Annotated in this window: 105 protein-coding genes (2 of these 105 running past the window's edge); 70 read left to right on the top strand and 35 right to left on the bottom strand. The window is 72.0% G+C overall.

The annotated features are described in order from the left end of the window. Positions 1 to 2223 carry the 5' portion of an ATP-dependent helicase gene (locus tag IE290_RS22130; RefSeq protein WP_191246590.1) on the bottom strand. It extends 2397 nt beyond the left edge of the window, so only the first 2223 of its 4620 coding nucleotides appear in the window; its start codon is at positions 2221 to 2223; its stop codon lies beyond the left edge, outside the window. Positions 2224 to 2335: 112 nt separating this feature from the next. Between IE290_RS22130 and IE290_RS22125 the strand changes: the two genes are divergently transcribed. Then, the gene (locus IE290_RS22125) at positions 2336 to 4183 is read left to right on the top strand and encodes an Hsp70 family protein (RefSeq protein WP_191246589.1); all 1848 of its coding nucleotides are present in this window, start codon (positions 2336 to 2338) and stop codon (positions 4181 to 4183) included. On the opposite strand, the gene IE290_RS38300 is transcribed toward IE290_RS22125, so the two are convergent. Continuing rightward, the gene (locus IE290_RS38300) at positions 4184 to 4309 is read right to left on the bottom strand and encodes a hypothetical protein (protein WP_268246386.1); all 126 of its coding nucleotides are present in this window, start codon (positions 4307 to 4309) and stop codon (positions 4184 to 4186) included. It abuts the gene before it with no gap. Positions 4310 to 4351: 42 nt separating this feature from the next. Between IE290_RS38300 and IE290_RS22120 the strand changes: the two genes are divergently transcribed. The 3 genes from IE290_RS22120 (at position 4352) to IE290_RS22110 (ending at position 6332) form a co-directional block, all read left to right on the top strand. Beyond that, positions 4352 to 4546 carry a DUF3046 domain-containing protein gene (locus IE290_RS22120; protein WP_017983957.1) on the top strand — a complete coding sequence of 65 codons (195 nt, stop codon included), beginning with the start codon at positions 4352 to 4354 and terminating at the stop codon, positions 4544 to 4546. Positions 4547 to 4751: 205 nt separating this feature from the next. After that, positions 4752 to 5792, top strand: a complete 1041-nt coding sequence (recA, locus tag IE290_RS22115) for a recombinase RecA (RefSeq protein WP_017983956.1) — start codon at positions 4752 to 4754, stop codon at positions 5790 to 5792. A 3-nt stretch (positions 5793 to 5795) separates the two neighbouring features. Beyond that, the gene (locus IE290_RS22110; RefSeq protein WP_191246588.1) at positions 5796 to 6332 is read left to right on the top strand and encodes a regulatory protein RecX; all 537 of its coding nucleotides are present in this window, start codon (positions 5796 to 5798) and stop codon (positions 6330 to 6332) included. 243 nt (positions 6333 to 6575) lie between these two features. Here IE290_RS22110 and IE290_RS22105 read toward each other — a convergent pair whose 3' ends face one another. After that, positions 6576 to 7565: an ArsR/SmtB family transcription factor gene (locus IE290_RS22105; RefSeq protein WP_191246587.1), complete on the bottom strand. Its 990-nt coding sequence runs from the start codon at positions 7563 to 7565 to the stop codon at positions 6576 to 6578. A gap of 65 nt (positions 7566 to 7630) precedes the next feature. On the opposite strand from IE290_RS22105, the gene IE290_RS22100 reads away from it, so the two are divergent. Continuing rightward, positions 7631 to 8761 carry an MFS transporter gene (locus tag IE290_RS22100; protein ID WP_191246586.1) on the top strand — a complete coding sequence of 377 codons (1131 nt, stop codon included), beginning with the start codon at positions 7631 to 7633 and terminating at the stop codon, positions 8759 to 8761. Here IE290_RS22100 and IE290_RS22095 read toward each other — a convergent pair. The 5 genes from IE290_RS22095 to edd all read right to left on the bottom strand — a co-directional run bounded on the left by IE290_RS22095 (position 8750) and on the right by edd (position 15631). Beyond that, entirely contained in the window at positions 8750 to 9823 is a 1074-nt protein-coding gene (locus IE290_RS22095; RefSeq protein WP_229874649.1) for a pyridoxal phosphate-dependent aminotransferase, read from the bottom strand. The genes IE290_RS22100 and IE290_RS22095 overlap by 12 nt on opposite strands. Next, on the bottom strand, positions 9741 to 11258 hold the full coding sequence (locus IE290_RS22090; RefSeq protein ID WP_191246585.1) for an aminotransferase-like domain-containing protein: 1518 nt from the start codon (positions 11256 to 11258) through the stop codon (positions 9741 to 9743). Before IE290_RS22090 ends, IE290_RS22095 begins: the two co-directional genes overlap by 83 nt. A gap of 10 nt (positions 11259 to 11268) precedes the next feature. Then, positions 11269 to 12705, bottom strand: coding sequence for a lipase maturation factor family protein (locus IE290_RS22085; RefSeq protein WP_191246584.1), 1437 nt, complete (start codon positions 12703 to 12705; stop codon positions 11269 to 11271). 425 nt (positions 12706 to 13130) lie between these two features. Next, positions 13131 to 13754: a bifunctional 4-hydroxy-2-oxoglutarate aldolase/2-dehydro-3-deoxy-phosphogluconate aldolase gene (gene eda, locus IE290_RS22080; protein WP_191246583.1), complete on the bottom strand. Its 624-nt coding sequence runs from the start codon at positions 13752 to 13754 to the stop codon at positions 13131 to 13133. An 8-nt stretch (positions 13755 to 13762) separates the two neighbouring features. Continuing rightward, positions 13763 to 15631 (bottom strand): phosphogluconate dehydratase, encoded by a 1869-nt coding sequence (edd, locus tag IE290_RS22075; protein ID WP_191246582.1) that lies wholly within the window; start codon positions 15629 to 15631, stop codon positions 13763 to 13765. A gap of 236 nt (positions 15632 to 15867) precedes the next feature. On the opposite strand from edd, the gene IE290_RS22070 reads away from it, so the two are divergent. From IE290_RS22070 to IE290_RS22055, 4 genes are read left to right on the top strand one after another with little or no spacing between them, the layout of a single operon-like run. Further along, positions 15868 to 16158, top strand: coding sequence for an Rv0250c family protein (locus IE290_RS22070; protein WP_191246581.1), 291 nt, complete (start codon positions 15868 to 15870; stop codon positions 16156 to 16158). After that, positions 16155 to 16961 carry a succinate dehydrogenase subunit SdhC gene (gene sdhC, locus IE290_RS22065; protein ID WP_191246580.1) on the top strand — a complete coding sequence of 269 codons (807 nt, stop codon included), beginning with the start codon at positions 16155 to 16157 and terminating at the stop codon, positions 16959 to 16961. The genes IE290_RS22070 and sdhC overlap by 4 nt, the downstream gene beginning before the upstream one ends. A 30-nt stretch (positions 16962 to 16991) precedes the next feature. Further along, a complete protein-coding gene (locus tag IE290_RS22060; protein ID WP_191246579.1) occupies positions 16992 to 18905 on the top strand; it encodes a fumarate reductase/succinate dehydrogenase flavoprotein subunit in 1914 nt (637 codons plus the stop codon). Then, a complete protein-coding gene (locus IE290_RS22055) occupies positions 18902 to 19657 on the top strand; it encodes a succinate dehydrogenase/fumarate reductase iron-sulfur subunit (RefSeq protein ID WP_191246578.1) in 756 nt (251 codons plus the stop codon). The genes IE290_RS22060 and IE290_RS22055 overlap by 4 nt, the downstream gene beginning before the upstream one ends. Before the next feature lie 34 nt (positions 19658 to 19691). Here IE290_RS22055 and IE290_RS22050 read toward each other — a convergent pair whose 3' ends face one another. Beyond that, on the bottom strand, positions 19692 to 20864 hold the full coding sequence (locus IE290_RS22050; RefSeq protein WP_191246577.1) for an ROK family transcriptional regulator: 1173 nt from the start codon (positions 20862 to 20864) through the stop codon (positions 19692 to 19694). Between the two features lie 77 nt (positions 20865 to 20941). Between IE290_RS22050 and IE290_RS22045 the strand changes: the two genes are divergently transcribed. From IE290_RS22045 to ggh, 5 genes are read left to right on the top strand one after another with little or no spacing between them, the layout of a single operon-like run. Next, positions 20942 to 22261: an ABC transporter substrate-binding protein gene (locus tag IE290_RS22045; protein ID WP_191246576.1), complete on the top strand. Its 1320-nt coding sequence runs from the start codon at positions 20942 to 20944 to the stop codon at positions 22259 to 22261. After that, positions 22261 to 23136: a carbohydrate ABC transporter permease gene (locus tag IE290_RS22040; protein ID WP_191246575.1), complete on the top strand. Its 876-nt coding sequence runs from the start codon at positions 22261 to 22263 to the stop codon at positions 23134 to 23136. Before IE290_RS22045 ends, IE290_RS22040 begins: the two co-directional genes overlap by 1 nt. Further along, on the top strand, positions 23133 to 23996 hold the full coding sequence (locus IE290_RS22035; RefSeq protein ID WP_191246574.1) for a carbohydrate ABC transporter permease: 864 nt from the start codon (positions 23133 to 23135) through the stop codon (positions 23994 to 23996). Before IE290_RS22040 ends, IE290_RS22035 begins: the two co-directional genes overlap by 4 nt. 9 nt (positions 23997 to 24005) lie before the next feature. Beyond that, complete coding sequence (locus IE290_RS22030; RefSeq protein ID WP_191246573.1) at positions 24006 to 25082, top strand: ABC transporter ATP-binding protein; 1077 nt, start codon at positions 24006 to 24008, stop codon at positions 25080 to 25082. After that, entirely contained in the window at positions 25083 to 26474 is a 1392-nt protein-coding gene (ggh, locus tag IE290_RS22025) for a glucosylglycerate hydrolase (protein WP_191246572.1), read from the top strand. A gap of 5 nt (positions 26475 to 26479) precedes the next feature. Here the strand turns inward: ggh and IE290_RS22020 are convergent, their stop codons facing one another. The 5 genes from IE290_RS22020 to IE290_RS22000 form a co-directional block, all read right to left on the bottom strand. Further along, positions 26480 to 27889 (bottom strand): hypothetical protein, encoded by a 1410-nt coding sequence (locus tag IE290_RS22020; RefSeq protein WP_191246571.1) that lies wholly within the window; start codon positions 27887 to 27889, stop codon positions 26480 to 26482. A 123-nt stretch (positions 27890 to 28012) separates the two neighbouring features. Further along, positions 28013 to 28873: an amino acid ABC transporter permease gene (locus IE290_RS22015; protein ID WP_191246570.1), complete on the bottom strand. Its 861-nt coding sequence runs from the start codon at positions 28871 to 28873 to the stop codon at positions 28013 to 28015. Next, on the bottom strand, positions 28870 to 29517 hold the full coding sequence (locus IE290_RS22010; RefSeq protein ID WP_191246569.1) for an amino acid ABC transporter permease: 648 nt from the start codon (positions 29515 to 29517) through the stop codon (positions 28870 to 28872). Before IE290_RS22010 ends, IE290_RS22015 begins: the two co-directional genes overlap by 4 nt. A gap of 87 nt (positions 29518 to 29604) precedes the next feature. Next, positions 29605 to 30516, bottom strand: coding sequence for a glutamate ABC transporter substrate-binding protein (locus tag IE290_RS22005; RefSeq protein WP_191246568.1), 912 nt, complete (start codon positions 30514 to 30516; stop codon positions 29605 to 29607). A 57-nt stretch (positions 30517 to 30573) separates the two neighbouring features. Continuing rightward, positions 30574 to 31302, bottom strand: a complete 729-nt coding sequence (locus tag IE290_RS22000) for an amino acid ABC transporter ATP-binding protein (protein ID WP_191246567.1) — start codon at positions 31300 to 31302, stop codon at positions 30574 to 30576. Between the two features lie 258 nt (positions 31303 to 31560). On the opposite strand from IE290_RS22000, the gene IE290_RS21995 reads away from it, so the two are divergent. The 3 genes from IE290_RS21995 (at position 31561) to IE290_RS21985 (ending at position 33818) form a co-directional block, all read left to right on the top strand. Beyond that, a complete protein-coding gene (locus IE290_RS21995) occupies positions 31561 to 31797 on the top strand; it encodes a hypothetical protein (RefSeq protein ID WP_191246566.1) in 237 nt (78 codons plus the stop codon). A 78-nt stretch (positions 31798 to 31875) separates the two neighbouring features. Beyond that, on the top strand, positions 31876 to 33360 hold the full coding sequence (gene miaB / locus IE290_RS21990) for a tRNA (N6-isopentenyl adenosine(37)-C2)-methylthiotransferase MiaB (RefSeq protein ID WP_191246565.1): 1485 nt from the start codon (positions 31876 to 31878) through the stop codon (positions 33358 to 33360). After that, a complete protein-coding gene (locus tag IE290_RS21985) occupies positions 33357 to 33818 on the top strand; it encodes an Rv2732c family membrane protein (RefSeq protein ID WP_191246564.1) in 462 nt (153 codons plus the stop codon). The genes miaB and IE290_RS21985 overlap by 4 nt, the downstream gene beginning before the upstream one ends. Here IE290_RS21985 and IE290_RS21980 read toward each other — a convergent pair. Continuing rightward, complete coding sequence (locus IE290_RS21980) at positions 33705 to 34700, bottom strand: LysR family transcriptional regulator (RefSeq protein WP_191246563.1); 996 nt, start codon at positions 34698 to 34700, stop codon at positions 33705 to 33707. The genes IE290_RS21985 and IE290_RS21980 overlap by 114 nt on opposite strands. A gap of 464 nt (positions 34701 to 35164) precedes the next feature. Here IE290_RS21980 and IE290_RS21975 point away from each other — a divergent pair, with 464 nt between their 5' ends. Together IE290_RS21975 and IE290_RS21970 are read left to right on the top strand one after the other, a co-directional pair. Continuing rightward, positions 35165 to 36349 (top strand): MFS transporter, encoded by a 1185-nt coding sequence (locus IE290_RS21975; RefSeq protein WP_229874648.1) that lies wholly within the window; start codon positions 35165 to 35167, stop codon positions 36347 to 36349. A 4-nt stretch (positions 36350 to 36353) separates the two neighbouring features. Beyond that, positions 36354 to 37076, top strand: coding sequence for a DinB family protein (locus IE290_RS21970; RefSeq protein ID WP_191246562.1), 723 nt, complete (start codon positions 36354 to 36356; stop codon positions 37074 to 37076). Positions 37077 to 37144: 68 nt separating this feature from the next. Here IE290_RS21970 and IE290_RS21965 read toward each other — a convergent pair whose 3' ends face one another. Then, positions 37145 to 38455 (bottom strand): DUF349 domain-containing protein, encoded by a 1311-nt coding sequence (locus IE290_RS21965; protein WP_191246561.1) that lies wholly within the window; start codon positions 38453 to 38455, stop codon positions 37145 to 37147. 247 nt (positions 38456 to 38702) lie between these two features. On the opposite strand from IE290_RS21965, the gene IE290_RS21960 reads away from it, so the two are divergent. Genes IE290_RS21960 through dapF form a run of 3 tightly spaced genes read left to right on the top strand, consistent with a single transcriptional unit; the run spans position 38703 to position 41125 of the window. Beyond that, complete coding sequence (locus IE290_RS21960) at positions 38703 to 39386, top strand: class III extradiol dioxygenase subunit B-like domain-containing protein (RefSeq protein ID WP_191246560.1); 684 nt, start codon at positions 38703 to 38705, stop codon at positions 39384 to 39386. Then, the gene (miaA, locus tag IE290_RS21955; protein WP_191246559.1) at positions 39383 to 40282 is read left to right on the top strand and encodes a tRNA (adenosine(37)-N6)-dimethylallyltransferase MiaA; all 900 of its coding nucleotides are present in this window, start codon (positions 39383 to 39385) and stop codon (positions 40280 to 40282) included. The genes IE290_RS21960 and miaA overlap by 4 nt, the downstream gene beginning before the upstream one ends. 9 nt (positions 40283 to 40291) lie before the next feature. Then, the gene (gene dapF / locus IE290_RS21950) at positions 40292 to 41125 is read left to right on the top strand and encodes a diaminopimelate epimerase (RefSeq protein ID WP_191246558.1); all 834 of its coding nucleotides are present in this window, start codon (positions 40292 to 40294) and stop codon (positions 41123 to 41125) included. Here the strand turns inward: dapF and IE290_RS21945 are convergent. Further along, entirely contained in the window at positions 41031 to 42350 is a 1320-nt protein-coding gene (locus IE290_RS21945) for an MFS transporter (protein WP_191246557.1), read from the bottom strand. The genes dapF and IE290_RS21945 overlap by 95 nt on opposite strands. Before the next feature lie 101 nt (positions 42351 to 42451). Here IE290_RS21945 and IE290_RS21940 point away from each other — a divergent pair, with 101 nt between their 5' ends. The 3 genes from IE290_RS21940 to IE290_RS21930 are packed head-to-tail and all read left to right on the top strand — an operon-like array spanning position 42452 to position 45429. Further along, positions 42452 to 42907, top strand: coding sequence for an ArsR/SmtB family transcription factor (locus tag IE290_RS21940; protein WP_229874666.1), 456 nt, complete (start codon positions 42452 to 42454; stop codon positions 42905 to 42907). Between the two features lie 43 nt (positions 42908 to 42950). Beyond that, on the top strand, positions 42951 to 44381 hold the full coding sequence (gene hflX, locus IE290_RS21935; protein ID WP_191246555.1) for a GTPase HflX: 1431 nt from the start codon (positions 42951 to 42953) through the stop codon (positions 44379 to 44381). A 19-nt stretch (positions 44382 to 44400) separates the two neighbouring features. After that, on the top strand, positions 44401 to 45429 hold the full coding sequence (locus tag IE290_RS21930; RefSeq protein WP_229874647.1) for an SdiA-regulated/phytase-like domain-containing protein: 1029 nt from the start codon (positions 44401 to 44403) through the stop codon (positions 45427 to 45429). Positions 45430 to 45453: 24 nt separating this feature from the next. Here the strand turns inward: IE290_RS21930 and lexA are convergent, their stop codons facing one another. Beyond that, entirely contained in the window at positions 45454 to 46155 is a 702-nt protein-coding gene (gene lexA, locus IE290_RS21925) for a transcriptional repressor LexA (RefSeq protein ID WP_116111394.1), read from the bottom strand. A 246-nt stretch (positions 46156 to 46401) separates the two neighbouring features. Here lexA and IE290_RS21920 point away from each other — a divergent pair, with 246 nt between their 5' ends. The 3 genes from IE290_RS21920 to IE290_RS21910 all read left to right on the top strand — a co-directional run bounded on the left by IE290_RS21920 (position 46402) and on the right by IE290_RS21910 (position 50461). Next, positions 46402 to 46866, top strand: a complete 465-nt coding sequence (locus IE290_RS21920; RefSeq protein ID WP_191246554.1) for a LysM peptidoglycan-binding domain-containing protein — start codon at positions 46402 to 46404, stop codon at positions 46864 to 46866. Between the two features lie 260 nt (positions 46867 to 47126). After that, on the top strand, positions 47127 to 47609 hold the full coding sequence (gene nrdR, locus IE290_RS21915) for a transcriptional regulator NrdR (protein WP_027936105.1): 483 nt from the start codon (positions 47127 to 47129) through the stop codon (positions 47607 to 47609). Positions 47610 to 47638: 29 nt separating this feature from the next. Further along, entirely contained in the window at positions 47639 to 50461 is a 2823-nt protein-coding gene (locus tag IE290_RS21910; RefSeq protein WP_191246553.1) for a vitamin B12-dependent ribonucleotide reductase, read from the top strand. Between the two features lie 60 nt (positions 50462 to 50521). Here the strand turns inward: IE290_RS21910 and IE290_RS21905 are convergent, their stop codons facing one another. Then, a complete protein-coding gene (locus IE290_RS21905) occupies positions 50522 to 50893 on the bottom strand; it encodes a phosphoribosyltransferase (protein WP_191246552.1) in 372 nt (123 codons plus the stop codon). Positions 50894 to 51175: 282 nt separating this feature from the next. Here IE290_RS21905 and IE290_RS21900 point away from each other — a divergent pair, with 282 nt between their 5' ends. After that, complete coding sequence (locus IE290_RS21900) at positions 51176 to 51940, top strand: SDR family oxidoreductase (protein WP_191246551.1); 765 nt, start codon at positions 51176 to 51178, stop codon at positions 51938 to 51940. Here IE290_RS21900 and IE290_RS21895 read toward each other — a convergent pair. Then, positions 51922 to 52749 carry a LysR family transcriptional regulator gene (locus tag IE290_RS21895; protein ID WP_191246550.1) on the bottom strand — a complete coding sequence of 276 codons (828 nt, stop codon included), beginning with the start codon at positions 52747 to 52749 and terminating at the stop codon, positions 51922 to 51924. The genes IE290_RS21900 and IE290_RS21895 overlap by 19 nt on opposite strands. Before the next feature lie 288 nt (positions 52750 to 53037). Here IE290_RS21895 and IE290_RS21890 point away from each other — a divergent pair, with 288 nt between their 5' ends. Then, a complete protein-coding gene (locus IE290_RS21890) occupies positions 53038 to 54345 on the top strand; it encodes an MFS transporter (RefSeq protein WP_191246549.1) in 1308 nt (435 codons plus the stop codon). Here IE290_RS21890 and IE290_RS21885 read toward each other — a convergent pair. Together IE290_RS21885 and IE290_RS21880 are read right to left on the bottom strand one after the other, a co-directional pair. Then, positions 54294 to 56303 carry a prolyl oligopeptidase family serine peptidase gene (locus IE290_RS21885; RefSeq protein ID WP_191246548.1) on the bottom strand — a complete coding sequence of 670 codons (2010 nt, stop codon included), beginning with the start codon at positions 56301 to 56303 and terminating at the stop codon, positions 54294 to 54296. The two genes, IE290_RS21890 and IE290_RS21885, sit on opposite strands and share 52 nt — an antisense overlap. A 29-nt stretch (positions 56304 to 56332) precedes the next feature. Beyond that, entirely contained in the window at positions 56333 to 56893 is a 561-nt protein-coding gene (locus IE290_RS21880; RefSeq protein ID WP_191246547.1) for a TIGR03086 family metal-binding protein, read from the bottom strand. 80 nt (positions 56894 to 56973) lie between these two features. Here IE290_RS21880 and pdxR point away from each other — a divergent pair, with 80 nt between their 5' ends. Together pdxR and IE290_RS21870 are read left to right on the top strand one after the other, a co-directional pair. Further along, a complete protein-coding gene (gene pdxR / locus IE290_RS21875; RefSeq protein ID WP_191246546.1) occupies positions 56974 to 58398 on the top strand; it encodes a MocR-like pyridoxine biosynthesis transcription factor PdxR in 1425 nt (474 codons plus the stop codon). 35 nt (positions 58399 to 58433) lie between these two features. Next, complete coding sequence (locus tag IE290_RS21870; protein WP_191246545.1) at positions 58434 to 58862, top strand: CBS domain-containing protein; 429 nt, start codon at positions 58434 to 58436, stop codon at positions 58860 to 58862. A 621-nt stretch (positions 58863 to 59483) separates the two neighbouring features. On the opposite strand, the gene IE290_RS21865 is transcribed toward IE290_RS21870, so the two are convergent. Further along, positions 59484 to 60533 carry a DUF2293 domain-containing protein gene (locus IE290_RS21865; protein ID WP_191246544.1) on the bottom strand — a complete coding sequence of 350 codons (1050 nt, stop codon included), beginning with the start codon at positions 60531 to 60533 and terminating at the stop codon, positions 59484 to 59486. A gap of 38 nt (positions 60534 to 60571) precedes the next feature. Continuing rightward, on the bottom strand, positions 60572 to 61495 hold the full coding sequence (locus IE290_RS21860; RefSeq protein WP_229874646.1) for a serine hydrolase: 924 nt from the start codon (positions 61493 to 61495) through the stop codon (positions 60572 to 60574). Between the two features lie 260 nt (positions 61496 to 61755). Between IE290_RS21860 and IE290_RS21855 the strand changes: the two genes are divergently transcribed. Beyond that, complete coding sequence (locus IE290_RS21855; RefSeq protein WP_191246542.1) at positions 61756 to 63267, top strand: DUF4192 domain-containing protein; 1512 nt, start codon at positions 61756 to 61758, stop codon at positions 63265 to 63267. 718 nt (positions 63268 to 63985) lie between these two features. On the opposite strand, the gene galE is transcribed toward IE290_RS21855, so the two are convergent. The 3 genes from galE to IE290_RS21840 form a co-directional block, all read right to left on the bottom strand. Beyond that, positions 63986 to 64975, bottom strand: coding sequence for a UDP-glucose 4-epimerase GalE (gene galE / locus IE290_RS21850; protein ID WP_191246541.1), 990 nt, complete (start codon positions 64973 to 64975; stop codon positions 63986 to 63988). An 86-nt stretch (positions 64976 to 65061) separates the two neighbouring features. Further along, the gene (gene galK / locus IE290_RS21845) at positions 65062 to 66234 is read right to left on the bottom strand and encodes a galactokinase (protein WP_191246540.1); all 1173 of its coding nucleotides are present in this window, start codon (positions 66232 to 66234) and stop codon (positions 65062 to 65064) included. After that, the gene (locus IE290_RS21840; protein WP_020421072.1) at positions 66231 to 66926 is read right to left on the bottom strand and encodes an iron-dependent transcriptional repressor DtxR; all 696 of its coding nucleotides are present in this window, start codon (positions 66924 to 66926) and stop codon (positions 66231 to 66233) included. The genes galK and IE290_RS21840 overlap by 4 nt, the downstream gene beginning before the upstream one ends. A gap of 104 nt (positions 66927 to 67030) precedes the next feature. Between IE290_RS21840 and IE290_RS21835 the strand changes: the two genes are divergently transcribed. Continuing rightward, the gene (locus IE290_RS21835) at positions 67031 to 68200 is read left to right on the top strand and encodes an acetoin utilization protein AcuC (RefSeq protein WP_191246539.1); all 1170 of its coding nucleotides are present in this window, start codon (positions 67031 to 67033) and stop codon (positions 68198 to 68200) included. Between the two features lie 682 nt (positions 68201 to 68882). Further along, positions 68883 to 71510, top strand: a complete 2628-nt coding sequence (locus IE290_RS21830) for a bifunctional acetate--CoA ligase family protein/GNAT family N-acetyltransferase (RefSeq protein ID WP_191246906.1) — start codon at positions 68883 to 68885, stop codon at positions 71508 to 71510. A 506-nt stretch (positions 71511 to 72016) separates the two neighbouring features. On the opposite strand, the gene IE290_RS21825 is transcribed toward IE290_RS21830, so the two are convergent. The 4 genes from IE290_RS21825 to IE290_RS21810 are packed head-to-tail and all read right to left on the bottom strand — an operon-like array spanning position 72017 to position 76121. Continuing rightward, a complete protein-coding gene (locus tag IE290_RS21825) occupies positions 72017 to 72346 on the bottom strand; it encodes a DUF1330 domain-containing protein (RefSeq protein WP_191246538.1) in 330 nt (109 codons plus the stop codon). A 10-nt stretch (positions 72347 to 72356) separates the two neighbouring features. Beyond that, the gene (locus IE290_RS21820) at positions 72357 to 73886 is read right to left on the bottom strand and encodes a long-chain-fatty-acid--CoA ligase (protein ID WP_191246537.1); all 1530 of its coding nucleotides are present in this window, start codon (positions 73884 to 73886) and stop codon (positions 72357 to 72359) included. After that, complete coding sequence (locus IE290_RS21815; protein WP_191246536.1) at positions 73883 to 74929, bottom strand: acyl-CoA dehydrogenase family protein; 1047 nt, start codon at positions 74927 to 74929, stop codon at positions 73883 to 73885. The genes IE290_RS21820 and IE290_RS21815 overlap by 4 nt, the downstream gene beginning before the upstream one ends. Before the next feature lie 10 nt (positions 74930 to 74939). Next, positions 74940 to 76121: an acyl-CoA dehydrogenase family protein gene (locus IE290_RS21810; protein ID WP_191246535.1), complete on the bottom strand. Its 1182-nt coding sequence runs from the start codon at positions 76119 to 76121 to the stop codon at positions 74940 to 74942. A 105-nt stretch (positions 76122 to 76226) separates the two neighbouring features. Between IE290_RS21810 and IE290_RS21805 the strand changes: the two genes are divergently transcribed. From IE290_RS21805 to IE290_RS21740, 14 genes are all read left to right on the top strand, one after another. Beyond that, complete coding sequence (locus tag IE290_RS21805; protein WP_191246534.1) at positions 76227 to 76418, top strand: ferredoxin; 192 nt, start codon at positions 76227 to 76229, stop codon at positions 76416 to 76418. 53 nt (positions 76419 to 76471) lie between these two features. Continuing rightward, entirely contained in the window at positions 76472 to 77362 is an 891-nt protein-coding gene (locus IE290_RS21800) for a 3-oxoacyl-ACP reductase (protein ID WP_191246533.1), read from the top strand. Beyond that, positions 77359 to 78873, top strand: coding sequence for an aldehyde dehydrogenase family protein (locus tag IE290_RS21795; protein ID WP_191246532.1), 1515 nt, complete (start codon positions 77359 to 77361; stop codon positions 78871 to 78873). Before IE290_RS21800 ends, IE290_RS21795 begins: the two co-directional genes overlap by 4 nt. After that, complete coding sequence (locus IE290_RS21790) at positions 78873 to 79628, top strand: glucose 1-dehydrogenase (RefSeq protein ID WP_191246531.1); 756 nt, start codon at positions 78873 to 78875, stop codon at positions 79626 to 79628. The genes IE290_RS21795 and IE290_RS21790 overlap by 1 nt, the downstream gene beginning before the upstream one ends. 105 nt (positions 79629 to 79733) lie before the next feature. Continuing rightward, a complete protein-coding gene (locus IE290_RS21785) occupies positions 79734 to 80528 on the top strand; it encodes an MlaE family ABC transporter permease (protein WP_094007530.1) in 795 nt (264 codons plus the stop codon). Beyond that, the gene (locus IE290_RS21780; protein WP_191246530.1) at positions 80528 to 81391 is read left to right on the top strand and encodes an MlaE family ABC transporter permease; all 864 of its coding nucleotides are present in this window, start codon (positions 80528 to 80530) and stop codon (positions 81389 to 81391) included. The genes IE290_RS21785 and IE290_RS21780 overlap by 1 nt, the downstream gene beginning before the upstream one ends. Continuing rightward, positions 81388 to 82710, top strand: a complete 1323-nt coding sequence (locus IE290_RS21775) for an MCE family protein (RefSeq protein WP_191246529.1) — start codon at positions 81388 to 81390, stop codon at positions 82708 to 82710. The genes IE290_RS21780 and IE290_RS21775 overlap by 4 nt, the downstream gene beginning before the upstream one ends. Then, on the top strand, positions 82707 to 83750 hold the full coding sequence (locus IE290_RS21770; RefSeq protein ID WP_191246528.1) for an MCE family protein: 1044 nt from the start codon (positions 82707 to 82709) through the stop codon (positions 83748 to 83750). The genes IE290_RS21775 and IE290_RS21770 overlap by 4 nt, the downstream gene beginning before the upstream one ends. Further along, on the top strand, positions 83747 to 84778 hold the full coding sequence (locus tag IE290_RS21765) for an MCE family protein (RefSeq protein ID WP_191246527.1): 1032 nt from the start codon (positions 83747 to 83749) through the stop codon (positions 84776 to 84778). Before IE290_RS21770 ends, IE290_RS21765 begins: the two co-directional genes overlap by 4 nt. After that, a complete protein-coding gene (locus tag IE290_RS21760) occupies positions 84775 to 85962 on the top strand; it encodes an MCE family protein (RefSeq protein ID WP_191246526.1) in 1188 nt (395 codons plus the stop codon). Before IE290_RS21765 ends, IE290_RS21760 begins: the two co-directional genes overlap by 4 nt. Then, positions 85959 to 87140, top strand: a complete 1182-nt coding sequence (locus tag IE290_RS21755) for an MCE family protein (RefSeq protein ID WP_191246525.1) — start codon at positions 85959 to 85961, stop codon at positions 87138 to 87140. Before IE290_RS21760 ends, IE290_RS21755 begins: the two co-directional genes overlap by 4 nt. Then, positions 87137 to 88375 (top strand): MCE family protein, encoded by a 1239-nt coding sequence (locus IE290_RS21750; protein ID WP_191246524.1) that lies wholly within the window; start codon positions 87137 to 87139, stop codon positions 88373 to 88375. Before IE290_RS21755 ends, IE290_RS21750 begins: the two co-directional genes overlap by 4 nt. Continuing rightward, the gene (locus IE290_RS21745; RefSeq protein ID WP_191246523.1) at positions 88372 to 88848 is read left to right on the top strand and encodes a nuclear transport factor 2 family protein; all 477 of its coding nucleotides are present in this window, start codon (positions 88372 to 88374) and stop codon (positions 88846 to 88848) included. Before IE290_RS21750 ends, IE290_RS21745 begins: the two co-directional genes overlap by 4 nt. Then, positions 88845 to 89345: a nuclear transport factor 2 family protein gene (locus IE290_RS21740; RefSeq protein WP_191246522.1), complete on the top strand. Its 501-nt coding sequence runs from the start codon at positions 88845 to 88847 to the stop codon at positions 89343 to 89345. Before IE290_RS21745 ends, IE290_RS21740 begins: the two co-directional genes overlap by 4 nt. Before the next feature lie 14 nt (positions 89346 to 89359). Here the strand turns inward: IE290_RS21740 and IE290_RS21735 are convergent, their stop codons facing one another. Genes IE290_RS21735 through IE290_RS21725 form a run of 3 tightly spaced genes read right to left on the bottom strand, consistent with a single transcriptional unit; the run spans position 89360 to position 92856 of the window. Next, positions 89360 to 90265: an anti-sigma factor RsbA family regulatory protein gene (locus IE290_RS21735; protein WP_191246521.1), complete on the bottom strand. Its 906-nt coding sequence runs from the start codon at positions 90263 to 90265 to the stop codon at positions 89360 to 89362. Beyond that, entirely contained in the window at positions 90262 to 91038 is a 777-nt protein-coding gene (locus tag IE290_RS21730) for an MEDS and STAS domain-containing protein (protein WP_229874645.1), read from the bottom strand. Before IE290_RS21730 ends, IE290_RS21735 begins: the two co-directional genes overlap by 4 nt. 21 nt (positions 91039 to 91059) lie before the next feature. Beyond that, complete coding sequence (locus tag IE290_RS21725) at positions 91060 to 92856, bottom strand: AMP-dependent synthetase/ligase (RefSeq protein ID WP_191246519.1); 1797 nt, start codon at positions 92854 to 92856, stop codon at positions 91060 to 91062. A 113-nt stretch (positions 92857 to 92969) separates the two neighbouring features. On the opposite strand from IE290_RS21725, the gene IE290_RS21720 reads away from it, so the two are divergent. The 9 genes from IE290_RS21720 (at position 92970) to IE290_RS21680 (ending at position 99122) form a co-directional block, all read left to right on the top strand. Further along, positions 92970 to 93371 (top strand): polyketide cyclase / dehydrase and lipid transport, encoded by a 402-nt coding sequence (locus tag IE290_RS21720; RefSeq protein ID WP_191246518.1) that lies wholly within the window; start codon positions 92970 to 92972, stop codon positions 93369 to 93371. 20 nt (positions 93372 to 93391) lie between these two features. Next, a complete protein-coding gene (locus IE290_RS21715; protein ID WP_191246517.1) occupies positions 93392 to 94183 on the top strand; it encodes a metallophosphoesterase family protein in 792 nt (263 codons plus the stop codon). 27 nt (positions 94184 to 94210) lie between these two features. Further along, positions 94211 to 94654 carry an SRPBCC family protein gene (locus IE290_RS21710; RefSeq protein ID WP_191246516.1) on the top strand — a complete coding sequence of 148 codons (444 nt, stop codon included), beginning with the start codon at positions 94211 to 94213 and terminating at the stop codon, positions 94652 to 94654. Positions 94655 to 94667: 13 nt separating this feature from the next. After that, the gene (locus IE290_RS21705) at positions 94668 to 95810 is read left to right on the top strand and encodes an ArsA family ATPase (protein ID WP_191246515.1); all 1143 of its coding nucleotides are present in this window, start codon (positions 94668 to 94670) and stop codon (positions 95808 to 95810) included. Positions 95811 to 95869: 59 nt separating this feature from the next. Further along, entirely contained in the window at positions 95870 to 96190 is a 321-nt protein-coding gene (locus tag IE290_RS21700) for a hypothetical protein (protein WP_191246905.1), read from the top strand. Between the two features lie 14 nt (positions 96191 to 96204). Next, the gene (locus tag IE290_RS21695; RefSeq protein WP_191246904.1) at positions 96205 to 97140 is read left to right on the top strand and encodes an ROK family protein; all 936 of its coding nucleotides are present in this window, start codon (positions 96205 to 96207) and stop codon (positions 97138 to 97140) included. A gap of 12 nt (positions 97141 to 97152) precedes the next feature. After that, a complete protein-coding gene (locus tag IE290_RS21690) occupies positions 97153 to 98022 on the top strand; it encodes an NUDIX domain-containing protein (protein ID WP_191246514.1) in 870 nt (289 codons plus the stop codon). A gap of 79 nt (positions 98023 to 98101) precedes the next feature. Continuing rightward, entirely contained in the window at positions 98102 to 98734 is a 633-nt protein-coding gene (locus IE290_RS21685) for a TetR/AcrR family transcriptional regulator (RefSeq protein WP_191246513.1), read from the top strand. A gap of 4 nt (positions 98735 to 98738) precedes the next feature. After that, on the top strand, positions 98739 to 99122 hold the full coding sequence (locus IE290_RS21680; protein ID WP_191246512.1) for a hypothetical protein: 384 nt from the start codon (positions 98739 to 98741) through the stop codon (positions 99120 to 99122). A 4-nt stretch (positions 99123 to 99126) separates the two neighbouring features. Here IE290_RS21680 and mftR read toward each other — a convergent pair whose 3' ends face one another. Continuing rightward, positions 99127 to 99723, bottom strand: coding sequence for a mycofactocin system transcriptional regulator MftR (mftR, locus tag IE290_RS21675; RefSeq protein WP_191246511.1), 597 nt, complete (start codon positions 99721 to 99723; stop codon positions 99127 to 99129). 84 nt (positions 99724 to 99807) lie between these two features. On the opposite strand from mftR, the gene mftA reads away from it, so the two are divergent. From mftA to IE290_RS21615, 12 genes are all read left to right on the top strand, one after another. Beyond that, the gene (mftA, locus tag IE290_RS21670) at positions 99808 to 99912 is read left to right on the top strand and encodes a mycofactocin precursor MftA (protein ID WP_191246510.1); all 105 of its coding nucleotides are present in this window, start codon (positions 99808 to 99810) and stop codon (positions 99910 to 99912) included. Beyond that, a complete protein-coding gene (gene mftB / locus IE290_RS21665; RefSeq protein ID WP_191246509.1) occupies positions 99897 to 100181 on the top strand; it encodes a mycofactocin biosynthesis chaperone MftB in 285 nt (94 codons plus the stop codon). The genes mftA and mftB overlap by 16 nt, the downstream gene beginning before the upstream one ends. 20 nt (positions 100182 to 100201) lie before the next feature. Then, positions 100202 to 101401, top strand: coding sequence for a mycofactocin radical SAM maturase (mftC, locus tag IE290_RS21660; protein ID WP_191246508.1), 1200 nt, complete (start codon positions 100202 to 100204; stop codon positions 101399 to 101401). Continuing rightward, positions 101398 to 103206, top strand: a complete 1809-nt coding sequence (locus IE290_RS21655; protein ID WP_191246507.1) for a mycofactocin system FadH/OYE family oxidoreductase 1 — start codon at positions 101398 to 101400, stop codon at positions 103204 to 103206. The genes mftC and IE290_RS21655 overlap by 4 nt, the downstream gene beginning before the upstream one ends. Beyond that, positions 103203 to 105128, top strand: a complete 1926-nt coding sequence (locus tag IE290_RS21650; protein WP_191246506.1) for a mycofactocin system FadH/OYE family oxidoreductase 2 — start codon at positions 103203 to 103205, stop codon at positions 105126 to 105128. Before IE290_RS21655 ends, IE290_RS21650 begins: the two co-directional genes overlap by 4 nt. A gap of 38 nt (positions 105129 to 105166) precedes the next feature. Next, positions 105167 to 105952 carry a mycofactocin-coupled SDR family oxidoreductase gene (locus IE290_RS21645; protein ID WP_191246505.1) on the top strand — a complete coding sequence of 262 codons (786 nt, stop codon included), beginning with the start codon at positions 105167 to 105169 and terminating at the stop codon, positions 105950 to 105952. 274 nt (positions 105953 to 106226) lie between these two features. Continuing rightward, positions 106227 to 107585 (top strand): mycofactocin biosynthesis glycosyltransferase MftF, encoded by a 1359-nt coding sequence (mftF, locus tag IE290_RS21640; protein WP_191246504.1) that lies wholly within the window; start codon positions 106227 to 106229, stop codon positions 107583 to 107585. Then, on the top strand, positions 107582 to 108259 hold the full coding sequence (mftE, locus tag IE290_RS21635) for a mycofactocin biosynthesis peptidyl-dipeptidase MftE (protein WP_191246503.1): 678 nt from the start codon (positions 107582 to 107584) through the stop codon (positions 108257 to 108259). Before mftF ends, mftE begins: the two co-directional genes overlap by 4 nt. Before the next feature lie 41 nt (positions 108260 to 108300). Then, positions 108301 to 109416, top strand: coding sequence for an NDMA-dependent alcohol dehydrogenase (locus IE290_RS21630; protein WP_191246502.1), 1116 nt, complete (start codon positions 108301 to 108303; stop codon positions 109414 to 109416). Between the two features lie 521 nt (positions 109417 to 109937). Then, complete coding sequence (locus IE290_RS21625) at positions 109938 to 112262, top strand: molybdopterin cofactor-binding domain-containing protein (RefSeq protein WP_191246501.1); 2325 nt, start codon at positions 109938 to 109940, stop codon at positions 112260 to 112262. Between the two features lie 10 nt (positions 112263 to 112272). Then, positions 112273 to 112749: a (2Fe-2S)-binding protein gene (locus IE290_RS21620; RefSeq protein WP_191246500.1), complete on the top strand. Its 477-nt coding sequence runs from the start codon at positions 112273 to 112275 to the stop codon at positions 112747 to 112749. 128 nt (positions 112750 to 112877) lie between these two features. Continuing rightward, positions 112878 to 113530: the 5' portion of a PucR family transcriptional regulator gene (locus tag IE290_RS21615; protein WP_191246499.1), read on the top strand. It continues 547 nt past the right edge of the window; only the first 653 of its 1200 coding nucleotides appear in the window; its start codon is at positions 112878 to 112880; its stop codon lies beyond the right edge, outside the window.

Here is a 113530-nt window from a genome sequence, read left to right as displayed (position 1 = left end):
CAGGCGCAGCACGATCCCGTCGTCGGAGTGCATCACCTGCGCGTCCACCCCGCGCTGTTCCCGCAGCCGCGCCGCGATCGCCAGCGCCCACGGCGCGTTGACCTGCGCGCCGAACGGCGAGTGCAGCACCACCCGCCAGTCGCCCAGCTCGTCGCGGAACCGTTCGAGCAGGATCGTGCGGTCGTTGGGCACGTGCCGCGTCGCCGAGCGCTGCTCGGCCAGGTACGTCAGCAGGTTGTCGCACGCCAGCTCGTCCAGACCCGCCTGACGGGCCCGCTCCCGCGCCTTCTCGTCGTCCGAACTGGACAGTTCGCGGACGAACGCGCCCAGCGCCCGGCCGAGTTCGAGCGGGCGGCCCGGCGCGTCGCCCTTCCAGAACGGCATCCGCGCCGGCTCACCCGGCGCGGGCACCACGATGACCCGGTCGTGCGTGATGTCGGTGATCCGCCACGACGACGTGCCCAGCAGGATGGTGTCGCCCACCCGCGACTCGTAGACCATCTCCTCGTCCAGCTCGCCCACCCGCGAGCCGGGGCTGCCGTCGCTGCCCGGCGTCATCACCGTGAACAACCCGCGGTCGGGGATCGTGCCGCCGGAGGTGACCGCGAGCCGCTGCGACCCCGGCCGCCCGCGCAGCTCGCCCGTCACCCGGTCCCACGTGATGCGCGGGCGCAGCTCGCCGAACTCCTCGCTCGGGTACCGCCCGGCCAGCATGTCCAGCACCGCCAGCAACGCGTCGTCCGGCAGCGCGGTGAACGGCGCCGCCCGGCGGACCGTCGCCGCCAGGTCCTCCACCGACCACGGCTCCAGCGCCACCATCGACACGACGTGCTGCGCCAGCACGTCGAGCGGGTTGCGCGGGTAGCGCACGGCCTCGATCGCCCCCGCCGTCATCCGCTCCGACACCACCGCGCACGACACCAGGTCGCCCCGGAACTTCGGGAACATCACCCCGGTGGACACCGCGCCCACGTGGTGCCCGGCCCGGCCGACGCGCTGCAGCCCGGACGCGACCGTCGGCGGCGCCTCGATCTGCACCACCAGGTCGACGGCGCCCATGTCGATGCCCAGCTCCAGCGACGACGTGGCGACCACGCATGGCAACAGCCCGGACTTCAGCTCCTCCTCGACCCGGGTGCGCTGCTCGCGGGACATCGAACCGTGGTGCGCCTTCGCGACCGTCGCCTCCGCGCCGGTGGTCAGCCCGGACTCGCCGATGGCCTCGGCCGGGAACCGCTGGTCGGCCGACAGTTCCGTCTGCTCCGCGGCCAGCTCGTTGAGCCGCGCCGTCATCCGCTCCGCGAGCCGCCGCGAGTTGGCGAACACGATGGTGGACCGGTGCTGCCGGATCAGCTCCAGCACCCGCTGCTCGACCGACGGCCAGATCGACGGCCTGCGCACCGCCGCGGGCTCGTCCGGCGGCCCGTCGTCGGAGGGCAGCATCGTGTCCAGCCGCTCCAGCGGGCTCGGCGCGGGCGCGTCCAGGTTCGCCATGTCCTCGACCGGGACCTCGACCCGCACCTCGATGGTCTTCGCCGTCTTCGGCTGCACGACCCGCACCGGGCGGCCGCCGGTGAGGAACGAGCCGACCTCGTCGATCGGGCGCACCGTGGCGGACAGGCCGATCCGCTGCGCCGGCTTCGGCAGCAACGCGTCCAGCCGCTCCAGCGACAGCGCGAGGTGCGCGCCGCGCTTGCCGCCGGCCACCGCGTGCACCTCGTCCAGGATCACCGTCTCGACGCCGCGCAGCGACTCGCGCGCCGACGAGGTCAGGATGAGGAACAGCGACTCCGGCGTGGTCACCAGGATGTCCGGCGGGGTCTTCAGGAACGTCCGCCGCTCGGCCGGCGAGGTGTCCCCGGTGCGCATCCCCACCGTGATGTCCGGGGGCGTCTGCCCGAGCCGGTGGCTGGCCTGCCGGATGCCGGCCAGCGGCGCCCGCAGGTTGCGCTGCACGTCGACCGCCAGCGCCTTCAGCGGCGACACGTAGAGCACCCGGCAGCGGTGCTGCGCGTCGGCGGCCGGTGGTTCGACCGCCAGCCGGTCCAGCGCCCACAGGAACGCGGCCAGCGTCTTGCCCGAGCCGGTCGGCGCCACGACCAGCGCGTGCTCGCCCGCCTGGGCCGCGCGCCACGCCCCGGCCTGCGCCTCGGTGGGCGCGGCGAAGGCACCCGCGAACCAGTCGCGGGTGGCGGGCGAGAACAGCTCGAGCACGTCGGTCACGCATCCATCATGAACGGGGGGTACGACAATTTCTCGCGGGTGCCGCACGCGCGGTCCCGGGCAGCGTGGCAGCATCACGTCCTGGCCTGGGTGGATCGTGAGGGGAAGAGCTGTGCGCATCCTGTCGGTGGATCTCGGTACGTCCAACACCGTGGCGGTGCTGTCCGCGCACGGACGGCCGCCGCGCGTGGTCGAGGTGGACGGCTCCGCCACCATGCCCTCGGCCGTGTTCGCCGAGGAGGGCGGCACCCTCGTGGTCGGCCGCGACGCCGAGCGCCGGGCCCGCCTGGACCCCACCCGCTTCGAGCCCAACCCCAAGCGCCGCGTCGACGAGCAGACGCTGCTGCTCGGCCAGGACGTCGTGCCGGTCAACGAGGCGCTGGCCGCGGTGCTGCGCCGCGTGCTCGACGAGACCACCCGCCAGCTCGGCGGCGAGCTGCCCGACGAGGTCCGTCTCACCCACCCGGCGCAGTGGGGCCCGACCCGGCGCAACGTGCTGCTGTCCGCGGCCCGGCTGGCCGGCCTGACCGGCCCGCTGCTGCTGGTGCCCGAGCCGGTCGCCGCGGCCGCGCACTTCGCGTCCTTCCCCGGTCGCGCGCCCGCGCCCGGCCAGGCGCTCGCGGTCTACGACCTGGGCGCGGGCACCTTCGACGTCGCGGTCGTCGGCGCCACCCAGAACGGGTTCACCGTGCTGGCCGAGGACGGCCTGCCCGACCTCGGCGGCCTCGACGTCGACCAGGCGCTGATGGTGCACGTCGGCCGCGAGGTCTCGCACTCGGACCCGCAGCGCTGGCAGCGGCTGCTGCGCCCGGAGTCCACCGCCGACCGGCGCACCCGGCGCGCATTGCAGGAGGACGTCAAGGCCGCGAAGGAGGCGCTGTCCCGGCTGCCGCAGACCGAGGTGCCGATGCCCGAGCCGTTCAGCGACGTCCTGGTGACGCGCGGCGAGCTGGAGGCGCTGGTGCGCCCGGCGCTGCTGCGCAGCGTCGAGCTGCTGGGCCGCACGGTCGCCGCGGCCGGGCTGTCCCCGGACCGGCTGGCCGGCATCTACCTGGTCGGCGGGTCGAGCCGGCTGCCGCTGGTCGGGTCGATGATCGCGGAGAAGCTCGGCATCGTGCCCACCAGCCTGGACCAGCCGGAGACCGCGGTCGCCCTGGGCGCGCACCACGTGGCCCGCGACGGCATCAGCATGCGCACCCAGAACGTCGAGGGGCAGGTGGCGGCCACCGGGACGCCGCCGGGGTTCCCGCCGCCGGTCGCGACCGTGCCGGGCACCCCGCCGGGCGGTTACCCGGGCGCCGCGCCGTACCCGCGGGGCGGGTACCAGCCGGCGCCGTCGAACTTCCCGAGCCTGCCCCCGGCCGCGCCGCCGAAGAAGGACCGGAAGAAGCTGATCGCCGGCATCGCCGCGGCCGTCGTGGTGCTGCTGGCCGCCGGCGCCACCTACCTGCTCTGGCCGTCGTCCAGCTCGTCGGCGACCACGTTCAGCGCCGCCGAGTGCCGTCAGCCCGGCGCGGCCGATCCGGAGGGCTTCACCGGCTGCCTGCGCCAGCTGGCCGGCACCGTCGCCGACGGCCAGTGCGCGCCGGGCGCCGGAGCCGGGGACATCGCGCCGCCGAAGAACGAGAACATCGGCGTGCTGACCACCTGCTCGGCGCCCGCGCTGGCCGGGGCGCAGGTCACCTACCTGCACGGCGTGTCGGCGGCCAAGGTGAAGGAGTACACCGACCGGCTGCTCGGCGCGGTCGGCGGCAACCAGGTGCGGGCCGCGTGGAAGGGCAACGGCCTGGACGGCAGCTACTCGGCGGCCTCCGGGCTGAGCTCGGCGGTGCTGGTGTTCACGGTCGCCGACCGCCCGCTGGCCGGCGTGATCTACCAGAAGGCGGGCAACGGGCAGACGCCGCTGTCGGCCGGCGACCTGGCCACCTACTTCGAGCAGAACGTGCAGCCGGGGGAGTAGCTACTTCCGGTTCCGCGTGTTCCACAGGGCGCGCAGAGCGACGACGAGGGCGGCGATCAGGACGGCCGCCGAGGCCACGGTCATCGCGGCCGGGCCCCAGGACGGCATCTCCTGCGCGGAGGTCATGCCGTCACGGTACCCGGCCGGCCGGTCGCTACCCTGGGTTCGATGCGCATCACCGTGTTCCGCCAGCTGATGGCCGACGAGTTCGGGCCCGGCCGGGCGGAGATCCTGGCGAAGGACCACGTCTTCAGCGGCCTGGGCGGCCGCACCGTCGAGCAGGCGCTGGCCGAGGGCACCCCGGCGAAGGAGATCTGGCGGGCGGTGTGCGCCGAGTTCGACGTGCCGCCGGAGCGCCGGTGACCTCGTCCGGGAAAATCCGCGCCTCCGGGTGTGTCGCTCTTGCCTCGAACACGTGTTCGGCTATTGTGTTGTCCACATCGGGGTCAACGATCCACAGCCTCGTCTCGGCGCCCGGAATTGTCGGACCCCGCCCGTAGTCTCGGGCCCACAGCGAACACAAACCCGAATACCAGCCCCACAGGCTCCAACGACGAGGTGGATTTCCATGCCAGCAGCACCCGACAAGGACAAGGCGCTCGAGCTCGCCCTGGCCCAGATCGACAAGCAGTACGGCAAGGGTTCCGTCATGCGGCTGGGCGAGGAGACCCGCCCGCCCATCGGCGTGATCCCGACCGGCGCCATCGCCCTCGACATCGCGCTCGGTATCGGCGGGCTCCCGCGCGGCCGCGTCATCGAGATCTACGGCCCGGAGTCCTCCGGTAAGACGACCGTGGCCCTGCACGCGGTCGCCAACGCCCAGAAGGCGGGCGGGATCGCGGCGTTCATCGACGCCGAGCACGCGCTCGACCCGGAGTACGCCAAGGCGCTCGGGGTGGACACCGACGCGCTGCTGGTGTCCCAGCCGGACACCGGTGAGCAGGCGCTGGAGATCGCGGACATGCTGATCCGCTCCGGCGCGCTGGACATCCTGGTCATCGACTCGGTGGCCGCGCTCGTGCCGCGCGCCGAGATCGAGGGCGAGATGGGTGACTCGCACGTCGGTCTGCAGGCCCGGCTGATGAGCCAGGCGCTGCGGAAGATCACCGGTGCGCTGTCCAACTCCGGCACCACGGCGATCTTCATCAACCAGCTGCGTGAGAAGGTCGGCGTCATGTTCGGCTCGCCGGAGACCACCACCGGTGGCAAGGCGCTGAAGTTCTACGCCTCCGTCCGGCTCGACGTGCGCCGCATCGAGACGCTCAAGGACAGCGGTGAGGCGGTCGGCAACCGCACCCGCGTCAAGGTCGTGAAGAACAAGGTCGCGCCGCCGTTCAAGCAGGCCGAGTTCGACATCCTGTACGGCGTCGGCGTGTCCCGTGAGGGCTCGCTGATCGACATGGGCGTCGACCAGGGCATCCTGCGCAAGTCCGGCGCCTGGTACACCTACGAGGGCGACCAGCTCGGCCAGGGCAAGGAGAACGCGCGGAAGTTCCTGCGCGACAACCCGGACATCGCCAACGAGATCGAGAAGCGCATCAAGGAGAAGCTCGGCATCGGGCCGCAGGTCGACGCCGAGGCGGCCGAGCCCGCTCCGGTCGACTTCTGATCGATGCCCAGGTTCGACCCGACGGAGCTGTCCCGGGACGAGGCGTGGAAGAAGGCCAAGGAGGTCTGCTTCGACCTCCTGGCCGTCCGCGCCCGCACCAAGGACGAGCTGCGGCAGGCGTTGCGGCGCAAGGGTTTCGACGACGAAATCCGTGAGCAGCTGCTCGGCAAGCTGGACGACGCCGGTCTGATCGACGACGCCGCGTTCGCCGAACAGTGGGTGCGTTCACGCCACGCCTACCAGGGCCTGGCGCGCACCGCCCTGGTCGCCGAGCTGAAGCGCAAGGGCGTCGACGCGGAGGTGGCCGCCCAGGCGGCGGGCGAGATCGACCGCGAGTCGGAGGAGCAGCGGGCGCGCGAGCTGGTGCGCAAGCGCATGCGTTCGATGACCACGCTGGACGAACAAACCGCGACGCGCCGCCTGCTCGGCACGCTCGCCCGCAAGGGCTACCCGCAGGGCCTGGCGTACACCGTGGTGCGCGAGGAACTCCGCAAGGCCGGCGCGGAGTCCACCCCCCTGGACGACGCCACCCTGGACTGAGCTTCGGCTACTGGGGAATGACACGGGGCAAAAACCCACCGCAGCTCGCGCGGTGGGTTTTTCCTTGTGTGGGCGGGGTGCGGCTGTGTGGTTCTCGAGCGGCGGCGGTTGTAGGGCGGGCGAGCTGGTCATCCACCACGTCCTTCGTCTGATCAGGAACCACGAAAAGGTAGCGGCGGAAAGCGTCCGGCGCAGGTCGGAAAGGCGCATTTCGCGGCCGCACGAACGGGCCACTTCAGGTACTCACGACTGGCCCTTTCGCCCACCCGCGACAGGGATCAAAGCCTCACCGAGGGGCGTGATCCCGTACAGCACACTGCGCCCGGACCGCTCCCGCGTGACGAGACCGTTCTCGCGCAGGATGCGGAGGTGCTGGGACACCGCGCTGGGCGTCACGGCGAGCGTGCGTGCCAGATCGGTGGTCGTCGCCGGAGAGCGGAGTGCTTCCAGCAGCTCGGCGCGTGCCCGGCCGAGCAACCGGACCGCGCCTGCCGACGGGGCCCGCGGCGCCCACAGCGTCCCCACCCCGCGCGCCGGGTAGCGGACCGTCGTCTGGGTCGTCGTGTGGCCCTTGATCATGACGTGCGCCGGGCCGAGCGCGACGGGCATCAGCACCAGACCGCCGGGCCCCAGCTCGACGACCCGGTCCGCGCCCTGCAGCACCAGGCGGCCGTCGCGCCAGTGCAGGTCGGGGTGCAGGCCGCTGAACAACGCGGCCGCGCCACCGGTCGCCAGCTGCCGGGCTCTATAGGCGATGTCGGCCTCCAGGACGGCCCGGATGCGTGGCCAGTGTGGCGCGATCAGCCGCTCATAAGCCGTCCGCAGCTCGGCTGTAATCGCCCCCAAACCCACTCGCGGGCGGGCGGCCAACGCAATCACGCCGTCCGGGAGATCGGCGCCGAAGACGCGGGACAGGCTCGCACGCACCTGAGCGGCCGTGGTCCGGCGCACCGCCGCGAGATCGTCTTCGAGCGAAGGCTCCGCACGCCGCGGAGCCGGGATCAGGAACGACGGCCAGCTCGTCCGGTCGCCGGCGATCAGCGGCCACACCCCCGGCAGATCGAGCGGCGCCCGGGCGAGTTCGTCCTCCGCCCAGCGCACCCACCGCAGGTTCACCGCCCGGCGCACGCGCCCCGCCAGCTGTTGCAGCCCCGCGACGGTCTCCGACAGCGGTGAGATCGCGAACCGGGTCGCCGCCAGCTCGGACACGCCGAGTTCGACCGTCAGGGGCATGACCCGAGTATGTAGCGCAGCGCTCAACCGTGTCGCACGTTCGCCGACGCCAAGATCCTCAGCGCATGAGAGCGACCTACTGGCGGCTGTGGTGGGCCGCGGCCGTCGACGCCCTCGGCGACGGCGTGTTCACCGCGGCGGTCCCGCTGCTGGCCGTCACCCTGACATCCGACCCCCGGCTGATCGCCGTCCTGTCCGCCGTGACCTACCTGCCGTGGCTGCTGCTGTCCCTCCCGGCCGGGGCGCTCGTCGACCGGCACGACCGGGCCACCCTGATGTGGCGCACGCAGGTCGTGCAGGCGTTGCTCATCGGAGCTGCGGCGGTCCTCGCCGCGCTGCACGCCTTGAGCCTGCCCGTGATGGCGATCATCGCCTTCGGGCTGGGAGCGTGCGAGGTCCTGTTCGGCAACGCGGCACAGGCGATCCTGCCGGATCTCGTCGCGAAACCGTTGCTGCACCAGGCGAACGGCTACCAGCAAGCGGTCATCATCACCGGTCAGCAGTTCGCCGGTCCACCGCTGGGCAGCCTCCTCTTCGCCGTTTCCGCCGCACTTCCCCTCACCCTCGATGCCGTGACCTTCGCTGTCTCCGCCGCGCTCGTGGCCACGCTGCCTCGCAACCCACCCGGCACGCGGCCCAAGACCCCGATCACCGACGGCCTGCGCTGGCTGGCCCGGCACAGGCTGCTCCGCACCCTCGCCGCGCTGCTGGCCGTCAACACCTTCTGCGCGCAGCTCGGCAACGCCACCCTCGTCCTGTTCGCCACCGAGACCCTGCACCTGAGCACCCGCGGTTACGGCCTGCTCCTCACCGGCGCCGCCGTCGGCAGCCTGGTGGCCGGGCTGCTCGACATCCACGCGCGGCGCGCCCTGCACGTCGCACTGGTGGGGAACGTGGTGATCTTCGTGGCGATCGGCCTGAGCCCGAACGCGCTCGTGCTGGCGCTGTTGCTGGCCGCCAACGGGTTCGCCACCACGCTCTGGACCGTCGTGACCGTCAGCCTCCGGCAGCAGCTCGTCCCGGCCGAACTCCTCGGCCGGGTCAACAGCGTCTACCGGATGCTCGGGTGGGGGCTCATGCCGTTCGGGGCGCTCGCCGGCGGTCTCGTCGCGCACCTGTTCGGCCTCCGCGCCCCTTATCCGATCGCGGGACTACTGCGCGGCATCGCCTTCCTGGCTCTCCGCTCAGGCCTGTAGCGCCTCAGTCATCAACTCCAGTGCCTCCTGCAGGCGCTCGATCGGTTCGTGGCCGAAGCCGAGCCGGAAGATGGCCGGGTCGTCGCCGAACCAGTCGCCCGGTGCGATCGCCACTCCGGCCGACCTCAGCCGCCTGTAGAACTCCGGCGCGCCGGAATCCAAGCGCAGGCAACAGAAAGATCCCGCGTCCGGGCGGATCCAGGTCACCCGGCCGTCCTGCCGCGCGACCCAGTCCGACACCGCCGCCAGCCCGGTCCGCATCCGCTCCCGCTTCGCGGCCAGCACCTCCTCCGCACGCCGCAACAACTCCAGCGCCAGGAACTCGTCCAGCGTGCCGCACGACACGGCGCTCGCGAACTTCGCCTGCCGCAGCTCCTCGTACCACGCGGCGTCCCGCACGGTCAGCCATCCGATCCGCAGCCCGGGCGCCCCGTGCGCCTTCGAGAACGACCCGCACGTGATCACCCGCGGGGACACCGTCGCGAACGACTCGATCTCCGAGTACGCCGCCTCCCGGTACGTCTCGTCGACCAGCACCATCGCCTCCGGGCACACCTCGTCCGTCGCCGACAGCACCGCCACGATCTCGTCCCGCGTCAACGCGACCCCGGCCGGATTCTGCGGCGTCGCCAGCATCACCAGCCGCGTCCGTGGCGTCAGCGTCGCACGCAACGCCTCCACATCGAGCCGGTACCCGTCCTCGAACCGCAGCCGCACCGTCCGCACGCGCTCCGCGAGCCCCCGCGCCAGCCCGAGCATCGGTGGATACCCCGGCTGCACCACCACGACCTCGCCCTCGGTCAACAGCCCGACGAGGAACAACGCGGTCCCGGCACCCGTCGTGACCAGTACCTCGTCCGCGGCCACCCCGAGCCGGGCGCCCAGCAGCGCCCGCAGCTCGCCGTCCCCGGCGGACGTGCCGTACCCGAGCGGGATCTTCGCCAGCCGGCCGACGTCCACCAGATCGGCGACCGTCAGGTCACCGCAGGTGCTCTCGGCCAGGTCGTACCGGGGAGCCTCGTCCAGCAGGCTCGTCATCGCGCTCGGCGGGAAACGTCGCATGCCCATCACACTCGTCCGCCACGGCCGCGCCGGACAGAGCCAATCCGGCGCCATTGGCTCGCGGATAGTCCTCCCACGCCTGCCGCAACCGCCGCACCGCCTCGGACAGCGCCTCCCGCGGCAGCGTGAACGGCACCCTGATGTGCTCGCTGCTGGACTCGTGCGCGGCCAGCGAGGTGCCCTCCAGCAACGCGACGCCGTACCGCAACGCGAACTGCGCGAACCGCCGCGAGTCCACCCCCGGCAGCCGGATCCACAGCGTCTGCCCGCCCGGCGGCGTCCGGAACTCCCACGACGGCAACGCCGCCCGCAGGTCCCGCACCACCTGGTCCCGCCGCTCCCGCAGCTCGCACTGCCGTTCCGCCCGCAACCGGTCGAGCCGCGCGAACAACGCGACCCCGACCGCCTGCGCGACGACGTCCGTCCCGAGGTCGGCGACCGCCTTGAGCCGCGCCAGGTCGGCCGCCGTGCGCGGATCGGCCCGGACCCAGCCGATCCGCACCCCGCCCCAGATCAGCTTGCTCAGCGACCCCACGCTGATCACCCCGCCGCCGTGCCGGGCCAGCGGGGTGGGGCGCGGGCCGTCCAGCGTGAGGCCGGCGAGGACCTGGTCGTCGACCAGCGGCACCCCGTGCGACTCGCACAGCGCCACCACCCGTCGCGCCGCGTGCGACGGCAGCACCGAGCCGGTCGGGTTCTGGAACGCCGGCACCAGGTACACGAGCTTCGCCCCGGCGACGACCTCGGCCAGTCCTGGCACCGACACGCCGTCGGCGGTCAGCGGCACCCCGAGGATGCGCGCCCCGCTCCCGCGGAACGCGTCCAGCGCGCCCGGATACGTCAGCTCCTCGACCGCCACCGCGTCACCGGGTCGCAGGAACAGCTGCGCCAGCAACGAAATCGCCTGCTGCGCGCCGGAAGTCACCACGATCTGCCCGGGGTCCGTCGGCAGCCCCTGCGCCGCGTAGAAGCCGGCGATCGCCTGCCGCAACGCGGGAATGCCGGACGGGTGGTAGCCGATCCCCAAGTCGCCGAGCGCGGCCTCGGCGACGACCTCCGGCAGGCACGCCGGCTGGGGCGGCGCCGCGCAGGTGAGGTCGATCAGGTCCGGCACGGGATCGAGCAGGTGCAGGAACATCGGGTTGAACTCGGCGACCACCCCGCGACCGGGCCGCGGCGGCCGCCGCACGAACGTGCCGCTGCCGCGCCTCCGCTCGACCAGACCGTGGTCACGCAGGACGTCGTAGGCGGCGACGGCGGTGTTGCGGCTGACCGCCAGTTCCGCCGCCAGCGCCCGCTCGGTCGGCAGCCGGCCGTCCGCGGGGATCTCGCCGCGCTCGATCAGGGCCTCCAGCCGCGCGGCCAGCTTCAGGTAGAGCGCTTCGTTCCCGCTCGACCACCGTCCGAGCAGTTCCGCGAGCCTGCCGGCGTGCATCCGCCCCTCCTCAGTCGACGGCGACCACCGCGCCGTGCGGCCCGAGCTTCGTGGTCGGCAGCACCAGGCCCCGCGGCTCGCGCACCCACCACGCCCCGGTCTCCCTGCGCTCGCGCGGCGTCGTGAAACGGTACCGGTAGAGCCGCGCCCGCAGGTAGGTCGGTCGTCCGCCGTCGAACGGGTCGCGCCGCAACAGCCTGAGCGTGTCCGGGTCGGCCGTGAGCAGCTTCTCCGCCAGACCGGGCAGCCACGATTCGGCGTAGCGGGTGGACAGCGCGGCGAACCACATCAGCCAGTCCAGCCGCAGGTGGTAGGGCGCGAACTGCGGTGGCCGCCGCCGCGGGTCGCCGGGCTTGCCCTTGAACTCGTACTCGCGCCACACCGTGTCCTCGTCCGGGGCGGGATCGTCCGTGGCCTCGATGACGATCTCGTGCCGGACCTTGGTGACACTGCCGAACGCGCCGTAAGTGTTGACCAGGTGCAGCCGGTCGAAGCTGGTGTTCATCACCTGGCGCCGGGACACCAGGTTCCGCGCGGGACGGTAGCTGAGCACGGCGACCAGCACGGTCAGGCCGAGCACGAGAGCGTGCTGCCACACCGGTGGTCGCGCGAGTTCCGGGACCTGAACCGGGATGATGTCCACAACGGACACCGCGATGGTGATCGTGAGGAAGTTCAGCCAGGAGAAGTTCCCGCTGGCGACCAGCCACAGCTGGGTGAGGATCATCAGCAGCGCGGCCGCGCTCGCGGCGGGTTGCGGCGCGAACAGCGCGAACGGCACCACGAGCTGGGTGAAGTGGCTGGCCGCCGCCTCGACCTTGTGCAGCGGCTTGGGCAGGTGGTGGAAGTACCAGCTGAGCGGGCCGGGCATCGGCTGGGTCTCGTGGTGGTAGTACAGGCAGGTCAGATCGCGCCAGCAGGCGTCGCCGCGCATCTTGATCAGCCCGGCGCCGAACTCGAGCCGGAACAGCACCCAGCGCAGCAGCCACAGCACGAGCACGGGTGGCGCGGTGTCGGCCGGGCCGAGGAAGATCGCCAGGAACCCGACCTCGAGCAGCAGCGACTCCCAGCCGAACGAGTACCAGATCTGGCCGATGTTGACGATCGACTGGTAAAGCAGCCACGGCACCAGCCACGCCAGCATGGTCACCCACACAGGGGTGTGGTCGAAGAGGCCGAGGAGGAGCGCGGCGGAGATGACGACCCCGGCCCAGGCGACGGTGGCGAACAGACGGTCGGAGTAGCGCCAGTGGAACAGGCTGGGCGCGCGGCGGAACGGCACGCGCCGGGTGAACCGGGGCACCGGCAGGAGGCCGCGCTCGCCGATCAGGGGATTGAACTGGAGAGCGGCGGCGAGGAAGGCGACGAGGTAGATCGCGGCGAGCCCCCGCTGGAACCCCAGCCGCGCCGCCCAGTACCCAGGGTCGGCTGCCCACTCCCAGCCCACGGCGATCTCCTTCGGGGACTTCGGAGACGAGGTGCCGTGAGGCTAGTACCCGGAGGGCCGGATGCCCAACCGGAGCCGAGCGGGGAGGGTGGTGAGGTCGCGCGCCGGCGGCGGCTGGGGCGCCTGCGCGCCGGGGTTGAAGGGCCGGTGGGTGACGGGCAGGCCGCGGCAGTGCCGCCCGAGGCTGGTGCAGCGGGCGCGAGTGCGCCGCTGGCGGCGGGTGCGCCCTGCGGGTGGTGGTGCGGGGTGGCGCGGCGAAGCGCGGTGGTTGCGCCGCACCGCCGCAGGCGGCGGTTGCCGTGCAGGCGAGGGGCAGTGCGCTGGCGGCGCCCAGGAGCGGTGAGCGGCGGGACGCCCCACGGGCACGCGGTGCCCGTGGGGCGCAGGGTGTCCCCGATGCGGGCGGCGGCAACGACCCGCCCCGGTCAGCGCAGTGCGGCGGCCTCCCGGGCCAGTTGCTCGATCCGCCCGAAGTCGCCGGCGGCGATGGCCTCTGCGGGCGTCAGCCACGAACCTCCGACACAGCCCACTGTGGACAGTGCCAGGTATTTCGGCGCGTTCGCCACAGAAACCCCGCCCGTCGGGCAGAACCGCAGCTGCGGTAGCGGCCCCGCCAGCGCCTTGAGGTACGCCACCCCTCCGCTGGCCTCCGCCGGGAAGAACTTCAGCGCCGTGATCCCGTGCTCGGCCACGCGCATCGCCTCGGAGACCGTGCTCACTCCGGGCAGGAACGGCAGATCCGTCGCCGTCACGGCCTCCAGCAGGCGGTCCGTGCAGCCCGGCGTCACCAGGAACGCCGAACCCGCGTCCGCCGCCTGGCGAGCCTGCTCCGGCGTCACCACCGTGCCCGCCCCGACCACGATGTCCGGCACCTCCGCCGCCACCCGCTCGATCGCGGCCAGCCCGGCCGGCGTGCGCAGCGTCAGCTCGATCGCCCGGATCCCGCCCGCGACCAGCGCTTTCGCCAGCGGCACGGCATCCGCGGCGTCGTCCACCACGACCACCGGCAGCACCGGCGACAGCTCGAGCACGTCATGCCCTGTCTTCACGTCTCTCCTCACACTCGAACCGCGGCACCGAAGTGCCCCGGCGTCATCGGCCCGAACACGCCCGCTCCCTGGTCCGCCGGCCCGACCGCGCGGCGCAGCGCGGTGAACAGCTCCCGGCCGGTCCCGACCCAGGATGCCTCATCCGGCGGCGCGTCCCGGAGCGGCCGCCCGGCCAACGCGGCCTCGTCGACCAGTACGTCCAGCCGGCCGGCGACGGCGTCGACCACCACTTCGTCCCCATCCGCGACCCGCGCCAGCGGGCCACCGGCGGCGGCCTCCGGCGTCACCTGGATCGCGGCCGGGATCTTGCCCGACGCGCCGGACATCCGGCCGTCGGTGACCAGCGCGACCCGGTGCCCGCGGTCCATCAGCACCCCGAGCGCGGGCGTCAGCCCGTGCAGCTCGGGCATCCCGTTGGCCTGCGGCCCCTGGTTGCGGATCACCACCACGACGTCCCGGTCCAGCTCACCGGCGCGGAACGCCGCGGTGAACGCCTCCTGCGAGGTGAAGACCCGCGCCGGCGCCCGCACCACCCGGTGCTCCGGCGCGACCGCCGACACCTTCATCACGGCGCGCCCCAGGCTGCCGGACAGCATCCGCAACCCGCCGTCGGCCGCGAACGGGTTGCTCACCGGGCGCAGCACGTCCTCGTCCAGGCTGCGCGCCGGAACCTCCCGCCACACCAGCCGGTCACCGTCCAGCACCGGCTCCGACCGGTACCGCGACAGCCCGTCCCCGGCCACCGTGCGGACGTCCTCGTGCAGCAGCCCGGCGTCCAGCAGCGTCCCGACCAGGAACTGCACCCCGCCGGCGGCGTGGAAGTGGTTGATGTCCGCGCTGCCGTTCGGGTAGACGCTGGCCAGCAGCGGCACCACCGCCGACAGGTCGGAGAAGTCGTCCCAGGTCAGCTGGATCCCGGCGGCCGCGGCGATGGCGACCAGGTGCATCGTGTGGTTGGTCGACCCGCCGGTGGCCAGCAGCGACACCACGCCGTTGACCACCGACCGCTCGCTGACCACCTCGGCCAGCGGCGTGTACTCGGCGTCCCGCGACAACGCGACCACCCGCCGCGCCGCTTCCTCGGTCAACGCGCGGCGCAGCGGCGTGCCCGGGTGCACGAAGCTCGCGCCCGGCAGGTGCAGGCCCATCACCTCGACGACCAGCTGGTTGGAGTTCGCGGTGCCGTAGAAGGTGCAGGTGCCCGCCGAGTGGTAGGACGCCGACTCGGCCTCCAGCAGGTCCTCGCGGGTCGCGCGGCCCTCGGCGTAGAGCTGCCGCACGCGGGCCTTCTCCTTGTTCGGCAGGCCCGAGGTCATCGGCCCGGCCGGCACCAGCAGGGCGGGCAGGTGCCCGAAGGACAGCGCCCCGATCAGCAGGCCGGGCACGATCTTGTCGCACACGCCGAGCAGCAGCGCGCCGTCGAACATCTCGTGTGACAGCGCGATCCCGGTGGCCATCGCGATGACCTCGCGGCTGAACAGGGACAGCTCCATCCCGGCGCGGCCCTGGGTGATGCCGTCGCACATGGCGGGCACGCCGCCGGCGAACTGGGCGACCCCGCCCGCCTCGCGCGCGGCGTCCTTGATCCACGCGGGGAACTCGTCCAGCGGCTGGTGCGCGGACAGCAGGTCGTTGTAGGCGGACACGATCGCGATGCCGGGCTTGCGCAGCCCGCGCAGCGCGATGCGGTCTTCGCCGCCGCACGCGGCGAAGCCGTGGGCGAGGTTGCTGCACGCGAGGCCGGCCCGGGCGGGCCCCTCGGCGCGGGCGGCGGCCATGCGCGCCAGGTAGGCGCCGCGGGTGGCGGCACTGCGCGCGGCGATGCGCTCGGTGACTTCCTCGACGACGGGGTGGACGGGTGTTCGGGCTGTGTGCACGGGAGAACCACCTGGAACTCGTCGGCTGGTCCGGCTGACGACTTCGCTGGCGTCGCACGGTCGTGACAGTGGACACAGTAGCTGCCGGATCGCCCGGATCAAAATCGATTAAGAAGATCGTTTCAGGTGACCCCGATCACAACATCAACCTAAGGTGTGCTACTTGTCACATTGCACGCGGAACGGCAGAGTCGGTACCAGCCCCGGCTCGCCGCCGAACTGACCCGGAGGTAGTCATGACCACCACCGAACTCGCCGAACTCCGCCGCGCGATCGGCCAGCTCAAGCAGTGCGTCGGCGCCCTGCGATCGCGCTACGGTGACGCCTCCGCGGTCCGCCGCCTCGCCAACGACGTCGACCGCCTGGACATCGACGCGAGCGACCTCGAGCAGCCCAGCGTCCCGGTCCAGCCCAAGCCACTGGACCCCGCGGCCGTCGTGAAGATCCCCGACGGCCCGTACGACCCGGCCCTGTGGCAGGGGGCCGACGACGAAGGGGTCGGCGGATACCACCGTGACCAGCGGTGAGCGCACCCGCTACCAACGCCGCTAGCGGGCGCGCCCGGATCACCGCACGGACCCTGCGCACCGACCGGTGGTGGGTCCCGCCGCTGTTCACCACGCTCGGCCTGGCCACGTTCGTCATCTACGCCGGCATCCGCTCGTTCGTCCGCACCGCCTACTACGTGCCGGAGTACCACTACCTCACGCCGTTCTACTCGCCGTGCCTGAGCGATTCGTGCGTGCCGGGGTCGGCCCACTTCGGCACGCCGTTCGGGGAGCTGCCGGGCTGGATCCCGCTGGCGTTCCTGTCGCTGCCGTTCCTGCTCGGCTTCCGGCTGACCTGCTACTACTACCGCAAGGCCTACTACCGCTCGGTGTGGTTCTCGCCGCCGGCGTGCGCGGTCGCCGAACCCCACGGCCGCTACACGGGGGAGACCCGGCTTCCGCTGATCCTGCAGAACGCCCACCGCTACTTCTTCTACGTCGCCGCCCTCATCTCCGTCGTCAACACCTACGACGCGATCGTGGCGTTCCACGGGAAGACGGGCGGGTTCGGGTTCGGTCTGGGGAACCTGATCCTGCTCGGCAACGTGATCATGCTCTGGGCCTACACCCTGTCCTGCCACTCGTGCCGGCACGTGGTCGGCGGGCGGCTGAAGCACTTCTCCCGCCACCCCGCGCGGTACTGGCTCTGGACCCAGGTCACCAAGCTCAACAACCGGCACATGCTGCTGGCCTGGATCACCCTGGGGACGCTCGTGGTCACCGACCTCTACGTGATGCTCGTGGCCTCCGGCGCCATCCCCGATCTGCGTTTCGTGGACTGACAAGGACCTCAAGGACTAGGTGGGCAGGCAATGGCGGAAGTCGAGCGGCACAGCTACGACGTGGTGGTGATCGGCGCGGGCGGCGCCGGTCTGCGAGCGGTGATCGAGGCGCGGCAGCGCGGGCTGTCGGTGGCGGTGGTGTGCAAGTCGCTGTTCGGCAAGGCGCACACGGTCATGGCCGAAGGCGGGTGCGCCGCCGCGATGGGCAACGCGAACGAGCGGGACAGCTGGCAGGTGCACTTCCGGGACACCATGCGCGGCGGGAAGTTCCTCAACAACTGGCGCATGGCGGAGCTGCACGCGAAGGAGGCGCCGGACCGGGTCTGGGAGCTGGAGACCTACGGCGCGTTGTTCGACCGCACCCCGGACGGGCGGATCAGCCAGCGCAACTTCGGCGGGCACACCTACCCGCGGCTGGCGCACGTCGGCGACCGCACCGGGCTGGAGCTGATCCGCACCATGCAGCAGAAGATCGTGTCGCTGCAGCAGGAGGACATGCGCGAGTTCGGCGACTACGAGGCCAAGCTCAAGGTGTTCGCCGAGTGCACGATCACCGAGCTGCTCAAGGACGGCGACCGCATCGCCGGCGCGTTCGGGTACTGGCGGGAGAGCGGCCGGTTCATCCTGTTCGAGACGCCGGCCGTGGTGCTCGCGACCGGCGGCATCGGCAAGTCGTTCAAGGTCACCTCGAACTCGTGGGAGTACACCGGCGACGGGCACGCGCTCGCGCTGCGCGCCGGGGCGGACCTGATCAACATGGAGTTCGTCCAGTTCCACCCGACCGGCATGGTCTGGCCGCCGAGTGTGAAGGGGATCCTGGTCACCGAGGGCGTGCGCGGTGACGGCGGGGTGCTGAAGAACTCCGAGGACAAGCGGTTCATGTTCGACTACGTGCCGGACGTGTTCAAGGGCCAGTACGCCGACTCCGAGGAGGAGGCCGACCGCTGGTACACCGACCAGGAGAACAACCGCCGCACGCCGGACCTGCTGCCGCGCGACGAGGTGGCGCGGGCGATCAACTCCGAGGTCAAGGCCGGGCGCGGATCGCCGCACGGTGGGGTGTTCCTGGACATCGCCAGCCGGCTGACGCCGGAGGAGATCCGCAAGCGGCTGCCGTCGATGTACCACCAGTTCAAGGAACTGGCCGATGTGGACATCACCGCCGAGCCGATGGAGGTCGGTCCGACCTGCCACTACGTGATGGGCGGCATCGAGGTCGACCCGGACACTGCGGCCTCCAGCGTGCGCGGGCTGTTCGCGGCCGGGGAGTGTTCCGGCGGGATGCACGGGTCCAACCGGCTGGGCGGCAACTCGCTGTCGGACCTGCTGGTGTTCGGCAGGCGCGCCGGGCTCGGCGCGGCGTCCTATGTGGAGAGTCTGGAGACCCGCCCGGCGGTGGCCCAGTCCGATGTCGACAAGGCGGCCCGCACCGCGCTGGTGCCGTTCGACCCGCCCGCCGAGGGCGTCGAGGAGAACCCGTACACGCTGCACAGCGAGCTGCAGCAGTCGATGAACGACCTGGTCGGGATCATCCGCAAGGCGGAGGAGATCGAGCAGGCGCTGGCCAAGCTGGACGAGATCAAGAAGCGCATCCGCAACGTCACCGTCGAGGGGCACCGGCAGTTCAACCCGGGCTGGCACCTGGCCGTGGACCTGCGCAACATGCTGCTGGTCAGCGAGTGCGTCGCGCGGGCCGCGTTGATGCGCACCGAGAGCCGCGGCGGGCACACGCGCGACGACTACCCGCAGATGGATTCCCGGTGGCGCAACAAGTTGCTGGTGTGCAGCGCGTCCGGGGACGATCCGCTGGCGCTCGAGGTGACGGTCACGCCGAAGGACCAGGAGCCGATGCGGCCCGAGCTGCTGGAGCTGTTCGAGCTGAGCGAGCTGGAGAAGTACTACACCGACGAAGAGCTGGCCGGCCACCCCGGGAGGCAGGCATGAGTTACAAGGCATCGTTCCGGGTGTGGCGCGGCGACGCGACCAGCGGCGGGCTGCAGGACTTCACCGTCGAGGTCAACGAGGGTGAGGTCGTGCTCGACATCATCCACCGACTGCAGGCCACGCAGTGCTCGGACCTGGCGGTGCGGTGGAACTGCAAAGCGGGCAAGTGCGGCTCGTGCTCGGCGGAGATCAACGGGCGGCCGCGGCTGCTGTGCATGACGCGCATGTCGGTGTTCGCCGAGGACGAGGTCGTCACCGTCACGCCGATGCGGACGTTCCCGGTGATCCGCGACCTGGTCACCGACGTCTCGTACAACTACACGAAGGCGCGCGAGATCCCCGCGTTCACCCCGCCGGCGGACCTGAAACCGGGCGAGTACCGGATGAAGCAGGTCGACGTCGAGCGCTCGCAGGAGTTCCGCAAGTGCATCGAGTGCTTCCTGTGCCAGAACACCTGCCACGTGATCCGCGACCACGAGGAGAACAAGGAGAACTTCGCGGGGCCACGGTTCCTGATGCGGATCGCCGAGCTGGAGATGCACCCGCTCGACGTGGCCGACCGCAGGCACGCGGCCCAGGACGAGCACGGGCTCGGGTACTGCAACATCACCAAGTGCTGCACAGAGGTATGTCCGGAGAACATCCACATCACGGACAACGCGCTCATCCCGATGAAGGAGCGCGTGGTGGACCGCCGCTACGACCCGGTGGTCTGGCTGGGCAGCAAGATCTTCCGGCGCAAGGCGGAGTGATCTCGCTGCGGTAGCGACAGCCGGCAGCCCTGGTTCACACCGGTTGCCGCGCCACCATCGCGTCCACCGACGCCGGGTCCAGCACCTCGTCCGCGACGATGCCCGCCACGCCGGTCAGCGTGGTGTTGACCCCGAGCGCGCAGGGCCCGATGTCGAGGCTGTCCAGTGAACTGGTGTGCGCGCCCGCCAGCACCACCTCGCGCAGCCCCTCCAGGAACGGCGGCAGCACCCCGATCGCCCCGCCGACCCGCAGGTACCGCGGGTTCACGATCGTCACCACGGTCGCCAGCACCGTGCCCACCAGCCGGCCCGCCTCGCGCGTCACGCGGGCCGCCTCCGGATGACCGGCGCGCACCCGGCGCAGCACGTCCTCCGCGCTGCGCACCCCCGTCGGCCGCAGGGCGCGGATCACCGCCTGGCCGCTCGCGATCGCCGACACGCAACCCCGCCGCCCGCAGTCGCAGCGCAGGTCGGAGCCCTCGATGCGGATGTGGCCCACCTCGCCGGCGCACCCGGTCTCACCGCGGTGCACCCGCCCGGAGATCACCATCCCGGCGCCGATCCCGGTGCCGACCTTCACCCCGACCAGCGCCGCCCGCGGGCGGTCCATCTCGCAGTACGCGCCGAACGCCAGCGCGTTCGCGTCGTTCTCCAGGAACACCGGCACCGACAGCGCGTCGGTGAACGGCTCGCGCAACCGGACTCCCCGCCACTCCGACATCGACGGCGGCGCGATCGTCGTGCCGGTGTCGTGGTCGATCTGCCCCGGCACGCTCAGCCCGAACGCGCACAGGCTGTCCGCGCGCCCGGCCTCGTCGAGCAGCCGCCGCCCGGTGTCCAGCAGGAACGACAGCGTCTCGGCGGGCCGGTGCCCGGCCGGCAGCGGGCGGTGGACCTGCCCGAACACGGTGCCGCGCAGGTCGACCGCGGCGATCGTCGCGTGCCGCTGGCCGATGTCGCCGACCAGCGCGGTCCGGCCCACGTCGTCGGCGGCGAGCATCTCGGCCGGCCGCCCGCCGCTGGACGCGCGGTGCCCCACCGGGCGCAGCAACTTCAGCCGCTGCAGGACGTCCAGCCGCTCGACCAGGGTCGCGCGGGACAGGCCGGTCCGGTCCTGCAGCTGCTGCCGCGTCAGCGGTCCCTCGCTGCGCAGGATCGCGAGGATGTGGCCGGCCGAGGTGGGCGAGCCGGTGCGTGCCGGAGGCATGTTGACAGGATCTCCCGCGAGGACTTATGTTCAATGACCAGACAGAAGTGTAGACGGCGACATCGGGGTGGAACTGAATGCGCGCGGCCCGCCTGACCGGCAGCGGCCCCACCCGTCGTACCGTCCTCCGGGGGGTCTTCCTGGCCGGCGCCGCCTCCATGGCCGCCGGGTGCGTCGGATTCGCGACCACGGGCGGCGGCGGCATGGTCTTCCTGTCCACGCAGTTCCGGCCGGTGGCGGAGGCGGAACGCTTCCGCACCTTCCTGGCGAACACGTTCCCCGGCTCGGTGAGCTACGTCACCATCGAGGAGGGCCCGTTCGCCAGCCAGGTGCAGAGCCAGGTCGGCGCCGGGCGCACCCAGGTCGGCCTGCTCGGCGGCTCGCACAGCGACCTCGCGCCGCTCGCCGGGAAGTACCTGGAGGACGTCTCCGGCGTGCCCGCCGGCCAGGGGATTCCGGAGGAGTTCCTGGCGCTGGCCAAGGCGGGCACCCCGCAGTCCTGGTACGTCCCGTGGGCGCAGGCCAGCTTCGTGCTCGCCGCGCACGAGGACGCCCTGGCCCACCTGCCGTCGGGCGCAGACCCGGACACCCTGACCTACGACCAGTTCCTGGACTGGGCCATCGCCGCCCGCCGCGCCAACGGCAACCAGCCGGTGCTGGGCCTGCCGTGCGGGCCGAAGGGCCTGATCCACCGCTTCCTGCAGGGCTACCTGCTGCCCTCGTTCACCGGCGGCCAGATCACCACGTTCCGCTCGCCGGAGGCCATCACCGCGTGGCAGTACCTCAAGGAACTGTGGGCCAACACCACCCCGTCCAGCACCACCTACGACTTCATGCAGGAGCCGCTGCGGGCCGGTGCGGCGAAGATCGGCTGGGACCACGTCGCGCGCCTGGTGTCCGCGCCCGGCGACGAGCCGCGGCGGTGGCGCATGCTGCCCGCACCGCGCGGCCCCCGCGGCCTGGGATACATGGCCGTCGTGCTCGGCCTCGCGATCCCCAAGGGCAGCACCGATCGCCGTCAGGCCGAGCAGGTGATCCGGGCGCTGTCCACCCCGCAGGCGCAGATCGGCCTGCTCCGGTCGAACGGGTTCTTCCCGGTCGTCGACGCCCAGATCCCCGCCGACCTGCCGCCGGCCCTGCAGATGGAGGCCGGTGCGGTGCAGCGCCAGCGGGACGCGCCCGACTCGATCCTGTCGCTGCTGCCGGTCGGCCTGGGCACCCGCGAGGGCGAGGTCACCAAGGCGTTCAAGGACTCCTTCCAGGCGATCGTCCTCGACGGCGCCGACATCCGGTCGACTTTGGACAGTCAGGCGCGGGTGCTGCAGAAGGTGTTCGACGATCTGAAGGTGCCGTGCTGGGCGCCCGATCCGCCCGCCGAGCGTTGCGAGGTGGCCTGATGGCCGTGGCCGTCCTGGAAGCACCGAAGAAGCGGCGCCTGGCCGGTTCGCCGTGGCTGCTGCTCGCGCCGTCGATCGTGTTCATGCTGGCCCTGTTCGGGTGGCCGGTGATCCAGGCGCTGATCTCGGCGTTCACCGACGACACCGGGTTCACGCTCGCGGCGTGGGACCGCCTGTTCGGCGACCCGTACTTCCTGAAAGCGCTGCGCAACACGCTGCTGCTGATCGTCATCGTGGTGCCGGTCCAGCTGGTGCTGGCCGTCGGCATGGCGCTGCTCGTGCAGGCCCGGCCGAAGTTCCTGTCCGGCCACTTCTACCTGTGGACCATCCCGCTCGCGGTGTCCGAACTGGCCGCCGGCCTGGTGTGGCTGTCGGTGTTCGACAGCCGCGGCTACCTCAACTCGCTGCTGGTGTCGTGGGGGATCTCCGACACCGGCGTGCAGTGGCTGAACTACACCAACACCGGCACCATGCTGCTGGCCGTGGTGATCGCCGAGATCTGGCGCGCCACGTCGCTGGTGTTCGTCATCGTCGTGGCCGGCATCCAGATGGTGCCCAAGGACTTCGACGAGGCCGCGCAGGTGTTCGGCGCGAGCGCGTGGCAGCGGTTGTGGCACGTGACGCTGCCGCAGCTCAAGCCGAGCCTGCAGGTCGCGTTGATCCTGCGCACCATCCTGGCGCTGCAGGCGTTCGCGGTGGCCCAGGCGCTGACCGGCCGGGACTTCCCGCTGCTGGTCGGGGAGACCTACCAGTGGTACGTCAACCTGCAGAACCCGGCCGTCGCCAGCGCCGCCGCGCTGGTCGTGCTGGCGCTCTCCCTCGCCACGGCGCTGTTCTACCTGCGCACCATGCGGCAGCAGGAGGCGGCCAAGTGACCTCCACCCTGCCCCCGCTCGACCTGCCCCCGATCGACAAGGCACCGCTGCGCCGCCGCCGTCGCCGCGCGATCGCCGTCCAGATCGCGTGCGTGTTGATCAGCCTGTTCATGGTCGTGCCGATGATCCTGATCGGGCTGGCCGCGGTGTCCTCGCCGCAGGCGCTGCTGGAGTTCCCGAAGCCGCTGATCCCGAGTGCCTTCTCCGCCGACACGCTGCTGGCGTTCGTCCAGGCCACCGGCACCATCCCGGCGCTGGGCAACTCGCTGCTCGTCGGTGTCTACACCGTGGTGCTGTCGCTGCTGGTGGGCGCGCCCGCCGGTTACGCGCTGGCGCGCCAGGTGTTCCGCGGCAAGGACGCCTACCAGGTGTTCATGCTCCTGGCCCGCGCGCTGCCGATCGTGGTGCTGTCCGTGCCGCTGGCGACGATGTTCCTGAACTCCGGCGTCTACGACACGGTGTTCTCGGTGACGCTGCTGCACACCACGCTCGCGATGCCGACCACCGTGCTGATCAGCGCGAGCATCTTCGTGTCGGTGCCCACCGACGTCGAAGAGGCGGCCCGCGTGTTCGGCTGCGGCCGGTTCGAGGCGGCGCGCCGGGTCGTGTTCCCGCTCGCGCTGCCCGGCCTGGCCGCGTCTTCGATCTTCACGTTCGTGTTGTCCTGGAACGAGATCCTCGGCGCCGCCGTGATCACGCTCGGGCACCGGACACTGCCCGCCCAGGTACTGGCCTCGCTCGGGGAGGCGCCGCAGGCCTACCGGTTCGCCGGTGGTTTCGCGCTGATCCTGCCCGCGCTGGTGTTCATCTTCGTGATGCGCCGGTACCTGGTGAACATGTGGGGGACCACGCTGCGATGAGGGAGCGCCATGGCTGAGGTCGTCTTGCACGAGCTCGTGAAGACCTATCCGGGCGGCACCACGCGCGCCACCGACCAGGTGTCGCTCGAGGTGGCCGACGGCGAGTTCATGGTCCTGCTCGGCCCGTCCGGCTGCGGCAAGACCACGCTGCTGCGGATGGTCGCCGGGCTGGAGACGCCGGACGCGGGCCAGATCGTCATCGGCGGCCGCGACGTCACCTACCTGGAACCGCGGCGGCGCAACCTGTCCATGGTGTTCCAGTCGTACGCGGTGTTCCCGAACAAGAAGGTCGCCGACAACATCGGCTTCGGCCTGCGGGTGCACGGCGTGCCGGCGGACGAGGTGCGCAAGAAGGTCAAGTGGGCCGCCGAGCTGCTGCAGCTCACGCCGTACCTGGACCGGTACCCGGCGAAGCTGTCCGGCGGTCAGCGGCAGCGCGTGGCGGTGGCGCGGGCGATCGTGATGGACGCCGACGTGCTGCTGATGGACGAGCCGCTGTCCAATCTGGACGCCCTGCTGCGGTTGTCCTTCCGGGCGGAGCTGAAGAAGCTCGTCAACGAGATCGGCGTGACCACGCTGTACGTGACGCACGACCAGGTCGAGGCGCTGTCGCTGGGCGACCGGGTGGCCGTCATGCGTGAGGGGCGTATCGCCCAGTGCGGCGACCCGGTCGCCGTCTACACCGAGCCCGCGGACGAGTTCGTCGGCGGCTTCCTGGGCAGCCCGCCGATGAACTTCCTCACCGGAGCCGTCAGCGAGGACGGCACGCGGATCGACTTCGGCGGCCAGACGCTGCCGGTCCCGCGCGCCCTGAAATCGTTCCAGGGCAAGCGGTTGCGGCTCGGCATCCGGCCCGAGTCGATCTCGGTGGACCCCGCTTCGGACGGGCTGCGCTGCGAGGTGCAGGTGTTCGAGCCGCTGGGGTCTTCGACGCTGCTCACCACGGAGCTGTGCGGGCAGGTACTGAAAGTCCAGGCACCGGCGAGTTTCCGCGCCGAACCCGGCCAGACCCTGAAGCTGGGCCTGCCGCCGGAGCAGTGCCGGTGGTACGACCCGGAAACCCAGCTCCTGTTGGAGGCGAAGTAGATGACCGTCGACGTCACCAGTCCCCCCGAAGGAGCCGCCGGCGGCAGAAGACCGGTCCGCTACGCCAGGCCCACCCTGGCCGCGCGGGCCGCCCGGGTGCTCAGGGACAACGACACCGGTGCCGTGATCACCGCGGCGCCCCGGCTCTACCCGCACATGTGGAGCTGGGACGCGGCGTTCATCTCGATCGGCCTGGCCCGGCTGGACCTGCCGCGCGCGGTCGCCGAGCTGGAGACCCTGTTCAAGGCGCAGTGGCGCAACGGCATGGTGCCGCACATCGTCTTCACCGACGACGACGCGTACTTCCCCGGCCCGGACCGCTGGGGCACCGACAACGCCGTCGACGGGCCGCGGAACGCACGCACCTCGGGGATCTGCCAGCCGCCCGTGCACGCGATCGCCGTGCAGCGGATGCTGGAGATCGCCCGCACCTCCTCGCCGCAGGACCGCGCCGACGCCGAGCGGTTCGCCCGCTCGATCTGGCCCGCGCTGTACTCCTGGCACCGGTGGCTGGTCGAGTACCGCACGCCGGGGTCGAGCGGGCTGGTCGCGATCGTGCACGGCTGGGAGTCCGGGATGGACAACTCGCCGCGCTGGGACGTGCCCTACGCCGCGGTCAACCCGGGCGAGGAGCTGCCGCCGTACGTGCGCAAGGACGTGCGCATCATCGGCGACCCGAGCGAGCGGCCCACCGACAAGGAGTACGACCGCTACCTGTGGCTCATCGAGGAGATGCGCCGCGCGGGGTACGACCAGAAGGAGATCGTGCGCAGCTCGAGCTTCCTGGTCGGGGACGTGTTCATCACCGCCCTGTTCGCGGTGTCCTGCGACGTGCTGATCGAGCTGGGCACCGAGTTCGGCCAGCCCGCGTCGCAGCTGGCCGACCTGGCGGAGTGGGCGTCGCGGGCGCGTGAGGCGGTGGCGGCCAGCTGCCACTCGGTGTCCGGCATGGCGCGGGACCGGGACCTGAGGGCCAACCGGTGGCTGGACACCCAGACCATCGCCGGGTTCTCGCCGCTGCTGTGCGGCGGCGCGCCGGACGAGGTCCAGTTGCGGCTGCTGTCGCTGCTGGACAGCGACCGCTGGTGCGGGCACCCCGACCTGCTGGCGCCGGTGCCGCCGTCGGTGTCACCGATGCGCCCCGGCTTCAACCCGCGCCAGTACTGGCGCGGTCCACAGTGGCCGGTGGTCAACTGGCTGTTCGGATGGGCCTTCGAACGCCGCGGCTGGCACGAGCGGGCCCGCAAGCTGCGGGAAGCCGGGCTGAGGCTCACCGACGACGGCGCGTTCGGCGAGTACTACGAACCGTTCACCGGGGAGCCGCTGGGCAGCACCGACCAGAGCTGGACCGCGGCGGTCGTGCTGGACTGGCTCTGCGCCGACGCCGACTGACCCGGTCACCACCAGGGCGACGTCCGGCTGCCGCCGAGGACGAGGCGGCCGTCCTGCAGCTCGAAGGACGCGCCGTCGGTCAAGTTGTCCGGCAGCGCGGAGCCGTGCAGGCGCTCCAGCTGGACCGACATCGGTTTCGACCAGATGTGCTCGCGCCCGTCGACGCGAAAGCCCAGGGTGATCTCGTACGTGGCCGACTTGACCGAGGCGAGCGCGATGTGGAAGCGCTCCACGCCGCCGGGTTCGATCGCCCTGGACAACGCGTAGTCCCGCCGCTGTCCGGGCTCCGCGTCGAGCACCACCGCGTGCACCGTGGACGGGGGCACCACCATGTAGTCGACCTCGTGGAACTCGTAGGAGAACCCGTGGTCGCCGAGCCAGAGCACCCCCGGCGAGGCCGGGTCGTCGCGGACGCACCGCACGTCGGTGCGGGTGATCTCGTGGGAGTCCCCGTTCTCGGTTTCGTAGCTCCCCGTCACGGTGATGCCGACCGGCACCTCGGCCGTCCCCGGGAGGGCGCCGACGTAGCGGAGGTGCCACTGCTGGCGCGGGCTGTCACCGCGGGGGAGGTCCGCGAAGTACTCGCTGACGTGCCAGCGCTCGTGGTGGGACAGCAACGTCCGGAAGTCCGCCGACGCGCGGATCGAGTCGTCCTCCCGCCGCATCGCCTCGGCGACGCTGCCCAGGAACTCCGCCCGCCGTCGCCTGAGGTCACCGATCGCGCCGGCGACGGCGGGGTCCGGGTCGAGCCGGAGCACCGGAACCGTCGCCCCCGGCTCCACGACGGGAACGGTCACCTCCGACCGCGCGGGGAACAGGTCCGGCAGAACCGGGTCGACCAGCCGCAGGCGCATCCGGCTGGCCGCGCCCCAGCCCGCGTTGTGCGCCGAGACGACCACGGACCGGCCCTGCACGCGATAGCTGTAGGACAACACCGGTGACCGGTCGACGGTGACGCCCTTGACGAGCACCGAGAAGGAATCGAGGAACGCCGTCGCGTCCCCGCGGTTGACGAACTTGCAGTCGATCGCGCCGACCTCGAACTTCTGCTCGAGCACCTCGTACCGGTTTCCGGCAGGCGGGTTCGCGCCGGCCGGACTGGACAGTTCCGGGTCGAGCGAGGTGCCCACCAGGGACACCGCCGCCCGCTTGGGCCGGGTGCGGCGCTGGAGCAGCGCGGTGAGCACGAATCCCGCGAACCCGAACACGACAGCCACCACAGCCAGCCAGAACACCTTCGACACGATCGAATCGACCAGCGTGAACGTCTCGTTCCCCTGCAACGGGGACAGCACGCTGAGGTTGAGCACCTGCTGGTAGAGCAGGTAGAGGATCACCACGGTCAGGCCGGCGAGCGTGAGCGGCGTCTTCAGCTTGCCGATGATCTTGGCGAACGTTTCGAGGTGGTTTCCCATGTGACGTCACTTCCCGGCCCGGACCAGCGGATGATCCATGTTATCCGCGGACGCGGTGGTGACGGTGCGGAAAACGGAAGAGGGGCGTGACGGCAACCGTCACGCCCCTCGTTCTCGTCCTGATCAGGCCACGCCCACGACGTCCTCCGTCGTCGGCGGGCGCTGGACTTCCACGTGCTTCTTGCTGCGCCGCTGGCGGCGTTCGATGTAGTTGGCCAGCGCGGTGAGCAGCAGGCACAACGCGATGTACATGGCCGCCACCACGAGCGTCGACGGCACGATCGGGCGGCCGAACGAGCCCTGCGAGCCGATGTAGCGCGCGTAGTAGAGCAACTCGGGGTAGGTGACCAGGAACCCGAGCGCGGTGTCCTTGAGCAGCACCACGAGCTGGCTGATGATGGTCGGCAGCATCGACCGGATCGCCTGCGGGATCAGGACGAGCGTCATCACCTGCGTCTTGCGCATGCCCAGCGCGTAGGCCGCCTCGCTCTGGCCCTTGGGCAGCGCCAGGATGCCGGCGCGGAACACCTCCGCCAGCACCGAGCCGTTGTACAGGGTCAGGCCCAGCACCACCGCGGCGAACGGCGGCAGGGCCACGCCGAGCACCGGAGCGCCGTAGTAGAAGAGGAACATCAGGATCAGCAGCGGGATGGCGCGGAAGAACTCGACGACCGCGGTCGAGACACCGCGCACCCACGCGTGATCCGACAGCCGCCCGGCGGCGAAGATCGCACCGAAGACCAGCGCCAGCACGGCGCCGAGCGCGAAGGCCTGCAGGGTCGCCAGCAGCGCGTCCACCAGGTCGCGCTGGACCTGGGCGTACTGCAGCCACTCCCAGCGGCGGGCGGAGAACTGGCCGCTGTCGATGAACCGCCAGATGATGTAGGCGATCACCGCGGCGACGATCAGGGTGCCGAGCACGGCCAGCACCCGGTAGCGGGCGCGGGCCTTCGGGCCGGGGATGTCGAACAGGACGTTGCTCATCGCGCCACGCTCCAGCGCTTCTCGAGGGTCCGCTGGATGAAGGACAGGACCGCGACCAGGATGATGAACCCGAGCGCGACCCACAGCAGGCCGACCAGCTGGTTGTCACCGCGCTCGGACAGGTACTGGCGGATCGCGCCGGCCTCGGCGACCGAGAACCCGGCGGCGATGGTGGTGTTCTTCAGCAGCGCGATGAGCATGCTCATCAGCGGCGGCACCACCGAGCGGATCGCCTGGGGCAGCACGATCTGGCCGAGGATCTGGGGGAAGGTCAGCCCCAGCGCCCGGGCGGCCTCGGCCTGCCCGACCGGGACGGTGTTGATGCCCGACCGCACGACCTCGCAGATGAACGCCGAGGTGTAGAGCGTCAGCGACACCACCGCGGCGGTGAAGTAGGACAGGTCGATGATGTCGAGCAGTGGGTAGGCGAACACCAGGAACACGAACACCAGCGTCAGCGGTGTGTTGCGCAGCAGCGTCACGTACGTGGCGCCGACCGCGCGGAACACCGGAACCGGGCTGACCCGCAGGCCGGCCAGGAACGTGCCGAAGATCAGGCTGGCCACTCCGGCTATCAGGAACAGCTTGATCGTGGTCCAGAAGAACGGACCGTAGAGGTCCATGTTGTCGAGCAGGACGTCCATCGGGCCTTCCCCGCCGCGGTTGGTGTGGAACTAGTGGAAAGGGAGTGGCCGGTGAGCGCACCCGCGCTCACCGGCCACGAAGGAGTGTCAGTAGCGCTGGATCGCCGGCGGCGTCGCGGCCGAACCCGACTTGCCGAGCGTGGCGTCGTAGATCTTCTGCCAGGTGCCGTCGTTGATGGCGGCCTGCAGCAGGTCGTCCACCTTGCCGCGCAGCGCGGCGTCGTCACGGGGCAGGCCGATGCCGTAGGGCTCCTGCGAGAACGTCTTGCCGACGACCTTCAGGTTGTCCGGGTCCTGCGCGGCGAAGCCCTTGAGGATCGCGTCGTCGGTGGTGACGGCGTCGACCTCCTTGGTGATGAGCTTCTCGACGCACTGCGAGTACTTCTGGAACTCGACGATGTTCGTCGCCTCGGTCAGCTGCTGGTCGCGCACGCGCTGGATCGGGGTCGACCCGGTCACCGAGCAGACCTTCTTGCCCTTCAGGGTCTCCGGGCCGGTGATCGAGGTGTCGTCCTTGCGCACCAGCAGGTCCTGACCGGCCATGAAGTACGGGCCGGCGAAGGACACCTGGGTCTTGCGCTTGTCGGTGATGGTGTAGGTGCCGACGTAGTAGTCGACGTTGCCGTTGGTGATCGCGGCCTCACGCGCGGCCGAGTCGACCGTGGTGAAGGTGATCTTGCTCTCGTCGAAGCCGAGACCGGCGGCCACCATCTTGGCGATCTCGATGTCGAAGCCCTCGAACTTGCCGGTGGTGGCGTTCTTCTGGCCCAGACCAGGCTGGTCGTCCTTCACACCGATGGTCAGCTTGCCGGCGCCCTTGATCTTGGCGAAGGTCGGCGAGCCGGCCACGTCCACGTTCTGGGCCACGGTGTAGGTGGGCAGCGCGGCGGCGTTGGTTCCGGTGTCCCCGGTGCCGCCGGAGGGCGTGCCCTCCTTACCGCAAGCGGTCAGCGTCAGTGCGCCGACCAGCAGGCCCGCTGCCAGGGTGCGGATCTTCATCTGGATTCCTGTTCTCCCGGGATCGGGCGGCGCCGATCGGGCGCCGCGGGAACTCAACTAGTGCGTCAGGATCTTGCCGAGGAAGTCCTTGGCGCGGTCCGACTTCGGCTTCGTGAAGAACTCGTCCGGCGACGCGTCCTCGACGATCTCACCGTCGGACATGAACACCACGCGGTTCGCCGCGCGACGGGCGAAGCCCATCTCGTGCGTGACCACGAGCATCGTCATGCCCTCCTTGGCCAGCCCGGTCATGGTGTCCAGCACCTCCTGGACCATCTCCGGGTCCAGGGCCGAGGTGGGCTCGTCGAACAGCATCACCTTCGGCTTCATCGCCAGCGCCCGCGCGATCGCCGCGCGCTGCTGCTGACCGCCCGACAGCTGAGCCGGGTACTTCTGCGCCTGGTTGGCGATGCCCACCCGGTCCAGCAGCTGCATCGCGGTCTTGCGCGCCTCCTCCTGCCCGATCTTGCGGACCTTGACCGGCGCGAGCATCACGTTCTCGACGATGGTCTTGTGCGCGAACAGGTTGAACGACTGGAAGACCATGCCGACCTCGGCGCGCAGCGCGGCCAGCGCCTTGCCCTCCGCGGGCAGCGGCTGACCGTCCACCTCGATCTCGCCGGAGTTGATCGGCTCCAGCCGGTTGATCGCGCGGCACAGGGTCGACTTGCCGGACCCGGACGGCCCGAGCACCACGACGACCTGCCCCCTGGGCACCTCGAGGTTGATGTCCTTGAGCACGTGCAGGTCACCGAAGAACTTGTTCACGCCCGCAGCCCTGATCATCGCTGGTGCTGACGTAGCTGTGCTCATCTGCCCTCCATAGCCCGGCTCACTCGGCGATCTAACACCGTGACGCGCCCCCGCGCCCGTAAATCGAATCAAACGCAACCTAGGTGTCATCCGTTTTGGCCGGTTCCGGACGCACGGTGACCCCGGGTGCCGGTAACTGTAGTCAGGCGAGCAGCCCAGCTCGGACGGGGTCGCTTCGCTCGAACGGGGCACAGCGCTGCGCTCGGCGTCGTCACGTTCGATACTCGGTTCGTGACCGCACGCAACCTCCGCACGACGGCCGCCGCGCTCGTGCTGGGCGCGGGGCTGTGCACGCTCGCCGCCGCCCCGGCCCACGCCGACGGGGTGAGCCTCAAGGCCGGCCCGTACCCCACGCAGGCGGACTGCCAGTCGCGGCTGCCGTCCTGGCCGGGCCACATCTGCACGTTCATCCCGGACCTGCTGCCGGGGCCGATTCCGGAAGGCTGGTACGTGGCGCTGCGAACCTGACGCGCGCGCAGGCGGGCAACCCCGAAGAGTTACGCTGGTAGCCGTCATGGCTTGTCTTTCCAGCGAACACGGTGCCCGATGAACGGTGGCAAAACCTACCAGATCCGCACGTTCGGCTGCCAGATGAACGTGCACGACTCCGAGCGGCTCGCGGGCCAGCTGGAGGAGGCGGGCTACGTTCCGGCGGGCGCCGGCGACGCGCCCGACCTCGTCGTGTTCAACACGTGCGCGGTGCGCGAGAACGCGGACAACAAGCTCTACGGCACCCTCGGGCACCTGCGCCCGGCCAAGGACGCCAACCCGGACATGCAGATCGCCGTCGGCGGCTGCCTGGCCCAGAAGGACCGCGGCGAGATCGTCAAGCGGGCGCCCTGGGTGGACGTCGTGTTCGGCACCCACAACATCGGCGCCCTGCCGGTGCTGCTCGAGCGCGCCCGGCACAACGCCGAGGCCGAGGTGGAGATCCTCGAATCGCTCGAGACGTTCCCCTCGACGCTGCCGGCCCGGCGCGAGTCGGCCTACTCGGGCTGGGTCTCGATCTCGGTGGGCTGCAACAACACCTGCACCTTCTGCATCGTGCCCTCGCTGCGCGGCAAGGAACGCGACCGGCGGCCCGGCGAGGTCCTGGCCGAGGTCGAGGCGCTCGTCGCCGAGGGCGTGCTGGAAGTGACGCTGCTGGGGCAGAACGTCAACTCCTACGGCGTCGAGTTCGGCGAGCGGGACGCGTTCTCCAAGCTGCTGCGCGCGTGCGGCGGCGTCGACGGGCTGGAGCGGGTCCGGTTCACCTCGCCGCACCCGGCCGCGTTCACCGACGACGTCATCGACGCGATGGCCGAGACCCCGAACGTCTGCCCGCAGCTGCACATGCCGCTGCAGTCCGGTTCGGACCGGATCCTGCGCGAGATGCGCCGCTCCTACCGGTCGAGCCGGTTCCTGTCCATTCTGGACAAGGTGCGGGACCGGATCCCGGACGCGGCCATCACCACCGACATCATCGTCGGGTTCCCCGGCGAGACCGAAGAGGACTTCCAGGCCACGCTCGACGTCGTGCGCGAGGCCCGGTTCTCCAGCGCCTTCACCTTCCAGTACTCCAAGCGCCCCGGCACCCCGGCCGCCGAGCTGCCGGACCAGCTGCCCAAGCAGGTCGTGCAGGAGCGCTACGACCGGCTGGTCGAGCTGGTCAACGAGATCGCCTGGGACGAGAACAAGAAGCTGGTCGGGCGCAAGGTCGAGGTGCTGGTCGCCGAGGGCGAGGGCCGCAAGGACACCGAGACCCGGCGGATGAGCGGTCGCGCCCGCGACGGCCGCCTGGTGCACTTCACGCCCACCGGGTCCGCGATCGACCGGTCCGTGCGGCCGGGTGACGTCGTCGAGACCGTGGTCACCTACGGCGCGCCGCACCACCTCGTCGCCGACGGCGACCTGCTTTCGCACCGGCGCACCCGCGCCGGTGACAACGTGGAGGCCGGCCGCCGGCCCAAGACCGACGGGGTGAGCCTCGGGCTGCCCTCGTTCGGCCGCCCGGCGCCGCAGCCGGTGACGACGGGCGGGTGCGGGCTGTGAGCGAGAGCGACTACGACCAGCTGGGCACCGACGTCGACCAGGTCGTGACCAAGGCGTCCCGCACCGTCGAGCTGGGCCGCCGTGGGTTCGTCATCGCGGTGCTGGTGTTCGTGCTGCTGGTGGGACAGCTGCTGCCGTGGGTCGGTCCGCACGTGGGCTGGCAGGTGCTGCTCGGGCAGGGCGGCGGCATCCCGCAGCTGTTCGCGGTCACGTCCACCCTGGTCGGGGTGCTGGCCTCTGCGCTGACGCTGATGACGCGCCGCTGGTGGCTGTCCTGGGTGTGCGCGATGGGCGGCTGGTTCGCCTCGGTCGACGGGCTGCTCGCGATCTGGTCGCAGCAGTCGTCAGTGGCCAACGGCGCCACCGGCCGCGGCCCCGGCATCGGCATGGTGATCGCCCTGGTCGCGATGATCCTGCTGGCCGCCCAGTGGATGCGCACCGCCTGGTCGCGCACCTGAGCCGAACCGCGGGGCCAGTGACCGGGCGAGGCCGCGGAACAACTGGACGTGCGGGTCGCGGTCCCCGGTGCGGGTGGCGAGCACGCTGTGGTCCCACGGCGCGTCCACGACCGGCACGCACACCGTCCCCGGCCAGCGGTAGAAGCGCGCGAACGAGCTGAGCGCCGAGCCCGCGCCGCGCCCGGCGGCGACGCTCATCAGGACCTCCTGCGGTGTGACCGCGTGGTCCGGTCCGGGGCGCGGGGGTTCGCCGCCGCGGGCCTCGGTGAAGTACAGGTAGTCGGTGAACGGCCGCGGTGTGTGCGGCGGCAGCGCGACGAACGGCAGGTCCAGGACGTCGGCGAGGTGCAGCTCACGGGCCGCGGCGAGGTCGGAGTGCGCCGGGATGACGACGATGCGGGCCTCGGTGGTGAGGACGTCGACGGTGACCCGCTCGTCGGTGACCGCGGGACGGACGAAGGCCACGTCGACGCGGTGTTCGAGCAAGGCGCTGGTGTGCTCGGTGAAGGTGAGGGCCTCCAGGGTGAGCTCGACGTGCGGGCGGAGGTGCCGGAACGCGGCGATGACGGCGGGGGTGAGCTCGGCCGAGCCGTGCCCCATGACGCCGACGCGCAGGGTGTTGGCGCGTTCGGTGAGGCCGGCCATGTCCTCCAGGGCGGCGTTGGCGGCGTCGACCAGGCCGCGGGCGTGGCCGAGGAAGCGGTGCCCGGCGGCGGTGAGCCGCACCGGCGACCGTTCGAACAGCGGCACGCCCAGTTCGCGCTCGAGCTGCTGGATGTGGGCGGTGACGGCAGGCGGGGAGAGGAAGAGGCGCGCCGCGGCCCGGCCGAAGTGCCCTTCCTCGGCCACCGCCAGGAACGAGGAGAGGCGGCGCAGATCCACGCCTCGACGGTAGGCCCCGGAGGCGGGTAAGCCAAGGTGATCTGAGCGGACTTCGGGGGGCCGGTCCGGTGGCGCGTTGGTTGTCGTGGCGGTGCGCCGGCCGCTGCGGAGCTGCGCCGGCCGTTGTGTGTGCCGGGTGGCCGGCTGGGTGTGCGGTGGCGGCCGCTGCGCGCGGTGTTGGCTGCCCGTTCGCTCGAGTTGGCCGTCGTGGCGGTGCGCCGGCGCTGTGCGCGGCGGTGGTTGCGTGCTTGCTGGCGAGCTGCGCGTTGGCCGGTGCGGCTGCGTTGGTCCCCGCGCGCGGCTTTGGCGCCGGCCCGCTGTTGGTCGGGGTCCAGCTGCGCCTACGTGGTCGAGGCCGGGTGGAACGGCGTTAGCGCCCATTCGCGCGCCGCCCGCGGGCGGCGGCGTTCGGAATTCCTGAACGCGCCGGTTCGCGCGCGCCCGCGCGGGTTAGAACCTATGCCATGACCGAGTCTGCCGTGCTGCCCGCGACCCGGCGGGTGTGGCCGCGCGCGGCGTGGCTGATCACCGCCGTCGGGTGGGGCGCCAACCAGTTCTCGCCGCTGCTGGGGGCCTACCGGCGCGAGATGGGCCTGTCCGCGGCGACCGTGACCGGGCTGTTCGCCATCTACATCCTCGGGCTGGTGCCCGGCCTGCTGCTCGGCGGCCCGGGCGCGGACCGCTTCGGGCGCCGGCCCGTCGTGGTCGGGGCGGTCGCCCTCTCGGCGCTCGCGACGGGCGCCCTGCTCCTCGGCGAGGTGGGGGTGCCGTGGCTGGGCGTGGGCCGTTGCGCCTCCGGGTTCGCCATGGGCGCGGTGCTCGCGGCGGGCAGCGCGTGGGTGAAGGAGCTGTCGCACCCGCCGCACGACGACGCCGCCGAGGGGACCGGCGCGCGGCGGGCCAGCCTGTTCCTGTCCGCCGGGTTCGGGGTCGGCGGCCTGGTCGCGGCGCTGATCGCGCAGTGGGCGCCGCTGGACGTGGCGTACCTGCCGCACCTCGTGCTGTCCGCCGTCGTCTTGGCGGCAGCGCTGAAGGTGCCGGAGACCGCGCCGCGAGTGGTGCCCGGCAAGCGGGTGACCGGCATCCGCGACCCGCGGTTCCGGCGGATGGTCGTGCCGGTGGCGCCGTGGGTCTTCGCCGCGCCCGCGACCGGGTTCGCCGTGCTGCCCTCGGTGGTCGAGTCGCGCCTCGGGGAGGCCGAGACGGTGTTCGCCGGCGTGGCGATCGCGGTCGTGCTGGGGGCCGGATTGTTGATCCAGCCGGTCGGCAGGCAGCTGGCGGCGCGCGCCGTCCTGTTGCCGGCGTTGATCGGGCTGGCCGCCATCGGGGCCGGCATGCTGCTCGGCCTCGCCGCGGCGGTGTCCGCACAGCCGGCGGTGGCGCTGCTGGCCGACGCGGTGCTGGGCTGTGGGTACGGGCTGTGCGTGACGTTCGGCCTCACGGAAATCGCGCGGATCGCCCCGCCGGAGGGCCTGGCGCGGCTCGCGTCGGTGTGGTGGGCGCTGACCTACGTCGGGTTCTGCGCGCCGTACGTCTTCGCGCTGCTCACGGAGGTGACCACGCCGCCGGTGATCCTCGGCAGCGCCGCGGGACTGGCGTTCCTGACCGGCGCGGGCGTGGCACTACGCCACCGGACGGCGGCATCATGACCGGGTGGACATCGCCGACACCGACCTCAGCGGCTCCACCTTCCGCGCCTGCGACCTGACCCGCCTGAAGATCGTCGACTCGCGCCTGTGGGACGTGTCCATCTCGGGCGACCTGGCGCGGTTCGTGGTCAACGACGTGGACGTGACGGACTACGTGGAGGCCGAACTCGACCGTCGCCACCCCGAGCGGGCCGAGCTGCGGGCGATGGATGGCCCCGCGGACTTCCGCGCCGGGTGGTCCACCCTCGAATCGCTGTGGGCGGACACCGTCGCCCGCGCGCGCCGGCTGCCGGAGGAGGCGTTGCACGAACGCGTCGACGGCGAGTGGTCGTTCGTGGAAACCCTGCGGCACCTGGTGTTCGCGACCGACGCCTGGGTGAGCCGGACGATCCTCGACGAGCCGATGCCCTACCACCCGCTGGCCCTGCCGCAGACGTCCTACCCGGAGCCGGAGAAGCTGCTCGGCGTCGACACCGGCGCGCGTCCCTCGCTCGACGACGTACTGGCAGTCCGCGCGGACCGGATGGCGCACGTGCGCCGGATCGTGGACGGCCTGACCGACGAGGAGCTGTCCCGGCCCTGCCGACGCTCACCCGCGCCCGGCTACCCCGAGGAGCCGCAGCCGGTGGGGAAGTGCCTGCGCGTGGTGATGCGCGAGGAGTGCGAGCACCGCCGCTACGCCGTGCGTGACCTGGCCGTGCTCGAAGCGCGCACCAGCAGCAGGTGATCTGGGGACGGAGCACTGAACACGACGACGGCCCCTTCCGCACCGGAAGGGGCCGTCGCCGGACAACCTCAGCGGTCCGCGACCGCCTGCTCCGCCGCCTGCATCCACTCCCGCCACTGGGCCGCCTGCTCCTCGGCCTTCTTGGCGCGCCGTTCGTCGCCGGCGGCGCGGGCCTTCGCGGCCTGCGCTTCGAACTGCTCGACCCGCTCGCGGAACTGCGCGGCCCGCGCCTGGGCCTCCGGGTCGCTCCGGCGCCACTGGCTGTCCTCGACCGCGCGGATGCGGTCCTGCACCGCCTTGAGCCGGCCGTCCAGCTCGCGGATCCGCTCCCGCGGCACCTTGCCGATCTCGTCCCACTGCTCCTGGATCCGCCGCAGCTGCGCCTTCGCCGCGTCCAGGTTCGCGCCCGGGTCGATCTTCTCGGCCTCGACGAGCAGCTCCTCCTTGCGCGTGGCGTTCGCGGCGAACTCGGCGTCGCGCTCGGAGAACGTCGCCGAGCGGCGCGAGAAGAACGTGTCCTGCGCCGCGCGGAATCGCTGCCAGAGCGCGTCGTCGGCCTCCTTGGGCGCCCGGCCCGCGGCCTTCCACTCCGCCATGAGCTCCTTGTAGCGCCCGGCGGTCGGGCCCCAGTCGGTCGACTCGGCCAGCGCCTCGGCCTCCGCGATCAGCTCCTCCTTGCGCGCCTTGGCCGCCGCGCGCTGCTTGTCCAGCTCGGCGAAGTGCGACCCGCGGCGCCGGTTGAACGCCTCGCGCGCCTTGGAGAAGCGCTTCCACAGCTCGTCGTCGGTCTTGCGGTCGACGCCCTTGATCGTCTTCCACTCGTCGAGGATCGCGCGCAGCCGGTCGCCCGCGGCCTTCCACTGCACCGACTCGGCGGCGATCTTCTCGGCCTCCTCGGCGAGCGCCTGCTTGCGCTCGACCGCGGCCGCGCGCGCCTGTTCGCGCTCCTGCTTCGCCGCCGCCAGCGCGGTCTCGGCGTGCGCGACGATCTGGTCGATCCGCGCCGACAGCGCCTGGAGGTCACCGACGACGGCCGCCGTCGGCAGGCTCTCCCGCAGCTGCGTGGCGGTGGCGAGCGCGTGCTTCGGATCGCCCGCCCCGGACGACAGCCGGGTGCCGAGCAGCTCGACCTCGGTGCGCAGGTCGTCGAAGCGCCGCGCGTAGTGCAGCAACCCCTCCTCCGGCGAGCCGGCCTGCCACACGCCGACGGCGCGTTCCCCGTCCGCGGTCCGGACGTAGACGTTGCCCTCGTCGTCCACCCGGCCCCAGCGGGAGGGGTGCGGCTCGGCCGGCGGGACCGGCGCGCCGTGACCGGCGGCGGGCGTGTGGCCGTGGGGCACCTGGTGGGGTGCCGGGGTGCCGGTGTTCTCGTCGGACATCGCAGGCTCCTTATCGCCTGTCGGCCCGCCTGGTGGCGGGCGCCCCGCGGGCGCGCGGGGCCGGGTCATGCGGGTTTCGTTCCCTCTGGCCGCATTCAAGCAGTTCAGCGCCGCTCGTGGTACTCGGTTGGGGGGTCGGAGCGGGTGATTCTACTTCCGGACCACGTGGGATCGCTGTGATCGTCGATCTCGCTGCTCTCCGTGTCCACCGGTTGCCCGAGAGTGGCTGCCGGTAACCTCGACGGGTGTGATCGTGCAAGCCGTGGTGGTACCGCAGCCCCCGTTGCTCGTGCCCGCCCTGTCCCCGGGCGCGAACGCCGAGCTGGAGGCGCTGCGCGCGGCCTGCCGCACCGCGGTGGCACGCCTCGCCGCCGTCACCCGTGAGTGGGTCGCGGTGGGCGCCGGTGACCACGAGCGGGTCATCGAGCCCGGCACCGCCGGGTCGTTCCGCGGGTACGGGGTCGACGTTCCGGTCTCGCTGACCGCCGGGCCCGCGACCCCCGCCGACCTCCCGCTGCCCGCGCTGGTGGCGGCCTGGCTGCGTGAGCAGGCGGACGCCGAGTCGGTGCGCGTGCACCTCGTCGACGGCGACCCGGCCGAGTGCGAGCGCCTGGGCAAGCACCTCGCCCACGGCGACCGCACCGGCCTGCTCGTGCTCGGCGACGGCTCGAACCGGCACGGCCCCAGGTCCCCGGGCAGCGAGGACGTGCGCGCCCCCGAATTCGACGACGCCGTCGCCCGCGCGCTGGGCAGCGCCGACACGGCCGCGCTGCGGGCGCTCGACCCCGGGCTGGCCGCCGAACTCGGCGCCGGCGGACGGGCGCCGTGGCAGGTCCTGGCCGGCACCGGCGACGACTGGCGCGCCGAGCTGCTCTACTCCGCGGCGCCGTTCGGCGTCGGCTACCACGTCGCGGTCTGGGAGCGCGGGTGAAGCCGATCGCCGTCGTCGGCCCCACCGCCACCGGCAAGTCCGAACTCGCCATCACGATCGCCGGCGCGGTCGGCGGCGAGGTGGTCAACGCCGACGCCCTGCAGCTCTACCGCGGCATGGACATCGGCACCGCCAAGGTCCCCGAGGCGGAGCGGCGCGGTGTGCCGCACCACCTGCTCGACGTCCTCGACGTCACCGAGACCGCCTCTGTCGCCGCCTACCAGCGCGAGGCGCGGGCCGTCATCGAGCGCCTGCTGGCGCAGGGCAAGGTGCCGGTGCTGACCGGCGGCTCCGGGCTCTACGTGCAGGCCGTGCTCGACGACCTCCGCTTCCCGGGCACCGACCCGGCGGTGCGGGCCCGCCTGGAAGCCGAGGCCGCCGAGGCCGGCGCCGCCGCCCTGCACAGCAGGCTGACCAGGCTCGACCCGGCCGCGGCCACCGCGATCCTGCCGACCAACACGCGCCGGATCGTCCGCGCGCTGGAAGTCATCGAAATCACCGGGCAGCCGTTCTCCGCGAACCTGCCCAAGCCCGGCCCGGCGCGCTACGGCACCGTGATGATCGGGATCGACCGGGACACCGGGGACCTGGACCGGCGCGTGGAGCTGCGGGTGGACCGCATGTTCGCCGCGGGCCTGGTCGACGAGGTGCGGGCACTGGCCGAGCGCGGGCTCCGGGAGGGCAAGACCGCGTCGCGCGCGCTGGGCTACCAGCAGGTGCTCGCCGAGCTGGACGGTGACGGGGACTTCGCCGCCGCGGCCGAGGCGACGAAGCAGGCGACGCGCCGATTCGTTCGCAGGCAACGATCCTGGTTCCGCCGCGACGCGCGGATCCGGTGGTTCGACGGTGCTGATCTTGACGTGGCCGAGCGGGTGCTCTCCGTGCTGGACCAGTAGTCTGATCGTGTGGTTATCGAGTTCCTCAAGGGGCATGGCACCCAGAACGACTTCGTGGTGCTTCCCGACCCCGACGCCCGGCTGGACCTGACGGCGAGCCGGGTCGCCGCGCTGTGCGACCGGCAGCGCGGGCTCGGTGCCGACGGCGTCCTCCGCGTGGTGCGCAAGGAGGCCCTCGACCTCCCCGCCGCGTCCGAGTCGGCCGGCGAGTGGTTCATGGACTACCGCAACGCCGACGGGTCGATCGCCGAGATGTGCGGCAACGGGACGCGGGTCTTCGCGCGCTACCTCGTCGAGGCGGGGCTGGTGTCCGGCCGCGAGTTCGTGATCGGCACCCGGGCCGGCGACCGGCCGGTGGTGGTGCACCCGGACCTCTCGGTGACCGTGCAGATGGGCCCGGCCGCGATCACCGGCGCGTCGGTCGCCATCGTGGACGGGCACAACTTCTCCGGCGTCGCCGTGAACGTCGGCAACCCGCACCTGGTGTCCATTGTGGATGAGGACATCGACGAGCTGGACCTGACCCGCGCGCCCCGCTACGACAGCGACTTCTTCCCCGACGGCGTCAACCTGGAGTTCGTCAACCCGCTCGGCGAGCAGCGCCTGAAGATGCGGGTGTACGAGCGCGGGGTGGGCGAGACCCGCGCGTGCGGCACCGGCACCGTGGCGGCCGTCGCGGCCGCGCTGCACCTGGCGGGCACCGACACCGGGAAGTCCTCAGTGGACATTCCCGGCGGCCGGGTCGAGGTCACCGTGGAGCGGGGGGCGTCGACGCTGACGGGCCCGGCGGAGTTCGTGGCGCGGGGTCAGCTGGACCCGCAGTGGTGGGAGCGGGCGGGCTGACCGGCAGGTCGCGCATCTTCCGCAACGGCGACAGCAGCACCGGCAGCATCGTCACGGCCATGAGCGAGCACCCGGCCCACACCGTGGGCCGGACGCCGATCAGTTCGCCCAGTCCGCCGCCGACGAGCCCGCCCAGCGGCATCGTGCCCCACACCACGAACCGCACGGTCGCGTTCATCCGGCCCAGCAGCCGGTCCGGGCAGATCGCCTGCCGGTAGCTGACCTGCGCCACGTTGTAGACGACGATGCCGTAGCCGCTGGCGACCAAGCCCGCCACACCCAGCGCCACCGACCAGCCGGGCTGGGACAGCGGCAGCAGCAGCTGCAGCGGCCAAGTGCTCAGCGGCACCAGCCAGATCGCCCTGGCCTGCCCGATCACCCGCGTCCAGAACCCGGCGGTCAGCGCGCCGAGGACTCCGCCGGCGCTGCCGAGGGCGAGCACCAGACCGACGCCGGACGGGCTCAGCCCGAGGTCGCGGGTGAGGAACAGGACCTGCATCGAGACGACGATCGTCCCGGCGAAGTTGCCGGCCGAGGTGCACAGCGTGATGGCTCGCAACGCCGGGTTGCCGAACACGAACCGCAGGCCCTCGGCGATCTGCGTGCGCAGCGGGGTGCCGTCGTGCGGCTCGGGTTCCGGTTCCGGCGTGCGGATCCGCAGCAGGAACAGCCCGGACGCGAGGTAGCCGACCCCGGTCGCGAGCACCGCGTTGGCCGCCCCGAACAGCTGGGTCAGCCCGCCGCCGAGCCCGGGCCCGACCACCTGCGCGACCGACTGGCTGGCCTGCAGCTTCGCGTTGCCCTCCACCAGGCGCTCCCGCCCGACCAGCGACGGCAGGTAGGACTGGTAGGAGACGTCGAAGAACACCGTCCCGACGCTGACCAGCAGCGCGACCACGACCAGCTGGGTCAGCGTCAGCCAGCCCGCCCACCACGCCAGCGGGATGGTCAGCAGCAGCGCGGCGCGCGCGAAGTCGGCGCGCAGCATGAGCGGGCGCCGTTTCATCCGGTCCACCCACACCCCGGCGGGCAGCCCGATCAGCAGGAACGCGGCGTTCTCGGCCGCGGTGAGCAGGCCCATCTGGCCCGGGGTCGCGGACAGCACGGTCGCGGCCAGCAGGGGCAGCACGGTGATCCCGACGAACGTGCCCGCCTGGCTGACCGTGTCACCCGCCCAGAGGAGGCGGAAACCCGGGTGGAACCAGAGGGAGTCTCTTCGGCGCACCCCGATAGGGTGACGCAGTGATTGGAATCCGTCAATCACTTGGGCGCTAGGCTGGCCCGGTGCGAGACCGCCGCCCCGCGACCGAGGCCGAGGCAGCCGCCCTGGCCTCGGGAATACGCCTGCGCATCATCCGGTTGACCTATGCGGAGGCGTTGACGAACAAGGAAATCGCGCACCGTCTCGGTCGCGACCCGGCGACCACCCTGCACCACGTGCGCAAGCTGGTCGACACCGGGTTCCTGGCTCCGCAACCGGTCCGCCGGGGCAACCGCGGCGCGAAGGAGATTCCCTACCTGTCCACCGGGAAGTCCTGGGACCTGTCCGGGGAGGGCAGCGAGGCGCTGGCCGAGGCCATGCTCGAGGCCTACCTCGCCGAGGTCGCCGAGCTGGACCGGGGCGAATTGGACCAGTCCCGCCTGGTGATCCGGGTGACCACCGACGAGCGCCGCGAGTTCGAGCAACGGCTGGCGGACCTGCTGGACGAGTTCCGGGACCGCTCGACGCCGGAGGGCGACGAGCAGTTCGCGGTCTACGTCGCGACCTACCCGAGCCGCTAAAGGATTCGGACAATCCCGCGAACCGTGGGACCATGGAAGGACGATGACAGAACTGACCTACACAGACCTCGTGGAAGACCCCTCGACGGGTGAGCTGGAACTCTCCGACCGCGCCTCGCTGCGCCGCGTCGCCGGCCTGTCCACCGAGCTGTCGGACATCACCGAGGTCGAGTACCGGAAACTCCGCCTCGAACGCGTGGTGCTGGTCGGCGTGTGGACCGAGGGCACCGCGGAGCAGTCCGAGGCATCCCTGGCCGAACTCGCGCGCCTGGCCGAGACCGCCGGTTCCGAGGTCCTCGAAGGTCTCGTGCAGCGGCGCTCCAAGCCCGACCCGGCCACCTACATCGGCTCGGGCAAGGTGCGCGAGCTGTTCGACATCGTCGTCGCCACCGGTGCCGACACGGTCATCTGCGACGGTGAGCTCTCGCCCGGCCAGCTGCGTCAGCTGGAGGAGCGGCTCAAGGTCAAGGTGATCGACCGGACCGCGCTGATCCTCGACATCTTCGCCCAGCACGCGCGCTCGCGCGAAGGCAAGGCGCAGGTCGAGCTGGCCCAGCTGCAGTACCTCATCCCGCGGCTGCGGGGCTGGGGTGAGTCGCTGTCCCGGCAGGCCGGTGGCCGTGCCGGCGGCGCGAACGGCGGTGTCGGCCTGCGTGGTCCCGGTGAGACCAAGCTGGAGACCGACCGCAGGCGCATCAACAAGCGCGTGGCGAAGCTGCGCCGCGAGATCGCCGCGATGGACACCATCCGGGCGACCAAGCGGGGCCGCCGCGTCGCCAACGAGGTGCCCAGCGTGGCGATCGTCGGCTACACCAACGCCGGCAAGTCGAGCCTGCTCAACGCCATCACCGGGGCCGGTGTGCTGGTGGAGAACGCCCTGTTCGCCACCCTGGACCCGACCACCCGGCGGGCGAGCACCCCGGACGGGCGCACGTTCACGCTGACCGACACCGTCGGGTTCGTGCGGCACCTGCCGCACCAGCTGGTCGACGCGTTCCGCTCGACGCTCGACGAGACGGCTGACGCCGATCTGCTGCTGCACGTCGTGGACGGGTCCGACCCGGCGCCGGAGGAGCAGGTCAACGCGGTGCGCCAGGTGCTCGCCGAGATCACCCGGAGCCACGAGAGCCCGCTGCCGCCGGAGCTGATCGTGATCAACAAGGCGGACGCGGCCGACGAGCTGGCGCTGGTCCGCCTCCGGCACCTGCTGCCGGGCGCGATCGTGGTGTCGGCCAAGACCGGTGAGGGTGTCGCCGAGCTGGTCGAGGCCCTGGCCGACCGGCTGCCGCGGCCCGACGTGGTCGTGGACGCCCTGGTGCCCTACACCCGGGGCGAGCTGGTGGCCCGCGTGCACGCCGAGGGTGAGGTCCTCACCGAGGAGCACCTCGCGGAGGGCACCCGGTTGAGCGCCCGCGTCCGCCCGGACGTGGCATCCGCGCTGGAGGCGTACGCCGTCAACGGCTCACCGGCCTGAAATCGGTACCGTGGCTCCAGTGAGCCATGGGAGTTTCCGCAGAGCTGCGCCTCTTCTGTTCGTCCTGCTCTCGCTGGGGCTGGCCGGACCGGCGAGTGCGGCGCAGGCACCCGCCCCGGAGCCGGTGTGCTCGGTGACCGACAAGCGGCTCGGGGAGCTGTCCGGTCTGGTCAGCGACGGGTCCCGGTGGTACGCGATCAACGACGGCGGCACGAAGGTGCAGATCTTCGTGCTGGGCCGCGATTGTGCCGTGCAGCGGGTGATTTCCGGCTCGACCGACCCGTACGACGTCGAGGACCTGGCGCGGGCCGCGGACGGCACGTTCTGGCTCGCCGACACCGGCGACAACCGCAAACAACGCGACACCGTCGCCCTGCTGGCCGTCACGCCGCAGGGCAAGGTGACGCTCCACCGCCTGACTTACCCCGACGGGCAGCACGACGCGGAGGCGCTGCTGCTCGACGCGTCGGGGACGCCGTACCTGGTCACGAAGAACCCGCTGGGCGAGGCGGGGATCTACCGGCCGGCCCAGAAACTGACGAGCCCGGGGCCGACGCCGCTGGAGCGGGTCGGCTCCATCAGCATCAAGTCCACGGACACGCCGGGCGGCCCGGTCGCCGGGTTCGGGTCCGTGCTGGTCACCGGGGGAGCCGTGAGCGCCGACGGCAAGGTCGTGGCGCTGCGGACCTACACCGACGCCTACCTGTTCGCCGCCCCCGACCGGGACGTCGCGGCCGCGTTGCGACGCGAGCCGGTGCGCGTGCCGCTGCCGGACGAGCAGCAGGGGGAGGCGATCGCCTTCGACCCCGACGGCACGCTCGTGTCGGCCTCCGAGGGCACCGGGCCGATCCGGGTGGTGCGCGGCGCGACCGCCCTGGTGGCGGACACCGCATCGGCGGATGAAGGCGGCCAGTCGTCCGGCTCCGGCGGGGAGGCCGCCGGCGGCACGTCCGGCCAGGGCGTGGACACGGTGCCCGGGTTGCTGATCGCGGTGGTCGTCGCGGGCGGCGTGGTGTTCGCCTGGACGAAGCTGCGCAAGCGCCGCTGATCGTTTCGAACGACCGATCGACGCCTAGAGACGCCGGATCACCGCGACGACCTTGCCGAGAATCGTCGCCTCGTCGCCCGGGATCGGGTCGTAGGCCTCGTTGTGCGGCATCAGCCAGACGTGCCCGTCCTTCTGCTTGAACGTCTTCACCGTGGCCTCGCCGTCGATCATCGCCGCCACGATCTCGCCGTTGTTGGCCGTCGGCTGCTGACGCACGACCACCCAGTCGCCATCGGTGATGGCCGCGTCGACCATCGAGTCACCGGTGACGCTGAGCAGGAAGACCTCGCCCTCGCCGACGATGTCCTTCGGCAGCGGGAAGACGTCCTCGATGGACTGCTCGGCCAGCACCGGCCCGCCGGCGGCGATGCGGCCGACCAGCGGCACGTACGCGGGCTTGGGCATCGGCGTGGTCTCGGCCTCGGCCTGCGCGGTCAGCACACCCACCGCGCGCGGGCGGTTGGCGTCCCGGCGCAGGTAGCCCTTGCGCTGCAGCGTGCGCAGCTGGTGCGACACCGACGAGGTGGACGTCAGCCCGACCGCCTCGCCGATCTCGCGGACGCTGGGCGGGTAGCCGAACCGCTCGATCCAGGCCTTGATGACCTCGAGGATCTGCTGCTGGCGGGGGCTGAGGCCCTCTTCCACGTCCTCGGGGTCGGGGAGGGGATGCACGTCCCCGAACCGGCCACCCGGCCTGCGGATCGTCTCGCCCGTCTCTTGCGACACCGTGCTGCCTCCCAGCTCTGGAGCGGCCGGGACCGCGCACCCGCGCGACCGGCGCTGTCCGCCTCTGCTGGTCACCCACAGTAGTGCACCCGACAGCAAACATCAAACAACTGTTCGACGACACGCCGGGGCGCGCTCGATTTTGTCGTACCCGGGTGGTACACATTCGCACGGAGGTTCGATAGAACGGTTGTTCGACCGACGGCGCCCCTGGCCGTGGGTCGCGGTCTGCGAGGAGGTTCCGCCATGTCGGTACTGACACACGAGGAGTGGCTGGTCCGGCGCGCGCCGGAGAGCACGACGGACGAGCGGGTGCCGCTGCGGCCGCGCCGCCCGGAGGTGCGGCGGCCGCCGACGCGGGCGCGCGTGGTCGCCGGGCGTCGTCCGGGCCCGGTCGCCGCGTGCCCGCGCCGGGCCGCGGTGCGGTGGCCGTGGCTCGCCGCCGTGGGTGTCGCGATCGCGCTCGCCGTCACCGGGTTGGGTGTTTTCGCCGGATCGTTCGCGCCGGACGTCCCGGAGCGGACGGCCACGGTCGCGGTCGCGCCGGGGGAGACGCTGTGGGATCTGGCGCGGCAGTACGCGCCGGGGAGCGACACCGGTGCCGTGGTCGATCGCATCGAGGAGCTGAACCACCTGCCGGCGGAGTCGGTCGTGCCCGGTCTGTTGCTCACCGTGCCGGTCGGATCCGGCTCCGTGATCACCGGCTCGTGACGGGCGCCGCCATACCTCATCACTCGCTCGTGTCGCTTGCGCCCCGCCCGCACGCGATCTAGGGTTCACCGCTATATCTAGTAGTTACATGGCTGTAGTTGGTCCACAAGTTGGGGTAGACTGAGGACGAGTTGTCCACAGGCGGTGGGTGTTCACCCACCGGATATCCACATGTTGATCACCAGGTTCCGGGTCGTAGCGTGGCGGCACGGGCCGGGGTGGATGTCGCCCGCGGGACGAGAGGGGAAGGTGTTCGGAAGATGCGGTGCCCGTTCTGCCGTCACGCCGATTCCCGGGTCGTCGACTCGCGGGAGGTGGACGAGGGGCAGGCCATCCGCCGCAGGCGGTCCTGCTCGGCCTGCGGTCGCCGGTTCACCACGTCCGAGACGATGGTGCTGGCGGTCGTCAAGCGTTCCGGGGTCACCGAGCAGTTCAGCAGGGACAAGGTGGTCCGGGGCGTGCGCCGGGCCTGCCAGGGCAGGCCGGTCGACGACGACGCGTTGCAGCAGCTCGCCCAGCGGGTCGAGGAGTCGATCCGCGCGGCCGGAGTCGCCGAGATCCCGAGCCACGAGGTCGGCCTGGCCATCCTCGGGCCGCTGCGGGAGCTCGACGAGGTCGCCTACCTCCGGTTCGCCAGCGTCTACCGCTCCTTCTCCTCGGTCGAGGACTTCGAGAAGGAGATCGCGGACCTGCGGAAAGCCATGGCAGACAAGCACGGCGACGAAAGCGCGGCCGGGGCGTGAGCCCGGCGCGTGGCGGGAGGGACGAATCCATGACGGAGACCGTGGGCGCGAGCACGACGGGCGGCAAGGCCGCCAAGAAGGGCAAGCGGGGGCTGAAGATCAGCCGGGTGTTCACCACCGAGGGCGTGCACCCGTACGACGAGGTCACCTGGGAGCAGCGTGACGTCGTCATGACCAACTGGCGTGACGGGTCGATCAACTTCGAGCAGCGGGGCGTCGAGTTCCCCGAGTTCTGGTCGATGAACGCGACCAACATTGTCACCAGCAAGTACTTCCGCGGTGCGGTGGGCAGCCCGCAGCGCGAGCGCAGCCTCAAGCAGCTCATCGACCGCGTCGTGCACGCCTACGTGAAGGCGGGCACCGAGCACGGCTACTTCGCGACGGCCACCGACGCCGAGATCTTCGAGCACGAGCTGACCTGGATGCTGCTGCACCAGGTGTTCAGCTTCAACTCCCCGGTGTGGTTCAACGTCGGCACCTCCTCCAAGCAGCAGGTCTCGGCCTGCTTCATCCTCGCGGTCGACGACACCATGGAGTCGATCCTCGACTGGTACAAGGAAGAGGGGATGATCTTCCGCGGCGGGTCCGGCGCGGGCATCAACCTCTCCCGCATCCGGTCCTCCAAGGAGCTGCTGTCCTCGGGCGGCACGGCCTCCGGCCCGGTGTCGTTCATGCGTGGCGCCGACGCGTCCGCGGGCACCATCAAGTCCGGTGGCGCCACCCGACGCGCGGCGAAGATGGTCGTCCTCGACGTCGACCACCCGGACATCGAGGAGTTCATCCAGACCAAGGCGCGCGAGGAGCAGAAGATCCGCGTCCTGCGCGACGCCGGCTTCGACATGGACCTCTCCGGCGCCGACATCACCTCGGTGCAGTACCAGAACGCGAACAACTCGGTGCGCGTCAGCGACGAGTTCATGCGCGCGGTCGAGTCGGACGCCGAGTTCGGCCTGCGCGCCCGCCTGACCGGCGAGGTCATCGACACCGTCGGCGCGAAGAAGCTGTTCCGCTCGATGGCCCAGGCCGCGTGGGAGTGCGCCGACCCGGGCCTGCAGTACGACGACACGATCAACGACTGGCACACCTGCCCGGAGTCGGGCCGGATCACCGCGTCGAACCCGTGCAGCGAGTACATGCACCTGGACAACTCCAGCTGCAACCTGGCCTCGCTGAACCTGCTGAAGTTCCTCAAGGACGACGGCATGTTCGACGGTGAGCTGTTCGTCAAGGCGGTCGAGTTCGTCATCACCGCGATGGACATCTCGATCTGCTTCGCGGACTTCCCGACCGAGTCGATCGGCGAGACCACCCGCAAGTTCCGCCAGCTGGGCATCGGCTACGCGAACCTGGGCGCGCTGCTGATGGCCACCGGGCACGCCTACGACTCCGACGGCGGCCGCGCGCTCGCCGCGAGCATCACGTCGCTGATGACCGGCACCTCCTACCGCCGCTCGGCGGAGATGGCTGGCGTGGTCGGCGCGTACGAGGGCTACAGCCGCAACGCCGAGGCGCACCAGCGCGTCATGCGCAAGCACGCGGCGGCCAACGACGCGATCCGCACGATGCACACCAACGACGCCACGATCCGTGACCTGGCCACCCGCGAGTGGCAGAAGGGCATCGAGATCGGCACGAAGAACGGCTGGCGCAACGCGCAGGCCAGCGTGCTCGCGCCGACCGGCACCATCGGCTTCATGATGGACTGCGACACCACCGGTATCGAGCCGGACTTCTCGCTGGTGAAGTTCAAGAAGCTCGTCGGCGGCGGGTCGATGCAGATCGTCAACCAGACCATCCCGCGGTCGCTGAAGACCCTGGGCTACCAGGACGAGCAGATCGAGGCGATCGTCGAGTACATCGCCGAGCACGGCCACGTGGTCGACGCGCCGGGCCTGCGCCCGGAGCACTACGAGGTGTACGACTGCGCCATCGGTGAGCGGTCGATCGCGCCGATGGGCCACGTGCGGATGATGGCCGCGGTGCAGCCGTTCCTGTCCGGCGCGATCTCCAAGACCGTGAACATGCCGGAGACGGCGACGGTCGAGGACATCGAGGAGATCTACTTCCAGGGCTGGAAGCTGGGCCTCAAGGCGCTGGCGATCTACCGCGACAACTGCAAGGTCGGCCAGCCCCTGTCCAGCGCGAAGAAGAAGGCCGACAGTGCCGAGACTTCGGAGCCGGAGAAGGTCGTCGAGTACAAGCCGATCCGCAAGCGGCTGCCGAAGAAGCGCCCGAGCCAGACGCTGTCGTTCACCGTCGGCGGCGCCGAGGGCTACCTGCACGCGGGTTCGTACCCGGACGACGGGCTGGGCGAGATCTTCGTCAAGCTGGGCAAGCAGGGTTCGACGCTGGCGGGTGTCATGGACGCCTTCTCGATGTCGATCTCGGTGGGCCTGCAGTACGGCATCCCGCTCGAGTTCTACGTCTCGAAGTTCTCGAACCTGCGCTTCGAGCCGGCCGGCATGACGGACGACCCGGACATCCGGATCGCCACCAGCGTGCTGGACTACCTGTTCCGCCGCCTCGCGCTGGACTACCTGCCGTACGAGAAGCGGGCCGAGCTGGGCATCTTCACGGCGGCCGAGCGCGCCGCCCAGGTGGAGACGGGCTACGGTGCGCAGCCGGCCGAGCAGGTCGACCTGGAGGCGCTGCGCAGCACGGTCGACTCGAGCCCGGCGAAGGCCGAGCCGGCCGAGCAGCCCCACCCGGCGCACAGCACGGCCGAGCTGATGGAGCTGCACCTCGGCAAGGCGGCCGACGCGCCGCTGTGCATGACCTGCGGCACGAAGATGCGCCCCGCGGGCTCCTGCTACGCCTGCGAGGGTTGCGGCGCCACGTCCGGCTGCAGCTGATCGCGTGAGGTGAGGGGCCGGGTGCTTTCGCGCCCGGCCCCTTGTCACGTCCCGGGGTCCTCAGACGGAAAGGGTCCGCGCTGCGGCGAGCCCGAGGACGGTCTTGGCCCCGCGGTTTTTCGCCGCTGCCGCGACTCCCGCCATCGTCTCTCCCGTGTGGTAAACGTCGTCAACCACCAAGACGGTCTCTCCCTGCAGATCCTCGTTGATCCGCGACCCCCAGCGCAGGACGGAGCGCTCCGTGCGGGGCATCTTCTTGGCGGACTCCAACGTCTCGGCCAGTTGCGTGCGCCCAAGCGGTACCTCTCCGCACATTTGCGGCCACTTCCGGCGCAAGTGCGGCTGCTCGTTCGGTGTTGTCCAGACACTCTGCGCCGCTTCAGCCCAGCTCGGCATCGCAGTCGCTTCCGGCTGTGCGAGAGGTGTGGACACGGCGAGTCACCTCGCGGCGCTCGGAGCAGCTCGCGGAGGGAAGCGACCACTTTCGGACGAAGGCGCCCTACCGGAAACCGTCTTCGTGCTCGCCTGGGCAAGCAGTACTTCCTCGGGCAATCGACGTTTGATCTCGGAAGGGGGGCGTCCCGTGGCTGACCGTCGCGAGCTGAGGGCGTTGCTGCAACAGTTACATGCCGAGCAGTCACCCCTGTTGCCGATCGACTGACGGACGCGCCCGGCCCCTTGTCACGTTCCGGGGGCCTGCGGAGTCTTCTCAGCATGAGCGAAACGATCCTCGTCACCGGTGGGACCGGTGTGCTCGGCCGGCAGGTGGCTCGGCGTCTTCTCGCGCCGGGGCGGGAGGTGCGGGTGCTGAGCCGGCGCACGGCACCGCCGGGCACGCCCTACGCCTGGCGCACCGGCGACCTCCGCACGCACCAGGGCATCGACTCGGCGGTGCGCGGCGCCGACGTGATCGTGCATTGCGCCACGACCCTCGGCGGCAGGGACGTCGCCACCACGAAGGCGCTCGTCGACACGGCGCGGCGCCACGGCATGCCGCATGTCGTGTTCATCTCGATCGTCGGTATCGACCGGATCCCGCTTCCGTACTACCGGGCCAAGCTCGCCGCGGAGGAGGCCGTCGTCGCGTCCGGACTGCCGTCGACGATCCTGCGTGCCACGCAGTTCCACGACCTGGTGTGCCGCATCGTGGACATCCAGCGGTTCCTGCCGGCCGTCCTGTACCCCGCCGGGTTCCGCGTCCAGCCGGTCGACGCGGGTGAGGTCGCCGCGCGCCTGGTCGAGCTTGCACTTGGCGAGCCCGCCGGCCGCGGACCCGACATGGGCGGCCCCGAGGTTCGCGACTTCGCCGACCTGGCCCGGATTACGTTGCGCGCCAGGGGACGCCGCCGCGTGGTCATCCCGGTGCCGTTCCCCGGCGCCACCGCCCGTGCCTACCGGGCCGGCCACCACCTGACCCCGAACGCGACGGGCCGCGTCACGTTCGAGGAGTACCTGGCCGCTCAGGCCGCCATCGCGTAGAGGACCTCGCGCAGGCCGTCTTCGCGGTCGGTGCGCCACACCACGCGCAACGCCAGTTCGGCGGGGTCGTCGAGCGGCAACGCGACGAGCGTGCCGTCCGCGAGGTCGCCGCCGACCGCGAAGTCGGGCAGCAGGGCGGTTCCGAGGCCCTGCGCCACCCACGCGCGGATCGTCGAGACGCTGTCGAACTCGAGCCGTTTCCCGCCGGTGCCCAGGATCCGGTCGGCGGCCATCCGGAACGAGCACCCGGTCGGGGTGACCAGCAGTGCGTCGCCGTCGTATCCCGGCCGGGCCACCAGGTGCAGCCGCACGGTCTCGATGTCCACGAAGGACAGATCACCACCGTCGAACCCCAGTGTGCCCAACGCCGATCCGGTGTCGAGCAGCAGCCCGGCGTCCAGGGAACCGTCGGACACCGCACGCAGCAACGGCTGCCGCATCAGCGACCGCACCGCGAGGTCCACATCCGGCCGCCGATCCCCGAGCCGCGCGGCGACCGCGGGCAGCCGCGTGGCGACGAGCGTTTCGAGCGCGCCGATGGTGAACCGGGTCCGCTCGTCGCTCACCAGGCGCCGGATCGACTCGGCCTGGTCGAGCAGGCGCCGCGCCTCGGGCAGCAGCACGCGCCCCCGCTCGCCGAGCACCATCCCGCTCGGCTTCCGATCGAACAGCACCACGCCGAGCGAGGACTCCAGCGAGCGCACGTGCTCGGACACGGTGGCGGGCGACAACCCGAGCCGCCCAGCCGCCCCGGTGACGGTGCCGGCCCCCGCGACCGCGACGAACGCCCGCAACTGCCGCAACTCCATGAGATCACTCTACCGAGAAGGCGTTCGGAAAACCCGAACGCGCAGGTCGGTGACCGTTTCCGCCACGGATTCGACGGGATCCGCCGTGGAAGCGGCCCCGTGTTCGGCGGGAGTGATCGCACACTGCAAGCCAGGCGTCACCTGCCCAGCGCTCGGCGCCTCCGAATGCGCGGCTCCACCCCACTCCCCACGAAGATCACCCTAACCACCCCCGCATCCGGAAAAACCGAACGCGGCATCAGGCTCTGCCCGTTGAGCACAGGCCGCCGAAACCGGAGAGTCGCCGCCGTGACCACAACCTCCACCCGGGGCAGCCTTCTCGGCGTCTCCCTCGCCTACTTCCTCGTCCTCCTGGACACCACCGTGCTCACCGTCGCGCTGCCCGGCATCCGCGCCGACCTCGGCGGCTCGGTCGCCGGGCAGCAGTGGGTGGTCAACGGCTACACCGTCTCGTTCGCCGCGTTCCTCCTCGGCGGCGGCGCGCTCGCGGACCGCTTCGGCCCGCTGCGCGTCTTCCGCTGGGGCGTGGCGAGCTTCGGCGTCCTCTCGCTGGTCTCGGCCGCCGCGCCGAACCTGACCGCCCTCGTCGTGCTGCGCGTGCTGCTCGGCGTCGCGGGCGCGGCGTGCCTGCCCAGCTCCCTCGCGCTGATCAGCCGCCTGCACCCGGACCCGGCCGCCCGCGCGAAGGCGCTCGGCGCCTGGGCCGCGATCACCGGCGTCGCGCTCGCCGCCGGGCCGATCGCCGGTGGGCTGCTGGTCGACCTCGCGGGCTGGCGGGCGGTGTTCCTCGTCAACGTGCCACTCGCGGCCCTCGGACTGGCCCTCACGCGGGGACGCGAGACGGCACCGCCCGGCCGCGGGTTCGACGTCAAGTCCCAGCTCGCCGCGTGCGTGTTCCTCGGCCTGCTGACCGAGGCGATCGTCGACGCCCAGCCCGTCGCGGCCGTCCTCGCCCTGCTCGTCCTGGCCCTGTTCGTGTACCGGGAACGCCGCGCCGCGTCCCCGTCCGTGCCGCCGGCCCTGGTGCGCAGCCGGGGCGTGGCCGTGAACCTGTTCGCCGGCGCGGCGGTCAACTTCGTGCTCTCCGGCGCGCTGTTCGCGGTGACCCTGCTGCTGCAGGACGAGCGCCACCTCACCCCGGTCGAAACCGGCCTGGCGTTCCTGCCGCTCACACTGCCCACCGCGTTCAACCCGCTGCTGACCAGCCGGATCGTCGCCGCCCGTGGCCCGCGCCTGCCGGTCGTCGCCGGGCTGACGCTGCTGACCGCCGGCGCCGCGGTCCTGGCCGCCACCGTCCACGCGCCCTACCCGCTGCTGGCGTGCGGCCTCCTGCTGCTCGGGTTCGGCGTCTCCCTCGCGCTGCCCGCGCTCGTCACGGGCGTGGTGACCGCCGCCCCCGAGGGGTACGCCGGAACGGCCGGTGGCCTGCTCAACGCCGTCCGCCAGGTCGGGGCGACCGTCGGCGTCGCGGCGATGGGCGCGGTGGTGGCCACCGGCGCGTTCGGGTGGGCGTTCCTGCTCGCCGCCGCGGTGGCGGCGAGCGGTCAGCTGCTGAGCTTCTGCCAGAGGAACTCGAACAGCAGGGCCCACTTGTAGGCCAGCTGCTCGTTGTCGGCCGCGGCGCCGTGCCCGCCCTCGATGTTCTCGTAGTACCGCACATCGTGCCCCTGCTCGAGCATGCGCGCCATCATCTTGCGCGCGTGCGCAGGGTGGACGCGATCGTCGCGAGTGGACGTCATGAACAGCGTGGGCGGGTACGTCCGTCCCTTGTGGACGTTCTGGTACGGCGAGTACTTCGCGATGTAGTCCCACTCCGCCGGGTCGTCCGGGTCGCCGTACTCGGCCATCCAGGACGCCCCGGCGAGCAGCAGGTGGTAGCGCTTCATGTCGAGCAGTGGCACCTGGCTGACGATCGCGCCGAACAGCTCGGGGTAGCGGGTGAGCATGACGCCCATCAGCAGGCCGCCGTTGCTGCCGCCCTGGATGCCCAGCCGTTCCGGCGTCGTGATGCCGCGCTGGACGAGGTCCGCGGCGACCGCGGCGAAATCCTCGTAGACCAGGTACCGGTTCTCCTTGATCGCGCCGGTGTGCCAGCCGGGCCCGTACTCGCCGCCGCCGCGGATGTTGGCGAGCACGTACGTGCCGCCGCGTGCGAGCCAGCCGCGGCCGATCACGCCGCTGTAGGCGGGCAGGCGCGACACCTCGAACCCGCCGTAACCGGTGAGCATCGTCGTTCCGTCCCCGTTGCGTGGCCGCACCACGAAGTACGGGATCCGCGTGCCGTCGTTCGAGGTGGCGAAATGCTGCTCGACGGTGATGTCCGTGGCGTCGAACCGGGCCGGGGCCTGCTTGAGCACCTCGGTGTCGCCGCCGACGTGGCCGTACGCGAGCGTCGAGGGCTGCGTGAAGCCGCTGGTGTTGAGCAGGTACTCGTCGCTGTGGTCGGGATCGGTGTCGATGATCTCCGCGGTGCCCAGCTCGGGCGCCCCGGCCAGCGGTTCCCGGCGCCAGCCGTCCGCGCCGGGCGTGAGCACGTGCAGCTCGGTGTGCACGTCGGCCAGGGTGGTGAGCAGCAGGTGGTTCCGCGTCCAGTCCCAGGCTTCCAGCGAGGTGCGCCCGTCCGGCTCGAACAGGACGGTGAGGTCGCGCTCGCCTGCCAGGTAGTCGTCGAACCGCGCGGCGAGCAGCGTGCCGGGCGCGTACTCGCGGCCGCCGACGGTCCACGCGGTGCGGGTGCGGATCAGCAGCCACTCCTTGCGGGTGGTGGTCTGCGCGTCCTCGGGCACGTCGAGCTTGACCAGGCCGCCGGCGGTCCGCAGGAACTTCTCCGTGCGGTAGAAGTCGAGGGAGCGGCCGACGAAGTCGCGCTCGAACCCCGGCGTCGGGTCGTGGTAGGCGAACACCGCGACGTCGTCGGGCTTGCCTTCGAAGACCGTGACGGCGTCGGCGAGCGGCGTCCCGCGGCGCCACTCCTTCATGATCCGCGGGTAGCCGGACGTGGTCATCGACCCGGGGCCGAAGTCGGTGCCGACGTAGATGCGGTCCTCGTCGATCCAGCCGACGCGGCTCTTGGCCTCGGGCAGCTCGAACCCGCCCGCGACGAACTCCCGCGCCTGAAGGTCGAACTCGCGCACGACGGCCGCGTCCGCGCCGCCCCGGGACAGCTCCGCCAGCCCGCGCCGGTACGACGGCCGCAGCACCGCCGCGCCCTGCCAGACCCAGTTCTCGCCCTCGGCCGCGGCGAGCGCGTCGACGTCGAGCAGGACGTCCCACTCGGGCCGCTCGGTGCGGTAGGAGTCGAGCGTGGTGCGCCGCCACAGACCGCGCGGGTGCGCCGCGTCCTGCCAGAAGTTGTAGAAGTACTCGCCGCGGCGGCGGATGTAAGGGATCCGGTCGTCGGCGTCGAGCACCTCGCGGGCTTCGTCGCGCAGCTGCTCGAACCGCGTGCTCCCGGTGAGCTCGGCGACCGATTCGGCGTTGCGCTGCCGAACCCAGTCGAGCGCCCGCTCACCGGTCACGTCCTCGAGCCACAGGTACGGGTCTTCGTCAGCCATGTCCCCATCCTGCCAGGTGGGGATGATTTTCAACGCCAGGCGGGGTCCCGGCCGGTCAGCGCGAGGAACCGGTCCAGCTCGCCGGCGTCCGGGGCGATCTCCACCGCGGGGGCGAAGACGTCGTCGTCGGGACGCGGCCGGGCGCGCATCCGCTCGGCGAACAGCAGCGCGACGTGCACGGCTTCGGGGTCCGGCTCGTAGGGCGCGTCGAGGGTGCGGGCGAGGTCCCAGCCGTGCGCGACCGAGTCGACCAGGTGCATGGTGAGCGCGATCGGGCCGGGGAAGGTGCCGAACTCGCGGACCGTCACCTGGCGCTCCAGGACGGCGTCGTCGGCGGAGGCGGCGAGGAACGCGTTGACGGAGTCCGCGTAGGCGCGGTACGGGTCGTCGCCGAGGGTGCCGCTCGCCCAGTCCGGCGCGGCGCCGTCACGCAGCGCCACGGCGAAGGCGTGGTTCTCACTGACCTGGTGGGTGAGCAGGTCGCCGAGCGTCCACCCCGTGCACGGCGTGCGCAGGCCGAGGTCGGTGACGCCGGAAACGATCTTGTCGACGGTGGTGAGGACCCGCCGGTCGAGGTCTCGGATGTCCATGTCGTCACCGTATGCCGCCGAGTGGCCCAATTGTGGGTCCAATGGTGGGCGTCTTGGGTTGGGCCAATTAGGCTCGGGAGATGGACATCCAGATCGAGCTGGGGGACGGCCGCGGCCGTCGGGATGCCATCTACCGCCAGATCCGCGAGGCGATCCTCGACGGGCGCCTGCGCGACGGGGACGCGCTGCCGCCCACCCGCGAGCTGGCGCAGCGGCTGGCGGTGTCGCGCAACACGGTCAGCGCCGCGTACGACCGCCTGGTCGCCGAGGGTTTCCTGGAGTCGCGGGTCGGTGCCGGCACGTTCGTCGGCGCGGGCGCCCGGCGGGACGGCCACCCGCCGCGCGGCGGTCCGGCGTCGCTGACGGCGACCGCGGTGTGGGACGACGTCCCCCGCCCACCGGACCGGTTCCGCGAGCAGCCGCGGTTCGACTTCCGCTCGGGCGCGCCGGACGTGTCGCTGTTCCCGTTCGACACCTGGCGGCGCCTGATGACCCAGCAGCTGCGCCGGTCCCGCCACGACCTGCTCACCTACGGCGATCCGCAGGGCTACCCCGGTCTGCGGGAGGCGATCGCGCGGCACATCGGCGTGTCCAGGGCGGTCCGGGCCGGCGCGGACGACGTGCTCGTCACCAACGGATCGCAGCAGGCGGTGGACCTCGCCGCCCGGGTGCTGATCGAGCCGGGCGCCCGGGTCGCCGTCGAGGACCCGGGCTACCCGCCGCCGCGCCAGCTGTTCGCCACGCTGGGTGCGCGGCCGGTGCCGGTGCCGGTCGACGACGAGGGCATCGTGGTCGACGCCATCCCGGACGACTGCCGCCTGGTCTACGTGACGCCGTCGCACCAGTTCCCGCTCGGGGTGTCGATGTCGATGGCGCGGCGGGTGGCCCTGATCGACTGGGCGCGCCGGCACGACGCGGCGATCCTGGAGGACGACTACGACACCGAGTTCCGCTACACCGGACGGCCGCTGGAACCGTTGCGCAGCCTCGATTCCAGTGGCCGCGTGCTCTACATCGGATCGTTTTCGAAGGTGCTGCTGCCCGGGTTGCGCCTGGGGTTCCTCGTCGCGCCACCGGGACTGCGGCCGGCGCTGACGAAGGCGAAGTACCTGACCGACTGGCATTCGGCGAGCGTCACGCAGGCGGCGCTGGCGGAGTTCATGGACAGCGGTGAGTTCGCGCGGCACATCCGCCGCACGCGCCGCGAGTACGCCGCCCGGCGCGAGCTGGTGTCCCGGGTCGTCGCGCGGGAGTTCGCGGAGCTGCGGCTGATCCCGTCGTCGGCCGGACTCCATCTGAGTGCTTTCAGCGAGACCCCGGTACGCCCGATGGTGCGAGCCGCGCGGCGGGCAGGGGTGCGGATCTACACGCTGGGTGACTTCACCGCGGAGCGGGATGCCCTGGACGGACTCGTCTTCGGGTTCGGCGCGATCCCGCGTGACCGGATCGAACCGGGGCTGCGGGAGCTGCGGGCTTTCGCGGACAGCGACCGGGCTCTAACCTGATGTGAGCCGGGTCACGTCCAGCTGGGAGGCTGCCGATGCGGATCACCGACGTACTGCGGAGCAAGGGGAGCTGGGTGGCCACGGTGCGGCCCGAGGCGTCCATCACCGAGCTGCTCGCCGGGCTGGCCGAGCACAACGTGGGTGCGATGGTCGTGGTCGGGGAGGGCGACATCGAGGGCATCGTCTCGGAGCGGGACGTGGTGCGCAAGCTGCACGAACACGGGCCGGCGCTGCTGGAGCGGCCGGTGTCGGAGATCATGACGAGGGTCGTGGCGACGTGCACCCCGCGCGATTCGGTGGACGACCTGAGCGTGCTGATGACCCAGCGACGGGTGCGGCACGTGCCCGTCCTCGACGACGGACGGCTGGCCGGGATCGTCAGCATCGGCGACGTGGTGAAGACCCGGATGGAAGAACTGGAGGCGACGCAGCAGCAGCTGGCCGCCTACATCGCGCAGGGCTGAACCTCTCGCTCGACGGCTCCGGGGCAACGTGTGTGCGCCGCTCGTCACCTGCGCTGTGCGAGGCCGCCCCGCCGGGCGCACCTGCCGCGGCGGTGCGCCACTCGCCGCCCGCATTCCCACCCCCTCGCGCGGTTCGCGCGCTGCGGTGCGCCGCGCGCCGCCCGGCCCTGCCGACCTCGTCCGCCTGTTCCCCAAGACGGCCATCTCGGCGCGCCGCCCACGAGGGCTCGGCGCCCCGGCGCTCATCCAGCACCCGTGCCTGTCACCAGGTCCCGCCGGCCCAGCACTCATCACCCAGCCCCGCCAGGGGCCAGCGCCACCAATGCAGCCCACGCCCCCAGCGCCCCCGGTGCGGGTCGCGCAGCAGGCCGCCGCCACCTCATCTCTGCGCCGGGCGCCACCTATCCAGCCCTTGCCTCCAGCGCCCCCCGTGCGGTCGCGCGGCAGGCCGTTGGCATCTCATCCCTGCGGCCCAGTGCCACCACTACAGCCCATCCCTCCACCGCCGCCCGTGCGGTCGCTCGGCAGGCCGTTGCCACCTCACCTCTGCACCGGGCGCCACCTATGCAGCCCTTGCCTCCAGCGCGCCCCCGTGCGGTCGCGCGGCAGGCCGCCGCCACCTCAACCCTGCGCCCAGCGCTCCAGCACCCGGTCGAGATCCGGCCGGATGTGCTCCCGGGCGTCGGCGCGCGGCACGCCGTCCATGAGCATCCGGTCGTAACCGGTGTCGAGGTGCCGCACCGACGCGATCACCGCGAGCCGCACGGCTTCCTCGTCCAGCGCCCGCCCCGCCGCGGACCGCCCGACCCGCCCGCTGCCCCGCGTCCCGGCGTGCTCGGCGATCGCCCGGGCCCGGTCGGACGGGCAGCCGGGGTACAGCCGCCGGATGGCGTCGGCGAAGTCGCCCTGGAACTCGACGTCCTGCGCGGCGCGGCGATGCGCGTCCCGTTCCCGCCGCCGCGCGCGGACGTCCTCGTCGGCGAGGCACTGCTGTTCGGCCCGCTCCAGCGCGGCCTCTTCGACGAGGATGCCCTGCCGCTCGTGGCGTTTGCGGCGCCGGTTGAACCGCAGGACCAGCACGGCGAGGGTGCTTTCCTGCTTGGCGCGGCGGGACAGTGCGGCGTTGCCGGCGGGAAGGAAGACGAGGTGGTCGAAGTCGGCGCACGCGAGGCACAGGTGGCCCTCGCCCTCCGGCAGGTGCAAGTCACCGGCCTCGCCCCGGCCGGCGCACCTCGCGCAGGTCCACGAGTTGCCGGCGATGGTCACGGCCAGGTCCGGCGCCTTGTTCTGCCTCTCGGTGAGGCGTTCCCGTTGCTTCTCCGTCAGTCCCGGCGCGAGCCAGTGCGTGCGGCAGAGGCGGTCGAGCCCGTCGTCGTCGGTGAACCGCAGATCGCGGCGATCGCGGGTGCCGGCGACGTAAGCGCTGTCGGATCGCGTCAAGCCGTTCGCCCGCGCCCAGGTGTCCAGGCACCGCAAGGCTTCGGCGATGCGCGCGTTGTCGACGGGCAGTTCCTTGGCGAGGGGACTGAACCGCCCGCGACGCCACTCCTCGACGCGGGCGGGATGCACCCAGCCGAGTGCGGTGAACACGTCGACGGGAGCGACATACTTGCGCTGAGCGAGCGCGGCGTCCGCCACCGAAGCGACGCGGTTGTGCAGTTTCCCGGCCATCGGGCCGGAAGTCTAGCCATGCTCCCCGCGCGACGGGGTCAGGGCAGGCCGGCCACGGCCGGCCGCAACGCGCTGATCCCGGCCGTTAGCGCCGCGCGCCCCGTGGCGTAGCTCGTCCCGAGCGGCAGTTCGGTCAGCAGCACCGCGATGTAGCGGTAGTCCTGCCCCGCCAGCCCGGTCGTGTTCAGCACGACGGCCCGGTTGATCTCCATCCAGCCCTGCTTCACCGCGCGCGGCAGCCCGGGCAGGCCGTCCGGGATGCCGAAGTGCTGCGGGAACCCGTCCGTGGCCGAGGTGCGGACTGCGGCCAGCCCGTCGAGGATCGGTTGGCGGGCCTCAGGCGGGACCTGGGTGGTCAGGTACCGGTAGACGGTCACCAGGTCGTTCGGGGTGGTCCTGGTCATCTCCCACTGGTCGGAAATCCGCGGCGGGTGGGTGTCGCGCAGGTTCATCAGATCAGCCATCCGCGTGATGATCGACCCGCGCCCGCCGGAGTTCCACAGCGAGTCGGCCTCACCGTCATGGCTGAGCGACAGCATTTCGACGATGCGCTCGCGCTGCGCGTCGCTCGGGGCGTGCCACCCGCCGGTGTGCAGCACGTCGAGCGCCATGAGCAGTTTGACCACCGAGGCCGTGTAGAACTGCCGGTCCCCGTTGGCGGAGGCCAGCAGTTCACCGGTGGCGGTGTCGTAGAGGGCGAGGCCGACGGTGGTCCCGGGCGCTTCGCCGGTCACCGCGCGGGTCGCGGCGCCGGCGAGGCGCACGCGTTCGTCCTCGCTCAGCGTCGAGTGCGCTGTGCTGGAGGGGGTGCTGGTCGTCGTGGTCGTGCCGGCCGATGTGAGCACGGTCGGCGCCGCGACGGGCATCGACCCGGTGCCCGCCTCGCCCGCGGTCAGCGATGTGACGACCACGGCAGTGGCCACGCCCGCGCCCACTCCGGCGAGCACGACACGCCATTTCATGCCCCGCATGACGTCCACTTAAGCGGATTCGTGCCCCGGGCGGGTAACCGTACGGTAAAACCACCCGATTTCGTGCCGAATTGCGCCGTGTCGGCTGTGGTCTACTGTGGACTGATACGGGGGCGCGCACCTTACCCCATACGGCCGACAAGAATCCGCAGTCGGCCTCGGGAAGCGGCGAGTTGTCCACATCGTCCTCAACCATCCACAGAATCCCGTTCTGTTCTTTCCCGCCCTGTTTTCTGCCGCATAGTGGGTTCATGACCTCCACGACCACCAGCACCGGCACGGACGGCCGGATCACCGTCCGCATCTCCGACCCCGGCGAGCTCATCGCGGCGGTGCCGCACCTGCTGTCGTACCGGCCCGGGCCGTCCGTCGTCCTGCTCAACCACAGCCGGGGCCGGAGGCGCAAGATCATCCCGGTGATCCGCGCGGATCTGCCGGACGAGACGTGCGAGCCGGACGCGGCGCGCGAGCTCGTGCGCTGCCTGCTCCGACATCCCGGCGCCGCGGTGACGGTCCTGATCGTCGGCTGCCGTCCCGGCCACCGCGCGCCGCCGGGCGCGCTGCCGCACCACCGCTTGGCCCACCGGCTGGTCGCCGGGTGTGAGGCCGCCGGGCGGCCGGTCGACCACGCCTTGTGGGTGCCGGAGATCCGCGGCGGCGCGCCGTGGAGGTGCTACCACGAGGACTGCCGTCCAGGTGTCCTGCCCGACGATCGTGAGACGGTGCTGGCCGCAGCCATGGCGACGAACGGCCAGGTGACATTCGGCAGCCGGGAGGAGCTGGCACGGCAACTCGACCCGGACGACCCGGCCGCGATCGAGCGCCGGGAACGGTTGCTGGAAGCAGCGGCCGACGGATGGGCAGCATGCCCGACCGCCCCCTCGACGGGTGGCATAGCGGGGCCTGCCGCGGCCGTGACGGGCGGTGTGGCGGTGCCGGATGGGCCCGTGACGGGTGGCGTGGCGGGGCCGGACGCGCCCGTGACGGGTGGCGTGGCGGAGCCGCAGGCGGCCGCGACGGGTCGTGTGGCGTGTCCGGCCACGCCCGTGACGGGCGGTGTGGCGGTGCCGGACGCGCCTGTGACGGGTGGCGTGGCGGAGCCGGACGCGCCCGCGGCGGATGGCGTGGCGGTGCCGGACGCGCCTGTGACGGGAGGTGTGGCGTGCCCGGCCGCGCCCGCGACGGGCGGTGTGGCGGTGCCGGACGCGCCTGTGACGGATAGCGTGGCTTGCCCGCCTGCGGCCGTGACGGGCGGTGTGGCGGAGCCGGCCGCGCCTGCAACGGGTCGTGTGGCGGTGCCGGATGCACCCGCGACGGATGGCGTGGCGCAGCCGGCCGATGGCATCGCCGTGGTCCGCGCCGCGCTGGCTCGGGCGGTGGCTGGTGATTTCGACCTGAGCGACGAGGACGTTGTCTCCCTGGCGATGGCGTTGTCGGACCTCGAGGTGCGCGACCGTTGCCTCACGACGGCCGAGCCGCCCGGCGAACCGCAGGCAGCCGCGGCCGAACGCCTGTGGCTCGAACTGGTGCGCCGCACGCCGCCCCCGGAACGCGCCGAGGCCGCCGTGCTGCTCGGCTATGCGGCCTACCGCCGCGGCGATGGCGTCCTGGCTTCCCTGGCGTTCGACAACGCACTGACCGCCCACCCCGGCCACCGCCTCGCGGAGCTGCTCCGGATCTGCCTAGAGCGCCAACTCCCACCCGACGCACTGCGCCGGCTGAGCCAATCCCAGGAGGGAGGCCTCATGCCACCACCCCCGTAACCCCCGCGGAGCGCGGACCAGGATGGGCGCCCCGGCCGGGGTCGCAGTGCTGCAGCCACACAACAGCTGCCAGCTCAGTACCGCCCTCGAGAAACGCCCGACAGAGCGGAAGCCAACATGCCGCGACCACCGGCTGCCGCTGCCGAGCTGGCGCCACCTGCTGTGGCCACGGGGCTGCGGCGACCGGCTGCCGCTGCCGAGCTGGCGCCACCTGCTGTGGCCACGGGGCTGCGGCGACCGGCTGCCGCTGCCGAGCTGCAGCCACCTGCTGTGGCCATGGGACTGCGGCCACCGGCTGTGGTCACCTGGGCTGCGGCCACCGGCCGTGGTCACGGGGCGGCTGTCGCCTTGTGGCCCTGGCTGTGGCCACGGTCGTGCGGCCAGTGGCTGTGACCACCGACTGTGGTCCCGGGGCGGCGGCCACCGGCTGTGGCTGCCGAGCTACGGCTACCGCACCGGGGCCATCGGTGGCTACCGTGCTGTGGCCGTTGGGCTGCACCGGTGGGAACCGGGCGCGGCAACGCCAGGCCAGCCTCGCTCGGCACGCTCGGGGAGCTAGTGCCGGGTCGCGTCAGCGCAACCGGTCGCCGCAGCGTCGGGCCCATCGCGCTCGGCTCGGCCCAGGAGCCACCCCCGGCAACCAGCCGCAGCGGCGGCCCCATCTCCGGAGGCACGCCTGCGAGCCACCCACTGGCACCACCGGCACAACCCGGCGGCCTCAGCCCCCGAGCGCCTGCCGCTCCTGGGTGAAGCGCCACGCGTCGCGGACGATGGATTCCAGGTCGGCGCGCTCGGGCTTCCAGCCGAGCTCCTCGCGGGCCCGGTCGCCGGCCGCCACGAGGATCGCGGGGTCGCCGGCCCGGCGGGGCGCCACCTCGGCCGGGATCTGGTGCCCGGTGACGGCCCGGCAGGCCTCGATGACCTGGCGCACGGAGAACCCGGTGCCGTTGCCCAGGTTGTAGATGCGGTGCTCACCGGCCCGCGCGTGCGTCAGCGCGAGCAGGTGGGCGTCGGCGAGGTCGGCGACGTGGATGTAGTCGCGGATGGCGGTGCCGTCGTCGGTGGGGTAGTCCTCGCCGAAGATGCTGACTCGCGGCCGGTCCCCGGTGGCGACCTGCAGCACCAGCGGGATGAGGTGGGTCTCGGTGGTGTGCCGCTCCCCGTAGCGGCCGTAGGCGCCGGCGACGTTGAAGTACCGCAGGCTCACGGCGGCCAGCCCGTGGGCCCGCGCGTAGCTGGTGATCGCGTGGTCGATGGCCAGCTTCGACGCACCGTAGGTGTTGGTCGGCATCGTCGGCGCGGTCTCCGGGATCGGGCTGCGCTCCGGCTCGCCGTAGGTCGCCGCCGTCGAGGAGAACACCAGGCGAGGCGTGCCGTGCGCACGCATCGCGTCGAGCAACCGGATGGAGGTGATCACGTTCCCGTGCCAGTACTTGGCCGGGTCCTGCATCGACTCGCCGACGAGGGACTTCGCCGCGAAGTGCAGCACACCGTCGAAGCCCTCGCCCAGCAGGGACGCCGTCGCGTCGGCGGCGTCGCCCTCGACGAAGCGCGCACCGTCGGGGACGGCGTCCGCGTGGCCGGTGGACAGGTCGTCCACGACCACCACCTCGTGCCCCGCCTCGAGCAGACGGGCCGTGCAGACGCTGCCGACGTAACCGGCACCGCCCGTGACGATCAGCTTGAGGCGCGAGGAGTCGGAAGCCATGGAAGCCTTTCTCGAGAACGAAAAGGAGGTGTCCGCCAGTGTGGACCATCAACCTGTGAGCCCCGCACGGGCTCGGCCCCGCCGGGCTACAGCTCGTCGCGCCGCGCGCCGGGGGACGGGACCGCCACGAAGGCTCGCGGCGCGCGGTAGCCCGCGCGGTCGAAGGCCGCCATGACGGCCGTTTCCACGGTGTCCACAGCGGACTCCGGCACGAGGGCGATCGCGGTGCCGCCGAACCCGCCACCGGTCATCCGGGCGCCCAGGGCGCCGCTGGCGTTGGCCACGTCCACCGCGAGGTCCAGTTCCGGGCAGGAAATGCGGTAGTCGTCGCGCATGCTGACGTGCGAGGCGGTCAGCAGCGGGCCGATGTCGCCGATCCGGCCGTCGCGGAGCAGGGCGACGACGTCGAGCACGCGCTGGTTCTCCGTCACGATGTGGCGGACGAGCGGGCCGAGCTCCTCGGGCAGCCGCGTGAGCGCGCCGGCCAGGTCGTCCGGGCCCACGTCCCGCAGCGCCTTGACGCCGAGCAGGTCGGCGGCGCGTTCGGTGCCCTTGCGGCGCTCGCCGTAGCCGCCCTCGCTGTGGGCGTGCTTGACGCGCGTGTCGATGGCCAGGATGCGCAGGCCCGCGGCCGCGGCGTCGAAGGGGACCTGTTCCATGTCGCCCGAGCGGACGTCGAGGAACAGCACGTGACCGTCGACGCAGCACAGCGACGCGGTCTGGTCGAGCACGCCCGTCGGGGCGCCGACGAAGTCGTTCTCGGCGCGCTGGGCCCAGCGGGCGATCTCGGCCCGCCGCTCCAGGCCCGGGTCGTCCTCGCCGGCCAGCCCCAGCAGGGCCAGCGCCACCGCGCACTCCAGCGCGGCGGAGGAGGACAGCCCGGCCCCGGTGGGGACGTCACCGGCCAGTACGACGTCGGCCCCGCCCTCGAAGCCGTGGTCGCGCAGCACCCACGCCACACCGGCCGGGTACGCGGCCCAGCCGTCGACACCACCGGGACGCAGGTCGGGGATGGCGACCGGCTCGGCTTCCTGGATGCGTCCGTCGGAGCCGAGCGTGGACACCGTGAGGATCTGGTCGGTCCGCGGGGACGCGGCGGCGGCCAGCCGGTGCGGCAGGGCGAACGGCAGCACAAAGCCGTCGTTGTAGTCGGTGTGCTCGCCGATCAGGTTGACCCGGCCGGGCGCCGACCACACCCCGGCCGGGGCCCGCCCGTGCACGGACCGGAACGCCTCCGCGGCCTCGCTCGCGGAGCTCACTTGGCCTGCGCCAGAACCGCGTGCAGCACCGACATGGGCACCTGGACCGCGCCGAGCTCACCGGTCAGCTCGGCGGTGCCGCCGCCGTCCGCGCGGCGCACCGACACGACGCTGCCGGGGGCGACTCCCGCCTTCTTCAGGTCGACCATCAGCTTCTCGTCGAGCTGGATGTGCTCGGCCAGGCGCCGGATCTCCGCCTTGCCGCCGCCGGAGCGCGCGAAGTCGTCCAGCCGCACCAGGTCGGCCTCGGCCGGCGGCGCGGGCAGCCCGCCCTCGCCGAGCTTGTCCAGACCGGGGATCGGGTTGCCGTAGGGCGAGGTGGTCGGGTGGTCGAGCAGCCGGACCAGCTTGCGCTCCACCGCCTCGCTCATGACGTGCTCCCAGTGGCAGGCCTCGGTGTGCACGTGCTCCCACTCCAGGCCGATCACGTCGAGCAGCAGCCGCTCCGCGAGGCGGTGCTTGCGCATGACGGCGATGGCCAGTTCCCGGCCGTGGTCGGTGAGCTGCAGGTGGCGGTCGTCGGCGACGCGCACCAGCCCGTCGCGTTCCATGCGGGCCACCGTCTGGCTGACTGTCGGACCGCTCTGCTGCAGCCGCTCGGCGATGCGGGCGCGCAGCGGTACGACACCTTCCTCTTCGAGCTCGAAGATGGTCTTCAAGTACATCTCTGTGGTGTCGATGAGATCGTTCACGATGTCCCCTTCGTCCGCGACAATCCATGGTAGTCGTTCCGGGCGACGGTCACCCCAGGTGACCGGGAGGATAATCCCGCTCCTCACGGCTACCATCGGACGTCATGCAGCCCGCCGTCGTCTGGGATCCCGCCCTCCTCGGTTACGACCTCGGCGGTGAGCACCCGTTCAACCCGGTCCGGCTCGACCTCACCGTGCGGCTCGCCACCGAGCTGGGGGTCCTCGACGGCGTGGAACTGCTCGTGCCCGAGCCCGCCACCGACACCGAGTTGTACCGCATCCACTCCGAGGAGTACCTGGCGGCGGTCAAGCTGGCGCCGACCGCGGGCTGGGACGTCGGCCACGGCCTCGGCACCGCCGACAACCCGGTGTTCAGCGACATGCACGACGCCTCCGCCCTGGTCGTCGGCTCGACCCTGCTCGGCGCCCGCAAGATCGCCGACGGGGAGGCGCGCCGCGCGGTGAACATCGCCGGTGGCCTGCACCACGCCATGCGCGACCACGCGGCGGGCTTCTGCGTCTACAACGACTGCGCCGTCGCCATCTCCTGGCTGCTCGACCACGGTTTCGACCGCGTCGCCTACATCGACACCGACGTCCACCACGGCGACGGCGTGCAGGCCGCCTTCTACGGCGACCCCCGCGTGCTCACCGTCTCGCTGCACCAGCACCCGTTCACGCTGTGGCCGGGCACCGGGTACAGCGCCGAGACCGGCTCCGGCGAGGCCGAGGGCACGTCGGTGAACGTCCCGCTGCCGCCGGGCACGCGCGACGCGGGGTGGCTGCGCGCCTTCCACGCGGTCGTGCCGTCCCTGCTCGAGGCGTTCCGGCCGCAGATCCTGGTCACCCAATGCGGCGTGGACTCGCACGAGGAGGACCCGCTCGCCGACCTCGCGCTTTCGGTCGACGGCCACCGGACGATCTACGCTACTCTCCGTGACCTCGCAGAGCGCCACACCGAGGGCCGGTGGCTGGCCGTCGGCGGCGGCGGGTACCAGCTGATCCGCGTCGTGCCGCGGTCGTGGACCCACCTGATGGCGATCGTGCTCGACCGCGACGTGAAGCCCGAGACACCGCTGCCGCCCAACTGGGTCAGCACGGTCCTGCGGGCCGCGCCGAGCGCCGAGCTGCCGCCGGAGATGACCGACGGGCGGGACACGGCGTTCCGCTCCTGGGGCGACGGGGTGGACGACCCGGTCGACGTCGCGATCCGGGACACGCGCCGCGCGCTGTTCCCGCTGCACGGCCTCGACCCCGACGACCCGAGGGACTGACCCCACCGATCCGAGGAATCGACGTGAGATGAGCAGGACCGACACGCCCGGCGGGGCGCACGAGGACGAACCCGGCGGGACAGCTCCAGGGCAGGACGGCGGGTACCGCGCCCCGGCCGACGGGGGCCAGGGCGGTGGCGCCGGTGCGGGGGAGAACCTCGGGGTGGACCTTGGCGCGGTTTCCGGTGCGAGCCGCGAGCAGGGGCCCGGCGGTGACCGGGGCCAGGGACACGGTGCGGAGCTGAACGAGGCTGCCGGCGGCGGCCCGGGGCAGCCTGGCGGCGATCCGAACCCGGCCGGCAGCAGTGACCGGAACTGGGCAGGCGGCGCGGACGGCAGCGAGGCTGCCGGCGATGGCCCTCGCCGCGCCGGTCAGGACCGGGTGAGTGGCGCTGAGCGGAGCGGTGATCAGGACCGGGCGAGTGGCGCGGGCCGGAACCAGGGAGGCGCCACCGGCGGTGGCGGCGATCGGAAGCAGCCGGGCGAGCCCGGTCCCGCCGAGGGCGGTGCCGTTGAGTCCGGTGGCGCTGCGCGTGGTGGCGCGGAGCGGGGTGCCGTTGAGCCCAGTGGCGTTGCCCGTGGTGGCACGGAGCGGGGTGCCGCTGAGGCCGGTGGCCCCAACCGTGACCGGCATGGGCCCCGCGATCCCTACGACTACCCCCGCCACTGGGAGGCCGACGTTCTGCTCAGCGACGGCGGCACCGTCCACTTGCGACCCATCGTTCCCAGTGACGCCGACGCCCTCGTCGCCTTCCACGGCAAGCTTTCCGAGCGCACCCGGTACCTGCGCTACTTCGGCGCCTACCCGCGGATCCCGCAGCGGGATCTCGAGCGGTTCTCCGTCGTGGACCACCACGACCGCGTCGCGTTCGTCGCCCTGCTCGGTGACGACATCATCGCCGTGGGGCGGTACGAGCGGCTCGGGCACGGGCCGTCGGCCGAGGTGGCGTTCGTCGTCGACGACGCCCACCAGGGGCGCGGCGTCGGGTCGATCCTGCTGGAACACCTGGCCGCGGCTGCCTCCGAGAGCGGCCTGCGCCGGTTCGTCGCCGAGGTCCTCGCCGAGAACGCCGCCATGGTGCGCGTCTTCCGCGACGCCGGATACCAGGTCAGCCGCGCCATCGAGGAGGGCGTGCTGCACCTGGAGTTCGACATCGACCCCACCGAGGAGTCCCTCGCGGTGGCCCGGGCGCGGGAACAGGCCGCCGAGGCGCGCAGCGTCTTCAACCTGCTGCACCCGCGCTCGGTGGCCGTGATCGGGGCCTCCGCCGACCCCACCAAGGTAGGCTACTCGGTCCTGTCGAACCTGCTCGCCGCGGACTTCGCGGGCACCGTGTACCCGGTCAACCCGGAGCACCGCTCGGTGCGCGGGGTGCGCGCCTATCCGTCCGTTGTGGACATCCCGGATCCGGTGGACCTCGCGGTGGTCGCGGTTCCCGCCGACCAGGTCGAGTCCGTCTTGGACGGTGCCCTTGCCAAGGGCGTCAAGACGTTGCTCATCGTCACCGCCGGGTTCGGCGAGGCCGGACCGCACGGCCTGCACGCCGAGCTGCGCCTGGTCGGCGAGGCACGCGCGCACGGCATGCGCGTGGTCGGCCCGAACGCCCTCGGCGTGCTCAACACCGACCCGGCCGTGCGGCTCAACGCCACCCTCGCCCCGCGTCTGCCCAAACGCGGCCGCGCCGGGTTCTTCTGCCAGTCCGGCGCGCTGGGCACCGCGATCCTCGCTGACGCGGAGGCGCGCGGCCTGGGCCTGTCGACGTTCGTCTCCGCGGGCAACCGCGCTGACGTCTCGGGCAACGACCTGCTGCAGTACTGGGAAACCGACTCCAACACCGACCTCGTGCTGCTCTACCTGGAATCGTTCGGCAACCCGCGCAAGTTCGCGCGGCTGGCGCGGCGGCTGGGCCGGAGCAAACCGATCGTCGCGGTGAAGTCCGGGCGGCACGCGGTCCGCCCGCAGCTGGCCGCGACGTCGGCCGAGGTCGACGAGTCGAGCGTGCAGGCGCTGTTCGAGCAGGCCGGTGTGGTGCGGGTGGAGACGCTGGCGCAGCTGTTCGACACCGCGCTGGTGTTCGCGCACCAGCCGCTGCCCGCCGGCCCGCGGATCGGGATCGTCGGCAACTCCAGCGCGATCGGCCTGCTCGCCGCCGACACCGCCCGCGCGCAGGGGCTTCGGCTGGCGTTCGACCCGGTCGACGTCGGGCCGCAGGCCGGTCCGGACGACTTCGCCGCCGCGGTGCGGGAGGCGCTGAACAACCCGGAGACCGACGCGCTGGTCGCGGTGTTCGTGCCGCCGCTGTCGATCCCGGGCAGCACCTACGCGCGGGCGCTGCGTGAGGCGGCGCAGGAGCTGGACCAGAGCAAACCGATCGTCTCGACGTTCCTCGCCGCGGAGGGTGTGCCGGCCGAGCTGGCCGTGCCCGGCCCGGACGGCGCCCCCGGCCGCGGGTCGATCCCGTCCTACCCGAGCCCCGAGCGGGCGGTGAACGCGCTGGCGAAGGTCGTGCGGTACGCGGCGTGGCGGCAGCGGCCGCAGGGCACGCTGATCCGCCCCGACGGCCTGCACGTCGAACAGGCGGAGCAGGTCGTGCGCGACATCCTCGCCGGTGGCGACAAGAACGTGGTGCTCGAGGACGCCGACATCGTGCGGCTACTCGGGTGCTACGGGATCGACGTGGTGCCGTTCCGGATGGTGTCCAGCGCCGAGGGCGCGGTCGAGGCGGCCGAGGAGCTGGGCTACCCGGTGACGGTGAAGGCCGTGGACGAGCGGTTGCGCGGACGGCCGGACCTCGCGGGCGTGCGGCTCGACCTGGCCTCGGCCGACGCGGTGCGGCGTGGGTACGAGGACCTGAGCGAGGTGTCCGGCGAGCGGGACGTCTACGTGCAGAAGATGGCGCCGAAGGGCATTTCGTGCCTGATCGGGCTGCAGGACGACCCGTCGTTCGGCAGCCTGGTGTCGTTCGGGCTGTCCGGGCTGGTGAGCACGCTGCTGGGGGACCGGGCGTACCGGGCGGTGCCCCTGACCGACGTGGACGCCGCGACGCTCATCCGGGAGCCCAAGAGCGCCCCGCTGCTGACCGGGTACCGCGGTGACGAGCCGGCGGACCTGGCCGCGCTGCAGGACATGGTGCTGCGGGTGGCGGCGCTGGCGGAGGACCACCCGGAGGTGCGGGCGCTGACGCTGGACCCGGTGATGGCCTCGCCGGAGGGGGCGTTCGTCGCCAACGCGCGCATCGTGCTCGGCCCGCCGCCCGCCCGGCCGGACACCGGCCCCCGGCGGCTGCGTCCGATCAACGTGAGGTTCTGAAGCCGCCGGCAGAAGCCGGGCGGCCCGCGGTCCTGGCGGTGGCTGGTGCCCGGAGGTGGGCGCGGGCGGCGCCGGTGGCGCGGCTGGTTTCGCTCCGGGGATCGGGGACGGGATGCCCGCGGGTTTCCGCGGCGAGTGCTGGGTGCCGGATGGCGCTCGGGGTGATTGGGGCCTTGGGCGGGCGACTGAGTGGGGTGCTGGGTGGCGCTGGGGTGAGGGGCCGCGCAGGATGGCCCCGGTGGGTGCTGGGCGCCGGGGTGGCGCTCGGGGTGGTTGGGGGCCGCGGGAGGTGGCCCCGGTGGGTGTCGGGCCCGGGGTGGTCGGGGCTCGCGTGGGGTGGCGCTGGGGGGCGCCGCGTGGCGCCCAGGGTGATCGGGGGATTGTTCGGTAGTTGGTGGGCGCCCGGTGGCGCCAGCGGGGCGCGCCTTGCCCGGCGGGCGCCGCAACGTGGCAGGGGTGCCCCGGGGTGGCCGACGGCCGCCGCGCCTGGCCGTGAAGCTGCGCGCCTAGTCCGCCGCCTTCAGGATCGGTCGTAGGTCGTCCAGGTGGTCGAACAGGTGCCAGATGTAGGAGGACGTGCCGTTCTCCCGGTGGGGGTGCAGGTCGGCCAGCGCCGGGTCGCTCCGGTAGCTCTCGAACGCCTCCGGCGAGTCCCACTCCACCAGGATCATCACCTGCCGCGGGGCGATGTCGCCGGTGGCGCTGTCCCGGAACTTGCCCATCGCCACGACCCGGCCGCCGTGGGTGGCGACCTCCGCGGCCGACCGGCGCGCGTAGGCCAGGTACTCCTCCCGGTCGGCGACGTCGAACAGGTTCAGCGCGTACACCTTGCCCATGCCCGCCACTCTACGGCCGCACCGTCAGCCGCAGGGTGTACACGCAGTCCTTGCCCTCCCGCGACCAGATCGGATCCGCGCAGCCCGTCCCCTCCGCGGCCAACCTGCGCTTCACGATCTTGTACGTCGAGGTCCGCGGCAGCTGCGAGACGATGCGCACGAACCGGGGCAGCTGCTTCGGCCCGAGGTCCGGTTGCGCCGCCAGGAACGAGCCGAACTCCGCGGGCGACAGCGGCCCCGACAGCACGAGCGCGGCCATCACCTGGTCACCGACCGCCGGGTCCGGCACGGCGTACACCGCCGCCTCCGCGATCGCCGGGTGCCGGAGCAGGATCCGCTCGATCGGCGCGGTCCCCAGGTTCTCGCCGTCCACGCGCAGCCAGTCGCCGAGCCGTCCGGCGAAGAAGCAGAACCCGTTTTCGTCCACGTACGCCAGGTCGCCGGTGTGGTACCGCCCGTTGCGCAGGCGCTCGGCGTCCGCTTCGGGGTTGTTGTAGTAGCCCGCGAACGCCCCCGCACCGGCGGTGTTCACCAGCTCCCCGACCACGCCGGGCGGGCACACCGAGCCGGTCTCCGGGTCCAGCACCGCGACCCCTTCGGGCAGCCGGCCCAGCGAACCCGGCGGCGTGTCCGGCGTCCGGGCGAAGCCGATCCCGCCCTCGGTCGACCCGAACGCGTCGACCACGTGGCAGCCGAACCGCCGCCCGAACTCGGCCAGATCCGCCTCCGCGCCCTCGTTGCCGTACACGATCCGCAGCGGGTTGGCGGCATCATCCGGCAACGCAGGCGTCGCGAGCACGTACGACAGCGGCTTGCCCACGTAGTTCGCGTAGGTGGCCCCGAACCGCCGCACGTCCGGCAGGAACCCCGACGCCGAGAACCGCCGCCGCATCGCCAGCGTCGCCCCGGCCGCGAGCCCCACCGACCAGCCGGCCATGATCGCGTTGGAGTGGAACATCGGCATCGACAGGTACACGCAGTCCGATGTGGACAAGCCGAACCGGGAAGCGAGCATCTGCCCGGGGAAGGCGATCTTCTCGTGCGTGCACCGCACCGCCTTCGGATCGCCGCTGGTGCCGGAGGTGAAGATGAGCATCAGCAGGTCCGCGGGCGTTGCGGTCACCGGCGACAAGGCCGACCCCGCGCAGGAGGCGAGCAACGACGCCCACTCCGGCCCGTCCAGGTCCAGCACCGGGACGTCGATACCGGACAGCAGCGGCGCGTGCCGCCCCTCGGTCAGCACCAGCTGGCAGTCCGCGAGCCGGATGTCCCGCTCCAGCGCCGCGCCCCGCCGCGTCGGGTTCAGCCCCACCAGCACCGTCCCCGCGAACGCGCATCCGCCGAGCAGGAACGAGAACGACGGCACGTTGTCCGCGAGGATCCCGACGTGCCGGACCGGCCCGTTGAGCAGCGACCGCAACACCGCCGCGTGGTCCGCGCACTGCTGCACGTGCTCCCGCCACGTCCACGACGCGTCCTCGAACCGCAACCCCGGCCCGTCGTCCTCGGCGCGGGCCAGCAGCAGATCGGTGACCGTCATGACGCCGCGAGCAGGTCGCCCAGCACGCGCAGCTGCGCGGTGGCCCCGCCGAGGGTGAACTCGAGCCGTTTGGCCGCCACGAAGTACCGGTGCAGCTGGCCCTCGGTGTCGATCCCGACGCCGCCGTGCACGTGAACCGCGGTGTGCGCGACGCGGTGCCCGGCCTCGGCGGCCCAGTACTTCGCCGTCGCGACCTCCTCCGCCGCCGGCAGTCCCTCGGACAGGCGCCACGCCGCCTGCCACAGCGTCAGCCGCACCGCCTCCACGTCGATGTAGGCGTCCGCGAGCCGTTGCCGCACCGCCTGGAACGCCCCGATCGCGTGCCCGAACTGCTCCCGCGAGCGCGCGTACTCCGCCGTGCGGTGCAACGCGCTCTCCAGCACCCCGAGCTGCTGCGCGCACAACCCGACCGTCGCCCGCTCGCGCAACCACGCGTCGGAGATCGCCAAGCGCGTCGCGGGCACCCCGGCCAGCTCGACCAGCCCGGCGTCCGCGTGATCGACCACGCTCTGCGGCTGCACCCCCTCCGGCGCGACCACGAACACCGCGGTGCCATCCGGGGTCCGCGCGGGCACGACCAGCGCGTCGGCGAACGCGGCGAACGGCACCGCCGTCTGTACGCCCGAGACCCGCCAGCCGCTGCCGTCCGGTTCCGCCGTGAACCCGCACGGCGCGCCCGCGTCCGGCAGCGCCAGGGCCAGCACCGCCCGGCCGCGCACCGCCGGCACCACCCACTGCTCGATCAGCCGCCCGTCGCCGGCCTCGGCGATCGCGGACGCGGCCACCACGGTCGGCAGATACGGCACCTCGGCGACCGCCCGGCCGATCTCGGTCAGCACCGCGCACTGCCCGAGCAGCCCGAGTCCGCCGCCCCCGACCGCGGCCGGCAGCGCCGCGTCGATCACCCCCGCCCGCGCCAGCTCAGCCCAGGCCGCCCGGTCGAACCCACCCGAGCCGTGGGCGCTCGGCGTCGCCCGCTCGGCCAGGATCCGCCGGACGAGCGCGGCCAGCTCGGTGACGTCCTCACTCAGCGCGAAGTCCACGGGTTCCTCCTCAGCGGGTCACGGGCAGGGACAGGGCGGTCGCGGCGATCAGGTCGCGCTGGATCTCGTTCGTGCCGCCGCCGAAGGTCAGGATCAGCGCCGAGCGGTGCGCCCGTTCCAGCCGCCCGCGCAGCACGGCGCCGGGGGAGCCGGACCGCACCACCGCGCCCGGCCCGACGACCTCCATCAGCAGCCGGTACGCCTCGATCGCCAGCTCGGTGCCGAACACCTTCGTCGCCGACGCCTCCGCCGCGCCCAGCTCGTCCGACCCGGCCGCCCACGCGATCCGCCAGTTGCGCAGCTTCAGGTACTCGGCGTGGGCGTGCACGCGCGCCAGGTGCATCCGGACCCACTCGGCGTCGATGACCCGGCTGCCGTCCGGCTGCTTGGTGTCCCGCGCCCACCTCCGCACCTCGTCCAGCGCGGAGATGATCGGCGCGGCCGAGGTCAGCGCGACCCGCTCGTGGTTCAGCTGATTGGTGATCAGCGGCCAGCCGGCGTTCTCGTCGGCGATCCGGTTGGACACCGGCACCCGCACGCCGTCGTAGAAGGTCGCGCTCGTGCCGGGCCCGGCCACGGTGCGCACCTTGGTCCAGGAAAACCCGGGCGCGTCGGTCGGCACCACCAGGATGCTCAGCCCCTTGTGCCGTTTCGCCTCCGGATCGGTGCGTGCGGCCAGCCACACGTAGTCGGCGTACTCGATCAGGCTCGTCCACATCTTCTGGCCGGTGATCACGTAGGAGTCGCCGTCGCGGACCGCGCGGGTGCGCAGCGACGCCAGGTCGGTCCCGGCCTCCGGCTCGGAGTAGCCGATCGAGAAGTGCAGCTCGCCGGCGGCGATGCGGGGCAGGTAGAACGCCTTCTGGTCCGGGGTGCCGAACCGCATGATCGTGGGCCCGATCGTGTTGACCGTCAGGAACGGCACCGGCACCCCGGCCACGGCCGCCTCGTCGGTGAAGACCAGCTGGTCGAGCATCCGCCGGGCCTGCCCGCCGTACTCCTCCGGCCACCCGATCGCGAGCCACCCGTCCCGGCCCAGCTCGCGCACGATCTCCTTGTATGCCTTGCCATCCCCGTACTCGCCGCCGTCCCCGGCCAGCGCCTCGCGCCGCTCCGGGGTCATCAGCCGGGCGAAGTAGTCGCGCAGTTCGCCGCGCAGCTCCTCCTGGTCGGGCGTGTAGCTGATCCGCATGCGTCACCTCCGGCCCGCCCGGTCGTTGCTGGAAGCAGACCGGTCCGTGGCGCTAGTCTAGAACACGTTCTATTTCTATCAGCTCTGCCGCCGAGGAGGAAAGCCATGGAGGTCGCCGTCGACCGGTCGCTGTGCGAGGCGAACGAGGTGTGCATCGGGTTCGCGCCCGCCGTGTTCGAGCTGGACGAGGACGAGGAGTTGCGCATCATCTCCTCCACGGTGCCCGAATCTGAAGTAGAACGTGTTTCGCGGGCGATCGCGGCTTGTCCGAAGAATGCGCTGTTCACGGTCGAGTAAACGGCAGAAACTGGGGGTTGTCCAAGACGAGAACAGATTCTAGTCTGGCCGTCGTGGAAGGTGAGAGGGAACCGCGGGTGGCGATCGTGACCGGCGCCGGGGCGGGACTGGGCCGGGCGGAGGCGCTCGCGCTGGCCCGTTCGGGTGCCTCGGTGGTCGTCAACGACGTCGCGGAAACCGCCAAGACCGTCGTCGACGAGATCGAGGCCGAGGGCGGCCGGGCGCTGCTCGTCACCGGGGACGTGGGCGAACGCGCCACCGCCGACGCCCTCGTCGAAGCCGCGCTCGACCACTTCGGCGGGCTGCACATCGTCGTCAACAACGCCGGGGTGCTTCGCGACCGGATGCTGTTCTCGATGTCCGACGAGGAGTGGGACACCGTGATCCGGGTGCACCTGCGGGGCCACTTCCTGTTGTCCCGCAACGCCACCGCGCACTGGCGCAAGCAGTCGAAGGAGACCGGGCGGCCGGTGTTCGCGCGGATCGTCAACACCGCGTCCGAGGCGTTCCTCGTTGGATCCGCCGGTCAGCCCAACTACGCGGCCGCCAAGGCCGGGATCGTGGGCCTCACGGTCGCCACCGCCCGCGGCGCCGCGCGCTACGGCGTGCGGGCCAACGCCATCTGCCCCCGCGCGCGCACCGCCATGACCGCGGACGTCTTCGGCGACGCGCCGGACGGCGGCGTCGACCCGTTGTCGGTGGACCACGTCGCCCCGTTCGTCGCGTTCCTGGCGTCGGAACGCGCGGAGCGCATCAACGGCCAGGTGTTCGTGGTGCACGGCGGCATGGTCGCGCTGCTCAAACCACCCGCGGTCGAGCAGCGGTTCGACACCACCGGTCCGCTGTGGACGGCCGAGGAGCTGGACACCACCGTGGGCGCGCACTTCGCCGACCGTGACCCCGAGACCATGTTCGCCGCCACCGAGATCCTGGAGCTCCCATGACACTCACCGTGCAGCCGCACCGCGAATCCGTCGGCCTCAAGACCGGTCAGCTCTACCTCGACGGCCAGTGGGGTCCGGGCACCGGCAGCGAATCCTGGACCCACCGGCACCCGGCCACCGGCGAGGAGATCGGCGAGTTCGCCATCGCCACCGAGGCCGACGTCGACGCCGCGGTCGCCTCGGCACGCGTGGCCTTCGAGTCCGGCGCCTGGTCCAACTCCCGCGCGAGCACCCGGGTCGCGGTCCTGCACCGCTACGCCGGCCTGCTGCGCGAGCACGCCGAGGAGCTGCGGGCGTTGCAGGCGCTGGACAACTCGGTGCCGCTGTCGTTCAGCAGCACGATCTACGCGACCTCGGTCGGCGCCGCGGCGGACGTGTTCGACCACCACGCCGGCTGGGTGGACAAGCTCGGCGGCGAGACCCTCACGCCGTACCAGGGCGGCGACCACCTGGCGATGACCTTCCGCGAGCCGATCGGCGTGGTGGCGGCGATCCTGCCGTGGAACGCGCCGTTCCTGCTGTTCGCGCAGAAGGTCGCCCCGGCGCTCGCGGCCGGGTGCACCATCGTGCTCAAACCTTCGGAGTACTGCACGTTCACCGTGCTGCGCATGGTCGAACTGCTCGTCGAGGCCGGGCTGCCGGCCGGCACGCTCAACGTCGTCACCGGCCCCGGCGACCCGGTCGGCGAAGCGCTGATCACCCACCCCGGCGTGGACAAGGTCAGCTTCACCGGCAGCCGCGCGGTGGGCAAGCACATCGTCGAGGCCTCCGCGAGCACGCTCAAGCGGGTCTCGCTCGAACTCGGCGGCAAGAGCCCGGCGCTGGTGTTCGCCGACGCGCCCAACGTCGCGCTGGCCGCCGCCACCGTCGTCGGCGCGGTCACCATGGGACTGTCCGGGCAGGCGTGCGTCGCCAACACCCGCGCCCTGGTGCACCGCGACGTCTACGACGAGTTCCTCGGCGCCGCGCAGGGCATGGCGCAGGCGATGACCTACGGCGACCCGTTCGACCCGGGCGTGATGGGCAGCCCGCTGATCAACGAGAAGCAACTGGCCCGCGTGCTCGGCTACATCGAGAAGGGCAAGGCCGAGGGCGCGCGTCTGGTCACGGGTGGCGAACGGCTCGGCGGCGACCTCGCGGGCGGCAACTTCGTCGCCCCGACCATCTTCGCCGACGTGGACAACCACGCCACCATCGCGCAGGAGGAGATCTTCGGCCCGGTGCTCGCGGTCGTCCCGTTCACCGACGAGGACGAGGCCGTGCGGCTGGCCAACGACACCGAGTACGGCCTCGGCGCGGGCTTGTTCACCGCCGACGTCCAGCGCGCCTTCCGGGTGTCCCGCAAGCTGCGGGCCGGCACGATCGGCATCAACGGCTTCCAGATCGAGCCGCACCTGCCCTTCGGCGGGTTCAAGCAGTCCGGGCTGGGCCGCGAGGGCGGCAAGTCCTCCATCGAGGCCTACACCGAGCTGAAGTCGGTGTACCTGCCGCTGACCGACGAGATGATGTGATGGGACGCCTCGACGGGAAGGCCGCGCTGATCACCGGCGCGGCCCGGGGACAGGGCGCGGCCGCGGCCCGGCGCTTCACACAGGAGGGCGCGAAGGTGATGGTCGCCGACGTCGCCGACGACGACGGCAAAGCCCTCGCCGAGGAGATCGGCGCGGTCTACCAGCACCTGGACGTCTCGCGCGAGGACGACTGGGCCGCCGCCGTGCAGCGCGCCGAGGACGAGTTCGGCGGGCTCACCGTGCTGGTGAACAACGCCGGAATTCTGCACTTCTCGGAGCTGGCGCACACGTCACTGGCCGATTACGAACGGGTCATCGGGATCAACCAGATCGGGGCGTTTCTCGGGATGCGCTCGGTCGTTGAACCGATGACGCGGGCCGGTGGCGGCTCGATCATCAACGTGTCCTCTGTGGAGGGTCTGGCCGGCATGCCGTTCCTCGTCGCCTACACCGCGAGCAAGTTCGCGATCCGCGGGATGACGAAGGTGGCCGCGCTGGAACTGGGGAGCAAGGGGATCCGGGTCAATTCGGTCCATCCCGGCATGATCGACACCAAGATGGTGTCCGACGCCGCGGGCGGAGCCGAGATCGACACGTCCTGGGTCGGCAAGAAGGTCGCGCTGGGCCGGGTCGGCAAGCCGGAGGAGATCGCGCACCTCGCGGTGTTCCTGGCCAGCGACGAGAGTTCCTACTGCACCGGCGCCGAGTTCGTCGCCGACGGCGGGGCCACGGCTACCCATGCTCTGAAGATTTAGGAGTGATCGACTTCACGGGAATACGGAGTAAACACCGCTAACGCAAAGCGGTTTCCCGCAAGGGAGTAAGACTCAGAGCAACGAGGCTGGGGTCGCGGAGGTGTGATGGGGTCACGCACGGGAACGCTCACGATACCGGGCACCGCCGCGCTCACCCAGGTCGGCCGCCTGTCCACACTGGCCTGGGAGGTGCTGCGGGCGATCCCGCGCAGGCCCTTCCAGTTCCGCGAGTGGATCCTGCAGTGCTGGTTCTTCGCGAGCGTGACGATCCTGCCGACCGCGCTCGTCGCGATCCCGTTCGGCGCGGTGATCGCGCTGCAGCTGGGCTCGCTGACGCAGCAGATCGGCGCGCAGTCGTTCACCGGCGCGGCCAGCGCGCTGGCGATCGTGCAGCAGGCCGCCCCGCTGATCACCGCCCTGCTCGTCGCGGGCGCCGGTGGCAGTGCCGTCTGTGCTGATATCGGGGCGCGCAAGATCCGCGAAGAGATCGACGCGATGGAGGTGCTCGGGGTCAACCCGATCCAGCGCCTCATCGTGCCGCGCGTGCTCGCCGCGATGGTGGTGTCCGTGCTGCTCAACGGCCTGGTCAGCGTGGTCGGCGTGCTGGGCGGCTACTTCTTCAACGTCGTCATGCAGGGCGGCACCCCGGGCGCGTACCTGGCCAGCTTCAACGCGCTGGCGCAGCTGCCCGACCTCTACGTCAGCGAGATCAAGGCGGTGCTGTACGGGTTCGTCGCCGGGGTGGTGGCCGCCTACCGCGGGCTCAACCCGGCCGGCGGGCCGAAGGGCGTCGGCGACGCGGTGAACCAGGCCGTGGTCATCACGTTCCTGCTGCTGTTCCTCATCAACGTCGTGCTGACCGCCATCTACCTGCGGATCGTTCCGCCGAAGGCGCTGTGATGACCGCGGAGACACTGGAACGCCAGCCGGGGGTGTCCGACCGGACACTCGAGATGATCGCGCGCCCGGGTGCGGTCCTGGAAGGGCTGGGCAGCCAGCTCTCGTTCTACGTCCGCGCGCTCGCCTGGGCGCCGCGCACGCTTCGCCGCTACCGCAGGGAAACGCTGCGGCTGCTGACCGAGGTCTGTTTCGGCACCGGCGGTCTGGCGGTGATCGGCGGGACACTCGGCGTGATGATCGGCATGACCCTGTTCACCGGTCTCATCGTCGGCCTGCAGGGCTACGCCGCGCTCAACCAGCTCGGCACCGCCGCGCTCACCGGGTTCATCTCGGCCTACTTCAACACCCGTGAGGTGGCGCCGCTGGCCGCGGGGCTCGCGTTGTCGGCGACTGTCGGCTGCGGGTTCACCGCCCAGCTCGGCGCGATGCGGATCTCCGAGGAGATCGACGCGCTCGAGGTGATGGCGGTGCCCAGCCTGCCGTACCTGGTCACCACGCGCGTGCTGGCCGGGCTCGGCGCGGTGATCCCGCTGTACGCGGTCGGCCTGCTGTCGTCCTACCTGGCCTCCCGGCAGGTCACGGTGTGGCTCTACGGCCAGTCCGCCGGCACCTACGACCACTACTTCGGGCTGTTCCTGCCGCCCGAGGACGTGCTGTGGTCGTTCGGCAAGGTGATCGTGTTCAGCGTGCTGGTGATCCTGTCGCACTGCTACTACGGCTACACCGCCAGCGGCGGGCCGGCCGGCGTCGGGGTCGCGGTGGGCCGCGCGGTGCGGACCTCGATCGTGCTGATCTCGGTGCTCGACTTCTTCCTCAGCCTGGCGGTCTGGGGCGCGACCACGACGGTGAGGATCGCGGGATGAGACGGGCAGTGCTGCTGCGGCGACTCTGGTACCAGGTGCTCGGCCTGGTGTTCCTCGTCGTGTGCGGGCTGTTCTTCGCCACCACGGTGGCCGCCTACAACAAGGAGTTCACCCCGGTCGCGATGGTGCGCCTGGAGACCGACCACGTCGGCAACCAGCTGCGCAAGGGCTCCGACGTCAAGATCCGCGGCGTCGTGGTCGGCGAGGTGCGCTCGATCGACGCGCTCGGCGACCACGCCGTGCTGGAGCTCGCGCTGGACCCGGGCCAGCTGAACCTGATCCCGGAAAACGTGTCGGCGCGGCTGCTGCCCAAGACCCTGTTCGGCGAACGCTACGTGGCGCTGCAGCTCCCGGCCGACCCGTCGGCGCGGCACATCGCGGCCGGGGACGTCATCCCGCAGGACCGCAGCAGCTCGGCGATCGAGCTCGAACAGGTGCTCAACAACGTCATGCCGCTGCTGCAGGCCGTCCAGCCGCAGAAGCTCGCCAGCACGCTCAGCGCGGTGTCCACCGCGCTCGACGGCCGCGGCCAGCAGCTCGGCGCCACGCTGGTGAACCTGTCCGAGTACCTGGCCGGGCTGAACCCGTCGCTGCCCGACATCAAGGCCGACATCACCGGGCTGGCCAACGTCGCGGACACCTACGACCGCGCCGCGCCGGACTTCCTGCAGGCGCTGGCCGACCTGACCACCACCACGAAGACGCTGGTCGACAAGCAGCAGACGCTGGCGCAGGTGTGGGCGTCGGTGACCACCGCGAGCGACAACCTGGACAGCTTCCTGCGCGTCAACCAGGCCAACCTGATCAACCTCACGGTCACCTCGCAGTCCACTTTGGAGGTACTGGCGAAGTACGCGCCGGAGTACCCGTGCCTGCTGCAGCAGCTGGCCGAGGCGGTCCCGCGCGCGTACCAGGCCTTCGGCGCCGGCACGGACAAGATGAACCACGTGACGATCCGGTTCATCGCCGACCGCACGAAGTACGAGCCGGGCAAGGACGAACCGGCCTACCTCGACAAGCGCGGCCCGCGCTGCTACCCGATGGTGCTGCCGCCGGGCCGCTGGCCGCAGTACCCGCCGGGCGGGCCGATCCAGGACGGCTCGACGCACCCGCCGGCCGGGCCGGGCGCGAGCGTTCCGCTGCCCAGCAACGGGATCATCGCGGGCGGTTCCTCCACCACGGGATCGGTGGCGAACTCGCCCGCCGAGCAGGACCTGATCGCCGCGCTGGTGTCGCCGGCCGCGCCGCAGGACGTGCCGGGGTGGGCGAGCCTGCTCGCCGGGCCGCTCTACCGCGGGGCGGAGGTGGAGGTCCAGTGAACCGGTTCCTGCCGTCGCTGATCAAGATCGCGATCTTCGCGGCCGTCACCGTGCTGCTGACCGGGATCCTCGGCGCGACCATCGCCAACACCAACTTCGGCGTCACCTCCACCTACACCGCGCGCTTCACCGACGCCTCCGGGCTGCACGAGGGCGACGACGTGCGGATCGTCGGCGTGAAGGTCGGGCAGGTGGACAGCATCACCGTCGAGCAGGACGGCGACACCAGCTACGCCGACGTGCACTTCACCGTCCAGTCGGCCTACCGCCTGCCCGGCTCGGTCACCGCCACCGTCAAGTACCGCAACCTGGTCGGGCAGCGGTACCTGTCGCTGGGCACCAACGTCCCCGGCGACGACCAGCTCGCGGCCGGCGGCATGATCCCGCCGGAGCGCACCCAGCCCGCGCTCAACCTCACCGTGCTGTTCAACGGGTTCAAGCCGCTGTTCGCCGCGCTCGACCCGCAGCAGGTCAACCAGCTCTCCTACGAGATCATCCAGGTGTTCCAGGGCGAGGGCGGCACGATCGAGAGCCTGCTGTCGCACACCGCGTCGCTCACCCAGACCATCGCCGACCGCGACCAGGTGATCGGCCAGGTCATCGGCAACCTCAACACCGTCCTGACGACGGTGAACGACCGCGGCCCACAGCTGTCCAACCTGATCGACCAAACCCAGCAGCTGGTCACCGGGCTGGCGCAGCAGCGCGGCCCGATCGGCGACGCGGTGTCCGCGCTGGGCGACCTCACCGACGCCACCGCCGGGCTGCTCGCCGACGCCCGCCCGCCGGTGCAGCAGGACATCGCCGCGCTCGGCACGCTGTCCGGCACCCTGGCCGACTCCGGGCAGCTGATCGACGAGCTGCTGAAGAAACTGCCCGGCAACCTGGAGAAGTTCACCCGGACCCTGAGCTACGGCGGCTGGTACAACTACTACCTCTGCGGCCTGACCGGGACGATCGGCGTGACCTCGCTGAACATCACGCTGCCGCTGCTCCCCCTTCCGGCGACCGAGCTTCCGGAGAGGTGCCAGACGTCATGAAGGCGCTCAAGGACCGCAACCAGGCCGCCGTCGGCGCGGTGACGCTCGTGCTCGTCGTGCTGGTGACGCTGGTGTCCTACTTCTCCGACGAGCTGCCGCTGCTCGGCACCGGCACCACCTACCAGGCCTACTTCGCCGAGTCCGCGGGCCTCGCGCCGGACAACGAGGTGCAGGTGGCCGGCGTGAAGGTCGGCCAGGTCACCGACGTGTCGCTGGCCGGGAAGAAGGTGCTGGTCAAGTTCAAGGTGGAGAACACCCGGGTCGGGAACGAGTCGACGGCGTCGATCGAGATCAAGACGCTGCTGGGCGAGAAGTACCTGGCGCTCAAACCCAAGGGTGAGGGCGCGCTGGACCCGGACGAGCCGATCCCGGTCGAGCGGACCACCACGCCGTTCCAGCTGCAGGACGCCTTCCAGCAGCTGTCCACGACGGTCGGGCAGATCGACACGAACCAGCTCGCGCGGAGTTTCGACGCGGTCGCCGACGCGCTCAAGGACACGCCGCAGCCGTTGCGCGACACGCTGTCCGGTCTGTCCGCGTTGTCGCGCACGGTGTCCTCCCGCGACCAGGAACTGGCGAACCTGCTGGCGAACACCAGCCAGGTGTCGCGGACCCTGGCCGACCGCAACGCCCAGCTCACCGCGATCATCAACGACGGCAACCTGCTGCTCGGCGAGCTGCAGCGGCGCCGGGACGCGATCAAGGCGCTGCTCACCGGCACCCAGCAGCTCGCGGCCCAGCTGTCCGGCCTGGTCGCCGACAACCGCGCGCAGCTGCGGCCGACGCTGGAACGGCTCGGCGAGGTCACCACGATCCTGCAGAACAACCAGGACAACCTGAACCGCAGCCTCGAGCTGCTCGCGCCGTTCACCCGCGTCGGCGCGAACGCGACCGGCAACGGCCGTTGGTTCGAGGGCTACATCTGCGGGCTGCTGCCGCCGGTGATCAAGGCGGGCGGACTGTCCATCAACCCCGAGGGCTGTACGCCGCCGCTCGCCGCGCCGGACCAGGGATTGGGGGGCGGATGACGCTCGACAGCCGTGCCTCGCGCGGCGCCTACCGCTGGGTCGCGACCGGGTGCGTGGTCGCGCTGCTGGTGACGGCCGGGTTGTTCCTGGTGTTCCGGGACACCGGCGGCACGCGGATCTCCGCGCTGTTCGACAAGACCGTCGGCCTCTACGCCGGATCGTCGGTGCGGGTGCTCGGCGTGCAGGTCGGGGAGATCACCGGGGTCACCCCGGAAGGCGCCGTGGTGCGCGTGGACATGCGGGTCGACGACGACGTGCGGATCCCGGCCGACGCCGGTGCCGTGGTGGTCGCGCCGAGCCTGGTCAGCGACCGGTACGTGCAGCTCACCCCGGCCTACGACACCGGTCCGGTGATGGCGTCGGGCACCGTGATCCCGCAGGAGCGCACCGCGACGCCGATGGAGCTGGACGACCTCTACGGCACGCTCGACAAGCTCTCCACCAGCCTGGGACCCAACGGCGCCAACGCCAACGGGGCGCTGTCCGATCTGCTGAACACCGCCGCCGCCAACCTCGAGGGCAACGGGCTCAACCTCAACAGCACGGTCACCGAGCTGGCGAACCTGTCGCGCACGCTGGACAACTCCAAGGACGACCTGTTCGCCACCGTGCGGAACCTGCAGTCGTTCACCACCGCGCTCGCGGACAGCGACGCGCAGCTCAACGAGTTCTACCAGCGGCTGGGGAACGTCACCGGTTTCCTCGCCGAAGACTCCGGCGACGTCAGCGCCGCGCTGGCCGCGCTCGGCTCGTCGCTCGGCGACGTGCAGAGCTTCGTGGCCGAGAACAAGGACCTGCTGACGTCCAATGTGGACAAGCTGGCGGGCATCACCCAGGTGCTGGTGGACCAGCGGGCCGCGCTCGCCGAGGTGCTCGACGTCGGCCCGACCGGCATGACGAACTTCATCAACTCCTACGACGCGGCCTCGGGCAGCATCGCGATCCGCTACAACGCCAACGAGTTCACCAACCCGCTGATCACCACGCTGTGCCGGCTGATCAAGGCCTCCACGCCGGTCGGGCTGCCGACTACGGTCAGCGACGCGTGCGAAGCGATCGCCCCGGTGGTCGAGGGCATCGCGAAGGTGCCGTCGATCCCGCAGCTGCTGGCCGACATCAACAGCGGCAAGCTCCCGCCGCTGCCCCTGCTGCCGCTGGTCGACATCCCGGAGGCCGGATCATGAGGCGGCTGACCGGGGTGCTGTGCGGGGTGCTGCTGCTTGTGGCCGGCTGCGGGACGGCCGGCTTCTCCGGGCTGTACAACACGCCGCTGCCGGGCGGGGCGGACCTCGGCGACCACCCGTACCGGATCACCGCCCAGTTCGCCGACGTGCTCGACCTGGTGCCGCAAGCCGCGGTGAAGGTCAACGACGTGCCGATCGGCCGGGTCGACACCATCACGCTGGCGCCGGACACGAAGTCGGCGATCGTCACCATGAGCCTCAACGGCGACCTGAAGATGCCGGAGAACTCCTTCGCCCAGCTGCGCCAGTCGAGCCTGCTGGGGGAGAAGTTCGTGCAGCTCGCCGAGCCGGCCGGGGAACCGGCCGCCGGGACGCTGCGCGAGGGCTCGGTGATCCCGCTGACCCGCACCAACCGCAACCCCGAGGTGGAGGAGGTGCTGGGCGCGCTGTCGCTGCTGCTCAACGGCGGCGGCGTGAACCAGCTGGCCGACATCACCCGCGAGCTGAACCACGCGCTCACCGGCAACGAGGCGGAGATCCGGGCGCTGCTGGCGCGGGTGGACCGGATCGCGACCGAGCTGGACGGGCAGAAGTCGGAGATCATCCGGGCGATCGACGGGCTCAACCGGCTGTCCGGCACGCTGGTCGCGCAGACCGCGAACCTGACCACCGCCCTGGACGGACTCGCGCCCGGCATGGCCGTGGTGACCCAGCAGCGGGACCAGCTCGTCGGGATGCTGCAGTCCCTCGACCGGCTCTCCGGGGTGGCCGTGGACACGATCAACGCCAGCCGGGAGTCGCTGCTGGCGGACCTGCGGGCGCTGGCCCCCACACTGTCCAAACTGGCCGAAGCGGGCACGAACCTGCCGGAGGCGCTGAAGATCCTGCCCACCTACCCGCTGCCCGACGTGGCCGGTGACGTGGTCAAGGGCGACTACGCGAACGTCACCGCGCGGCTGGACCTCAACCTGGACGCGATCTTCCAGAACATCGCCAACTCCGGCAAGTTCCCGTCGATCCAGCTGCCGAGCAACAACCAGACGAGCACGCCGGCCTCCGCGCCGCCGCTGGCGATCCCGCAGCCGCAGCCGGGCACGGCGGCCCAGACCCAGCCGGCGACCGGCTTGCTGCCGGGGCTGTCCGATCTGCTCGGCAACCTGCTCGGAGGGACGCCGTGATCACGCGCAAGCACCGGATCCAGCTGATCGCGTTCCTGCTGATCGCGCTCGCCTCGGTCGGCTACGCCGGCGGCGAGTACGCCGGGCTGGGCCGGTTGTTCGGCACCAGCGGCTACCTGGTGACGGCGAACCTGACCGAGTCGGGCGGGATCTTCGAAGGCGCCGAGGTGACCTACCGCGGGGTCGCGGTCGGGCGGGTGACCAAGCTGCACCTGACCGGCGAAGGGGTCGCGGTCGACCTGGACATCACCTCCGACGAGAAGATCCCGGCCGACACCGAGGCCGTGGTGGCGACCCGGTCGGCGGTCGGTGAGCAGTACGTCGACCTGCGCCCCAAGCACGAGGACGGGCCGTACCTGGCGAACGGGTCGGTGATCACCAGCGACCGCACGGCCATCCCGCTGTCGCCGGACACCGTGCTGGCCAACCTCGACCGACTGGTGTCCAGTGTGGACACCCAGTCGCTGAAGACGGTCGTGGACGAGACGTACAACGCGTTCGCCGGCAGCGGGCACGACCTGCAGCAACTGCTCGACACGGCGAACTCGTTCACCACCACGGCCACGGAGAACCTGCCGCAGACCAATCGGTTGCTCGCGGACGGCCGGACCGTGCTGGACACCCAGCAGCGGCAGGCCGACACGATCACCTCGATGGCGACCGGGCTGCGCACGATCGCCGAGCAGCTCAAGGGCGCCGACCCCGACCTGCGGAAGGTCATCGACACCACGCCGGGGCTCGCGCGGGACCTGGACACGATCCTCGCGACCTCCGGCACCGACCTCGGCGTGCTGATCGCGAACCTGCTCACCACCGCGCAGATCACCTCGGTGCGCACGGACGCGATCGAGGAGTTGCTGGTGGCCTACCCGGTGATCTCGGCGTTCACACGGTCGGTGTGGTCCAACGGCGAGGGGCACCTCGGGCTGGTGCTGAACTTCTTCGACCCGCACTCGTGCACCAAGGGCTACGAGACCACGCAGCAACGCCCGGCGAACGACACGCGCGAGGTCCCGGCGAACCGGCAGGCGTATTGCGCGGAGCCGCCGGGCAGTGCGACGGGCGTGCGGGGCGCGCAGAACGCGCCGTACGCGGGCAAGCCGGTCAACCCGGCGAAGCCGTCCAGCTCCGCGCCCGCGCCGCAGCAGTCCACGCCGACGCAGCTGCCCGGGGTGCTGGGGCTGGTCAGCGGGACCGTGGGTTCGCTCGGGCAGCTGCTGGGGCTGCCCGGATGACGCGCTTGCTGGGCGCGCTGGCCGCCGTCGCGGTGCTGGCCGCGGCGTGGTTCGGGTGGAGCTGGTGGAGCGCGGCGCACGACGACGGGCTGGTGCGCGCCCGGGACCGGGACGCGGTGGTCGCGGCCGCGGGGGACGCGCTGGTCGCGTTGAACACGATCGACTACCGGGACGCGGGCGCGGCGCTGGACCGGTGGATCGCGGTGACGAGCGGGCAGCTGGGCACGTCGCTGAGCGGGGACCGGCAGGGGCAGGCGGACCGGGCCACGGCGGCGAAACTGGTGGCGACGGCGTCGCTGCGGCAGATCGCCGTGACGGAGCTGACGGGGGACGCGGCGCGGGTGATCGCGGTGCTGGACGTGTCGATCGCCTCCGGTGGCGGTGAGCCGAAGCAGGGCCGCAGTCACCTGACGGCGGACGTGGCGCGGGCGGACGGGACCTGGAAGATCACGTCCGTGCAGGGGTCGTCGTGACTCCCCGCGTGGCGACGTGGGTTTCGGTGTTCACGGCGGTGATCGTGCTGGCGGGCGGGTTCGCCGGGTGGGCCGCGGTGCAGGCCGGCCAGTGGCGCACGTCGAACGCCGCGCTGGCCGATGCGCCGGCGACCGCCGAGGCGTCGGAGCAGATCAGCGCGGCCCTGAAAGCGGTGTTTTCCTACGACTACGGCAACCTGGCGCGAACCGAGCGCGCGGCGGCGTCGGTCCTGGTCGACGACGCGGTGGCCCAGTACCGGGACACGTTCGCCGCGGCGCAGGAACAGGCCGTGGCGCAGAAGCTGATCCGCACGACGACGGTGGCGTCGCTGGGCCTGCAGGACCTGACCGGCGACACGGCGCGGGCGCTGGCGTTCCTGGACCAGCAGACGCTGAACACCGCGACGGGCCAGCAGACCTCGTCCGCGGCGGCGTTGTCGGTGACGGCGCGCAAGGTGGACGGCGCCTGGAAGATCGCCGCCCTCACACCGCTGTGACGCAAGCGCTCCGGCTACAGGCGGAGCAGCGCGTACTGCGTCGTCCGGCCGGGGTGCGTGTACGTGCGCACCAGGTCGGCCAGCTGGTGCACCATCAGCAGGCCGCGGCCGCCCGGCTCGCCGTGGGGGCGGGGGCGTCGGCCGGCCAGGGGGTCCGCCAGGTAGCCCTCGTCGTGGACGGCGCAGCACACGTGGCCCTCCGCGGGCCACAGTTCGACCCGGCACGAGCCGCCCGCGTGGCGCAGGCTGTTGGTCACCAGCTCGGTGACGATCAGCTCCAGATCGGGCAGCCGGTCGTCGTCCAGGCCGAGTCGTCGCGCCTGCGTGGCCGCCCAGCGCCGGGCCTGCCGCACTTCCGCGTCACGGGTCACCGCGAACTCCACCGGCGCCGCCGCGGGCACCGGCTGGTTGTAGCGCGACACGACGTCGTCCGGGGCGTACTCCCCGCTGACGTACCGCCGCGACGCCTCCCACACCTCCGGGTGCGTCGCCCTGGCGTCGGCGACCACGTCCGGCTCCAGGGCCACCGTGTCGTACGGGCACACGATCGTCACGTCCCGCCCGGTGAACGCGTGGTTGATCAGCGCCTCGTGCTGCGCGCACGCCGGGTACTCGGTGGCCGACCGGCCGGCCCAGATCGGCTCGCCGATGATGCGGACGTGCCGGTCCGGGTGCGCGTCGGCGAACCGGCGCAGCACCGTCGGGATGATCCGGCCCGGGTTGCGGCCCGCCTCGTTCATGTCCAGCCACAGCACGTCGTCGCTGCCCACCGCCGGGCGCAGCACCCGCAGCCGGTCGCCGGGCACGGCCACCGCGACCGGTTCCCGCCGCGCGAGACCGTCGGTGACGAACGGGACGAGCGCGTCCAGGTACTCCTCGTCGGAGGAGTAGAACAGCGCGGGGTGCACGAACGCGGTCACGCGACCCCCTCCACCCGCACCGACGGCAGCCCCAGCACTTCGACCAGGCGGGTGACGGCCGGCGAGGGATCGCGTAACACCAGTGTGGCACCCTCACCCTCGGCGTGCTCGGCCAGCCGGGTCAGGCTCCGGTGGTCGGCGAACCGCAGGCCGCTCACGTCGAGCACCAGACGTCCGTCCACCGGCCGCGGATCCGCCCGCCGCAGCGCCTCGGTCAGCAGGTCCTCGGTGTAGAGGTCCAGCTCCCCGGCGAGCGCGGCGGACGCCGAGGCCGACCCGAACAGCCGGAACCCCGGATCGGCGTTGCCCACCGGGTGCAGGCAGGCCACCCTCGCCACCACCTCGTCGTCCACCCGGCCGAGGTCGTAGCCGCACATCGCGGAGAACGTCCCGGCGGCCGCGTACCGGTCCACCGTGTGCTCGTAGCGGGCGAACGCGTCCAGCTGCTCGGGCGTGGCGACCAGCGCCGTGTGGTCCGCCGCCACGCGCAGGCCGGTGTACCCCGCCGCCAGCGCGGCCTCGGTCGCCTCGGCGTAGCTGCGGGCCTGGGCGTCCGGGTCGACCACGGTTCCCACGGAGTAGGTTTCGTCCAGCGAGAGGACGCGCGCCGCACCGGTGTCCAACGCCTCGTCCAGCCCGTCGAGCACGGGTTCGCCCGGGGTCACGAACCAGACCTGCGTACCGCGGGCGAGCCCGTCGCGCAGGAACTCCCGCGCGCGGGCCTGGAACTCGTCGGGGGACTCGAAGGCCCAGCACCGGTGATCGTGAAGCACTGACACAGTGTAGTAGTCTCGTTACTTCTGGTACAGAGCTTCGATGGAAGTCGCGTAGTTCTTGGTCACCACGTTGCGCTTGAGCTTGAGGCTCGGCGTGATCTCGCCGCCGGCCTCGGTGAAGTCGTTGCCCAGGATGACGAACTTCTTGATCGCCTCGGCGTGCGAGACCTGCTTGTTCGCCTCGTCCACGGCACCCTGCACGGCCGCGATCAGGTCCGGATCCTGCGCCAGGTCGGCCACCGTGGCGTCGGCCGGCTTGCCGTTCTGCGACTTCCAGGCCGGGAAGAACTCCTCGTCGATCGTGATCAGCGCGCCGATGAACGGGCGCTGGTCGCCGACCACCATGGCCTGGCTGATCAGCGGGTGGGCGCGCATGGTGTCCTCGAGGCCGGACGGGGCGACGTTCTTGCCGCCGGCCGTCACGATGATCTCCTTCTTGCGGCCGGTGATCTTCAGGAAGCCGTCGTCGTCGAGCTCGCCGAGGTCGCCGGTGTGGAACCAGCCGTCCTCCAGCGCCTCCTTCGTGGCGGTCTCGTTGTTGAAGTAGGCGCCGAACACGACGTCGCCCTTGAGCAGGACCTCGCCGTCGTCGGCGATCCGCACCGAAGTGCCGGCCACCGGGCGGCCCACGGTGCCGACCCGGAAGGCGTGTTCGGTGTTCACGTTCGCCGCGGCGGAGGTCTCGGTCAGGCCGTAGCCCTCGAACACCGGCACGCCGATGCCGCGGAAGAAGTGCGCCAGCCGGGGTCCCAGCGGCGCGCCGCCGGACACCGCGGCGATGCAGCGGCCGCCCAGCGCGGCCCGCAGCTTGCCGTAGACCAGCTTGTCGAACAGGAAGTGCTGCGCCTTCAGCGCCAGGCCCGCCCCGCCGGAGTCCCGCGCCTCGCTGTAGGAGACGGCCACCTGCTCGGCGGCGTCGAAGATCTTGCCCTTGCCCTCGGAGTGCGCCTTCTGCTTCGCGCCGTTGTAGACCTTCTCGAACACGCGCGGCACGGCCACCACGAAGGTCGGCCGGAAGGTGCCCAGGTCGGCGACCAGGTTCTTGACGTCCGGGGTGTGGCCCAGCGTGACGCGCGCGGTGACGGCGGTGACGGCGATCGCGCGGGCCAGCACGTGCGCCAGCGGCAGGAAGCACAGCAGCGAGTTGCCCTGCTCCATCAACTGCGGGAAGGCGTTGATGTCGGCCCGGATCTCGGCGAGCAGGTTGCGGTGGGTCAGCTCCACGCCCTTGGGGCGGCCGGTGGTGCCCGAGGTGTAGACGATGGTGGCCAGGTCGCCGGCCCGCACCAGGCGGCGACGCTCGTGCACGGTGTCGTCGGCGACGTCGGCGCCCAGCGTGGTCAGCTCGTCCACGGCGGGCCGGGCCGCCTCGATCTGCCAGGTGTACCGCAGCGCGGGCAGCCGGTCGCGGACCTCGTCGACGGCGGCCAGGTGCTCGCCGGTTTCCACGAAGACGCCCTTGGCGCCGGAGTCGGACAGGATCCAGGCGACCTGCTCGGGCGAGGAGGTGTCGTAGATCGGGACGGTGACCGCGCCCGCGGCCCAGATGGCGAAGTCGATCAGCGTCCACTCGTACCGCGTCTTGGACATCAGCCCGACCCGGTCACCCCGCTCGATACCGGCCTCGACCAGGCCCTTCGCCACCCCGATGACCTGGGCGGCGAACTCGCGCGCGGTGACGTCCAGCCACGAGCCGTCCACCTGGCGCCGGAAGCTGATCGCGTCGGGGAACCGCTCGGCGTTCGCCCACACGATGTCGGCGAGGTTCTCGTCGTCGGCAACCGGCTGCACTGCCGGGGCGCTGTACTCGCGCACGGTGGACCTCCGTGGTTCAGGGGTGTTACTCGCCAGTCACAACTTAGCGTCGGTGACACCTTACGACCAAGGGGGCGGACCCCCGGTAACACGGGCATGACATTCTCACTCGCGTGAGCACGCTCAACGGTGCGCCGCCCAGCATCGACATCGTCGACGAGACCTTCCTCGCGGTGCCGCCCGGCACGGTGGCCGCGGTGTTCGCCGATCCGGCCGCGTGGCGGCGGTACTGGCCCGACCTGGTGCTCGAGGTCTACACCGACCGCGGCGACGAGGGCCTGCGCTGGACCGTCCGCGGCGCGCTGGTGGGCACGATGGAGGTCTGGCTCGAGCGCACGCTGGACGGCACGCTGCTGCACTACTTCCTGCGCGCGAGCCCGGTCGCGGAGATGAGCCCGCGCCGGTTGCGCCGCGAGTTCGACCGCCGGGCGCGGGCGGCCAAGGCCGTGGCGCTGGGGTTGAAGGAGATCCTGGAGGACGGGCGGGAGCCCGGGATTCCCCCGCGGACTTCTTAGCGTCGCTAAACTGGGGGATCATGCGCGTTCATGTCGTCTCGGACGTCCACGGCAACACCGAGGCACTGGCCCGGGCCGGTGAGGGGGCGGACGCGCTGATCGTCCTCGGCGACCTGCTCGACTTCGTCGACTACCACCAGCACGACCAGGGCATTCTCGGCACCCTGTTCGGCCCGGAAAAGGTTGCCACGTTCGCCCGGCTGCGCCGCGAGGGCACCCGCGAGGAGTCGATCGCGTTCTCCAAGTCCCTGTGGTCGAGCCTGGACGACCCGGCCGCCGCCGTCGAGGAGGCCGTCCGCGAGCAGTACTCCGCGATGTTCGCGGCGATGACCGCGCCGACCTACGCGATCGCCGGCAACGTCGACTCGCCGGACCTGTGGCCGGAGTTCGCCGGGGACGACGTGCGGCTGGTCGAGGGCGAGGTCGTCGAGATCGGCGGCCTGCGGTTCGGCTTCGCCGGCGGCGTGGTGCTGCCCGCCGGGGCCACGATCCGCCGGTCCAACCCGGTGTGGCGGCCCTTCCTGCGCACCCAGGAGGAGTTCGACGAGGCCGTCGGCAAGCTCACCGACATCGACGTGCTGTGCACCCACCAGCCGCCCGCGCTGCCCGAGCTGACCTACGACGTGGTGGCGCGGCGGCACGAGCTGGGCTCGTCGGCCCTGCGCGGGCTGGTCTACGCGGAGCAGCCGCGGTGGTCGCTGTTCGGCCACGTGCACCAGCCGCTGTCGGCCAGGCTGCGGGTCGGCCGCACCGAATGCCGTAACGTCGGTCACTTCAAGGTCACCGAGCGCCCGCACGTCCTGCGGTGGTGACGCGGGTCAGGCGGTAACCTCTCCGCCATGGCCGAGCAGTCCACGCAGTCCATCGAGGTCGACGCGCCGCCGGAGAAGGTCATGGCGGTGATCGCGGACTTCGCGTCGTACCCGGAATGGGCCAAGCAGGTCCGGGAGACCGAGGTGCTCGCCACCGACGACACCGGCCGCGCCAAGCAGGTCAAGCTGACCCTGGACGCCGGCCCGATCAAGGACGTCTACACGCTGGAGTACGACTGGGCCGCCGACGGCCGCTCGGTGAGCTGGCACCTGGTGCGCGGGCAGATGCAGAAGGCGCAGGACGGCCGCTACGAGCTGGTCCCGGTCGGCGAGGGCCGCACCCGGGTCACCTACACCCTCTCGGTCGAACTGGTGCTGCCGATGATCGGGCTGCTGCGCCGCAAGGCGGAGAAGATGGTCATGGACACCGCGCTCAAGGAACTCAAGCGCCGCGTGGAGGACCTCGCCTGAGGGCGGGGCGGCGATGACGCGGCTGCTGCTGTTCACCGGCAAGGGAGGCGTCGGCAAGACGACGCTCGCCGCGGCGACGGCGGCGGGCCTGGCCGCGCGCGGCTACAAGACGCTGGTGGTCTCCACCGATCCGGCGCACTCGCTGGGCGACGCGTTCGGCCGGCGCCTTGGCCGCGAACCGTCCGACGTGGACACCCGGCTGCACGGCGCGCAGGTCGACTCGCGCGGCCTGGTCGACGACATCTGGCAGGACCTGCGTGGCCGGCTCAAGGGCGCGCTCGCCGGCGCCGGGGTGGACGCCCTGGACGCCGAGGAGCTGAGCGTCCTGCCGGGCGTGGACGAGCTGCTCGCGCTGACCGAGGTGCAGCGGCTGGCCGAGGCGGGCCGCTGGGACGTCGTGGTGGTCGACTGCGGGCCGACCGCGGAGACGCTGCGGCTGCTCGCGCTTCCCGAGGCGGTTTCCGGGTACCTGGACAAGGTGTTCGGCTGGCAGCTCACGCTCACCGGGTCCCGGGGTCTGGCCCGGTCGGTCCGCGACCTCGCGGCGCACGTGTCGTCGCTGCGCGACCTGCTGACCGATCCGGCGGTCACCACGGTGCGGCTGGTGCTGACGCCGGAGCGGGTCGTGGTCGCCGAGGCACGCCGCACGCTCAGCTCGCTCGCGCTGCGCGGCATCCGCGTGGACGGGCTGATCGTGAACCGGCTGATGCCCGCGCCCGGCGTGTGGCGGGGTGCGGCGGCGAACTGGATGCGCACCCGCCGTCGTCAGCAGGACGAGGTGCTCGCCGAGCTGACGTGGGAGCTGGCCCGGGTCGAGCACCGGGCGGCCGAACCGGTCGGGCTGCCCGCGCTGCGGGAGATCGCCACCGAGCTGTACGGCGAGCGGGATCCGTTGACCGGCAACAGCTCCGAGTCCGCGCCGCTGCTGCACGTGACCGAAGTGGACGGTGGGTACCGGCTTCGGCTGGCGCTGCCGCTGGACCGCGGCGCCGAGCTGGACCTGGCGCGTGTGGACGACGACCTGGCGGTCACCGTGGACGGGTTCCGCCGCCTGGTCGCGCTGCCGGAAGCGTTGCGCCCGTGCCGGATCACCGGCGCCGAGTCCGATGCGGACGGTCTCGTCGTCTCGCTGACCAAGCCGGGGGAGGACTCGTGACAACCGGGGAAGGGGTGTCCGCGGCGAGCCTGGCCGAGGAGATCCGGCTGCTCGTCGAGATGGTCGTCGAACGCGCCGCGCCATGGCTGGACGGGGTGGTCGCGGCCGGGCACGGCACCGCCGAGTCGCCGGAGCAGGGCAGCGAGTGCGGCTGGTGTCCGCTGTGCGCGATCGTCGCCGTGGTGCGCGGTGAGAAGCCCGAGTTCGTGGCCCGCGTGCTGGAGCAGGCGGCGCAGATCATCGCGTTGCTGCGGGCGGTGCTGGCCGACCGGTGGGAGCCGCAGGAGGGCGTGCACATGCCCGGCTTCCAGCCGCCGCCGCGGCCGCGGCCGGAGTCCGGCCGGGTGCAGCGCATCCCGGTCCAGTGGCGGGACGGCTAGTGCGCGCCATCGGCCTGGACGTCGGCGGCACGAGTGTCCGCGCCGGCGTGGTGGACGAGCACGGCTCGATCCTGGACACCGCGCGGGCGGGCACGCCGAGTGGCGAGGAGGCGCTGGAGGACGCGATCACCGGCGTGATCGACGAGCTGCGCAACCGGCACGAGGACGTGGTGGGGGTCGGGCTCGCGGTCGCCGGGTTCATCGCCAACGACCGCCGCACGGTGATGTTCGCGCCGCACCTGGCGTGGCGGAACGCGCCGGTGGCGGACCGGATCGCCAAGCGCGTCGGGCTGCCGGTGACGCTGGAGCACGACGCCAACGCCGCCGCGGTCGGGGAGCACCGCTTCGGCGCGGCCCGCGGCGCGAAGGTGGCCGCGCTGGTGGCGATCGGCACCGGGATCGGCGCGGGACTGCTGCTGGACGGCGAGCTGTACCGCGGCGCGAACGGGGTCGCGCCGGAGCTGGGGCACTTGACGGTCGTGCCGGACGGCCGGGCGTGCCCGTGCGGCAAGTACGGCTGCTGGGAGCGGTACTGCAGCGGGACGGCGCTGGCCGCGACCGCGATCGAGCTGCTGGCCCGGTACCCGGGCACCTCGACGATCCTGTCCCGGGACATCGCGCTGGACCCGGGCGCGCTGACCGGGCGCCGCGTGGCGGGTGCGGCGCGCGACGGCGACCCGATCGCGCAGCGGGCGGTGGCCGAGCTGGCGAAGTGGCTCGGCGAGGGGCTCGCGCTGGTCGCGGACGTGTTCGACCCGGAGATCGTGGTGATCGCCGGCGGCGTGTCGGAGTCGGCGCCGCTGTTCCTCGACGAAGCGCGGGAGCACTACGCGGCCGCGATCACCGGCGGCAGGCACCGGCCGCTGGCGCGCATCCGCACCGCGCAGCTGGGCGACGACGCCGCCCTGGTGGGGGCCGCCGCGCTCGCGCTCGAAGCCCGCGCGGTGTGACAAGCTGGAACGATGACCCCTGATGACGGCGACGGCTTCGTGTACTGCGAACGCGGCCATCGGCACTGGGGCCTGTTCGGCGCCGCCGGGCTGCTGCTGACCGATCCCGAGCGGGGCGTGTTGCTGCAGCACCGGGCCTGGTGGACCCACCACGGCGAGACGTGGGCGCTGCCCGGTGGTGCGCGGCGCGGCCACGAGTCGGCGCGCGAGGCGGCGACCCGGGAGGCCGAGGAGGAGGCCGCGGTGCCGGTCGGCGCGGTCCGGCCCACCGCGGAGTCGGTGGCCGACCACGGCGGCTGGAGCTACACGACGGTGCTCGCGAACACCCGGCACCCGGTGCGGGAGCGGGTGGTCAACGAGGAGAGCGCCGAGCTGCGGTGGGTGCCGCCGGAGGAGGTCGGGTCGTTCCCGCTGCACGACGACTTCGCCGCCGCGTGGCCGGCGCTGCACGCGCAGCTGGGGCGCGAACTGGTGCTGGTGGTCGACGCGGCCAACGTGGTCGGGTCCCGGCCGGACGGCTGGTGGCGGGACCGGGCCGGTGCGGCGGAGCGGTTGCGGGACCGGCTGTCCGGGCTGGTCCGCGAGGGTGTGCGCAGCGCGGACGTGGGGCTCGGCGGGGCGGAGTGGTCGTGGTGGCCGCGGGTGCAGATGATCGTCGAGGGCCAGGCGCGGGACGTGCCCCCGGCCGACGACGTCGAGGTGATCGCCGCGCCCCGCGACGGTGATTCGCAGATCGTGGAGAGCGTCCGCAAGGCGCGGGACGCCCGGCCGCGGGACCACGTGGTGGTGGTGACGGCCGACCGCGAGCTGCGCTCCAGAGTCGAGGCGGAGGGCGCGAACGTGCTGGGCCCGGCGAAGCTGCTGAACCTGGTGGCGGACTAGCACCCGGCGGAACCGCGACTGGGCAGGCATGGTCAAAAAATAAGACCGACCGATCGGTCTTCTAGTGTACGGTCGACCCATGCAAACCGATCGGCGGCGCGAGCGCGGTCAGCGCACGCGGGAAACCGTCCTCGACGCGGCGGTGGCGCTGGCCTCGGTGCACGGGCTGGAAGGTCTCACGTTCGGGCGGCTCGCCGAGCATCTCGGCACCAGCAAGTCCGGGCTGTTCGCGCACTGGAGGGACAAGGAGCACCTGCAGCTCGACGCGATCGACCAGGCGCGCAGGCAGTGGACGGACCGCGTCATGGCGCCCGCGCTGCGCACGCCACCCGGCATCCGGCGGGTGTTCGCGCTGCACGAGGCTCGGATGGCCTTCTACGCCGACGGTGTCCTGCCCGGTGGGTGCTTCTTCCTCGCCGCGCAAACGGAGTTCGACGACCGGCCCGGCGCCGTCCAGGCCAAAACGGCGCAGGCGCTGCACGACTGGCTCGCCTTCATCCGCTCGCTCGTCGACGAGGCGATCGCGCTGGGCGAGCTCACCGAAGACGCCGACCCGGACCAGCTCGCCTACGAGATCGACGCGCTCGGCGAGTCGGCCGTGATCCACTCGCGGCTGGTCGGGCACGAGGTCACCTTCGCCCGCGCCCGCCGCGCCGTCCTGGCGCGGCTGCGCGCCCTCGCCACCGATCCCGCCACCCTGCCGGAGGACTGAAACCTTGCTGCGCACCTCGTGGACACCCGGACCCGCCGACGCGAGCGGGCTCGTGCTCGTCAGCGTCACCGACTTCACCTCCGACCGGTTGCGCGACCTGCCGGGGATCTACCGCGCGGGCAGGCAGCTGTCCCGCCTGTGGCCGACCCTCGACGGCGCGGTCGGGCACTGGCTCTGGGCCGAGCCCTCGCGGCGCAGAACCGGCTCGGTCTCGGTGTGGCGCGACGAGGACGCCATGCGCGGCTTCGTCGGCCTGCCCGTGCACCGGCAGATCATGCGGACCTACCGCGGGCGCGGCGAGATCCGCTCCACCACGTGGACCGCGACCGATCCGGACCCGCGCGAGGTGTGGCGCCGGGCGTCGGAGTTCCTCCGCCGGCCCCGCTGACGGCTCAGGTCAGCGCCGCGGTCAGCTGGTCCACCCCGGCGGCCATCAGGTCGGCGAGGTCCGCGCGCGGGTCGCGCAGCCACTGCTCGTAGGCCGCCAGCGCGATGCCCAGCGCGGTGTAGGCCACGGTCTGCGGGGCGAGCGCCGAGGCGGCCACCCCGAGCCGTTCCGCGACGAACTCCGCGATCACCTGCCGCCAGTCCGCGTAGCGCAGCGTCGAATGCGCCTGCAGCGCCGGGGTGGTCAGGATCAGCTCCATCCGCTGCCGGTGCCACACCGCCTCGTCCGGGTCGACCCGGTTGAAGTCCACCAGCGCCTCGCGCAGCACGCCGGGCAGCGGGCGATCCGGCGGGTAGGAGGCGAGCCGCTTGCGCATCTTGTCCAGCTGCCCGTCGAAGTCGCCCCAGGCGATGTCGTTCTTCGACGGGAAGTAGCGGAAGAACGTGCGCCGCCCGATGCCGGCGGCCTTCGCGATGTCGTCGATCGTCGTGCGGTCGAAGCCGCGGGTGGCGAACAGTTCGAACGCCACGTGCTCGACCTCCGCCCGCGACGTGATCGGCTTGCGCCCCGCCCTGGGCGCCGGCTCCGCCTTTTCGGTCATCCCTCTTCCATTCGGCACTCGGTGCCATTATCGTCCGAGAAGCGCGGCCGCACCGGAGCGGCCCATCGCCGAAGGGAGCATCCCATGTCCGAGGCCAAGACCGTCGCCCCCGCCGTGGAAGACACGCTCGTCGAGGAGGACCTGCTCGTCGAAGAGGTCTCCATCGACGGCATGTGCGGCGTCTACTGACCGTCGTGTTCGATCCGGACCAGGCCTACCGGTGCTCCCCGCGCGTCGCGTTGCGACCGGAACCGTTCGGGGCGCTCGCCTACGACTTCGGCACCCGGAGGCTGTCCTTCCTGAAGACGAAGATCCTGGTCGAGGTGGTGCGCACGCTCGGGGACCAGCCCGACGTGCACACCACCCTCGACGCCGCCGGCGTCCCGGACGACCAGCGCCCGGCCTACCTGAAGGCGCTGGCGGGACTGGCCGACAACGGCACGATCGAACCGCGCTGAACCACTGAGAAGGGCGTGCGATGAAGCTCGTCGAACACTTCAAGCAGGGGCTGAACTCGCCCATCTGCCTGACCTGGGAACTGACCTACGCCTGCAACCTCTCGTGCGTGCACTGCCTGTCCTCGTCGGGCCGCCGCGACCCGCGGGAGCTGAGCACGGCGGAGTGCAAGGCCGTCATCGACGAGCTGCAGCGCATGCAGGTCTTCTACGTCAACATCGGCGGCGGCGAGCCGACCGTGCGCTCCGACTTCTGGGAACTGGTCGAATACGCCGTGGACCACCAGGTGGGCGTCAAGTTCTCCACCAACGGCGTGAAGCTCACCCCGGAGCGGGCGCGGTGGCTCGCCGCGACCGACTACGTGGACGTGCAGATCTCGCTGGACGGCGCGACCGCCGAGGTCAACGACTACGTCCGCGGTCCGGGTTCCTACGACACCGCGATCCGGGCGATGCGGAATCTGAAGGACGCCGGGTTCCGCGACTTCAAGCTTTCCGTCGTGATGACCCGGCACAACGTCGGTCAGCTCGACGAGTTCAAGGCCATCGCCGACACCTACGGCGCCCAGCTGCGCATCACGCGGCTGCGCCCGTCCGGCCGCGGCGCGGACACCTGGGACGAGCTGCACCCGACCGCCGAGCAGCAGTTGCAGCTCTACGACTGGCTGATCGCCCACGGCGAGAAGGTCCTCACCGGTGACTCGTTCTTCCACCTCAACGCGCTCGGCTCGGACCCGCTGCCGGGCCTGAACCTGTGCGGCGCGGGCCGGGTGGTGTGCCTGATCGACCCGGTCGGCGACGTCTACGCCTGCCCGTTCGCGATCCACGAGGAGTTCCTCGCCGGCAACGTCCGCGACGAGGGCGGGTTCGCCGGCGTGTGGAACACCTCGGAGCTGTTCGAGCGGTTGCGTGGCCCGCAGACCGGGGGCGCGTGCACGTCGTGTTCGGCCTACGACGCCTGCCAGGGCGGGTGCATGGCGGCGAAGTTCTTCACCGGACTGCCGCTGGACGGCCCGGACCCGGAATGCGTGAAGGGGCACGGTGAACTGGCGCTGGCCGGGGTCAGCGCGGCGCCGCGCTCGCACATCGACCACTCGCATTCGAAGACCCGCAAGAGTCGCAAGGTGGCGGTCAGCATCGGTTTCGGCCCGCCCGAGGGCGGCGCCCGGCCGGACCGGGCGTGCGACACCAGCCCGCTCGCGGGGTTCCAGCCCACGCGATGACCAGGCTCGCCGGCCCCGTCCGGGTCGGCGGCAGCACCGCCCCGAGCCGGGTCCTCTTCGGTCCGCACGAAACCAACCTGGCTCGGGGCCGGGCGCTCGCCGGCCGGCACGTCGCCTACTACCGGCGGCGGGCCGAGGGCGGCGCCGGGATCATCGTCACCGAGACGGCGAGCGTGCACCCCTCCGACTGGCCGTACGAACGCGCGCCGCTGGCCGCGGAGTGCGGTCCCGGCTGGACGTCCATCGTGGACGCCTGTCGTCCACACGGGACGCTCGTGGTGGCGAGTCTCGGTCATGCCGGTGGGCAGGGCTCGTCGGCCTACCACCAGTCGGCGTTGTGGGCGCCGTCTCGGGTTCCGGATCCGGTGAGCCGTGAGCTGCCGATGGAGATGGAAGGCCCGGAGATCGCGGCGCTGATCGGCGGGTTCCGCGCCGCGGCGGCACTGGCTGCGCAGTCCGGTGTGGACGGTGTGGAGATCGACGCCGGCCAGTACTCGCTGCTGCGGCAGTTCTGTTCCGGGCTGACCAACCGGCGCACCGACGCCTACGGTGACCGGGCGCGGTTGCTGCGTGAGGTGATCGCGGCGGTCCGGGAGGCGATCGGGGACCGCATCCTCGGCCTGCGCCTGGCGTGCGACGATGGCGCGCCGTGGGGCGGGATCACGCCGGAGACCGCACCCGTGCCCGGCGGGATCGACTACCTGGTGCCGGTGCGGGGTTCGGCGTTCGCCGGGTCCCGGCCCGATCTGCGCACGGAACCGGGGTTCAACCTCGACCTGTGCCGGGCGATGTCGGGGCACACGATGACTGTGCTCCAGGGCAGCGTGGTCGATCCGGCACTCGCGGAGCGGGCGCTGGACTTCGCCGGGCTGGTCGAGATGACCCGCGCGCAGATCGCCGACCCGGACCTGGTCCGGCACCTGCGGGCGGGGACGGATCCGCGGCCGTGCGTGCTGTGCAACCAGAAGTGCCGCGTGCGGGATCCACGCAACCCGATCGTGAGCTGCATCGGCGAGCCGGGCAGCGGGCACGAGACCGAGGATCCGCTGCCGCGTGCCGGTTCCGGTGAGGTGCTGGTGGTCGGTGGCGGGCCGGCCGGGCTGGAGGCCGCACGGGTGCTCGCGGTGCGGGGGTTCGACGTCGAGTTGACCGAGCGGGCCGACCGGCTCGGCGGGATGGTCCGCGTCGCGGCGCGGCTCGCCGGGCGGGACCGGCTGGCGCGGCTGGTGGACTGGCTGGAGACCGAGGTCCGGCGGCTCGGTGTGCGGATCTCGACCGGCGTGGAGACTCTGGCGGCCGACGGGCGGCCGGTGATCGTGGCGACCGGCAGCCTGCCCGGTCCGCGTGACTACGTCGTCGACGGCGGTTGTGTGCTGGATGTGGTTTCCGTGTTGGACGGTGCGGCGCTGCCGGACGGGCCGGTGGTGGTGCACGATCCGCTCGGCGACTGGACCGGCGCGGGGGTCGCGGAGCTGCTGGCCGCCGGGCGTCGGGTGACGATCGTCAGCCCGGATCCGGTGATCGCGACGCAGGTGCACGACATCGCCGCGGTGAACGCGCGCCTGCAGCGGGCCGGGGTCGCGCTCGTCAAGCGGTCGCGTCCTCGCGTGGTGCGGCGGGATCACGTGGTGGTGGAGGACGTGCTCACCGGGGAGTGCCGGGAGCTGCCGTGCGCAGCGGTGATCCATTGTGGACACCGACTTCCGCGACCTGCGTTGCCGGGGACGGCGATCGGTGATGCGGTGGCGCCCCGGACCATCCACGAGGCTGTTTTGGACGGTCGCCGCGCGGCGGTGGCGCTGTGAGCCTGCTGTTCGAACCGTTGCGGCTGGGGCCGGTGGAGGTGCGCAACCGGATCGTGTTCGCCGCGCACCTGACCAACTACGCCGCCGGCAACCTGCCCACCGAGCAGCACGCGGCCTACTACGCCGAGCGGGCCGCGGGCGGCGCCGGGCTGATCATCTCCGAGGAGCACGTGGTGCACCCCTCGGACTGGCCCTACGAGAAGGTGATCCACGGGTACCGGCCGGACGTCGTGCCGGGGTACCGCCGGATCACCGACGCGGTGCACGCGCACGGGGTGCCGATCTTCGCGCAGCTCAACCACAACGGCGGGCAGGCGTCGTCGATGTACACGCGGCGGGCGGTGTGGGCGCCCTCGCCGGTGCCGGATCCGCTGTTCCGCGAGGTGCCCAAGGCGATGTCCGCCGCGGAGATCGCCGAGGTGGTCGCCGGGTTCGGGCGGGTCGCGCGGCACTGCGCCGAGGGCGGGTTCGACGGCGTGGAGATCCAGTGCTCGCAGTCGTCGCTGGTGCGCGGGTTCCTGGCGCCCGCGACGAACCTGCGCACCGACGACTACGGCGGGCCGCTGGCGAACCGGGCCCGGATCCTGCTCGAGATCATCGCGGCGGTGCGTGCGGCGATCGGCCCGCAGCGCGCGCTCGGGGTGCGGCTGTCCGGCGACGACCTGGTCGAGGGCGGCGTCACGCTCGACGAGGCGGTCGAGGTGGCGCGGATGATCGCGCCCGGCATCGACTACCTGAACACGTCGATCGGGGTCGCGACCTCGACGTTGTACATGGTCGAGCCGTCGATGGCGGTGCCGCGGGGGTACGCGTTGCCGGTGTCCGAGGCGTTGCGGCGGGCGGTGCCGGTGCCGGTGGTCGGGATCGGGCGGATCAAGTCGCCCGAGGAGGCCGAGCGCGCGCTGGCGGAGGGGCGGTGCGACCTGGTCGGGGTGGTGCGCGGGCAGATCGCCGACCCGTCGTTCGCGGCGAAGGCGCGAGCCGGGCGGGAGGTGCGGACGTGCCTGTCCTGCAACCAGGAGTGCGTGGGGCGGATGGGGCTCAACCGGTGGCTGGGGTGCGTGGAGAACCCGCGCGCCGGGCGGGAGGCGGTGCCGTTGCCGCCGCCGGGGCCGCGTCCCAAGCGGGTGCTGGTGGTCGGCGCCGGCCCGGCGGGGCTGAAGGCGGCGGCGACGGCGGCGGAGCGCGGACACCACGTGACGGTGCTGGAGCGCGGTGAGCCGGGCGGGCAGATCGCGCTGGCCGCGACCGCGCCCGGGCGCGCCGAGCTGGGGGACCTGGTGCGCAACCTGCTGACCGAGTGCCGGCGTGCGGGTGTCGACATGACGACCGGCTGCGAGGCGACGGCCGCTGCGGTGCTGGCGGAGGCGCCGGACGCCGTGGTGCTGGCGACGGGGGCCCGGCCGGTGCTGCCGGAGTGGGCGGTTTCGCCGCGGGTGGTGCACGCGCGGGAGGTGCTGACCGGGGTTTCGCCCTGGGGTGAGGTGGTCGTGATCGACGAGGTGGGCTTCCACCCGGCGACGTCGGTGGCCGAGCTGCTGGCCGCGCGCGGGTGCCGGGTGACGGTGTCGACGCCGGGGATGGTCGTCGGGCAGGACCTCGGGCTAACGCTGGACCGGGAGCTGTTCGGCCGGCGCGCGCACGGGCTGGGAATCGCGGAGCGCACGGACGAGATGGTGCTCGCCGCCGCGGCGACGGAGGATGGGGGCGTGGCGCTGCGGATGTTGAGGCACACGACCGGCGAGACGAGGGAGGTCCGCTGCGACTGGGTGGTGTGCGCGACGCACCAGGAACCGGAGGACACGCTGTGGCACGCCCTGCGGGACGCGCCGTTCCAGGTGTTGCGGGTGGGGGACTGCGTCACGCCGCGGCGCGCGCACGCGGCGGTGCTGGAGGGCCATCGGGCGGGGGTGTCGCTGTGAGCGGGGAAGTGGCAGGCTCCCCGCGTGGAGATGATCACGTGACCCCGCGCGTCGCCGTGGTGACTGGGGCTGCTCGGGGGATCGGGGCGGCCGTGGTGCACCGGCTGGCCGGGGACGGCTGGCGCGTGGTCGCCGTGGACGTCGCCGAGGACCTGCCGGGGCTTCGGTACCCCCTCGCGCGGCGGGAGCAGCTCGCCGAGGTCGCCGCGAAGTGGCCGGGCCAGGTGATCGACCTCGTCGGCGATGTGCGGGACCAGCGGGCCCTCGACGAGGCCGTCCGCGTCGCCGAGCGGGAGTTCGGCGGGCTGGACGCGGCGGTGGCCGCCGCGGCGGTCATGGCCGGTGGGCGCCCACTGTGGGAGACCACCGATTCCGAATGGGAATCGCTGTTCGGCGCCGGGGTGGACGGTGTGTTCCACCTGGCCCGCGCCGCGGTGCCGGCCCTGCTGCGGCGCCCGCGGCCGCGCAGTGGGCGCTTCGTCGCGCTCGCCTCGGCCGCCGGGCACACCGGGCTGTGGCGGCTGGCCGGCTACAACGCGGCCAAGCACGCGGTCGTCGGGCTGATCCGCGGCCTCGCCACGGACCTGCGCGGCACAGGCGTCACCGCGACGGCCGTCTCGCCGGGCTCGACCCGCACGCCGATGCTGGCGGCCACGGCCGCGCTGTACGAACTGGACGACGTCGAGGAGTTCGCCCAGCACCAGCTCGCCGAGCGGCTGCTGGAGCCCGACGAGGTGGCCGCGGCGGTGTGCTGGCTGTGCGGCCGCGACGCGAGCGCCATCACCGGCACGGTGCTCCACGCGGACGGGGGTTTCACGGCATGACTCCGCTGGAGTTCCCGGCCACGGCTGCTCGCGGTGCGGTGCGCCCCGAGGCAGGCGCCATCCGGGCGACAGCCGGCAGCGGCCGCCGGTGGTGGTGCGGTGGCGGCGTGGTGCGCGCGCACGGCACGCCTCGGCTCGGCTCCGCGGCCACGGCTGCTCGCGACGGGCGCGCTCGCGGTGCGGTGCGCCTGGCGGCGTGGGCCGTCGGGGCCACGGCCGACCGCGGGTACCACCGGCGCTGGCGCGCGAGCGGGTGCCACCGGGAGGTCACGCCATGACCGTGCTCCGCCTGGATCCCTCCACCAAGGCCGTCGCCGGCGGGCGGGTTCTCGTCGGCGGCTCGCCCCTCCGGGTCGTCAAGCTCTCCGCCGCCGGGGCGCGCCTGTTCGCCCAATGGGCCGCCGGCGCGGCGGTCGGCGACAAGCCCCACCACCGGCGCCTGGCCGAGAAACTCGTCCTCGCCGGCATGGTCCACCCCACCTACCCCGGCGCGAAGCTGACCCCGCAGGACGTCACCGTCGTCGTCCCCGTCCGCGACCACGCCGACCGCCTCACCGGGCTCCTCCCGCGCCTGAACGACGTCCGCGAGACGCTCGTCGTCGACGACGGGTCCGCCGTGCCCGTCCCGCACGCCGTCGACCGCCACCCCGTCGCGCGTGGCCCCGCCGCCGCACGCAACACCGGCTGGCGCAAGGTCACCACGGAGCTGGTCGCCTTCCTCGACGCCGACACCCGCCCCGAACCCGGCTGGCTCGGGCCGCTGCTGGCGCAGTTCGAGGACCCCGCCGTGGTGGCCGTCGCGCCGCGGGTGCGCAGCGCCCCAGGCCGCAAAGCCCTGTCCCGCTACGAGACTCGACAGTCCTCGTTGGACATGGGCGCCACCCCGGCGCAGGTCCGCCCCCGCGGCCGCATCACCTACCTGCCCACCGCCGCGCTCGTCGTGCGCACCTCGGCGCTGCAGGCGATCCACGGCTTCGACGAGGACCTGCGCTTCGGCGAGGATGTCGACCTGATCTGGCGCCTCGTCGACGCCGGCGGCTCCGTCCGCTACGAGCCGGAGTCCGAAGTGGTGCACGAACCACGCTCGACCTGGCGCGCCTGGCTGAAACAGCGGTACAGCTACGGCACTTCCGCCGCGCCACTCGCGAAACGCCACGGGCGGCAGGCGCTCGCGCCGGTCCGCACGGCCGGCTGGACCGCACTGGCCTGGCTCGCGCTGGCCGCCGGACGCCCGAAGACCGGCGTCGCGATCGCGCTCGGCACCGCGGCCCTGTTGCCCCGCAAGCTGAAACCCCTCGACGTGCCGGCGAAGGAAGCGCTCGGCATCGCCCTGCGCGGGCACGTCGCCGCGGGCCGGTTCCTGGCCGACGCCCTCACCGGCGCGTGGGGCCCGGCCGCGATCCCGTTGCTCGCGCTGTCCCGGCGCGGCCGTCGCGTCTTGGCCCTGGCCTACGCCCGGCACCTCCTGGACTGGGCCCGCACCCGCCCGGACATCGACCCGCTCCGGTGGCTGCTGGCCCGCGCCGCGGACGATCTCGCCTACGGCGCCGGTGTCTGGCGCGGCTGCCTGCGCGAGAAGGAACCGGGCCCGTTGGTTCCGGACCTCTCCACGTGGCCAGGGAAACGGCTGTGAACCTCGCCGACCTCGCCTGGCCCGAGCTCGGCGACCGCCGCCTGCTGGCCGTGCCGCTGGGCGCCACCGAACAGCACGGACCGCACCTGCCGTACACGGTGGACACCGAGATCGCGGTCGAGCTGTGCCGCCGGCTCGGCGAGGCCCGGCCGGAGGTCGTCGTCGCCCCCGCGCTGCCCTACGGGTCCAGCGGGGAGCACGCCGATTTTCCTGGCACGCTCTCGATCGGTCAGGAAGCCACGGAACTCCTCCTGGTCGAGCTGGTGCGCTCCGCGGACGCCTTCGCCGGGGTTCTGCTGGTGTCCGCGCACGGCGGCAACGCGGTCCCGCTGCGCCGCGCGGTCGCGAAACTGCGTTACGAGGGCCGGAATGTGCGTGCGTGGTGCCCGGACGGCCCGGCCGACGACACCCACGCCGGGCGGCTGGAGACGTCGGTGATGCTCGCGCTGCGGCCGGAAGCCGTGCGCACGAACCGGTTCGAGCCCGGCGAGACGCGGCCGCTGCCGGAACTCATCGGACGGTTGCGTGACGAAGGTGTGCGCGGGGTGAGCCCGAACGGGGTGCTGGGTGACCCCGCGCGGGCGAGCGCGGAAGCGGGGCGCGCCACCCTCAGTCGATGGGCGGACGCTCTACTTGAAGCGGCCGCGGCGCTTGCCAGAGATGGCATCATGTAGCAGTCGGTGCATGAGAGCCCTGTCACAAAGAGGTGATCGGTGTGAAGACCAAGGCCGCAGTCCTGCATTCCGCGGGCAAGCCGTTCGAGATCGAGGAACTCGAGCTCGACGGTCCACGCGAAGGTGAGGTCCTGATCAAGTACACGGCCGCCGGGCTGTGCCACTCGGACCTGCACCTGATCGACAACGACCTGGTGCCGCGGTTCCCGATCGTGGGCGGGCACGAGGGCGCGGGCATCATCGAAGACGTCGGCCCGGGCGTCTCCAAGGTCGAGCCGGGCGACCACGTCGTCTGCTCGTTCATCCCGAACTGCGGCCACTGCCGCTACTGCGCCACCGGCCGCTCGAACCTGTGCGACATGGGCGCGACGATCCTCGACGGGCACATGCCGGACGGCAGCTTCCGCTTCCACCGCGGCGGCACCGACTACGGCGCCATGTGCATGCTCGGCACGTTCTCCGAGCGCGCCACGATCTCCGAGCACTCGGTGGTCAAGGTGGACGACTGGCTGCCGCTGGAGACGGCGGTGCTGGTGGGCTGCGGTGTGCCGACCGGCTGGGCCTCGGCCAACTACGCCGGCGGCGTGCGCGCGGGCGACACCTGCGTCGTGTACGGCATCGGCGGGATCGGCATCAACGCCGTCCAGGGCGCGGCGCACGCGGGCGCGGCGAACGTGATCGCCGTCGACCCGGTGGCCTTCAAGCGCGAGAAGGCTCTCGAACTCGGCGCCACCCACGCGTTCGCCTCGGCGGACGAGGCCGCGGCGAAGGTCGCGGAGCTGACCTGGGGCCAGATGGCCGACCAGGCGCTGATCACCGTCGGCACGGTGGACGAGCAGGTCGTGACGGACGCGTTCAACGTGGTCGGCAAGGGCGGCACGGTCGTGATCACCGGCCTGGCCAACCCGGAGAAGCTGACGGTGCACCTGTCCGGCGGCGTGATGACCCTGTTCGAGAAGACGGTCAAGGGCACGCTGTTCGGCTCGGCCAACCCGCAGTACGACATCCTCCGCCTGCTGCGCCTGTACCAGGCCGGTCACGTGAAGCTGGACGAGCTGGTGACCAAGCGGTACTCGCTCGAAGAGGTCAACGAGGGCTACCAGGACCTGCGCGACGGGAAGAACATCCGTGGCGTGATCATGCACTCGGCGGACTGAGTCGTGCCCCCGTGAGGGCGGGGCTTCCCGCCCTCACGGGTCGACCAGCGGCTGGAACGCCGCACGCACGTCGGCGTCCGAGGGCGTCACGTGCACCTGGCTCGGCGGGATGTCCACGGCCAGGTCGATGTGGGGGTGTAGTGCAGCACCGGCGGGCAGGAGGCGCCGCCGATCTCCACGCGCGTGCCGGTGACGGGCCGCCCCGTCTTCACCTCGTGCACCCGCACCGGGATGGCGATCTCGGTCGCGGACGGCAGGCGACCAGTGAGGCGTTGCCGGGCTGAACCATGCTCGCCGCCACGGCACGAACCTGCCACCGGCTCGATTGATCGACCGTCGCTCTCGGTAGACCATCCGGACCAGGTTAGTACGACGTTCGGCTGTGTCCGCGTCACAGTTGTGTGGCACGCGACTGTGTTCCGGTCACAGAGATGGGCCGACGCGGCTACGGATCGTTGACCCCCGCGGAGCCCGTTCCTATCGTGACCGCGATCAACGTGGATCTCGGAAGGACACTCTCGATGGCGCATCAACGGCGATCGGCCGCGCCCGGGGACGGGACTCCGTCTCTGGAACGGCGCCGGTTCCTCGGTTACCTCCTCGCGGCGCCCACCCTCGCGGTGGCGGCCAAGCTCGGCGGGGACCTCGCCGCCCCGGCTCCGGCCGACGCCGCGATCCCCACGCTCCCCGGGCCGGCCGACATCCTCGACCTCGGCGACGCCCTCACGCTCGCGGCGATGCCGACCTCCAACCTCATCGCGATCCAGGTCAACCGCGACGACACGGTGTCGTTCGCGGTGCCGCGCGCCGAGGTCGGCCAGGGCATCACCACCACCATCGCCATGCTCATCGCCGAGGAGATGGACCTCCCGCTGAGCAAGGTCGGCGTCAACCTCGCCGACGCCCGCCCGGAACTGGTGTTCAACCAGCTGACCGGTGGGTCCAACTCGGTGCGCTCGCTGTACAACCCGGTCCGCACCGCCGCGGCCATCGCCCGCGCCCGCCTGCTCGCCACCGCCGCCGACCAGTGGAAGGTCGACGCCTCGACGCTCACCGCCCGCGACGGCGTGATCCGCTCCGCCTCCGGCCGCACCGCGACCTACGGCTCGCTCGCCGAAGCCGCCGCGAGCGCCCGCACCGAGGAAACCAGCGCCACGCTGAAGAAGACCTCCGAGTTCCGCATCATCGGCAAGCCGACCGGCCGCATCGACGCCCTCGAAGCGGTCACCGGGCGCAAGAAGTTCACCATGGACCTGCAGGTCCCGAACGCCAAGCCGACGATGGTCTGCCGCCCGCCGACGATCAACGGCACGGTCAAGGCGGTCCACAACCTGGCCGAGGTCAAGGCGATGCCCGGCGTCACCGACGTCGCCACCATCTCCACCGGCGTCGCGGTCCGCGCCGAGACCTTCGGGCAGTGCATCGACGCGATCCGGGCGCTGAAGGTGGACTGGGGACCGGGCACTGTGGACGGTGAGTCCGACGCCTCGGTCGAGCAGAAGCTGCGCGCCGCCGCGCTGCCGATGGCGGTGCCCCCGGTCCTGACCCAGTCGATCGACGCCGAGTTCGTGTTCGCCTTCGCCAGCAACAGCGCGCTGGAGACCAACTGCGCCATCGCCGACGTGCGCGCCGACCGCGCGGAGATCTGGTCCGGCCTCAAGTCGCCGATCACCACGCAGGAGCAGATCGCGCTCAAGCTCGGCCTGCCGATCCCGGCGGTCAAGGTGCACGTGGTCACCGGTGGCGGTTCGTTCGGCCGCAAGCTCTTCGGCGACGCCGCGATCGAGGCGGCGGAGATCTCGAAGAAGATGGGCAAGCCCGTCAAGCTCATGTGGCACCGCGCCGACGACGCCCGCCACGGCCGCACGCACCCGATGTGCATCTCGCGGGTGCGGGTCAACCACGCGCTGGGCAACGTCGTCAGCTACGAGCAGCGGCACACCAGCGTCACCACCGACTTCGGCCACGGCCTCGGCGAGATCCTCACCGCGGTCGCCGCGAAGCTCCCGGTCGGCGACATCGGGTTCTCCCAGACGGTGTTCATGCTGTCCACGTCGATGCCGTACAACTTCGGCGCGGCCACGCAGCTGCTCAACGAGGTGCCGCTGAAGTTCCACACCTCCAGCATGCGCAACGTCTACTCGCCCAACGTGGTCTGCGCGCGCGAGCTGATCGTGGACCAGCTGGCCGCGAAGATGGGCCAGGACCCGCTGACCTTCCGCCGGAACTTCCTCAAGGACGACCGCATCCGCAAGGTCCTCGACAAGGTGGCCGATGTCGGCAACTGGGGCCGGAAGATGCCCGCCGGCACCGCGCAGGGCATCGCGCTGCACCACGAGTACAAGAGCGTCAGCGCGGTCCTGATGGAGATCGACTGCCGGCCGGAGACGGTCAACCGCAAGATCCGCAACGGGGTCGCCGGGCCGCGCGTCACCAAGGCCGTCGCGGTCGTGGACGCCGGCCTGCCGATCAACCCGAAGGGCCTGGAGGCGCAGACGATCGGCTGCGTCAACGACGGCATCGCGATGGCGCTCACCTCGAGCCTGCACATCGACAACGGCCTGCCGCTGGAAGCGAGCTGGGACAACTACTTCTACACCCGGCAGTGGAACACGCCGCCGGAGGTGGAGGTCGTGGTCATGCCCGCTACGACCGGTGAGCCCGGTGGCGCGGGCGAACTGGCCGTCGCCAGCTCGTTCGCCGCGGCCGCCTGCGCCTACGGCCGGGCGGTGGGGAAGATGCCGACCCGCTTCCCGATCAACCACGGCACGCTGAGCTTCGAGCCGAAGCCGAAGGTGCCGCCGGTGCCCGAATCGCCGGTCGACGGCCTGGCCTACACTTACTGAGGAGCCTTCGTTGTCCCAACACACTTTCACGGTCAACGGCGAGCGGGTCACCGTCGACGCCGACGACAAGGTCCGCCTGCTCTGGGTGTTGCGCGACCTGCTCGGCATCACCGGTCCGAAGTACGGCTGCGGCATCAACGTGTGCAAAGCGTGCACGAGCCACATCAACGGCAAGGCGTTCAACCCGTGCTCGGTCCCGGTGTCGGCGATCGGCCCGGACGACGAGATCACCACGATCGAAGGTCTCGCCGACCCGGTCACCGGTGAACTGCACCCGATGCAGCAGGCGTGGATCGACCGGGACGTCGCGCAGTGCGGCTACTGCCAGCCCGGCCAGATCATGGCGGCGATCGCCAAGGTGAAGCAGGCCCGCGCCGAGGGACGCGAGATCAGCGACGCCGACTTCGACGAGATCCGCAACATCTGCCGCTGCGGCACCTACTCCCGCATCCGGGAGGCGGTGAAGAGCGCCGCGTCCCAGATGTGACGCACTTGCGGCACCAGAGCCCCGCAACCCTCCGCGGTTGCGGGGCTCTGTCATGCCAATGCGCAACGTTGGACACTTTCGTGTTAGATGTCCACTCGCGAGCCCTCGACGGGGAGGACGGACATCTCATGAGGTACACGGGCGCCGAACCCGCGGTGGCCGGCCTGGCCGGCCGCGCCATGACGCGGTTGCCGGAGATGACCAAGGCGACCTACGCGCAGATCATCGAGGAGATGGCCGTCTACCGCGAGGAACGGTTCGTCTCGCACGACGACCTGTTCGCCTCGTGCCGGGACAACCTGCAGTTCCTCGTTCGCGCCCTGGCCGAGCCCGGCGCCCCGGACCTGTCGACGGCCCGGGCGACCGGGCGCCAGCGCGCGCTGATGGGCGCCCCGCTGCCGGAGATGCTGCGCGCGTTCCGCATCGGGTTCACCGAGGTGTGGCAGTGCTTCGTCGAGCTGACCGCGCCCGCGCAGGACGTCGCCACGCTGGTCTCGGCGACCACCGCCATCTGGGACCTGATGGACGACTACTTCGAGGAGCTGACCTGCACCTACCGCGCGACGATGGCCGAGATCAGCCGCACCCGGCAGAACCGTAGGCTCGCGCTCGTGGAGGCGTTGTTCACCGGCGGCAACGCGACCGAGGGCACGCTGTGGGACATCGCGCGCATGCTCGACCTGCCGCTGGAGGGCACGTTCGTCGTCGTCGCCGCGGAAACCCCCGGGCTTGGCCAGGAAGCGCTGCCGCTGATCGAGGTCCGGCTGCGGGAACGGCACCA

It is taken from the genome of Amycolatopsis deserti (assembly GCF_014653945.1).
Lineage (GTDB): Bacteria > Actinomycetota > Actinomycetes > Mycobacteriales > Pseudonocardiaceae > Amycolatopsis_E > Amycolatopsis_E deserti.
This window is presented reverse-complemented; position numbering and strand designations above follow the sequence as displayed.

What these genes read in the sequence shown, in the direction of transcription:
- IE290_RS21790 (WP_191246531.1), top strand. Translation starts at nt 78,873, where the DNA reads ATGGGACGCCTCGACGGGAAGGCCGCGCTGATCACCGGCGCGGCCCGG.
- IE290_RS21760 (WP_191246526.1), top strand. Translation starts at nt 84,775, where the DNA reads ATGACGCTCGACAGCCGTGCCTCGCGCGGCGCCTACCGCTGGGTCGCG.
- IE290_RS21975 (WP_229874648.1), top strand. Translation starts at nt 35,165, where the DNA reads ATGACCGAGTCTGCCGTGCTGCCCGCGACCCGGCGGGTGTGGCCGCGC.
- IE290_RS22110 (WP_191246588.1), top strand. Translation starts at nt 5,796, where the DNA reads ATGCCCAGGTTCGACCCGACGGAGCTGTCCCGGGACGAGGCGTGGAAG.
- mftA (WP_191246510.1), top strand. Translation starts at nt 99,808, where the DNA reads ATGTCCGAGGCCAAGACCGTCGCCCCCGCCGTGGAAGACACGCTCGTC.
- IE290_RS21870 (WP_191246545.1), top strand. Translation starts at nt 58,434, where the DNA reads ATGCGGATCACCGACGTACTGCGGAGCAAGGGGAGCTGGGTGGCCACG.
- IE290_RS21745 (WP_191246523.1), top strand. Translation starts at nt 88,372, where the DNA reads ATGACGCGCTTGCTGGGCGCGCTGGCCGCCGTCGCGGTGCTGGCCGCG.
- IE290_RS22120 (WP_017983957.1), top strand. Translation starts at nt 4,352, where the DNA reads ATGCGCATCACCGTGTTCCGCCAGCTGATGGCCGACGAGTTCGGGCCC.
- IE290_RS21855 (WP_191246542.1), top strand. Translation starts at nt 61,756, where the DNA reads ATGACCTCCACGACCACCAGCACCGGCACGGACGGCCGGATCACCGTC.
- IE290_RS22005 (WP_191246568.1), bottom strand. Translation starts at nt 30,516, where the DNA reads ATGAAGATCCGCACCCTGGCAGCGGGCCTGCTGGTCGGCGCACTGACG.
- IE290_RS22090 (WP_191246585.1), bottom strand. Translation starts at nt 11,258, where the DNA reads ATGCACGCCGGCAGGCTCGCGGAACTGCTCGGACGGTGGTCGAGCGGG.
- ggh (WP_191246572.1), top strand. Translation starts at nt 25,083, where the DNA reads ATGACCGTCGACGTCACCAGTCCCCCCGAAGGAGCCGCCGGCGGCAGA.
- IE290_RS22020 (WP_191246571.1), bottom strand. Translation starts at nt 27,889, where the DNA reads ATGGGAAACCACCTCGAAACGTTCGCCAAGATCATCGGCAAGCTGAAG.
- IE290_RS21655 (WP_191246507.1), top strand. Translation starts at nt 101,398, where the DNA reads ATGACCAGGCTCGCCGGCCCCGTCCGGGTCGGCGGCAGCACCGCCCCG.
- IE290_RS21865 (WP_191246544.1), bottom strand. Translation starts at nt 60,533, where the DNA reads ATGGCCGGGAAACTGCACAACCGCGTCGCTTCGGTGGCGGACGCCGCG.
- IE290_RS21900 (WP_191246551.1), top strand. Translation starts at nt 51,176, where the DNA reads ATGAGCGAAACGATCCTCGTCACCGGTGGGACCGGTGTGCTCGGCCGG.
- IE290_RS22055 (WP_191246578.1), top strand. Translation starts at nt 18,902, where the DNA reads ATGAGTTACAAGGCATCGTTCCGGGTGTGGCGCGGCGACGCGACCAGC.
- IE290_RS21810 (WP_191246535.1), bottom strand. Translation starts at nt 76,121, where the DNA reads ATGCGGATCAGCTACACGCCCGACCAGGAGGAGCTGCGCGGCGAACTG.
- IE290_RS21880 (WP_191246547.1), bottom strand. Translation starts at nt 56,893, where the DNA reads ATGGACATCCGAGACCTCGACCGGCGGGTCCTCACCACCGTCGACAAG.
- galE (WP_191246541.1), bottom strand. Translation starts at nt 64,975, where the DNA reads ATGGCTTCCGACTCCTCGCGCCTCAAGCTGATCGTCACGGGCGGTGCC.
- IE290_RS21805 (WP_191246534.1), top strand. Translation starts at nt 76,227, where the DNA reads ATGGAGGTCGCCGTCGACCGGTCGCTGTGCGAGGCGAACGAGGTGTGC.
- IE290_RS21820 (WP_191246537.1), bottom strand. Translation starts at nt 73,886, where the DNA reads ATGACGGTCACCGATCTGCTGCTGGCCCGCGCCGAGGACGACGGGCCG.
- IE290_RS22100 (WP_191246586.1), top strand. Translation starts at nt 7,631, where the DNA reads ATGAGAGCGACCTACTGGCGGCTGTGGTGGGCCGCGGCCGTCGACGCC.
- IE290_RS21785 (WP_094007530.1), top strand. Translation starts at nt 79,734, where the DNA reads ATGGGGTCACGCACGGGAACGCTCACGATACCGGGCACCGCCGCGCTC.
- IE290_RS21690 (WP_191246514.1), top strand. Translation starts at nt 97,153, where the DNA reads ATGACCCCTGATGACGGCGACGGCTTCGTGTACTGCGAACGCGGCCAT.
- IE290_RS22060 (WP_191246579.1), top strand. Translation starts at nt 16,992, where the DNA reads ATGGCGGAAGTCGAGCGGCACAGCTACGACGTGGTGGTGATCGGCGCG.
- IE290_RS22015 (WP_191246570.1), bottom strand. Translation starts at nt 28,873, where the DNA reads ATGAGCAACGTCCTGTTCGACATCCCCGGCCCGAAGGCCCGCGCCCGC.
- hflX (WP_191246555.1), top strand. Translation starts at nt 42,951, where the DNA reads ATGACAGAACTGACCTACACAGACCTCGTGGAAGACCCCTCGACGGGT.
- mftR (WP_191246511.1), bottom strand. Translation starts at nt 99,723, where the DNA reads ATGACCGAAAAGGCGGAGCCGGCGCCCAGGGCGGGGCGCAAGCCGATC.
- miaB (WP_191246565.1), top strand. Translation starts at nt 31,876, where the DNA reads ATGAACGGTGGCAAAACCTACCAGATCCGCACGTTCGGCTGCCAGATG.
- IE290_RS21910 (WP_191246553.1), top strand. Translation starts at nt 47,639, where the DNA reads ATGACGGAGACCGTGGGCGCGAGCACGACGGGCGGCAAGGCCGCCAAG.
- IE290_RS21885 (WP_191246548.1), bottom strand. Translation starts at nt 56,303, where the DNA reads ATGGCTGACGAAGACCCGTACCTGTGGCTCGAGGACGTGACCGGTGAG.
- IE290_RS21825 (WP_191246538.1), bottom strand. Translation starts at nt 72,346, where the DNA reads ATGGGCAAGGTGTACGCGCTGAACCTGTTCGACGTCGCCGACCGGGAG.
- IE290_RS22030 (WP_191246573.1), top strand. Translation starts at nt 24,006, where the DNA reads ATGGCTGAGGTCGTCTTGCACGAGCTCGTGAAGACCTATCCGGGCGGC.
- IE290_RS21795 (WP_191246532.1), top strand. Translation starts at nt 77,359, where the DNA reads ATGACACTCACCGTGCAGCCGCACCGCGAATCCGTCGGCCTCAAGACC.
- IE290_RS21895 (WP_191246550.1), bottom strand. Translation starts at nt 52,749, where the DNA reads ATGGAGTTGCGGCAGTTGCGGGCGTTCGTCGCGGTCGCGGGGGCCGGC.
- IE290_RS22105 (WP_191246587.1), bottom strand. Translation starts at nt 7,565, where the DNA reads ATGCCCCTGACGGTCGAACTCGGCGTGTCCGAGCTGGCGGCGACCCGG.
- IE290_RS22070 (WP_191246581.1), top strand. Translation starts at nt 15,868, where the DNA reads ATGACCACCACCGAACTCGCCGAACTCCGCCGCGCGATCGGCCAGCTC.
- pdxR (WP_191246546.1), top strand. Translation starts at nt 56,974, where the DNA reads ATGGACATCCAGATCGAGCTGGGGGACGGCCGCGGCCGTCGGGATGCC.
- mftF (WP_191246504.1), top strand. Translation starts at nt 106,227, where the DNA reads ATGACCGTGCTCCGCCTGGATCCCTCCACCAAGGCCGTCGCCGGCGGG.
- IE290_RS21780 (WP_191246530.1), top strand. Translation starts at nt 80,528, where the DNA reads ATGACCGCGGAGACACTGGAACGCCAGCCGGGGGTGTCCGACCGGACA.
- IE290_RS22050 (WP_191246577.1), bottom strand. Translation starts at nt 20,864, where the DNA reads ATGCCTCCGGCACGCACCGGCTCGCCCACCTCGGCCGGCCACATCCTC.
- IE290_RS21705 (WP_191246515.1), top strand. Translation starts at nt 94,668, where the DNA reads ATGACGCGGCTGCTGCTGTTCACCGGCAAGGGAGGCGTCGGCAAGACG.
- IE290_RS21715 (WP_191246517.1), top strand. Translation starts at nt 93,392, where the DNA reads ATGCGCGTTCATGTCGTCTCGGACGTCCACGGCAACACCGAGGCACTG.
- recA (WP_017983956.1), top strand. Translation starts at nt 4,752, where the DNA reads ATGCCAGCAGCACCCGACAAGGACAAGGCGCTCGAGCTCGCCCTGGCC.
- IE290_RS21775 (WP_191246529.1), top strand. Translation starts at nt 81,388, where the DNA reads ATGAGACGGGCAGTGCTGCTGCGGCGACTCTGGTACCAGGTGCTCGGC.
- IE290_RS22010 (WP_191246569.1), bottom strand. Translation starts at nt 29,517, where the DNA reads ATGGACGTCCTGCTCGACAACATGGACCTCTACGGTCCGTTCTTCTGG.
- IE290_RS21625 (WP_191246501.1), top strand. Translation starts at nt 109,938, where the DNA reads ATGGCGCATCAACGGCGATCGGCCGCGCCCGGGGACGGGACTCCGTCT.
- IE290_RS21765 (WP_191246527.1), top strand. Translation starts at nt 83,747, where the DNA reads ATGAAGGCGCTCAAGGACCGCAACCAGGCCGCCGTCGGCGCGGTGACG.
- IE290_RS22045 (WP_191246576.1), top strand. Translation starts at nt 20,942, where the DNA reads ATGCGCGCGGCCCGCCTGACCGGCAGCGGCCCCACCCGTCGTACCGTC.
- IE290_RS22095 (WP_229874649.1), bottom strand. Translation starts at nt 9,823, where the DNA reads ATGCGACGTTTCCCGCCGAGCGCGATGACGAGCCTGCTGGACGAGGCT.
- IE290_RS21700 (WP_191246905.1), top strand. Translation starts at nt 95,870, where the DNA reads ATGGTCGTCGAACGCGCCGCGCCATGGCTGGACGGGGTGGTCGCGGCC.
- IE290_RS38300 (WP_268246386.1), bottom strand. Translation starts at nt 4,309, where the DNA reads ATGACCTCCGCGCAGGAGATGCCGTCCTGGGGCCCGGCCGCGATGACC.
- IE290_RS21965 (WP_191246561.1), bottom strand. Translation starts at nt 38,455, where the DNA reads ATGTCCGACGAGAACACCGGCACCCCGGCACCCCACCAGGTGCCCCAC.
- IE290_RS21710 (WP_191246516.1), top strand. Translation starts at nt 94,211, where the DNA reads ATGGCCGAGCAGTCCACGCAGTCCATCGAGGTCGACGCGCCGCCGGAG.
- IE290_RS21920 (WP_191246554.1), top strand. Translation starts at nt 46,402, where the DNA reads ATGTCGGTACTGACACACGAGGAGTGGCTGGTCCGGCGCGCGCCGGAG.
- IE290_RS21755 (WP_191246525.1), top strand. Translation starts at nt 85,959, where the DNA reads ATGAGGCGGCTGACCGGGGTGCTGTGCGGGGTGCTGCTGCTTGTGGCC.
- IE290_RS21685 (WP_191246513.1), top strand. Translation starts at nt 98,102, where the DNA reads ATGCAAACCGATCGGCGGCGCGAGCGCGGTCAGCGCACGCGGGAAACC.
- IE290_RS21835 (WP_191246539.1), top strand. Translation starts at nt 67,031, where the DNA reads ATGCAGCCCGCCGTCGTCTGGGATCCCGCCCTCCTCGGTTACGACCTC.
- IE290_RS22000 (WP_191246567.1), bottom strand. Translation starts at nt 31,302, where the DNA reads ATGATCAGGGCTGCGGGCGTGAACAAGTTCTTCGGTGACCTGCACGTG.
- IE290_RS21860 (WP_229874646.1), bottom strand. Translation starts at nt 61,495, where the DNA reads ATGAAATGGCGTGTCGTGCTCGCCGGAGTGGGCGCGGGCGTGGCCACT.
- nrdR (WP_027936105.1), top strand. Translation starts at nt 47,127, where the DNA reads ATGCGGTGCCCGTTCTGCCGTCACGCCGATTCCCGGGTCGTCGACTCG.
- IE290_RS22040 (WP_191246575.1), top strand. Translation starts at nt 22,261, where the DNA reads ATGGCCGTGGCCGTCCTGGAAGCACCGAAGAAGCGGCGCCTGGCCGGT.
- mftC (WP_191246508.1), top strand. Translation starts at nt 100,202, where the DNA reads ATGAAGCTCGTCGAACACTTCAAGCAGGGGCTGAACTCGCCCATCTGC.